Consider the following 84,698-nt stretch of genomic DNA (forward strand, 5'->3'; position numbering starts at 1 on the left):
CCCCCCCCCCCCCCCCCCCCCCCCCCCCCCCCCCCCCCCCCCCCCCCCCCCCCCCCCCCCCCCCCCCCCCCCCCCCCCCCCCCCCCCCCCCCACCGCCCGGTCCGCATACGTTCTTCCCGCTGCGAGCCGTCGGGTCATCGGCGGCTCCCCAGACGGAGGATCGGGGGTGCACACGTGCGCATCGGACTGGTTACGGAGGGTGGCTATCCGTATGTGGGCGGTGACGCCGGACTCTGGTGCGACCGGCTCGTACGCGGGCTCCGGCAGCACGAGTTCGACCTGTACGCGCTCAGCCGTGACGAACACCAGGAGGCCGCGGCCCGAACCGCGCTCCCGCCGCAGGTCACCCGGGTCCGCACTGCACCGCTGTGGACCGCCGGGGACGACGGCGTGACCTATGGACGCCACGCACGCCGGCGCTTCGCCGACAGCTTCGGCGAACTGGTCGCCGTCCTGGGTGAACCGTCCGCCGTCGACCCCTCGGAGGACCGTTTCGCTTCCCAGGCGGACCGTTTCGGCAACGCGCTGTACGGGCTCGCCGAGCTCGCCCGCGACGAAGGCGGGCTGGTGGGTGCGCTCCGCTCGGAAGGCGCCGTACGGGCCCTGGAACGCGCCTGCCGCGCACCCGGCGCGCTGCGCACGGCGCGCGAGGCGCGCGTTCCCGAGCTGCTCGCCGTCACCGCGCACCTCGAACGCGCCCTGCGCCCCCTCTCGCTCGACTGGTACGAGGACGACGACGCCGACGGCCTCGGCTCGGTCGACCTCTGCCACGCCGCTTCGGGGGGCGCGGCGGCCCTGCCCGGCCTGCTGGCCCGGCACTTCTTCGGAGTGCCGCTGGTGGTGACGGAATACGGGGTGCGGCTGCGCAGCCACTACCTGGGCTCGGCGGCCGGTCCGGGAAGCGGCACCGACGCGCCGGGCTCCTCGTCGGGCGAGCCGGCCCCGGCCGTACGCGCCCTGCTGGCCGCCTTCCACGGGCGGCTCGCCGCCGAGGTGTACCGGCGGGCCGCCTGCGTCACACCCGGCAACGCCCACGCCCGCCGCTGGCAGGAGCGCTGCGGCGCCGACCGGGCAAAACTGCGCACCGTCCACCCGGGCATGGAGGCGTCCCGCTTCGCCGAGGTGGGGGAAGCGCCGGAGACCGCCGACCCGCACACGCTGGTCTGGGTCGGCCGGGTCGAACCGGCGAAGGACCTCGTGTCGCTGCTGCACGCCTTCGCCGAGGTCCGCAGGGCGGAGCCCCGGACGCGGCTGCGGATTCTCGGCGCACCGAGCGGTCCCGAGGGCAGGGCCTACCTCGGCCACTGCCGGATGCTCGCCGCGCAGCTCTTCCCCGACGAGGCCGAAGGGCCGCACTCCGTCGGCGACAACCCGGTGTCCTTCGAGGAGATCGGCGGCCCCGAGGTACCCGGTCCGGCCGAGGCGTACGCGGCGGGCGCCGTTGTCGTCCTGTCCAGTGTCGTCGAGGGGTTCCCGGTCGGCCTGGTGGAGGCCATGTTCTGCGGGCGGGCGACCGTCTCGACGGACGTGGGCGCCGTGGTCGAGGTCATCGGCGGTACAGGGCTGGTGGTGCCGCCGCGCAATCCGCGGGCGCTCGCGGAGGCGTGCGTGGCGTTGTTGCGTGACGCCGGGCGCCGTGCGCGCCTGGGCGCGGCCGCCCGGGCACGCGCCCTCGAACTGTTCACGGTCGAGCAGAACGTCGCGGCGTTTCACGGCATCTACCTGGAGACCGTCTCCCGCAACCCGGTCCGCCGGGCCGTCGCCGAGGCCGGCGCCCCCCGGCCGTTCGCTGTTCCGGCGGAGGCCCGGATGCACGGGCGGTGGATCGGCGCGACGACGGGGGCCGGGCGGGACGGGAGCGGTGCGGCAGTCCCGGTCGTCGCCCTGAGCAAGGACGGATGGGCGGCGGGGCCTCCGGCGTGCGGCGCGGCCTCCGCCGGTGCGGCTTCTGTGGGAGTGGACCCTGTCGGTGCGGGTGCTGTCGGCGCAGCCGCCGGGGGCGTGGCCTCGGCCGGCGCGGCTTCCGGGGGCGCGGCCTCGGATGGTGTGCCCTCCGGCGGTGCGGCCTCGGCTGGTGTGCCCTCCGGCGGTGCGGCCTCCAGGGACGCGGCCTCGGCCGGCGCGGCCTCCGGCGGTGTGGCCTCCGGGGCAGTGACCTCCGCCGGTGCGGACTCCGCCGGTGCGACTGAGGGGGCGGTGCGATGAGCGGGGCCGGGGAGCTGGGGGGAACCGGTGATCTGGGTGGGCCGGGGGAGCGCGGTGAGGACGGCGAGGTCGGGGAGTGTGGATTGCCCTGTGTGCCCGAATCGGGATCCGCTGGATCCGCTGGGCTCGGTGGATCCGCTGGGCTCGGTGGGCTCGGAGCGCTTGGGGAGCTCAGGGGGCCTGGGCTCGGTGGGCTGGAGGAGTTCGGCGGGCCCGGTGGGCTCGGTGGGCTGGAGGAGTTTGGCGGGCCTGGTGGGCTCGGTGGGCCAGGGGAGTTCAGCGGGCCCAGGCTCGGAGGGTCGGCGGAGTTCGGCGGGCCGCCTGGGCTCGGGGCGATCGAGGAGTTGGGCGGGCCTGGGCTCGGGTCGATCGAGGAGGGCGGGCCCGGTGGGCTCGGGCTCGGGGCGATCGAAAAGTTCGACGGGCCCGGGCTCGGGCTCGGAGAGGCGGGGGAACTGGGGGAGGCCAAGGGGAACGGCGAACCCGAAGGGGCGGATGAGCCCGACCGGTCCGGCACCCCCGGGAGCCCTGGGGCAGGGGACGCGCGGTCCGCAACGTGGCTGGCGGGCGAGGAAAACGGCCGCCGCGAGGCCCCTTCCGGGGGCCGCGCCCCCCGCAGAGGCACGGCGGACCCGGTGAAGACCCTGATGCACCGGCACCGCGAACTGTGCGAACGGGCCGTCGACCCCCTCGAGATCGCTGCCGGGCTGGAGGCCCACGGGGTCACCGACCGGACCGCGGCACGCTTCCGGCACCGCGACGTGTTCTCCCTCGCAGAGGAGATGCACGCCCGCACACCTCGCGCCGACGACCCCTCCCCGCGCCCCGCGCCCGCGCCGGTCTCCCGGATCCGCGCGGACTGGGCGTTGCTCACCCTGCTGCCGGGCGCGCTGTGCGCCGCGGCCGTCGTCGGCGGGCGGTTCACGGAAGGCCGCGTGCGCTTACTCGTCGTCACCGCGGGCACCCTGGCCGTCGCCCTCGCCGTACGCGCGGCCCTACGGCGCGGGCCGTTGAGCCCGCGCGCCCGCGCCCACCCCCGCACGCACCGGACGGGCGGCCGGACCTGCTGGCTCCTCCTCTACGCCGCCCTCGGAGACGGGCTGCTTCGCGCCACCGTCGACGGCGGCCCCGACGGTCTGCCCACCGGAGCGGCGGACGGGTCCTGGCCCTGGGCGATCGCGCCCCTGCTCACCCTGACCCTGGCGTGCGCGCCGGCCGCCTGGAGCGCCCACCTCCTCGCCGCGGGCGCGGAGCGCCGTCTGAACGCCAGCCGCGGTCTGGAGGAGTTCACCGCCTCCACCCAGCCCCTGTTGCTCGGCACGCTCGCCCTGTTCGCGGGGGCGCTCACAGCTCTGACCGGTCTCTGCGCGGCAGCCCTCGGCGAACCCGCCCACACCGCCCGCACCCTCACCCTGGGCACCCTCCTCTTCCTGGTCCGTCTCCTCACCGTGCACGGCTTCCCGCGCGCGCCTGCTGTCGCCCTCGGCGCGGCCGGCGCGGCCGAGGCCCTCGCCCTGGCGACGGTCTTCGCGGGACGGCTGCCCGGCTGCGGCTTCCTGGCCGCCCCCGTCGACACCCTGGTGGGTGCCTGGGGGCCGACCGGCGTCCCGGTGCTCGTCTGCGGGACGGCCGCCCTGGCCCTGCTGGTCCACGCGACCCGCACGCTCACCCGGGCCTCGGCCCACGCGCGAACGGACCCGCCGTGCTGAGGCCGACCAGCCCGCCCGCGCCCCGGCGGATTCCCGCCCCCGACCACCGCGCGCCGCGCCACCCCCACCGTGCACGGACCGCACGACGCACGCGCTCCTCCACCCACCGCAACACCCTCGAAGGAGAGACCAGATGACCACCTCCCGATCCGGAGCGACCGGAGCCACCGGGGCCGCCGCGGTCGCCGGAGCCCCCGCGGTCACAGGAGCAGCCGCCGCCGTCCCCGCAGCCGCCCCGCACCCGGCGGGAACCGGAACGCCCGCCCCGAGCGCCGGTATCCGCGTCCCGGGTGCCGGAACGCCCGCCCCCGGTGCCGGTTCCCTCATGTCAGGTGCCGGACGGCACACCGCGGATGCCGGCATCCGCACCCCCGGTGTCGGAACGCTCACCACGGGAGGCGCGCGATGAGGGTCCTGCTGATCGGAGCCAACGGGTACATCGGCCGTTTCGTCGCCGACCGCCTGCTCGCCGACCCGGCCGTCCAGCTCACCGCGCTCGGGCGCGGCGACGACGCCGACGTCCGCTTCGACCTCGCGACCGGCAGCCCCGGCGCGCTCACCCGTTTCCTCGACGCGGTCCACCCCCAGGTCGTCGTCAACTGCGCGGGCGCCACCCGCGGCGGGGCCCGCGAACTCACCCGGCACAACACCGTCGCCGTCGCCACCGTCTGCGAGGCCCTGCGGCGCAGCGGCTGCGGCGCCCGGCTCGTGCAGATCGGCTGCGCTGCCGAATACGGCCCGAGCCAGCCCGGCTCCTCCACCGCCGAGGACGCCGTCCCGCGCCCCGGCGGCCCGTACGGCGTCAGCAAGCTCGCCGCCACCGAACTGGTTCTCGGGTCAGGGCTGGACGCCGTCGTGCTGCGGGTTTTCTCCCCGGCCGGCCCGGGCACCCCCGCCGGGTCCCCGCTCGGCCGGCTGGCCGAGGCCATGCGCCGCGCCATGCAGTCCGGCGACGGTGAGCTGAAGCTCGGCGGTCTCGGCGCCCAGCGCGACTTCGTCGACGTCCGCGACGTCGCACGCGCCGTCCACGCCGCCTCGCTCTCCGCCGCGCAGGGCGTCATCAACATCGGCTCGGGCCGTGCCGTCCGCCTGCGCGACGCCGCCGCGATCCTCGCACGCGTGGCCGGATACGGCGGTGCGCTCCACGAACTCGACGCCCCGCCCGGCGCCCACCTCAGGCCGGCCATCGGGCACCCGCGCGCCGACGGAGAGCACGCCACCCCGGTCGCGTACCCGGACGGCTGCGGCAGCTGGCAGCAGGCCGACGTGCGCACCGCGCGCGACCGGCTCGGCTGGCGGCCCCGGATCAACCTGGAGGAGTCGCTCGCCGACATCTGGATGGAGGCGGCATGCCGTATCTGACCGGCAGGGCGGCGGGCACCGCCGGCACCGACGTGCGTACCGGATTCGGCGTGCCCGGTTTCGCGCACCCGCTCGTCGCGCCGAGCGAATGGGCCGCGCTCACCCGCCTCGGCGGACCCCTGCACTGGGTGGTCCTCGACGTCGCCGACGGACCGGGCGTCCGCCCCGACCCGCACAGTCTGGAGGCCGTCGGCCGGCTCCGCAACGCGGGGATCCGCGTCCTCGGCCACCTCGACGCCACCTACGGAGCCCGCGCCGGCGCCGAGCTGATCACCGACGCGCACCGCCACCGCGACTGGTACCAGGTCGACGGGTTCCTCCTGGACCGCTGCCCCGCCGAGCGCGGCGCGCTTCCCGGGATCCGCCGCACGGTCGCCGCGCTCCGCACGCTGGGCGACGCGCCCCACATCGTCCTCGGCCACGGCGTCCACCCGTACCCCGGCTACGCCGAGAACGCCGACCAGCTGGTCACCTTCTCCGGTCCCTGGAGCGACTACCGCTGGTCGCAGGCGGCCGGGTGGACCGCCGCCTACCCGCCCGAGCGGTTCTGCCATCTCGTGCACGGCCTGCCCCGCGGGCACCTGGACGAGGCGCTGCGCATCGCCCGCTGGCAGGGCGCGGCGACCATCTGGTTCACCGACCGCCACGACTGCGACGGTCTGCTCGATCCCTGGGAGACCATGCCCGGCTACTGGGACGAAATCGTCTCGCGTATCGGAACAGGTGTCTCGGAATGAAGAAGGCCATGGCAGTGTTACGAGGAGAACAACCGTAGTGATTGACCGACCAACGGAGTCCCCGTGTCGCTGCCACCCCTGGTCGAGCCAGCCTCTGAGCTCACCGTAGACGAGGTCCGCAGGTACTCCCGCCACCTGATCATCCCCGACGTCGGGATGGACGGGCAGAAGCGGCTGAAGAACGCCAAGGTGCTCTGTGTCGGCGCCGGCGGCCTGGGCTCGCCGGCGCTGATGTACCTGGCCGCCGCGGGCGTGGGCACGCTCGGCATCGTGGAGTTCGACGAGGTCGACGAGTCGAACCTGCAGCGCCAGATCATCCACAGCCAGGCCGACATCGGCCGCTCCAAGGCCGCGTCCGCGCGCGACTCCGTCCTCGGCATCAACCCGTACGTGAACGTGGTCCTTCACGAGGAGCGGCTCGAAGCCGACAACGTGATGGACATCTTCAGCCAGTACGACCTGATCGTCGACGGCACGGACAACTTCGCGACGCGGTACCTGGTCAACGACGCGTGCGTGCTGCTGAACAAGCCGTATGTGTGGGGTTCGATCTACCGCTTCGACGGTCAGGCCTCCGTCTTCTGGTCGGAGCACGGCCCCTGCTACCGCTGCCTCTACCCGGAGCCCCCGCCCCCCGGCATGGTCCCGTCCTGCGCCGAGGGCGGCGTGCTGGGCGTGCTGTGCGCGTCCATCGGCTCCATCCAGGTCACCGAGGCGATCAAGGTCCTCACCGGTACGGGTGAGCCGCTTGTCGGCCGCCTGATGATCTACGACGCCCTGGAGATGCAGTACCGCCAGGTCAAGGTCCGCAAGGACCCCGACTGCGCGGTCTGCGGCGAGAACCCGACCGTCACCGAGCTCATCGACTACGAGGCCTTCTGCGGCGTCGTCTCCGAGGAGGCCCAGGAGGCGGCCGCCGGATCGACGATCACTCCCAAGCAGCTCAAGGAGTGGATCGACGACGGCGAGAGCATCGAGATCATCGACGTCCGCGAGCCCAACGAGTACGAGATCGTCTCCATCCCGGGCGCCAGGCTGATCCCGAAGAACGAGTTCCTCATGGGCACCGCCCTGGAGGGTCTGCCGCAGGACAAGAAGATCGTCTTGCACTGCAAGACGGGTGTCCGCAGTGCGGAAGTCCTCGCGGTGCTGAAGTCGGCGGGCTTCGCGGACGCCGTCCACGTCGGCGGCGGAGTGATCGGCTGGGTCAACCAGATCGAGCCGAGCAAGCCGGTCTACTGAGCCGTACCCACGGCCTCGTCGGCGGGGGCCTCGCACACCACGGGTGGGCGGGGCCCCCGCCGCCGTCATGAGCAGACCGCGCCGTCCTTCGGCACCGTTCCCTTCAACAGGTAGCCGTCCACCGCCGAGTCGACGCAGTCGCTGCCGCTCCCGTACGCACCGTGCCCCTCGCCCTTCCAGGTGAGCAGCACACCGACGCCCTTGCCCAGCTCGTCCGCCATCTTCCGCGCGCCCTCGTACGGGGTCGCCGGGTCCCCGGTGTTGCCGACCAGCAGGATCGGCTCCGAGCCCGCCGCGCTCACCTCGGGGGTGTCGAACTGCCCGGCCACCGGCCAGTCGTGGCACCACCCGGCCGTGTCCCAGCCGAGGAAGGCGCCGAACACCGGCGAGATCGCCTCGAACTCCGGCAGCAGCTTCTTCGTCTCCTCCGGCGTCGGCCGCTGCTTGTCGTCCAGGCACGATATGACCCGCTGGGAGTGGGTCGTCGTGCCGTAGCGCCCCTCGGTGGTCCGCTCGTTGTAGGCGTCGGCGAGCGTCAGCAGCTCGGAGCCGTCCCCCTGCTCCGCCGACTCCAGGGCGTCGGTCAGGCTCGGCCAGCCCTCCTCGCTGTACAGCGGCAGGACGATGCCGGTGACCGCGAGGGACTGGGTGAGCTTCCGCCCGGACGACGTCGGCAGCGGAGCGGCGTCGATCCGCTTCAGCAGGGCCGCGATCTTCGCCGTGCCCCGCTCGGGGTCCTGCCCGGTCGACTTCAGGTAGTTGTTCAGCGCCAGCTGGAACCCGCGCGCCTGGTTCTTGGCGTGCCCCACGGCGTCCGCGGTCGGGTCGACGACCGCGTCGAGGACCAGCCGCCCCACGTTCTTCGGGAAGAGGTGGGCGTAGACACCGCCCAGCTCGGTGCCGTAGGAGATGCCGAAGTAGTGCAGCCGCGCGTCACCGAGGACCTGGCGCATCAGGTCCAGGTCGCGTGCGGTGTCGGTGGTCGAGACGTGTGCCATGAGCGGGCCGGCGGTCTTCTCGCAGCCCTGCCCGAAGTCGGCGGCGTCCTTGAGGAAGGCCCGCTCCTCGGCCGGGGTGTCCGGGGTGCCGTCGACGGACTCTGCGGCCTGGATCGCCTTGTCGTCGCGGCAGCGGACGCCCTCGCTGGCGCCGACGCCGCGCGGGTCCCAGCTGACCAGGTCGTAGTGCTCGCGCAGCGAGGAGACCGTCGAGCTGTAGGCCGGCAGGGTCGAGACCCCGGAGCCGCCGGGGCCGCCGAAGTTGAACAGCAGGGAGCCGATCCGCTGGTCGCCCGAGCCGCTGGACTTCGTGCGGACCAGCGCGAGGTCGATCGTGTCGCCGTCCGGCTTCGACCAGTCGAGCGGCGCCTTCAGCTTCGCGCACTGCCATTCGCTGCTCGGGGCGGGGGAGTCCTCGGTGGACTCGCAGCGCCCCCAGTCGGGTTTCTGGCCGGTCAGTGAGGCGGGCAGGGCCGCCGTGCCGTTCCCGCCGCCGGCCGACGGGCGGGCGTCGGCCGTCCCTCCCTTGCCGTCCCCGCCGTCGCCCGACGAGCCGCTGCAGCCTGTGGCCAGCAGTGCGGCGGCGGCGCCCAGGGCCGTCCACCGTACGAATCGCGCCATGTGCGCTTCCCCCCTCAAAGATCCGTCCGCACCGGGCGGCGGACGGCTGTCAGGCCATGGTAGGCGGAGCCCGGCACACCCGTCGGAGCCTGTGGATAACCTTTTGACCTGCGACTTCCCTCAACCGGCCCGGGGGAGGGTCAGGTGCAGACCGTCCCGGCGGCCGGCACCTTGCCCTCCAGCAGATAGCCGTTCACCGCTGAGCGCACGCACCGGTTTCCGCTGTCGTACGCGCCGTGGCCCTCGCCCCGGTACGTCAACTCCACGCCGACACCGCGGCCCAGCGCCCTCGCCATCCGGCGTGCCCCTTCGTAGGGGGTCGCCGGATCGCCGGTGGTGCCCACGACGAGGATCGGCGCCGAACCGGGCGCGCTCACGTCCGGGTGGTCGGCGGCGCCCGGCACCGCCCAGTCGGTGCAGCCGGCCATCCCCCAGGCGAGGAAGTCCCCGAACAGGCTGGAGGCGGCCCGGAACTCCGGGAGCCTGCGCTCGATGTGGGCGACGGAGTAGCGCGGTCTCTCGTCGGCGCAGTTGATGGACACGTTGGCGGCGGCGAGGTTGCTGTACTCGCCGTTCTGGTTGCGGCCGTTCAACGAGTCGGACAGCAGCAGCAGGATCCTGCCGTCACCCGCGTAGGCCTGCTCCAGCCCGTTGGTGAGGATCGGCCAGAACTTCTTCGAGTACAGCGCCTGCACGATGCCGTTGGTCGCCGACGTCTGGGTCAGCTCACGCGGGAAGATGCCCGGGATCGGCTTTCCGTCGAGGCCGCTCAGCAGTGAGGCGATACGGTTCTTCACGTCCTGCGCGCTGGTCCCCACGGGGCAGTCCTCGGTCTGGGAGACGCAGTCCTCGGCGAAGTTGTCCAGCGCGAGCTGAAAGCCCCTGGCCTGCGCGAGCGAGCCCTGTTCGGGGGTCTTCATGGGGTCGACGACCGCGTCGAAGACGGCCCGCCCCACGTTCCTCGGGAACAGGTGGGCGTAGACACCGCCCAGCTCGGTGCCGTAGGAGATGCCGAAGTAGTACAGCTTGCCGTCGCCGAGGACCTGCCGCATGAGGTCCATGTCGCGCGCCGCGTCGGTGGTGCGCACGTGCGCCAGCATCTTCTTCGAGTGCTCCTCGCAGCTCTCGTTGAACTCCTTGGTGTCGTCCAGGAAGGCGGTGCGTTCGGCGGCGTCGTCGGGGGTCAGGTCCTGCTGGAAGAACAGGTCGAGCTGCCGGTCGTTCTCGCACCGCACCCCGGCGCTGCCGCCCACCCCGCGCGGGTCGAAGCTCACCAGGTCGTAACGAGTGCGCAGGGCCGCGTAGTCGTCGCTGAAGGCGGGCAGCGCCTTGACGCCGGAGCCGCCGGGTCCGCCGAAGTTGAACAGCAGCGAACCGATCCGCCTGCCCCGGTCGCCGCTCGCCCTCGCCCGGATCAGCGCGATGCCGATGGTGTCACCCTCGGGCTCGTCCCAGTTCAGCGGTGCCTTCATGGTGGCGCACTGCCACGCGTCGCCGCCCGGCAGGGGGGACGGGGCGTTGCCGTCGCCCTGGGCCTGTGACGGTGCCGCGCAGTCCTTCCAGCTCAACTTCTGCTCCGTGAGGTCCCCGCCGTTCGCGTCGTCACCGCACCCCGCCACCAGCGACGACAGCAGGAGGGCGGCAGCCACAGCGGCGGTGCGGGGGCGGAAGCGGTTAGGCATGATCCCATCCTGGGCGCGCGCCCCCGCACGCGCGCGGAGCGCGGGCCGTACGGGGTACGGGGGCGGCGCGGCCCTCCGCCACGGCGCGTCGGGGGCGTCGCGGGGCGCTGCCTGGTGCTGAGGGGGTGCTGCGGGCTACCGCGAGGTGCGGCCACGGCGCCGCCGGTCGTGGAACACCCCGGGCCTGCGTCCCCGTCGGCGGGCGATGTTCCTCGGGGCGCGACGACGTGCCTGAGAGGGCTTTTATATAGGGGGGTGTTTCGAAAGTCCCGCACAGCACCCACGGCGCCCGGCACCCCCTCTCGCCGCACCGGACGAAAGCCCGAGTACATCCAGTACGAGCGCTTTCGTCCGGCACGCCGAGAGCACGCACCGGACATCGCGGGCACCGCACAGGACTTTCGAAACACCCCCCGGGGGGCCCTGCACTGTGCGTGCCTGATCAGGCCGCGCGGCCCAGACGGGCACAGTGCAAGGACCCCTTAGAGCGCACCCTTGCGGGTCAGGTGGTTGAAGGCCAGCCAGCCCGGCAGCACCGGAATCCACAGCGTCAGCAGCCGGAACAGCAGGACCGCCGGAGCCGCGACCTCCTTGGGCAGACCGACGGCGATCAGACCGACCGTGAGGGTCGCCTCGACCGCGCCGACACCACCCGGCGTCGGGGCGGCGGAGCCGAGCGCGTTGCCGGCGAGGAAGACGACGGCGACGCTGGCGATGCTGATCGAGGTCGCCTCGTTGCCGAACGCGCGGATCGACGCGTCCAGGCACATCACGAAGCAGGCCGTCAGCAGCAGCATGCCGCCGATGCCGGTGACCAGCTTCTGCGGCCGCTGGAGCACGTCCAGCATGCGCGGCACGACGCCCGCGAAGAGCGACCTCACGCGCGTGACGACGAATTTCCGCAGGAACGGCACCGACGTCACCACGAGCACCAGGACCGCCACCGTCAGCAGACCCGCGATGACCGTGCGGGACGGCGACAGCGACGGCGTCTTCTCGGTTCCGGTGAGATAGCCGAACGACAACAGCATCAGGATGTGGCAGCCGAGGCCGAAGAGCTGTGACGCGCCGACGCTCGCCACCGCGAGCCCGGGGCGCACGCCCGAACGCTGGAGGAAGCGCGTGTTGAGCGCGACCCCGCCCACCGCGGCCGGCGCCACGATCTTCACGAACGACCCCGCGACCTGCGCCGCCACGGTCCGCAGGAACGGCACCCGTTCCGGCACGAACCCCAGCAGGCTCATCGCCGCGGCGACATAGCTCAGCGCCGAGAACAGCACGGCGGCGGCGACCCAGCCCCACTCGGCGTTGGCGATGAGCGGACCGAACTCGATGTGGGTGAGCTGCGTCAGCAGGAAGTACGCGCCGATGGCGCCGGCGATGAAGCTGATCAGGGTGCGGGGCCGTACTCGTTCCAGCCTGGCCGGCTCGACCGGCGCCTGGGGCCGGATCCGCAGCACCTGGTGCCGGATCTGCGTCAGCAGATCCTCCTCGCGGGCCTCCTCCAGTGCCTCGTCGATGGCCCGTTTCTCCGCCCGCGCCTCCGCGCGCACGGCCTTCTTGTCGAGCTTGCCGACCCGGTCGGGGGCCGGCTCCGCATGGCCGGCCGCCTCGTGGCGGGCCTGTTTGGCCAGCTGGGACGCCTCCAGCACCGCCTCGCGTTCGCGTTGTGCCCGCTCGCGGGCCAGCCGGCGCAGCGTCGCGCGCGTGGAGCGACTGAGCGCGATCGGCTGGAGCATCGGCAGACAGTTCGCCACCGCGTCGGGGCCGAGGACGCCGACCGCCGCCGCCACCGCGCGCTCGGCGCCCACCCGCAGACCGAGCGTCACGAGGAGCTGGGAGATGTCCATGCGCAGCAGCAGATCACCGGCCGCGATCTCACCGCCGCGCAGATCGGTGAGGATCACCGTGCCGGAACGATCCACCAGAATCGCGTCACCCGCCAGCCTGCGGTGCGCGATGCGGCGGGACTGCAGGGCGCGCACCTGGTGCCAGGTGTCGCTGAGCAGCTCGTCGGTGATCTCCTCGTCCTCCAGCGAGTCCAGGGTGCGGCCGCCGGTGTGCTCGTAGACGAGCATCACGGCGTCGGGGCCGAGTTCGGACGTGGCGATCAGCTTGGGCGCGTTGGCGCCGGCCGCGATGGCCGCGTAGGCGAGCAGCGCCTCCTGCTCCAGCGCCTGGCGCAGCGACTGCAGGCTGCTGCGGGTGGCGAAGCCGCGCAGCGTGAGGTTGCGCCACGCCCGGTAGAAGAACCCCTGCGCCTGCTGCTCGCGGTCGACCACCGTGACGTCCAGGGGCGCGCCGTCCTCCAGGGTGACGAAGTAGCGTCGCCCCCGGTCGCCCGCCTCGGCCGTTTCGGAGGCGTCCTCGCGGGCCGCGCTCACCGGGTGGAAGCCGACGGTCCGCAGACCCGCCATCAGAGTCCGTCCGGTGGGGCGGACGTTCGGCGAGCCGACCGCGTAGAGCGTGCCGTACGCCACCGTCCAGCCGATCAGCACCGTCAGGGTGATCGAGAACGGGGTCGTGTAGCCGGTGACGAGCATCGAGAACGCGTCGAGGAGCAGCACGATCCACAGCACCGCGCGCCAACGCGGGCGCCGGGACATGCCGACGGCGGTCATGTACGCGATGACCGGCGCGAGGTAGCCGTGCACCGGGTCGGTGAGGGCGTGGATGTCGCCGGGGGAGGGCTGGGTGAGCGCCTCCTGGAGCGAGTCCGGGGCGGCCTTGGCCACCCACAGGTCGGTGGCGAGGGTCACTCCGTGCGCGAGGACCGCCGCGAGGACGCCGTCGGCGATGCGCAGCCCGTCCCGCTTGATCAGCCGTTCGATCGCGAACGCCACCGGCACCAGCAGGATCGCGATGCTGGACGCCAGACCGGCGATCTTGATGAGCAGGTCGGGCGCCTGGCCGGTGCCCTTGTTGATGTCCTGCTCCAGACCGGAGGTCGTCCCGTGTGCGAACGCGGCGATGCCCAGCAGGACGATCACGGCGAGTACGCCCACCAGCAGCCGCATCAGGTCGGACGGGCGGTGCACGCGCGCGGGGAGCAGCGGTTCGTCGCCCTCGACCTCGTCGGCGTGGGCCACCTCGACCAGGTCGGGGTCCGGTTCCGTCCGGTCGGCGGCGTCCGGGCGCGACGCAGCGTCAGAGGTGCCCTCCGCGTCCTCGGGATGCACACCCTGCTGCTTCATCGTCTCTTCTTGATCTCGTATCACCGGTCACCGCCCGCACGATGGTGGCATGCCCCACCGACACACGGGGGCATCAGGGTGCAAACGCGGGGGCGCACAGTCTGCCCGAAGCATCGCACCGGGGCGAGGACCACACAGGGTCGCGGGCCCGTCGCATTGTCGGTGGGGTGGGGCAGGATGGGACGGGTGAGCGAGCAGAGCCTTTCGGACGACGCCCGGGCGGAGTACCCGGACGCGCTGCCGGAGTACGCCGAGCGGGTCCTCGAGGTCGCGGAGCTGATCCCGCCCGGGCGGGTCATGACGTACGGGGACGTCGCCGAGTGGCTCGAGGAGGGAGGCCCCCGGCAGGTGGGCCGGGTGATGGCGCTCTACGGGGGAGCCGTTCCCTGGTGGCGCGTGGTGCGCGCCGACGGGGTGCTGCTGCCGGGCCACGAGCTGCGGGCCCTCGGCCACTACCGCGGCGAGGGGACGCCCCTGAAGGAGGCGGGCCGGGCCGCCGAGGGCCACCTGCCACGCCTGGACATGAGACGGGCGCGGTGGGACGGCGGCGCACACGCGGAGGGTCACACCTGACAGCCTCCGCCATCCGGCCCGTCCGAGGGGAGCCCGTGGGCCATATGGGGGAAAAAGGGCACGCCGGTGACATGGCGTACGTTCGAGGGGCGTGGGGCATGCGGGACACGCGGGTCGCACGGGCCGTGAGGGAAGAAGCGGAAGCTGCCTTTCCGGACTGTCCGTCGGCGTAGCGTCGCCTGCGCGCGTCCCTCTCATCCCGCGACCACCGCTCCTCCCGAGCGGCGCTCCGCACACCAGCACACCCACCAGGACCGGCGAACCACGTGAGCACCTCTTCCTCCACCAGGCGCCTGTCGCCCCCGCAAGGGCGGCAGGGGAGCCGTGGCGCTTACCGACTGGTGCGTACCCCGCCGCCCCGATTGAACCCCCCTCGTCTTGACGCCGCCCAGCGCTCGGTGGTTGACCACGCCTCCGGTCCGCTGCTCGTCCTCGCCGGCCCCGGCACCGGCAAGACCACCACCCTGGTCGAGTCCGTGGCGGCCCGCGTCGCCCGCGGCGGCGACCCCGCGCGCATCCTGGTGCTGACGTTCAGCCGCAAGGCCGCCGTCGAACTGCGCGACCGGATGGCGCTGCGCGTGGGCGCCGCCCGCGCGCCCCGGGCGACCACCTTCCACTCCTACTGCTACGCCCTGGTCCGCGCCCACCAGGACAGCGAGCTGTTCGTCGAACCGCTGCGACTGCTGTCCGGCCCCGAACAGGACGTGGCCGTCCGCGAACTGCTCACCGGCCAGCTCGACCTGCAACGCCTCGGCCTCGCACACGTGCGCTGGCCGGACGAACTGCGCGCCTGCCTCACCACGCGCGGCTTCGCCGACGAGGTCCGCGCGGTGCTCGCCCGCAGCCGCGAGCTCGGCCTGAGCCCCGGGGCACTGGACAGCTTCGCCCGCCGTATCGGCCGCCCCGACTGGCGCGCGGCGGCCTCCTTCCTCGCCGAGTACCTCGACGTCCTCGACCTGCACGGCGTGATCGACTACGCGGAGCTCGTCCACCGGGCGGTTCTCCTCGCCCACCGCCCCGAGGCCGCCGAACGCCTCGCCGCACAGTACGACGCCGTCTACGTCGACGAATACCAGGACACCGACCCGGCCCAGGTACGCCTGCTGCACGCCCTCGCCGGCGGCGGACGCACCCTGGTCGCCTTCGGCGACCCCGACCAGTCGATCTACACCTTCCGCGGCGCCGACGTGAACGGCATCCTGGAGTTCCCGCACGCCTTCCCCCGCCCCGACGGCCGCCCGGCCCCCGTCGAAGTGCTGCGCACCTCCCGCCGTTCCGGCGCCGGCCTGCTGGCCGCCACCCGCCTGCTCACCCAGCGCATGCCCCTGACCCGCCTCCCGGCGGAGAAGGTCCGCGCCCACCGCGAACTCGCCCCCGCGCGCGACGGAGGCCGCGTCGAGGTCTACACGTATCCGACGCCCGGCACCGAGCTCGACAACGTCGCCGACATCCTCCGCCGGGCGCACCTGGAGGACGGGGTCCCCTGGGGCGAGATGGCCGTCCTGGTGCGCGCCGGCTCCCGCACCATCCCGACCGTCCGCCGCGCCCTCACGGCCGCCGGCGTCCCCCTCGACATCGACGGCGACGACCTGCCCCTGCGCCACGAACCGGCGGTGGCACCCCTGCTGACGGCCCTGCGCGCGGTGGCCACGGCGGAGGCGGGGGAACGCCCGGAGGAGCGAAGGTCTGCGGAAGCGCAGCATCCGCAGGAGCGGGCCGACGCGGACGCGGGGGCGCCGACCGGGCCGGCGGCGGGAGCGCCTCCGGCCGATCACGCGCGCGCGGATTCGGGAGAGCCGACCGGGGCGCGGGCGGGTGGTCTTCCCGAGGGGCGGGCGCCCGCAGAGGCGCGGCAGCCGGCCCCCGGACCGGACGCGCTCCCGACCGGAGCGGCCGACCTGTCGTCCGCCGGAGCGGGCGCCCCGTCGCCTGCCGGAGAGGCGCCCACTGCCGACGCGGGCGGCCCGTCGTCCGCCGGAGCGGTCGCGCCCTCCGCCGGAGCGGTCAGCCCGTCGTCCGCCGGAGCGGTCGCGCCCTCCGCCGGAGCGGTCAGCCCGTCGTCCGCCGGAGCGAACGCGCCCTCCGCCGGAGCGGTGGGCCCGTCGTCCGCCGGACCGAACGTGCCCTCGACCGACGGGGTCGACCCGTCCCCCTCCGAAGCGGTCGACCCCTGCTGGCTCGACACCGAGACCGCCCTCAGCCTCCTGGCCTCGCCGCTCGCCGGCATGGACGCCGCCGACCTGCGTCGCCTCGGGCGCGCCCTGCGCGAGGAGGAGAGGGCGGCGGGCAACCCCCTGCCACCCCCGTCCGACGAACTGCTCACGCGCGCGCTGGCCGAACCGGAACGCCTCGTCACACACGACCCGACGTACGCGCGCGGTGCCCAGCGGCTCGGCGCGCTGCTCAGGAAGGCCCGTGAGCGCCTCGCGGGCGGCGGCACGGCCGAGGAGGCGCTGTGGGACCTGTGGGAGGGCACGCCCTGGCCCACGCGCCTGGAGCGGGCCGCCCGGCGCGGCGGCGCCGCAGGCCGCAACGCCGACCGCGACCTGGACGCCGTCTGCGCGCTGTTCGCGACCGCCGCGCGCGCGGAGGAACGCACCGGGGGCCGCGGCGCCCTCAACTTCCTCGCCGAGATCGAGGCCGAGGACATCGCCGCAGACACCCTCACCCGCAGGGCGCTCCGCCCCGACGCCGTACGCCTGATGACCGCCCACCGGGCCAAGGGCCTGGAATGGAGCCTGGTCGTCGTGGCCGGCGTGCAGGAAGGGCTCTGGCCCGACCTGCGCCGACGCGGCTCCCTGCTGGAGGCCGACCGCATCGGCCGCGACGGACTCGCCGAGCCGCTCACCCCGGGCGCCCTGCTCGCCGAGGAACGCCGCCTCTTCTACGTCGCCGCCACGCGCGCGCGTGACCGGCTCGTCGTCACCGCCGTGAAGGCGCCCGCCGACGACGGCGACCAGCCCTCCCGGTTCCTCACCGAACTCGGCGTCGAACCCAAGGACGTCACCGGCCGCCCGCGCCGCCCCCTGTCGGTACCCGCGCTCGTCGCCGAACTGCGGGCCACCACCGTCGACCCGCGGGCCTCCGCCACCCTCCGGGAGGCAGCCGCCCGCCGCCTCGCCCGCCTGGCCGCGCTCAGCGACGACGACGGCCGCCCGCTGGTGCCGTCGGCGCACCCGTACCGCTGGTGGGGCATGTTCGACCCCACCGAGAGCAAGGTGCCGCTGCGCGACCGCGACCAGCCCGTCGTGCTGTCCGGCAGCGCCCTCGACCAGCTCGCCAACACCTGCGCCCTGCAGTGGTTCCTCGGCCGTGAGGTCAAGGCCGACGCCCCCGCCACCGCGGCCCAGGGCTTCGGCAACGTCGTGCACGTCCTCGCCGACGAGGTCGCCTCCGGGCACACCCCCGCCGACCTCGCCGTCCTCATGGAGCGCCTGGACACGGTGTGGAACGCGCTCGCCTTCGACGCGCCGTGGAAGTCGACGCAGGAGAAGGAACACGCGCGTGTGGCGCTCGAACGCTTCCTGAAGTGGCATGTGATGGACCGCACGGGCCGCACCCCCGTCGCGAGCGAGCACGACTTCGACGTCACCCTCGAAGCGGGCGACTACGAGGTGCGCATCCGCGGCCAGATGGACCGCGTCGAGGCGGACGGAGACGGCCGCGCCTACGTCGTCGATTTCAAGACCGGCAAACAGGCGCCCAGCGCGCGCGAGGTGGAGCACCACCCGCAGCTCGCCGTCTACCAGCTCGCCGTCCGCGAGGGCGCCGTCGACGAGGCCTTCGACGGCACACGCCCCGAGCCCGGCGGCGCCGAACTCGTGCAACTGCGCCAGGGCGCCGCCAAGCGAGACGGCGGGGACAGCCTGCCCAAGGTGCAGGCGCAGGAGCCGCTGGAAGGGGAATGGGTCGGCGAACTCCTCGCGACCGCCGCCGGCAAGGTCCTCGACGAGCGGTTCACCCCCACCGCCGGCCAGCACTGCACGCACTGCGCGTTCCGCGCGTCGTGCAGCGCGCGGCCGGAAGGACGGCACGTGGTCGAGTGACAGCGCGTGTGACGGACCGCACCACCCGCGCTGACCTGCGCTTCTACCCGTAAGGGCGGGCGGTTTGTCATCGACTGTCAGTGCCCGCCACTAGCCTGTGACGACATGCCCGCCCGTATCACCGATCCCGAGCAGCTCAAGGAGCTCCTCGGGATCCCCTTCACCCCGGAGCAGGCGGCCTGCATCACCGCGCCGCCCGCCCCGCAGGTGATCGTGGCCGGAGCCGGCTCGGGCAAGACGACGGTGATGGCCGCCCGCGTGGTGTGGCTGGTCGGAACCGGCCAGGTCGCCCCCGAACAGGTCCTCGGCCTGACCTTCACCAACAAGGCAGCGGGCGAACTCGCCGAACGCGTCCGCAAGGCCCTGATCAAGGCCGGCGTCACCGACCCCGACGTCATCGACCCCGACAACCCGCCCGGCGAGCCGGTGATCTCCACCTACCACTCCTTCGCGGGCCGCCTGCTGACCGACCACGGCCTGCGCATCGGCCTGGAGCCGACCTCCCGCCTGCTCGCCGACGCCACCCGCTACCAGCTCGCCGCGCGCGTGCTGCGCGAGGCGCCCGGCCCCTACCCGGCGCTCACCCGCTCCTTCGCCGACCTCGTCAGCGACCTCCTCGCGCTCGACGCCGAGCTCGCCGAGCACCTCGTGGACCCCGGCGACCTGCGCGCCTGGGACGCCGGCCTGCTGCACACCCTGGAGAGCGCGAAACTCACCAACGCCGACCTGCGCAAGGTGCCCGAGGCCGCCGCCGCCCGCCGCGAACTCGCCGAGCTGGTCCAGCGCTACCGGGCCGCCAAACGCGAACGCGACCTCCTCGACTTCGGCGACCAGATCGCCCATGCCGCCCGGCTCGCCCAGGTCCCCGAGGTCGGCCCCCTCCTGCGCGACGAGTTCCGCGTCGTCCTCCTGGACGAGTACCAGGACACGTCCGTGGCCCAGCGCATCCTCCTCGCCGGCCTCTTCGGCGGCGGCACCGGCCACCCCGTGACCGCCGTCGGCGACCCCTGCCAGGCCATCTACGGCTGGCGCGGCGCCTCCGTCGCCAACCTCGACGACTTCCCCCAGCACTTCGCCCACGCCGACGGCCGGCCCGCCACCCGCCAGGCACTCAGCGAGAACCGCCGCAGCGGCGGCCGCCTCCTCGACCTCGCCAACGGCCTCGCCGCACCCCTGCGCGCCCTGCACTCGGGCGTGCAGGCCCTGCGCCCGGCCCCCGGCGCCGAACGCGACGGCGTCGTCCGCTGCGCCCTGCTGCGCACCCAGGCCGAGGAGATCGACTGGATCGCCGACTCCGTCGCCCACCTCGTGCGCACTGGCAAGGCACCCGGCGAGATCGCCGTCCTGTGCCGCACCGCCACCGACTTCGCGCAGATCCAGAGCGCGCTCGTCTCCCGGGACGTCCCCGTCGAGGTGGTCGGCCTCTCCGGCCTGCTGCACCTGCCCGAGGTCGCCGACCTCGTCGCCGTCTGCGAAGTCCTCCAGGACCCCGGCGCCAACGCCTCCCTGGTCCGCCTGCTCACCGGCCCCCGCTGGCGCATCGGCCCCCGCGACCTCGCCCTCCTCGGACGGCGGGCCAGGCTGCTCGTGTCCCACGCGCGCGCAGACGACGGCGACGACCCTGACCGGCGCCTCGCCGAGGCCGTCGAGGGCGTCGACCCGTCCGAGGTGATATCGCTCGCGGACGCCCTCGACACGTTCCTCGAAACCCCCTTGGACGGCGCCGGGGACGACGACCGGCTGCCCTTCTCGCCGGACGCGCGCGTACGCTTCGCACGCCTGGCCGCCGAACTGCGCGACCTGCGCCGCTCCCTGGCCGACCCGCTGATGGACGTCCTGCACCGCGTCCTCGCCGTCACCGGTCTCGAGGTCGAACTGTCGGCGTCCCCGCACGCCCTGGCCGCACGCCGCCGCGAGACCCTGTCGAACTTCCTCGACACCGCCGCCTCCTTCGCGGCCGGCGAGAACGAGGCCGGCCTGCTCGCCTTCCTCGGCTTCCTGCGCACCGCCGCCCAGTACGAGAAGGGCCTCGACAACGCCCTGCCCGGCGGCGAGAACACCGTCAAGGTGCTCACCGCGCACAAGTCGAAGGGCCTGGAGTGGGACGTCGTCGCCGTCCCCGGCCTGGTCACCGGCACCTTTCCCAGCGGCCAGGGCCGCGAGAAGTGGACCGCCCAGGCCAAAGTGCTCCCGCACGAGCTGCGCGGCGACGCCGACACCCTCCCCGACCTCCACTCCTGGGACTCCCGGGGCATGAAGGCCTTCCACGAGGCCATGAAGGACCACCAGCACACCGAGGAACTCCGTCTCGGCTACGTCACCTTCACCCGCCCCCGCTCCCTGCTCCTCGGATCCGGCCACTGGTGGGGCCCCACCCAGAAGAAGCCCCGCGGGCCCTCCGCCTTCCTCCAGGCCCTCCACGACCACTGCGCGGCCGGCCACGGCGAGATCGAGCTCTGGGCCGACGAACCGGAGGAGGACGAGGAGAACCCCGCCCTGCACACCGCGACCGCCGACCAGGTCTGGCCGCTGCCCCTGGACGACGCCGCCCTCGCCCGCCGCCGCGCCGCCGCCGAGACCGTCCTCGCCCACCTGGACGCCCTCGCCGGCGCGCCGGCGGACGACCACCCCGCCGCCCCGCCCCCACCCGAGAGCCACGACGACCCCGACTGGCCCACCGCGCCGGCCGACGACGAGCCGTTCCCCGACGAGCCGTTCCCCGACGAGCCGTTCCCCAACGAGCCGCCGTACGACGAGCCGTCCTTCGACGAGCCGCCGTACGACGAGCCGTCCTTCGGCGAGCCGCCCCTCGACGAGCCGTACGACGGCCCCGCGTACGAGCTTCCCCAAGCCACCCCTTCCTCCCCGCAGGCCGACCCCTTCGAGGACGCCCCGAGAACGCCCCACGACGCCCCCCCCACCGACCGGGACGAGCCACCCGCCCCCCACCCCACCGTCCCCCACCAGGCCACGGCCCCCGAACCCCGGCACACCCCCCTCACCCCGGAGGAAGCCCGCACCATCGCCTCCTGGGACCGCGACCTCGACGCCCTCACCGGAGAACTCCTGCGCACCCGGCAGCGCATCACCGACGTCCCCCTGCCGACGACACTCACCGCCTCACAACTGCTCCGCCTGGCCGCCGACCCCGACGGCTTCGCACAAGAGCTCGCGCGCCCCATGCCACGCCCCCCACAGCCCGCCGCACGCCGGGGCACGCGCTTCCACGCGTGGGTTGAAGCCCGCTTCGAGGAATTGACGCTCCCCCTCCTGGAACCGGATGAACTGCCCGGCCAGGACGCCGAGATCGCCGACGAACGCGACCTCGAGGCCCTCAAGGACGCCTTCGAACGCACCCCCTACGCCCGCCGCACCCCCCACCGCGTCGAAGCCCCCTTCCAGCTCACGCTCGCCGGCCGCGTCGTACGGGGCCGCATCGACGCCGTCTACAAGGACGGCGACGGCGACACCGCGACGTACGAGATCGTCGACTGGAAAACCCACCGGGAACGCACCGCCGACCCGCTCCAGCTCGCCCTGTACCGGCTCGCCTGGGCCGAGCAGCAGGGCATCCCCGTGGAATCCGTCACAGCGGCCTTCCTGTACGTGCGCACCGGCGAGGTCGTACGACCCGACGGCCTGCCGGACCGCGCCGCCCTGGAGCGCCTGTTGACGCAGGAGGAGACCCTCGCCGACGACGCCCCGTGACCCGTCACGCGGGCGGACCCCGCACAACCGCCCGGTCGGCATGTCGGCGCGGACGGATAGGCTCGTGACCATGAGCCATCCCGTTGACAGTGTGGTCAGCGCCGTCCGCACCTACATCGAGCGCCACCGCGCCGCCTTCCTCGACGACCTCGCCGACTGGCTGCGCATCCCGTCCGTGTCGGCCCAGCCCGACCACGCGCCCGACGTACGACGCAGCGCCCACTGGCTCGCCGCCAAACTCCAGGACACCGGCTTCCCGGTCACCGAGGTCTGGCAGACCCCCGGCGCCCCCGCCGTCTACGCCGAATGGCCCTCCGGCGACCCCCAGGCACCCACCGTCCTGGTCTACGGCCACCACGACGTCCAGCCCGCCGCCCGCGAGGACGGCTGGGACAGCGACCCCTTCGAACCCGTCGTCCGCGACGACCGCCTCTACGCGCGCGGGGCGGCCGACGACAAGGGCCAGGTGTTCTTCCACACCCTCGGCGTCCGTGCCCACCTCGCCGCCACCGGCCGCACCGCCCCGGCCGTCAACCTCAAACTGCTCGTCGAGGGCGAGGAGGAGTCCAGCTCCCCGCACTTCCGCGCCCTCGTCGAAGAACACGCCGAGCGGCTCGCCGCCGACGCCGTGATCGTCTCCGACACCGGCATGTGGTCCGAGGACACCCCCACCGTGTGCACCGGCATGCGCGGCCTCGCCGAATGCGAGATCCGGCTGTCCGGCCCCGACCAGGACATCCACTCCGGCTCCTTCGGCGGCGCCGTGCCCAACCCGGCCACCGCCGCCGCCCGCCTCGTCGCCGCCCTCCACGACGAGCACGCGCGCGTGGCCGTCCCCGGCTTCTACGACGGCATCGTCGAACTCACCGCACACGAACGCCAACTCTTCGCCGAACTTCCCTTCGACGAACAGCGCTGGCTGCGCACCGCCAAGTCCCACGCCACCCACGGCGAGGCCGGACACACCACCCTGGAACGCATCTGGGCCCGCCCCACCGCAGAGGTCAACGGCATCGGCGGCGGCTACCAGGGCCCCGGCAGCAAGACCATCATCCCGTCCTCCGCCTTCGTGAAGCTCTCCTTCCGCCTGGTCGCGGGACAGGACCCCGACCACATCGAGAAGGCCGTACGCGCCTGGGCCGAGGAACAGATCCCGACGGGCATCCGCGCCGAGATCACCTTCAGCCCGGCCACCCGCCCGTGCCTGACCCCGCTGGACCACCCCGCCCTGCAGTCCGTCGTGCGCGCCATGAGCCGCGCCTTCGAAGGGCCCGTCCGCTTCACCCGCGAGGGCGGCTCGGGACCGGCCGCCGACCTCCAGGAAGTCCTCGGCGCCCCCGTGCTCTTCCTGGGCATCTCCGTCCCCTCCGACGGCTGGCACGCGCCGAACGAGAAGGTCGAGCTCGCCCTCCTCCTCAAGGGTGCCGAGACCACCGCCCACCTCTGGGGGGACCTCGCCGAGACCTGGCGCCGTGCACCCTGACGACCCCGCTCGCACCGGAGCGAAACCGCGCGCGGGGCACACTGGAGAGACCGCCCCGCACCGCGCCGCCCACACCGCACCCGGTCGTCCCCTGCCGCACGCCCCGCTGAACCGCCCGCCGAATCAACCGTTCCACCGGGGGAGTTGGAAGCACCCGTGACCACCTGGACCGATCAGAACGCCGACCGACCCATCTCGCTCACCGCGCCGAGCGGCATCGACCGGGCCGCCCACCACCGGCTCGACGAAGCCTGGCTCGCCGCCGCGTGGAGCCACCCCACGACGCGTTGCTTCGTCGTCTCCGGCGGCCAGGTCCTCATCGACGAGACGCCCGACGGCAGCACCGAGCTCGTCATGACCCCCTCCTTCGAAGCCCCCCTCACCGAGGCACACCGCTACTTCCTCGGCACCGACCCGGACGGCGTCAGCTACTTCGCCCTCCAGAAGGACGCGCTGCCCGGCCGCATCGACCAGTCCGCGCGCCCGGCCGGGCTGCGCGAGGCCGGACTGCTGCTCTCGCCCCGGGACGTCGGCCTCATGGTGCACGCCGTCGGCCTGGAGAATTGGCAGCGCACGCATCGCTTCTGCTCCCGCTGCGGCGAACGCACGGTCATCGCCGCCGCCGGACACATCCGCCGCTGCCCCGCCTGCGGCGCCGAGCACTACCCGCGCACCGACCCCGCGGTGATCATGGCCGTCACCGACGAGGAGGACCGCATCCTCCTCGGCCGCCAGGTCCACTGGCCCGAAGGCCGCTTCTCGACCCTCGCCGGCTTCGTGGAGCCCGGCGAGTCCATCGAGCAGGCCGTGCGCCGCGAGGTGTTCGAAGAGGTCGGCGTCACCGTCGGCCAGGTCGACTACATCGCCAGCCAGCCCTGGCCCTTCCCTTCCAGCCTCATGCTGGGCTTCACCGCCCGGGCCACCTCCACCGCCATCGACGTCGACGGTGACGAGATCCACGAGGCTCGCTGGTTCTCCCGCGACGAACTGGGCGCAGCCTTCACATCCGGCGAGGTCCTGCCCCCCTACGGCATCTCGATCGCGGCCCGCCTGATCGAACTCTGGTACGGCAAGCCGCTGCCGACCCGCTCCTTCGTCTGAACACGACTCGGGGGTGGCCGCCCCGCACCGGGACGGCCACCCCCGAGCGGATGACCCTGTCAGACGCCGATCTTCTGCTTCACCTGCGCCAGCGACGGGTTCGTCAGCGTCGATCCGTCCGCGAAGAGCACCGTCGGGACCGTCTGGTTTCCGCCATTCGCCTTCTCCACGAACGCGGCCGACTCCGGGTCCTGCTCGATGTTGATCTCGGTGTACGCGATGCCCTCGCGGTCCATCTGGCTCTTCAGCCGGCGGCAGTAGCCGCACCACGTGGTGCTGTACATCGTCACAGTGCCCTGCATGTCGCTCGCGCTCCTCTGGCAGCTCGGTGAAGGTCGTCCAGCAGAGGAACACATCCCACCGGGCCGCCATTCCCGCCGGGGGTATACGACCGACGTGACACCCACCGCACCCCGGCGCACACCTGCCCCGCCGGAGAAGACCCCAGCAACACCGAAGACGCCCGCCCCGCCGAACGGGACACCCGCCACATCGCGGGAGACGCCCGCCCCGCCGAACGGGACACCCGCCACATCGCGGGAGACGCCCGCCCCGCCGAACGGGACACCCCCGCCCCACCGGAGGCACCCACCGCGCCGGTGGGACGCCGGTGGCACGGCAGCAGACCCTCGCCCGCCGAACGGGACACCCGCCACATCGCGGGAGACGCCCGCCCCGCCGAACGGGACACCCGCCCCACCGGAGGCACCCACCCCGCCGGTGGGACGCCGGTGACACGGCAGCAGACCCTCGCCCCGCCGAACGGGAACCCGCCACACAGCGGGAGACCCCGCCGCACCGAAGACGCCCACCTCACCGGACGACGGAAACACACACCCGCCGCCACACAACGCCCGACCCGCATTCGTACGACCGCAGCTGCCCGCCTGTGGACAACCGGCTCGTCCGCCACCGGCGACCTGGCAGCATTGCCGTGTGACAGCAGCAACGCACTCCACCCTCTTCCCGCAGGTACCGGACTCGGCCGACGCGGTGCTCGAAGGGCTCGACCCCGAGCAGCGCGAGGTCGCCACCGCCCTGCACGGTCCCGTGTGCGTGCTGGCCGGAGCCGGCACCGGCAAGACCCGGGCGATCACCCACCGCATCGCCTACGGCGTACGCGCCGGCATCCTCCAGCCCTCCAGCGTCCTCGCCGTCACCTTCACCAACCGCGCCGCCGGAGAGATGCGCGGCCGACTGCGCCAGCTCGGCGCCCAGGGCGTCCAGGCCCGTACCTTCCACTCCGCCGCCCTGCGTCAGCTCCAGTACTTCTGGCCGAAAGCCATCGGTGGCTCCCTGCCCCGACTCGTCGACCGCAAGATCCAGCTCGTCGCCGACGCGGCCGCCGCCTGCCGCATCCGCCTCGACCGGGGTGAGCTGCGTGACACCACCGCGGAGATCGAGTGGTCCAAGGTCACCCAGACCGTCCCCGCCGACTACGCCCTCGCCGCGGCCAAGGCCGGCCGCGAAACCCCCCGCGACCCCGCGGAGATCGCCCAGCTCTACGCCGCCTACGAAGACCTCAAGCGCCGGCGCGCCGTCATCGACTTCGAGGACGTCCTGCTGCTGACCGTCGCCGTCCTGCAGGACCGCCACGACATCGCCGCACAGGTCCGCGCCCAGTACCAGCACTTCGTCGTCGACGAATACCAGGACGTCAGCCCCCTCCAGCAGCGACTGCTCGAACTGTGGCTCGGCGACCGCGACGACCTGTGCGTGGTCGGCGACGCCAGCCAGACCATCTACTCCTTCACCGGAGCCACCCCCGACCACCTCCTCGACTTCCGCACCCGCCACCCCGGAGCCACCGTCGTCAAACTGGTCCGCGACTACCGCTCCACCCCCCAGGTCGTCCACCTCGCCAACGGGCTGCTCGCCCAGGCCCGCGGCCGCGCCGCCGACCACCGCCTGGAACTGATCTCCCAACGCCCCCCCGGACCCGAGCCCGCCTACACCGAGTACACCGACGAGCCCGCCGAAGCCGAGGGCGCCGCCCGCCGCATCCGCGAACTCCTCGCCGCCGGGGTCCCGGCCGCCGAGATCGCCGTCCTGTTCCGCACCAACGCCCAGTCCGAGACCTATGAACAGGCCCTCGCCGACGCCGGAGTGCCCTACCAGCTGCGCGGCGCCGAGCGGTTCTTCGACCGGCCCGAGGTCCGCAAGGCGATCACCAACCTGCGCGCCGCCGCCCGGTTCGGAGGCAACGACACCCTCCTCGAGGACGCCGTCGACCTGCCCTCCCAGGTACGAGCCGTCCTCTCCGGCGAAGGCTGGACCCCCCAGCCCCCCGCCGGCTCCGGCGCCGTCAGGGAACGCTGGGAATCACTGGCCGCCCTGGCCAACCTCGCCCAGGACTTCTCCGCCGCCAGACCCGGCACCACCCTCGCCGACCTGGTCGCCGAACTCGACGAACGGGCGAGCGCCCAGCACGCCCCCACCGTCCAGGGCGTCACCCTCGCCTCCCTGCACTCGGCTAAAGGCCTCGAATGGGACGTCGTCTTCCTCGTCGGCGTCGCCGAGGGCATGATGCCGATCACCTACGCCAGGACCGACGAGCAGATCGAGGAGGAACGCCGCCTCCTCTACGTCGGCGTCACCCGAGCGCGCGAACGCCTCCACGTCTCCTGGGCCCTCAGCCGCTCACCCGGCGGCCGCCCCAACCGCCGCCCCAGCCGCTTCCTCGACGGGCTGCGCCCCGGCTCCGGCACCAGCGCCGGACGCGGCGGCACCGGTGCCTCCGGAGGCGTCGAGCGCGGCTTCGGCGCCACGGTCACCGGCACCCCCGCCGCACCCCGCCGCACACAACGCGTCCCCGCCCGCTGCCGGGTCTGCGGCCGCACCCTCACCGACGCCGGCGAGATGAAGCTGATGCGCTGCGAGGACTGCCCCTCCGACATGGACGAAGGCCTCTACGAACGGCTGCGGTCCTGGCGCGCCCTCCAGGCCCGACGCAACGGACAGCCCGCGTTCTGCGTCTTCACCGACAAGACGCTGATGGCGATCGCCGAGACCGTCCCCGAAGAGGCGGGCGAACTCGCGCGCATCCCCGGCGTCGGCACGCGCAAGCTCAACCGCTACGGAACCGATGTCCTGGCCATCTGCGCAGGCCGGGAACCGGAGGGAGACCAGAAAGGCGACTGACGCGAACTCGTCGAAAAAATAGTTTGCGCATGCCCCAGCAATCCCCATAGGTTCTTAGGCACGAGAGCAGCGGCCTTCTCGGAGGCCCTGATTCCGTGCTGTACTTGCATATCCGTCGGACTGGGCTCACCCCCGGTCCTCGAGACGCCGAGAGGAGGCGATTCCAGTGATCATCATCAACACCAGCTCCACCACCCGCACCGCCAAACTGACCGATCGCTCGATCGTCTCCACGTGCATGCTCGGCGCCTCGAACCTGGGCACCGGTCTGTCCGGCATTCGTGCCGACCGACTGGCGTCCTCCTCCGTTGCCTCCGCGGGCCTTCCCGTCCGCGAGCGCAATGAGCGACCGACCAAGGCACTGGAAGCAGTAGCGGCGCAGGCGCAGGCCTATGCCTTTGCGGCAGCCGGTGCCGGATTCCGGAAGCAGACGACGCAGCACCACCAGATGTGGGCCTTCCGTGGGCCAGAACCCTGGAGTGATCCAGCCTGATCGATGATCAGGCCGGCGCCTTCAGGGCCGCGGAACCCCATCCGGGATCCGCGGCCCTTCTGTTGTCCCCGAACGGGGACGACAGGGCGAAGGGGCCTCGGGACAAGAAAAGAACCCGGTACCAGCCGCCACCGGCCCCACAGGGCCGGACCGACCAGACGAGGAAGACGACCCGTGCAACTCGAAGCGCACGCCCCGTCCGTACCGCCTTCCGAAACGATCCCCCCGCCCGGCCTCACGGAGGACTCCACCTTGACCCCGCTCACCGCGCTCACCGCGCTCGACGACGCCATCGAGAACCTCGGCGTACCCGTCCCCTGCCGCTCCTACGACCCGGAGGTCTTCTTCGCCGAGTCGCCGGCGGACGTCGAGTACGCCAAGTCCCTCTGCCGCACCTGCCCGCTGGTCGAGGCCTGCCTCGCCGGCGCCAAGGAGCGCCGCGAGCCCTGGGGCGTCTGGGGCGGCGAGCTGTTCGTCCAGGGCGTCGTCGTCGCCCGGAAGCGGCCGCGTGGCCGCCCGCGCAAGAACCCGGTCACGGCATGAACACCGCAGGAACGATCGACCGCCCCCTCACGCACGACCCCAAGAAGCAGGCCCCGATGAAGCCGTCCACCAACGAGCCCGCCGGCTCCGCTACCGAAGACGTCACCACCACCGGCGCGATCGACTCGCGTCAGAACAGGACCCGCGAGATGCAACTCATCCCAGAAGCCCTGGCCCGTGCGCATATGCACGAGCGCCTGCACGAGGCCGAGCAGGAACGCCGGGCCGTGCGCCTGGTGACCGCCCGCCGGATGCAGCGCCGGGCCGAGCGCGCCTCGATGCGCGCCCGCCGTGCGCTCGCCATGGCCGTCATGCAGTAACCACTCCCACCTGAAGCGGTGGCCTCCCCCAGGGGAGGCGAAGCTCTCCCCGCGGGGGCCGGTCCGTCCGAACGGACCGGCCCCCGCGGTGCTTTGCCGCGCGAACCACCGACCCCGGCGCTATCGTCCGGAGCATGACGAGTCCTTCCGGCGGCAGCGACCCCGACGGCTCCCCGACTGAGCCCCGCCCCCTCGTGTGCGCCCGCTGCGGCACCCGGGCCGAGGCCCCGGCGCCCGTGACCTGGACCTGTTCCGTGGAGAACGACGTGCGCCACTACTTCTGCGATCTCTGCGCCCGGGAGAACCTCAGGGCGATCGAAGGGCGGCTGGACTCCTCCTGGTGGTGAGGCCCTGGGAGATTCCTCGCGGGCTTCGGGGTTTCCCCAGGACTTCGGGGGCTTCCCCCTCCCCCCTCCCTCCCCGCCCCACCCACCCACCCACCCCAAGCCGCTCAGCGGAGTGCCCGGCGGCCGGTCACGCCTCGGCCACCGACTCCTCCACCTCCAGGTCGTCCTCCGCGACGAACCCCGGAAGCCACTCCTCCAACTCCTCGCGCAGCCGCACCGTCGCCCCCAGCTGACACAGCACCCCGATCGTGCTCAGGGTCACCCGGTGTATCAGGAGGTAGGCGGGCGGCAGGTTGAGCTGCTTGCCGAGCTGGTGGGCGGGGGAACGGGGGTCGGCGATCCTCGCCGCCTGGCTGCGCATCCAGTCGCGTGTGAAGGTGAACTCCTCCACCCGGGCCGGTTCGATGATCGGCAGGAGGTAGTCGAGGACCGCCTCCGGGTCCAGCTCGATGGACTCCTTCACGAAGCCCTCCGCGCAGAGCAGTTCGTAGACCGCCTCGGCCTCGCCGTCGAGCGTCATCCGCAGGGACTGGCCGATGGGGTCGGGCAGCCCGCCCTGGAGGCGGTCGACGGTGCCGAAGTCCAGGACGCCCAGGCGCCAGTCGTCCTCGCCGTCCGGGCCACCGGGCAGGAGACGGAAGTTGCCGGGGTGCGGGTCGGCGTGCAGCAGGCCGGTGCGGGCCGGGCCGGAGAAGAGGAAACGGGACAGCAACTGGCCGGCGCGGTCCCGCTGCTCGGCGGTGCCTCGGGAGATCACCTCGGACAGGGGCACGCCGTCGATCCACTCGGTGACCAGGACCTGGTCGCACTGGTGGACCACCGCCGGCACCACCACGTCGGGATCGCCGGCGAACTCCTCCGCGTGGGCCTGCTGGGCCCGGGCCTCCAGGGCGTAGTCCAGTTCCTCGGAGACCCGGTCCCGGAGCTCGGTGATCAGGGGTTTGACGTCCATCCCCGGGATGAGAGGCCCCAACAGACGTGCGAAGCGACTCAGTTGGGACAGGTCGGACAGCAGGGCCTCGCCCGCGCCGGGGTACTGGACCTTGACCGCGACGTCCCGCCCGTCGTGCCACACCGCTCGGTGCACCTGGCCGATCGAGGCCGCCGCGGCCGGTTTGTCGTCGAACTCGACGAACAGCTCCGACCAGTCCTCACCGAGCCGCTCCGCCAGCACAGCGTGCACGGTCCGGGTCGGCATCGGCGGCGCCGCGTCCTGGAGTTTGGTGAGGGCGGCGCGGTAGGGGCCGGCGACCTCCTCGGGCAGGGCCGACTCGAAGACGGACAGGGCCTGCCCGAACTTCATCGCGCCGCCCTTCAGCTCGCCGAGGACCTTGAACAACTGGTCGGCCGTGCGCTGTTGCAGCTCGCGGCCGACGATCTCCGCCGACTCGCCCACGATCCGCTTGCCCAGGCCCCAGGTCGCCCGGCCGGCGAAGCCGAGTGGCAGCGCGGCGAGCTTGGCGGTCCGGGTGACCGCCTTCCGGGGAAGATCAGACATGCGCCCTCCAAGTCCCAGACAGCCGCGCCGCGTCCGCTGTACGGCCCAACTCCTTCGAATGCCGTTGCTCAGTCATTGTCTCGCGCGACTGCGGGTCCTCGGAGGTGTGATCCCCCATACCTTTCTCCGCGGCTCCGCACGGGCATGCGGAATGAGCCCACAGCGGTCGCGCATGCCACTGTAGGGCGGGCAGTGAGATCTCCCAGCGGGCCCCCGCGCTCGAGGGGAGCCGGCCGTCGAGAAAGGTGAGCGCGTGGGCGGCCGCCAGGCCGGCGACGGTCGTCGCCAGTGCCAGGTCGCAGGCCCGGGCCGGGCGGCGTCGGCCCGAGTTCCACTGCGCGACCAGACGCGGCCAGGTGGCGTCCCGGTCGGTGCGGGCCTGGTGCAGGCAGCCGGCGCAGCCCGTCTCGCCGGGCAGCACGAGGGGGCCGACGACACCGGTCGCCTCCACGACTCCGGCGTAGAGGTGTGGGGTGCCCGAGGCGATGAGGTCGTCCGTCGTCGAGGGGTCGGGTGCGTGCACCGCCACGTCGTCGCGCGGGGCGATGACCACCAGGGAGAAGCCGGGCGGGCCGGTCTCGCCCCGCTTCCCCGGGCCCCTGCGGGGTGGGCGGTCCGGTGCGGCCCGGCGTACCGCGCGGCGGGCCGCCTCGTCCCGTCGCTCGCCGACCGCCTCGGCGGACAGCCCGCCCGGGGCCACGTCACCCGGCTCGACGCTCCCGCCGTCCCGCACGTCGACCTCGCCGATGCCCGCGCCGGACAGCAGTGACGCCAGCACCGCGCCCACCCGGCCCGCGCCGCGCACCTGCACGCGCAGCCGGCGTCGGGCGGCGAGGTGGCTCATCGCCCCGCCCGGTTCTGACGTCGTGAGCGACAGGGAGGCGAGGTCGGGGCGCAGCCGGTCGAGGACCTCCGTCCTCTCTCGCAGGGCGTCCGCGTCGGGGCCGCCCCCGCGGGCGTCGTCCAGCAGGCCCGCCCCCTCCAGCCGCTCCACCAGTTGGTCGACATGCCCGTCCGGCAGATCCATGCGGCGGCCCTCCTCGCGCAGGAGGGCGAGTCCGCGGGTGCCGTCCAGGAGGTCCAGGAAGCTTCCCGTGGCCACGTCCATCGGGCCGAGCGTCATTGCGTGCGCCGGTGCCATCCCGAACTGCACGGTGTTGAGGTCGCGCCAGCCGCGCCGCAGCGCGGGTTTCACCATCGGATGCATCGAAGGCCCCCGTCAGCCAGAAAGTCCCCGTACGTCGGCGGAGCGGGGGCGTGGGGGTGACCTCGCTCCGCCGACGAGTGCCAGGATGCCGGGGGCGGCCGGTCGGTGGGGAAAGTTGTCCACAGGGGTGGGGGATTCGTCGTACTAATCCGTCGTTCGGGGTGCAGGGCGGGTGAGGGATCGAAACCCGGCCGTTCCGGAGTCGGGACTTCCCCCGTGGGCATTGGGTAACGTCGGGGCGTGTCCGCCGACCCCCTCCACCGCGCCGGAACGGCGCAGCGCAGCACGACGAGTCCGCCGTCCGGCGGCTCGGGGGCGAGCGCGATCGAGGTCCGCAGGAGCGCCCGACGGCGTCGCACGGTCTCCGCGTACCGCGAGGGCGATCGCACCGTCGTGCTCATCCCCGCCCGGATGTCCGAGGCCGAGGAGCGGCGCTGGGTGCGGGTGATGCTCGACAAGCTGGCTGCCCAGGAGAGCCGGCGCGTGCCCGGCGACGCCGAGCTGGCCGAGCGCGCCGAGCGGCTGTCGGGGCAGTACTTCGACGGCCGGGCCCGTCCCACCACGGTCCGCTGGGTCACCAACCAGAACACGCGGTGGGGCTCGTGCACCCCGGCCGAGGGCAGCATCCGTCTGTCGCACCGGCTGAAGGGCATGCCCGAGTACGTCATCGACTACGTGCTGCTGCACGAGCTGGCCCATCTGCTGGTGCCCGGCCACGGCCCCGACTTCTGGCGGCTGCTGGAGGCGTACCCGCGCACCGAGCGGGCCCGCGGCTATCTGGAGGGTGTCGTCGCCGCGGAACGTCTGCCGCATCCGCCCACCGCGCGCGAGGATTAGTGAGGCCCCGCGCGCGAGGAGCTGAGATCACCCGCGCGCGAAGTGAGATCGCCGGGCGCGAGGAGTGAGATCGCCGGGCGAGGGGCGAGGGTTGTGTACCGGGTCTGTACCGACTTCGTCGGGTGTCGGATTTTGCCGTTAGCCTGGCGCGACGCACTCGCACTCGGGATGGGGGACGGTCGTTACGCATGCCCAGGGAATTCCAACGCGGCCACAAGGCCAGGATCAGTGACCTCACGGCGGGCACGGATCTGTACGTAGGCGTGCAGATCTCCGCCCCCGGCCTGACCTTCGACATCAGCTGCTTCGGTCTCGACGCCGACGAGCGCCTCTCGGACGACCGGTACTTCGTCTTCTTCAACCAGCCGAAGTCCCCGGAGGAGTCCATTCAGCTCCTGGGTGCCCAGGCGGGAGACACGGAGTCCTTCCGCGTCACCCTCGACCGGATCCCGGCGCAGATCCACAAGCTGTCCTTCACGGCGACCATCGACGGCGCCGGCCAGATGTCGCAGATCGGCCCCGGGTACCTCCGCATCGTCGCCGGTGGTGAGGAAGTGGCCCGGTACGCGTTCGACGGCTCGGAGTTCTCCACCGAGCGGGCCGTGATGCTGGGCGACTTCTACCTCAAGGACGTCTGGCGTTTCGCGGCCGTCGGGCAGGGCTTCGACGGCGGCCTGGAGGCGCTGCTGAGGAACTTCGGCGGCGAGGTCGCCGAGGAGGAGCCCGCCGCGCCGCAGCAGCCGCAGTCCGGTGCCACCCCGGGCTTCGCCCCGCCGGCCCGGTCCGTCGCGCCGCCCGCGTTCGGCGCCCCGTCAGCCCCGGCGCCCGCGCCGGCGGCCCCGCAGCCCGCGGCGCAGGGCTTCGCGCCCCCGCCCGGAACGACGCCGCCGCCCGCCCCGGCGCAGCCCGTGCACACCGCGCCGACCGTCGTGGCGCCGATGACACCTCCCGGCGGCGTCCAGGTGCCGCCCCCGGCGCCCGCTCCCGCGCCCTACGGCCAGCCCGGTCAGCAGCCGCCCTACGGTCAGCCGCCCCAGCAGCACCAGCCGTACGGCCAGCCCGCCGCCCCCACCGCGCCGCCGCCCCCCGGCTACGGCCAGCCGCCGGCCCCGCAGCCCGGCTACGGGCAGCCCACCCCGCCGCCCGGCTACGGCCAGCAGCCCCCGTTCGGGCAGGTGCCGGGCCAGCAGGCGTACGGCGTGCCGCAGGGCGCACCCCAGGGCGGCGCCGGGGTGTCCGCCGCGCTCCAGCAGTTCAAGGAGACGCCCACCGGGCAGCGTTGGACGCAGCAGAACAAGAAGCTCGTCCGCGTCGATCTCGGCATCGGCGGGCAGCCCGTCCTCGCCCGCCAGGGCAGCATGGTGCTCTACCAGGGCAAGGTCGACTTCAGCTACAAGGGCGCCGGGTTCTCGGGCCGGATCGTCGGCAACGCCACCGGCCAGGAGATGCAGCTGATGCGCTGTACCGGCCAGGGACAGGTGTTCCTCGCCGAGAACTCGACGATGCTGCACCCGATCGAGCTCCAGGGCGACGGCATCTGCGTCTCCGCGGAGAACGTCCTCGCCTTCGACGAGGGCCTCCAGTACGAGGTGCGCCGCATCGAGGGCCACGGCATCCCCGGCGGCGCGCTCTTCACCATGCAGTTCACGGGCACCGGCACGATCGTCGTGAAGACGCACGGCGCGCCCGTCGTGCTGCCGGTCACGCCCACCACGTTCGCCGACTGCAACGCCGTCGTCGCCTGGTCGTCCGCTGCCCAGGTCGTGGTCTCCAGCCAGGTGCGGATGCGCCGCAACGCCTACCCGGGCGACACCGGTGAGAGCGTCAACCTGCAGTTCCGGGGCGCGCCCGGCAACTTCATCGTCGTCCAGCCGTACGAGGTCTGAGGGAGCCCGTCATGAACCAGCCGCTCGCGGGCTACGCCCCCGCACCCGTCACCGCCCGCATGGAGAACCACGGCAACCACATGCTGAAGGTCGCCCTGCAGACCGGGAACGACCTCCTCGCGCGCGTGGGCTCCATGGTCGCCTACGAGGGCTTCATCCAGTACGAGCCCAACCCGCCGGCCGTGCGCCAGATCGCGCGCGACTGGATGACCGGCGAGGGCGCGCCGCTGATGAAGTGCTCCGGCGACGGCCTGCTCTACCTCGCCGACTACGGCGCCAACGTCGTCGTGATCAACCTCAACGGCGACGGCATCTCCGTCAACGCCACCAACCTGCTGGCCTTCGACGCGCACCTCACCTGGGGTGTCGAGAGGGTCAAGGGGCTGGCGAAGTTCGCCGGCCAGGGACTGTGGAACACCAAGATCTCGGGGCAGGGCTGGGTGGCGCTGACCTCCCGGGGCAAGCCGATCGTCGTCGACTGCGGCGGCGGCGAGAACGAGACGTACGTCGACCCCGACGCGCTCGTCGCCTGGTCCCCGAACCTCAAGGTCAAGGGCAAGCGCAGCTTCCGCGCGCAGTCGCTCATCGGGCGGGGCAGCGGCGAGGCCTACCAGATGGCCTTCTCCGGGGAGGGCATCGTCGTCGTCCAGCCCAGCGAGGACAGCACCGACCGCCTCCGGGTCCGGGGCTGAGGGAGAGCCGAGTCACATGCAGAGTTCGCTTTTCGCCTACAACGACCAGCAGACGCAGGAACGTTGGAGCCTTCAGAACAAGCACATGCTCCGCGTCGCCCTGGAGGGGCACGACGACATCCTGGCCCGCAAGGGAACGATGGTCGCCTACCAGGGCCTCGTCGAGTTCGACGCCGAGTACCAGAGCAACGGGCAGTCGCGTTCGCGTGCGCACACCGGGGAGGGCCTGGACCTGATGCGCTGCCACGGGCAGGGCACGGTCTACCTCGCCAACCTCGCCCAGTACACCCACCTCGTGGAGGTGGAGCAGGACGGCCTGACCGTCGACAGCAGCTACGTCCTCGCCATGGACTCCTCGCTGCACCACGAGGTCATCGCCGTGGACAGCCTGTACGGCATCTCCGGGTCCGGGAAGTACCAGCTCAACATCACCGGCCGCGGCCGGGTCGCCCTGATGACCTCGGGTGCCCCGCTGATGATGCAGGTCACACCCGACAAGTACGTCAACTGCGACGCGGACGCGATCGTGGCCTGGTCCACCGGCCTGCGCGTGCAGATGCAGGCCCAGACGCACTCCTCGGGGGTGTGGCGCCGGCGCGGCAACACCGGTGAGGGCTGGGAGCTCAGCTTCATGGGCACCGGTTTCGCCCTGGTCCAGCCGAGCGAGCTGCTGCCGCCGCAGAACGCCCAGATCGGCTCCGGCCTCGCCGCGCAGTACGGCATGGGTCAGCAGGGCGCGCGGGGACAGAACCAGGGCAACGTCTGGAGCTGACCCCTCGGAAGCGGTCCGGTCCCGCACGCTCCGGCCGGCGAGGGTAAAGGGTCCTTGCACTATGAGTGCTTGATCAGGCCGCGCGGCCCAGGCGGGCACAGTGCAAGGACCCCTAAGGGGCGGTCACCATGGTGGTCGCCCCTTACCCGTGCGCCGAGCTCACAGTCGCGCCCGGGTCGCCTCCACCAGGCGCACGACCGACTCGTCCGCCACGCCCGCGACCTCGTCGTAGCCGAACCAGCGCAGGTCGAGGGACTCGTCACTGATCGCCTCCACGGCCCCGCGCGGGGCGATCGCCGCGTACTGCACATCGAGGTGCCAGGCGCACGGTGTGCTGTGCCGGTCCAGACGCACCGGCCCGCCGGGCAGCAGGCTCAGCCCCGGCACGCCGGACTCCTCGGTCGCCTCGCGCAGGGCGGCGCCCGCCAGCGTGTCGTCGGCCGGCTCGCAGTGCCCGCCCATCTGCAGCCACATCCGCAGCTTCCTGTGGAGGGTCAGCAGCACCCGCCCGTGCTCCGGGTCGACCACCAGGGCGCTCGCCGTGACGTGCCCGTCCGCGCAGGCCTTCCACATGCCGTCCGGGTGGGTCTCCAGATGCTCCAGGTACATCCGGCGCAGCTCCGGCTGGTCCTCGTAGCCCTTGAGTACGAGGACCGCGTCGTCGTGAAGGCTCACTCGCCGTCGTCGCCCTTGTCCTCGTCCTTCTTCCGCACATCCGGCTTCTCGCCGGAGCCGCCGCTCGCGGCCTCGCCGAGCATCTTGTCCAGCTCGGAGAAGTCGAGGTGCTCGCGGTGGACGAAGCCGTCCGGGTCGTCCAGGTCGGCGGCCGTCGGCAGCATGTCCGGGTGCGCCCACAGGCCGTCACGGCCGTCCACCCCGCGCGCGTCCGTCAGCGAGGCCCACAGCCGGGAGGCGTCGCGCAGCCGACGCGGGCGCAGCTCCAGACCGATGAGCGTGGCGAACGTCTGCTCCGCGGGACCGCCGGTGGCGCGACGGCGGCGCAGCGTCTCGCGCAGCGCGTCCGCGGACGACAGGCGCGGCTTCGCGGCCGCGTGCACCACCGCGTCCACCCAGCCCTCGACCAGCGCCAGCGCCGTCTCCAGACGGGCCAGGGCGGCCTTCTGCTCCGGGGTGTCCTCCGGCTGGAACATGCCCTGCTGGAGGGCGTCCTGCAGCTGCTCGGGGTTCTGCGGGTCGAACTGGCCGACCACGTCCTCCAGCTTGGCCGTGTCGACCTTGATCCCGCGCGCGTAGCCGTCGACCGCGCCGAACAGGTGCGAGCGCAGCCACGGCACATGCGCGAAGAGACGCTGGTGGGCGGCCTCGCGCAGCGCCAGGTACAGGCGCACCTCGTCCTTCGCGACGCCCAGGTCCTTGCCGAACGCCTCGATGTTCACCGGCAATAGCGCGGCCTTGCCGGCCGGGCCGAGCGGCAGGCCCACGTCGGTCGAGCCGACGACCTCGCCCGCGAGGACGCCGACGGCCTGCCCGATCTGCGAGCCGAACATGGCGCCGCCCATCGAGCGCATCATGCCGATCAGCGGGCCGGCCATGGCCTGCATCTCCTCCGGCAGGACGTCGCCCATGGCCGCGCCGACGCGCTCGGCGACCGGGTCCACGAGCTCCTTCCACGCGGGCAGGGTCGCCTCGACCCACTCCGCGCGCGACCACGCCACCGCCGTGTTGGCGCCGGACGGCAGGGACGTCGCGTCGTCCAGCCACAGGTCGGCCAGGCGGACGGCCTCCTGGACCGCGGTGCGCTCGGCGGTGCCGACGCTCGCGTCCTTCACACCGTCGGCGGTGCCCTGGGCGACCGTCTGGCGCGCGATCTGCTTGGCCATGTCCCAGTTCACCGGGCCGCCCTCGTAGGAGAGCATCTGGCCCAGCTGCTGGAACGCGGCACCCAGGTCGGTGGGGTTCAGCGAGCCGAACATGGCAGCGAGCGGATTGTCCGCGCCGGGGCCGCCGAAGCCGCCGGCTCCCGGGAACCCGAAGCCGAACGGGTTGGCCGGTCCCTGACCACCGCCGCTCTGCGGGTCCTTCTTCTTGCCCTCGTCGCCGTCGTCCGGCTCCTCCGGCGGAAGGCCGAATCCGAATGGGGTGTCACTCACGGGGTTCCTCGGCTGGTAAGGCCACCGGCTCTGGTCCGGCGGCGCGGCTGCCCTGCAACACCACCCAGCGTAGACACCCCGGCTCGATCGGGCCTCGGTGCTTCGCCGACTCTCGGCCTGCGGCAGGATGGATGCCACCTGGTACGTACGCGTCCCTCGCGCCCGTATGGAAAACAACCGCTGGAGACACCTGGTGAGTTCCCCAGATCCGCAGGTTCGCGCAGCGCGAAACCACGCAACCCCCGCCGCTGGGCGCGGGCCCGTCGTCGCCGTGACCGGCGCGGCGACCGGCGTGGGCGCGCTGCTCACCGAGCGCCTCGCCGCCTCGGACGAGATCAAACAGGTCGTCGCCATCGACGAGCGGCGCGGCGAGTGCGACGAGGCGCAGTGGCACATCCTCGACGTGCGCGACCCCGCGATCGCCGACAAACTGCGCGGCGCGGACGTCGTGGTCCACCTCGCGCTCGACCTCGACCTGGGGAGTGACAGCGCCGCCCGGACGGCCTACAACGTGCGCGGGACCCAGACCGTGCTGACGGCCGCCGCGGCGGCCGGCGTGCACCGCGTGGTGCTGTGCACCTCCGCCATGGTCTACGGGGCGCTGCCCGACAACGAGCTGCCGCTGTCGGAGGACGCGGAGCTGAAGGCCACCGCCGAGGCGACCGGCGTCGGGGACCTGCTGGAGATCGAACGGCTCGCACGACGCGCCCCGCGCGCCCATCCGGGACTCAACGTCACCGTGGTGCGCCCCGCGGTGCTCGTCGGCGGCACGGACACCGCGCTGACCCGCTACTTCGAGTCGCCCCGGCTGCTCGTCGTCGCCGGATCGCGGCCGGCCTGGCAGTTCTGCCACGTCGAGGACCTGTGCGGGGCCCTGGAGTACGCCGTCCTGGAGAAGGTCGACGGCGAACTGGCCGTCGGCTGCGACGGGTGGCTGGAGCAGGAGGAGGTCGAGGAGCTCAGCGGCATCCGGCGGATGGAGCTGCCCTCGGCCGTCGCCCTGGGCGCCGCGGCCCGGCTGCACCGGATCGGCCTCACCCCGTCCCCGGCGGGGGACCTGGCGTACACGATGTACCCGTGGGTGGTCAGCGGCAGCCGGCTCCACGACGCCGGCTGGCGGCCGCAGTGGACCAACGAGGAGGTCCTCGCGGAGCTGCTGGAGGAGGTGTCCGGGCGGCACACCGTGGCCGGACGGCGACTGGGCCGCAAGGACGCGACGGCGGCCGGAGCCGCGGGCGCGACCGTGGCGCTGCTGGGTGCCGCGGCCGTGGTCCGCAGAGCCCGCAAGGCCCGCCGCAGATAGCGCGGAGCCCGACGGCGGCGGCCGTCGGTCCCTCCTGTAGGAGCCTCCGAACCGCTACGCGCGCGTGCCGGGCGATGACGCTATTCCCGCCCCCGCCCGGCATACGGCACGATGAAGGCATGGCACCCAGCAACGACCACCCCGGTGAGCAGGCAGCGCAGGACCCCGTCAAGCTCATCGCGATCCGGGACACCCCGCTCTCCCTGGACGAGGTCTTCCGGGCCGTCGGGGACGACGCGGCCGGCGGGACGGCTCTGTTCGTGGGGACCGTGCGCAACCACGACGGCGGCGCCGACGTCGACGCGCTCGGGTACTCCTGCCACCCCAGCGCCGAGGCGGAGATGCGGCGGATCGCGGAGAAGATCGTCGCCGACCACCCGGTGCGGGCGCTGGCGGCCGTGCACCGTGTGGGGGACCTGAGGGTGGGCGATCTCGCCGTGGTCGTCGCCGTGTCCTGCCCGCACCGGGGCGAGGCCTTCGAGGCCTGCCGGAAGCTGATCGACGACCTCAAGCACGAGGTGCCCATCTGGAAGCACCAGACGTTCTCCGACGGGACCGAGGAGTGGGTCGGAGCCTGCTGACCCCCGGGGCGCCGCCCTCGGGCGGCCTCCCGGTTGCGTAACCGGACCCCGGACGTGAGCGTTGTCAGTGCGGATGGTTAATCTGCTGATCAGTCAGTTGCGGACGCTCAAGGGGTTGGGAGGTCGGCATGGCGGTGCTCGCCTGGTTGCTGATTCCGCTGGGGGCCGCGATCGGCGGCGGACTGTGGGGTAGTTGGGCCAACCGGACCCGCAAGGCACGCGGTGACGGTCCGGAGCTCGACGGATACGCCCGCTTCCGCGCCGCCATGGAGAAGTCCCACTCGGGTACGTGACCCGGGCGGTGGCCCTGACGGTGCGCTGACAGAGGCGTCCCGTACTGTCGAGGCATGCCACGCCGCACCGCGACGATGCTCGCCTCCACCCTGATGCTGATCGCGCTCCTGTGCGCGGGAGTACTCATCCCCGTGCCGTACGCGGAGATGTCCCCGGGGCCGACGGTGAACACCCTCGGAGAGCACGACGGCGAGCCGGTGCTGCAGATCTCCGGCCGGAAGACGTACGAGACGACCGGCCACCTCAACATGACCACCGTGCGGGTCACCAGCGCCGACTACCGGATGAACCTCGTCGAGGCCGTCTACGGTTGGCTCGCGCACGACAACAAGGTCGTGCCGCACGACACGCTCTACCCGGACGGCAAGACCGAGGAGGAGTCCACCCAGGAGAACGCCGAGGAGTTCAGCCAGTCCCAGGAGAGCGCCAAGGTCGCCGCCCTGAAGGAACTGGACGTCCCGGTCAAGTCCTGGGTCATCGTGTCGACCGTCGTGAAGGGTTCGCCCGCCGAGGGCCGGCTGCACGCCGGCGACGTGATCAAGTCGGTGGACGGCACGGTCGTGAAGGAGCCGTCCGACGTCGCCGGGCTCGTGACGAAGCACAAGCCCGGCGAGGACGTCGTCTTCACCATCGTGCCGGCGAAGGAGCAGGCCGCCGCCGAGAAGCAGAACAAGACGGCGACCCGGACGCAGAACGTCAGGATCACCACGGCGACCTCCGACGACAGCGGCGCCGAGCGGGCCATCGTCGGGATCTCCGCCGGCACCGACCACACGTTCCCGTTCACCATAGACATCAAGCTCGCCGACGTGGGCGGGCCGAGCGCCGGCCTGATGTTCGCGCTCGGCATCTACGACAAGCTCACCCCGGGCAGCCTCACCGGCGGGAAGTTCGTCGCCGGCACCGGCACGATCGACGACGACGGCAAGGTCGGGCCGATCGGCGGCATCGAGATGAAGACCGTCGGCGCCCGCGACAAGGGCGCCCAGTACTTCCTCACGCCCGCAGAGAACTGCGCGGCGGCCGCTGAGGACACCCCGGGCGGGCTCACGCTCGTCAAGGTCGACACCATCGACGACGCGCTCGCAGCGCTGCAGGACATCCGCGGCGGCGACACCGCCGACCTGCCGAAGTGCACCACGCAGTAGCCGCGCGGGGCGGCTCCGGCTACTCCTCGAAGGTCGCCGACAGCGCCTCCGCGAGGCCGGGCACCAGGCCGGCGCCCGTGAGGACCTCCGTCGGGGCGTCCTTCTCGCGCAGCCGCAGCGCCGACTCGCGGGTGCCGTCGCGCAGCACCGCGACCGTCATCCGCACCTCCTGGCGCTCGGGGTGGCGGGCCACCCACTGCGTCAGCTCGGCCTCGCCCAGCCCCTGCGGGACCTGCGCCTCCGCGGACGGCGGCAGCATCAGCCGCTCCACGGTCAGGGCGCAGCCGGCCACCGCGCCGGGCCAGGCGATCGTGGCCAGGAACTCGTCGAGCGGTTTGTCCGTTGGCACTTCGTCCTGCTCGATCGGGGTGAGACCGGTGATCTCGGACTCGTCCTCCAGACCGAGCTGGGCGGCGAGCGTGGGTTCCTGAGCCCGCAGCCGTGCGGTGTCTACGAGGGCGAAGAGGCGGGCGGGCTGGTCCCAGCCGAGGCCGGAGGCGTACTCGTCGATCTCGAGCACGGCCCGGGTGAGCGGGCTCGCCGCCATGGGAGTGTTGGACATGGTCACAATCCTGCCTCGTTCCCGGCCCGAATCGGGAACCGAGTAAACGGTGAGTAAGTTGCATAGGTGGGGGCCCACGAACACGGGGGGCCACCGAAGGCCCACGAACACGCGGGCCTGACGTCATCAACAGCGACTTTCGAGGTGCGCACCTTGGCTTTCCAGATGCCGGACCGCGGCGGAGGCCCGACGGGGCCGCGGATCAGAGTGGGCCGCCCGTCCCGGCGCGTCCGGACCCTGCTCATGACACTGGGCGTCCTTGCCGTGCTCGGCATGGCGTTCACCATGTTCGCAGGGTTCTGGACGGACTGGCTCTGGTACCGGTCGGTGAACTACTCATCGGTGTTCACGACCACCCTGTCGACCAAGATCGGACTCTTCTTCGTCTTCGGGCTGCTCATGGCCCTCGCGGTCGGCTTCAACATCTGGCTGGCCCACCGGCTGCGGCCGCCGCTGAGTGCCATGTCGATGGAGCAGCAGAGCCTCGACCGCTACCGCATGGGCATCGCGCCGTACAAGAAGTGGCTGCTGCTGGCCATCACCGCGCTGGTCGGGCTGATCGCCGGCGCGTCGGCGTCGAGCCAGTGGCGGACCTGGCTGATGTGGGTCAACGGCGTGTCCTTCGGGAAGAAGGACCCGCAGTTCCACCTCGACGTGTCCTTCTTCGCCTTCGACCTGCCCTGGTACCGGTTCCTGCTCGGCTTCGGCTTCGCCGCCACGATCCTCTCCCTGATCGCCGCCGCGCTCACCCACTACCTGTACGGCGGGCTGCGCGTCACGAGCCCCGGCGCCCGCGCCACGGCCGCGGCCACCGGCCACCTGTCGGTGCTGCTGGGGATCTTCGTCGCGCTGAAGGCGGTCGCCTACTGGCTCGACCGCTACGGCCTGGCCGTGAAGTCCAGCGACTTCAAGGCCACCGACAACTGGACGGGCCTGAGGTACGTCGACGCCAACGCCTACCTGCCGGCGAAGACCATCCTGTTCTGCATCGCCGTCATCTGCGCCCTGCTGTTCTTCGCCACCCTGTGGCGGCGCACCTGGCAGCTGCCGGTGATCGGCTTCGGTCTGATGGTGCTCTCCGCGATCCTCATCGGCGGCCTGTACCCGGCGATCGTCCAGAAGTTCCAGGTCCAGCCGAACGAGCAGGCCAAGGAAGCCCCCTACGTCGCGAAGAACCTCGCGGCGACGCGTGAGGCGTACGGCATCGACGGCGCGCAGGTCACCGAGTACTCGGGGACGAGCAAGACCCAGGACAAGACGACGCTGCGCGACGACGTCGGCACCACGGCCAGCATCCGCGTCCTCGACCCGAACATCGTGTCGCCGACGTTCCAGCAGCTCCAGCAGATGCGGAAGTACTACGCCTTCCCGACGAACCTGGACGTCGACCGCTACACCGTCGACGGCGCGGACCAGGACACCGTCATCGGTCTGCGCGAGCTGAACCTGGCGGGGGTCGACAAGCAGAACTGGATCAACAACCACTTCCGCTACACCCACGGTTACGGCGTGGTCGCCGCCAAGGGCACCACCGCCGACCCCGAGGGCCGCCCGGCCTTCACCGAGTCCGACCTGCCGTCCCAGGGCGTCCTCGGCCAGTACGAGCAGCGGATCTACTACGGCGAGAAGACGACCACGTACTCGATCGTCGGCGGTCCCCAGAAGGAGATCGACTACTCCGACGACGACGGTGAGAAGACCACCAGCTACACCGGCGACAGCGGGGTCAACCTCTCCAGCGCCGTCAACCGGGCCGCGTACGCGGCGGCCTTCGGCGAGCCGCAGATCCTGTACTCCGGTGCCATCGGCGACGGTTCGCGGATCCTGTACAACCGCACGCCGAAGGAGCGCGTCGAGGCGGTCGCCCCGTGGCTGACCATCGACGGCGACGCCTACCCGGCGATCGTGGGCAAGAGGATCCAGTGGATCGTCGACGCGTACACGACCACCAACGGCTACCCGTACGCCTCGCGGACGACCCTCGGTGACACGACGGCCGATTCGCTGACCGCCACCAACAACAACCGCGCAGTGGTGGCCCAGCAGAACCAGGTCAACTACATCCGCAACTCGGTGAAGGCGACCGTCGACGCGTACACCGGCGAGGTCAAGCTCTACCAGTGGGACACCGAGGACCCGGTCCTGAAGACCTGGATGAAGGCGTTCCCGGGCACGGTGGAGAAGAAGTCGGAGATCTCCGCCGACCTGATGGCCCATCTGCGGTACCCGCAGGACCTGTTCAAGGTCCAGCGCGAGTTGCTCACCCGCTACCACGTGAAGGACGCCACGACGTTCCTCAGCGGCAGCGAGGTGTGGCAGGTGCCGGACGACCCGACCAACAAGTCGGGTGACGCGGTGCCGCCGTACTACCTGAGCATGCGGATGCCCGACCAGAAGGCGCAGGCGTTCTCGCTGACGACGACCTTCACGCCCAACGGCCGGGACAACCTCAGCGCGTTCATGGCGGTCGACTCCGAGGCGGGCACCCCCGACTACGGCAAGATCAGAGTGCTGAAGCTGCCGACCAGCACGACCGTCGACGGACCCAAGCAGGTCCAGAGCCAGTTCAACTCCGAACAGGACATCGCCGAGTCGATCCGGCTGCTGCGAGGCGGCGACTCCGAGGTCGAGTACGGCAACCTGCTGACGGTGCCGCTCGACGGCGGACTGCTCTACGTGGAGCCGGTCTACGTACGCGGTGGTGGACTGAAGTACCCGCTGCTGCGGAAGGTGCTGGTGACCTACGGAGGCGTCACCGCCTTCGAGGACACCCTGGACGAGGCCCTCAACAAGGTCTTCGGCGCGCAGGGCACGGCACCGACGCCACCGGACGACGGCGGCACCACGCCCCCGCCGCCGGCGACCGGCAACGCCACGGTCCAGGAGGCGCTGAAGGACGCCCAGGAGGCCTTCACCGCCGGCCAGGAAGCCCTGAAGAAGCCCGACTGGGAGGCGTACGCCAAGGCGCAGAAGGACCTCGAGGCCGCGCTGAAGCGGGCCGAGGAGGCGCAGGCCGCGGCCGACAAGGGCGGCACCGCCGACAAGCCCGGCAGCAGCGCGAGTCCGAGCAGCAGTCCGAGTCCGAGTGCCAAACCCGGGAGTACGCCCGGCGCCACCCCGAGCGGCAGTCCCGGGGGCTGACCGGAAGGACCCCGAGGACAGCCCGGCGAGCGGCCCCCGCAAGGGGGTGATCAAGAGGCCTCCCGCGTCGTGGTACGGTTGTGGAACACGACGCGGGGTGGAGCAGCTCGGTAGCTCGCTGGGCTCATAACCCAGAGGTCGCAGGTTCAAATCCTGTCCCCGCTACTGCAAGCGAAGGCCCGGATCCGGAAACGGATCCGGGCCTTCGTGGTGTGCGAACGCATGTGCTCGACACATCGGTGGCCGCGCCGCCGTGGGGAGTTGGGGGAACTGTGTTTGACTTGTCTCTCTGTGGGCATGTCGACAAAACGCTGAAGTGACCTCACGGGCTGCGGTATACCAGGTGTACCCGGGTTGCAGGTGGTGCGACGATGGACGTTATGGGGGACAAGGCAACTCTGTTCGAGACAGGGCGATTTGTGCAGCCTTCCGGTGAGGAAGCCACCCCGGGCCACGATCTGGACGACAACCGGGACGTGAGGGACGAGCGGGTCGAACAGGACGACACGGGGGAGGCCGTCGAGGAGGCGCGCCGGCGACTCGCCGCCGAGGCGGGTGACGCCGAGGCGATGAGCGTCCTCGGCGCCATGCTGCTGCGCCGCGGCGACCTCGACGGAGCCGAGCCCCACCTGCGGGCCGCCACCGCGGCCGGTGACCGGGCCGCGGCCAACAACCTCGGTGTCCTCCTCCACCAGCGCGGCTACGCCGACGAGGCGGCCGGCTGGTGGCGGGTCGCCGCCGTCGCCGGCTCCGCGGCCGCCGCGCACGCGCTGGGCCGCCACCACCGCGAGCGCGGCGACGAGCCCGCCGCCGAGTACTGGCTGCGCCAGTCCGCCGAGCAGGGCCATGTGCTGGGCGCGTACGCCCTCGCCGACCTCCTGGAGCACCGCGGCGACCGCGCGGCCGAGCGCTGGCTGCGGGCCGCCGCCGAACGCGGGCACCGGGAGGCGGCGTACCGGCTGGCCAGGATCCTCGACCGCGAGGAGCCGCGGGACCGTGACACCGACGACGCGGCCCCCGTGTCCGCGGAGGCCGAGCAGTGGTACCGGCAGGCCGCCGCGCGCGGGCACCGCCGCGCCGCGCTGCACCTCGGGGCGATCCTGGAGAGGCGCGGCGACCTCAAGGAGGCCGGCCGCTGGTACCTGACGTCCGCCAAGGACGGCGAGCCCCGCGCCGCGTGCGCGCTCGGGTTCCTGCTGCGCGACGCCGGCGACACGGAGAACGCCGCCGTGTGGTGGCTGCGTGCCGCCCAGGACGGCGACGGCAACGCCGCCAACGCGCTCGGCGCGCTCTACGCCGAGCGCGGCCAGACCCAGACCGCCGAGCGGTGGTACCGGGCCGCGATGGACGCCGGGGACGTCAACGGCGCCTACAACCTCGGTCTGCTGTGCGCCGAGCAGGGCCGCACCGCGCAGGCCGAGCAGTGGTACCGGCGCGCCGCCTACGCCGGACACCGCGAGGCGGCCAACGCGCTGGCCATCCTGCTCCTGCGGGGCGGCGACACGACCGGTGCCGAGCCGTGGTTCTCCAAGGCGGCCGAGGCGGGCAGCGTCGACGCCGCCTTCAACCTCGGGATCCTCTTCGCGGGGCGGGGCGAGGAGACGCAGGCCCTGCGCTGGTACGAGCGGGCGTCCGCCGCCGGGCACACCGAGGCGGCCCTCCAGGTCGGCATGGCGCGGCTGCGCGAGGGCGACGAACAGGAGGCCGAACGGCATCTGCGGTGCGCCGCGGGCGGAGGCAGCGCGGAGGCGGCCTACCGGCTGGCGGCCGTGCTCGACGCCCGACGCCCGCCGTCCTCACCGCACGAGCTCGGCGAGATCGTGCACGAGAAGACCGAGTGCGAGGAGTGGTACGAGCGGGCGGCGTCCCAGGGCCACCGGCGGGCGCAGGTGCGGGTCGGGATGCTGGCCGCCGCCCGGGGCGACGTGGTCGAGGCGGCCCGGTGGTACCGGGAGGCGGCCGAGGCCGGATCGCGCAACGGCGCCTTCAACCTGGGCCTGTTGCTGGCCCGCGAGGGCAGCGAACCGGAGGCGGCCGTGTGGTGGACGCGCGCCGCTGACGCCGGTCATGGACGGGCGGCGTTGCGGCTGGCCCTGGTCTACGCGCGTCGGGGCGAGTTGGCGGAAGGACAGCGGTGGGCGGACCGCGCGGTGTCGCTCGGGCCGGCGGAGGTGGCCGAGCGGGCGGCACGGCTTCGCGACGCGCTGCGCGAGGAGTTGTCCGCGTGACACGGGTGGCGCGAGAGGCGGTGACCGGCGTCACTGCTATCGATTTGCTTCTGTCGGTGGCCTTGACGTAACGTTGCATTCATCGACGCGGGGTGGAGCAGCTCGGTAGCTCGCTGGGCTCATAACCCAGAGGTCGCAGGTTCAAATCCTGTCCCCGCTACTCCAGGCCGAGGGCCGGAATCCTGATCAGGATTCCGGCCCTCGGTGTTTGTACCGCTGGTCGGCAACTGAGGCCGCCGGACCGCCCCGGCCCCCTCAACTGTCCTTGAGCCGCTGCGAGGCGCCGTGGTGGTCCTGAAAAGCGGTGAGGCCCCGGCGCCTTCGTGGGAAGGTGCCGGGGCCTCGCGCGTCGGACAGTCGGGCGTCGCGTGTAAAAGGCCTACGCCGCCGTGCAGTTCGGGCAGATGCCGCGGTAGGTGACCTCGACGTCCGAGACCGCGAAGCCGAAGCGCTCGGAGTCGGGGAGGTCGGCCAGCGGATCGCCGGTCGGGTGCACGTCCCTGATCGAGCCGCAGCGGGCGCAGACCAGGTGGTGGTGCGGGCGGTGGGCGTTCGGGTCGTACCGCTTGGCGCGCTTGTCGGTGGCGACTTCGAGCACCTCGCCCAGCGAGACCAGCTCACCGAGCGTGTTGTAGACGGTCGCCCGGGAGATTTCGGGCAGCTTGGCGACAGCCCGCGCGTGGACCTCGTCGGCCGTCAGATGGACGTGTTCGCCGTCGAGGACCTCGGCCACGACGCGCCGCTGCGCGGTCATCCGCCATCCGCGTCCGCGCAGCCGTTCCAGAAGGTCACTCATGGCAGACAGTCTAGCAGCAGGGGCCCTCTATGTCCCGAACCGGTGTTAACTTGGATCTCTGCTTGACTTAGACTAAGTCTATTATATGATCGGTCCTGACTTCGGCCGTGGTGACAAAAACGGTCAGTAATGACGCGGGAGGCGCTCGTGACGCAGGGACCGCTGACGACGGAGGCCGGCGCGCCGGTCGCCGACGATCAGAACAGCGAGACCGCGGGCGTCGGCGGGCTCGGTGCTCGTCCAGGACCAGCTGCTGCTGGAGAAGCTCGCGCACTTCAACCGCGAGCGGATCCCCGAGCGCGTGGTGCACGCCCGGGGTGCCGGGGCCTACGGCACCTTCACGGCCACCGCCGACGTCACCCCGTACGCATCAACGCCGACCACCTGCCGGTCAACCGCCCGCACGCCACCGTGGCGCGCACCCACGCCCGGGACGGCCTGCTGTACGACGGCCGTCACGGCGGCGCCAAGAACTACGAGCCGAACAGCTTCGGCGGACCGTCGCAGACGGACCGTCCGCTGTGGCAGCCCGTCCCGGTGGCCGGTGTCACCGGCGGTCACGAGGCGCCGGTGCACGCCGAGGACGGCGACTTCGTGCAGGCGGGCGCCCTGTACCGCCTGATGTCGGAGGAGGAGAGGGAACGCCTGGTCGCCAACCTGGCGGGCTTTCTCGCGAAGGTCTCGCGCGGGGACATCGTCGAGCGCGCGATCGACAACTTCCGTCGGGCCGACGCGGACTACGGCAAGCGGCTGGAGGCCGCGGTCCAGGCCCTGCGCGGCTGAACTCCAGCACTGGACCGCTTGTCGTGAGCGGACGGGCCGGATCCCCATGAGCGGGGGTCCGGCCCGTCCGTGATGCTCCGCCCGTCGTTCAGAGGGCGGACGCGGGCTGCCGGGCCGGCGCCCAGCAGCGGATGATGTCGCGGACCGAGACGATGCCGGCGGGTTCTCCGCCGTCGAGGACGATCAGGTGACGGAAGCCGCCGTGGGTCATCGCGCGGGCGGCCTCCTCCAGGGTCCAGGTGGGAGTGGCGAAGACGACGTCGTTGGTGGTGTGGGCGTGGGCGCGTTCCGCGTCCGGGTCCTGTCCGAGGCCCACGGAGTCGAGGACGTCCCGCTCGGTGAGGATGCCGATGCCGCCGGCGTCCGGGTCGAGTACCACGGCCGCGCCGACGCGGCGTGCGGACATCAGGGCCGAGGCCTGACGGAGGGTGTGGTCGGGACCGATGGTGAGGACCAGGGTGGTCATCGCGTCGCGCACCAGCATGGGTTCGTCGCGTACCGGCATGGGTGTCGAGTCACCTCCTGGAACCGCTCGGACAAGTCGGCGGTTCACAAATTCACAAGTGGGGGTGCTCTCAGGGTCGCAGGCACAGCGGAGGGCAACAAGAGGGCGCACGCGGCCAATTGAGGGCGCGTGCGCTCATCTGTGAGGCTCAGGAGCGCTGGTTGAGGTACCCCAGCAACTCGTCGTGAAGCAGCCCGTTCGACGCGGCCGCGTTGCCGCTGTGCGGGCCCGGGCGGCCGTCGAGACCGGTGAAGGTGCCGCCGGCCTCCGTCACCACGATCGCCGTGGCCGCCATGTCCCAGAGCGAGAGCTCCGGTTCCGCGCACAGGTCCACCGAACCCTCGGCGACCATCATGTAGGGCCAGAAGTCGCCGTACGCGCGCGTGCGCCAGACCTCGCGGGTGAGGTCGAGGAAGCCGTCGAGCCTGCCCTGCTCCTCCCACCCCGAGAGGGACGAGTAGGCGAAGGAGGCGTCCGGGAGCCGGGAGACGCGCGAGACGTGCAGTCGGGTGGCCGAGGAGAGACTGCGGCCGGTGAAGGCGCCGTGGCCCTTCGCGGCCCACCAGCGGCGGCCCAGGGCCGGAGCCGAGACGACGCCGACGACCGGCTGGTAGCCGCCCTCCGCCGCCTCCATCAGCGCGATGAGGGTGGCCCACACCGGGACGCCGCGCACGTAGTTCTTGGTGCCGTCGATCGGGTCGATCACCCAGCGGCGCGGACCGGTGCCCTCCACGCCGTACTCCTCGCCGAGGACCGCGTCGCGGGGACGGGCGCGCTGCAACTGGCCGCGGATCAGTTCCTCGGCGGCCTTGTCCGCCTCGCTCACCGGCGTCATGTCCGGTTTGGTCTCGACCTTGAGGTCGAGGGCCTTGAAACGGTCCATGGTCGCGGCGTCGGCGGCGTCCGCGAGGACGTGCGCGAGGCGGAGGTCGTCGAGGTAGTCCGGCATGGGGGAACGCTATCCGGCCGGGCGGGCGCGGGGCCACCGGGGGCCGCTGCGCGGACCTGCGGGTCCGTCGGGAGCCGCGGCGCGGAAAGGGGTTTCGGCGGGCTCCAGGTCGGTACCGGAGGGGTGGGCCGCGCGGCCGGAGCCCTCGGGGCGCCTGCCGCGCGCCTGTGCCGTCCCGGGGGGACCTTCCGGCCTCTCGGGGCAGGGGGTGCGGCACGACCGACCGTCGTTCAGCGGCGACGCGCACCCTTGACAGTGCCCGCGGGCGCGTCAAACCTGGGCGCAGAGCCGCTCGCCCCCGGGAGGCGTTGATGCCTGCAGCGCGGGAAACCCTGCTGGACGCCGCTTTCACGGCGCTCGCGCGTCGGCCGTGGGCCGCCGTGCGGATGGTGGACGTCGCCGCGGCGGCCGGGGTGTCCCGGCAGACCCTCTACAACGAGTTCGGCAGCAAGGACGGGCTGGCCCGGGCGCTCGTCCGACGCGAGACCGACGGCTATCTCGCCGGAGTCGAACGGGCGCTGGCCGGACACGGCGACGTCCGCGAGCGGCTCACCGCGGCGGCCGAGTGGACCACCTCCGCCGCCCGCGGCAACGCCCTCGTACGGGCCCTGCTCACGGGCTGCTGGAGCGAACGCCTGCCCTCGCCGACGCTCTCGGCGGTGCCGTCCTCCTCCGCCGTCCCGGCGCAGCGGCGGGCGGACGGCCCGCTGCCCTCGCCCGGCGAGCTCGTGGCGACGGTCCGCGACCGTGCCGTGGCCGCGCTCGCCACCCCCGGCGCGGCCCGGTCGGACGCCGCCGACCTCGCCCGCTCCTGCGAGCTCGCCGTCCGCCTCGCGCTGTCCTGTGTGGCCGCGCCGCCGGAGGAGGAGGACGGGGTCGCCGACCTGGTGCGCGGTGTGCTGCACCGCAACGCTCCGGCCTGGCCGCGGGACGCCGCTAGTGAGCCGACCCCGACAACTGCAGGCCGATCACTCCGATGATCACCAGGCTGATGGAGACGATCTTCAGGGTCGACACCAGGTCGCCGAGGAAGATCATTCCGTAGATCGCGGTGCCCGCGGCGCCGATCCCGGTCCACACCGCGTACGCCGGACCGACGTCGAGCTTCTTCAGCGACAGGGTCAGCAGGCCGAAGCTGCCGAGGGCGAACACGCAGAACGCGATGGTCGGCCACAGCCGGGTGAAACCGTGCGACAGCTTCAGGCAGACGGCGAAGCCGGTCTCGAGCAGTCCCGCGACGATGACCAGCAGCCACGCCATGTGCTGTCCTCCCGTGTGTGCGGCTCGGTGCGATTATGCACCCAGAGTTCCGAACAGAAGGGGAGCCCGGCTGGCGGCGCCCGGCACGCACGCTCGCCGCGTTGCCGAAAGCCCCTGGCGGCTGCGCCACGAGGAGTTTTCCGGCGCCTTGCGATCGTACGCACCGGACGCCGCGAGCCGATCGGCCTCCCCTTGTGTTCGGAGCTCTTACCGGACTCACCCGCTCACAAACAACGCGGAGGTCAGTCCCCTTCGGTGCGTTCGCGCGTGGACAGCAGCCGGCGCAGCGAGTACAGCCGTGCCGGATCCGCGTGCCCCTCGGCGACCCACGCGTCCAGCGCGCAGTCCGGCTCGTCGTGGCTGCACGCGCGCGGGCAGCCCGTCGTCCCCGGCTCCAGGTCGGGGAAGGCGTGGATCACCCGGGACGGGTCGACGTGGTGGAGGCCGAAGGAGCGTACGCCGGGGGTGTCGATGACCCAGTCGTCGGTTCCCGCCAGGGGGAGGGCCAGGGCCGAGGTCGTGGTGTGGCGGCCGCGGCCGGTCACCGCGTTGACGTGGCCCGTCAGACGTCGGCGGTCCTCCGGGACCAGCGCGTTGACCAGGGTCGTCTTGCCGACGCCCGAGTGACCGACGAACGCGGTGATCCGGCCGGCCAGGTACTCGCGCACCCGGTCGGCCGCGTCACCGTTCTCCAGTTCGTCGCGACTGGTGACCACGTACGGGATGTCCAGGTCGCCGTACAGCTCCAGCAGCTTGTCCGGCGACGCCAGGTCCGACTTCGTCAGGACGAGCAGCGGCTCCAGACCGCCGTCGTAGGCGGCGACCAGGCAGCGGTCGATCAGACGCGGGCGCGGCTCGGGGTCGGCGAGGGCCGTGACGACGGCGAGCTGGTCGGCGTTGGCGACCACCACCCGCTCGTAGGGGTCGTCGTCGTCCGCGGTGCGGCGCAGCACCGAGGTGCGCTCCTCGATGCGCACGATGCGCGCGAGGGTGTCCTTCCTGCCGGACAGGTCGCCGACGAGGGCCACCCGGTCGCCGACGATCGCCGCCTTGCGGCCCAGTTCGCGGGCCTTCATCGCCATCACGATCCGGTCGTCGACCAGACAGGTCAGACGGCCCCGGTCGACGGTGAGGACCATGCCCTCGGCGGCGTCCTCGTGCTTGGGCCGGATGTGGGTGCGCGGCCGGTTGCCCTTGCGGTTGGGGCGGCTGCGGATGTCGTCCTCGTCGGTGTGCTTGCCGTAGCGGCGCATGGCAGAAGTCCTTACGCCCCGAGCATCCCGGTCCACAGTTCGGGGAAGTCCGGCAGGGTCTTCGCCGTCGTCGCCACGTTCTCGATGCGCACGCCCTCGACCGCCAGGCCGATGACCGCGCCGGCCGTGGCCATGCGGTGGTCGTCGTAGGTGTGGAAGGTGCCGCCGTGCAGCGGGCGCGGACGGATGTGGAGGCCGTCGGCGGTCTCGGTGACGTCACCGCCGAGTTCGTTGATCTCCTTCGTCAACGCGGCCAGGCGGTCCGTCTCGTGCAGGCGCAGATGGGCCACGCCGCGCAGGGTGGACGGGGAGTCCGCGAGGGCGGCGACGGCCGCGATGCCCGGGGTCAGTTCGCCCACGTCCGCGAGGTCGACATCGATGCCGTGGATCGCACCCGAACCGGTGAGGACCAGGCCGTACTCGGTGAGCTCGCAGGAGCCGCCCATCTCGGTGAAGATCTCCCGCAGCCGGTCGCCCGGCTGGGTGGTGCGGGCCGGCCAGTCGGGGATCATCACCCGGCCGCCGGTCACCAGGGCCGCCGCCAGGAACGGCTGCGCGTTGGACAGGTCCGGCTCCACGGTGAGGTCGCGGCCGAGCAGCGCGCCCGGCGTGACCCGCCAGACGTTCGGCTCGCCGCCCGACTCCGGGGTGTCGACCTGGGCGCCGACCGCGCGCAGCATGTCGACGGTCATCCGGATGTGCGGCACGGACGGCAGCGTGGCGCCGGTGTGGCGGACCTCGACGCCCTGGTTGAAGCGCGGCCCGGAGAGCAGCAGGGCACTCACGAACTGCGACGAGGAGGACGCGTCGATCCGCACCGGGCCGCCGTCCAGCGCACCCCCGCCGTGCACCGTCAGCGGCAGCGCGCCGCGGCCGTCGTCGTCGATCCGGGCGCCGAGCACCCGCAGCGCGTCGATGACGCCGTTCAGGGGACGCTCGTGGGAGCGGGGGTCGCCGTCGAAACGGACGGGGCCGTCGGCGAGCGCGGCGACCGGCGGCAGGAACCGCATCACCGTGCCCGCGTTGCCGACGTCGACCGTGGCCGGGCCGCGCAGCCCCGCCGGCAGGACCCGCCACGCCTCGCCGGTGCCGTCGGGGCCCACGCCCTCCTCGATGCCCACGCCCATCGCGCGCAGGGCGTCCGCCATCAGCAGGGTGTCGCGCGAGCGCAGCGGGCGGCGCAGCCAGCCGGGCTCGGAGGCCAGGGCGGCGAGGACCAGGGCGCGGTTGGTGACCGACTTGGACCCCGGCACGTGGACCGTCGCGTCGACGGCTCCGCTCGCGTGCGGGGCGGGCCAGAGGGCGGTGTGGGCGGGGTTCGGGGCCATGGGCTCCACTTTAGTGGGAGGCCGTCCTTCGGGTGCGTCGCCGTCGTGGCCCCCGGGCCCCGTCCCGCCCCCCCCGGGGCGGTCACCCCTCCAGCAGCCACCTGCCCCCGCCCATCAGCGAGCACAGGCTCACCGCGTGGAACAGGAACAGCCACAGCGCGGCCGGCACGTGCGTCAGGCGCGACAGCTGGTCCGCGTCGGAGTCGCCCGCGCCCTCGCGCGAGCGCTTCGCCTGGAGCTCGAAGGCGGGCCGCACCCCGCCCAGCAGCAGGAACCACACCACCGCGTACGCGAACGCCGCCTGCACCTGGGGGCCCGCCAGCCAGGACACCAGCAGGAACGTACCGCCCGTGACGATCACGGTCAGCGCCCCGTAGGCGTTGCGGATCATCACCAGCATCACCAGCAGCAGGGCCGTCGCCAGCCACAGCAGCAGGGTGATGCGCCCGGCGCCGAGCAGGGCGGCGCCGCCGAGGCCGAGCAGCGGGGGAGCGGTGTAGCCGGCGGCCGCCGTCAGGATCATGCCGATGCCGTAGGGCTTGCCGCGGCTGACCGTGAGACCGCTGGTGTCGGAGTGCAGGCGTATGCCGGTCAGGGTGCGGCCCGTCAGCAGGGCGACCAGGCCGTGGCCGCCCTCGTGGGCGATCGTGATGGCGTTGCGGGAGACCCGCCACAGCGGGTGCGTCGAGACCACGGCGAGCGCCGCGGCCAGGGTGGCCAGCACCACCCACAGATCGGGGTCGGGCTGTGTGCCGAGGAGTCGGTCCCAGAGGTCGGGCAGCGCGGTGGGGGCGGTGCTGTCCATGTGTCCGGTGGCTCCCTCTCGTCGTACGGAGTCTGGCAGTGTGGCACGTATGTGCGGACGGTATGCAGCGAGTCGCAGGCCCGAGGATCTCGCGGGAATCTTCGGCATCGAGAAGTGGGAGCCCGAGGAGACCCTGGCGCCCGACTACAACGTGGCCCCGACCAAGGAGGTCCATGCCGTACTGGACCGTCCTCTGAAGGACGTGGAGGACCCGCGTCCGGTTCGTCAGCTGCGGAAGCTGAAGTGGGGACTGGTCCCGTCCTGGTCGAAGACCCCCGAGGGCGGCGCCCGCATGATCAACGCCCGCGCGGAGACCGTCCACGAGAAGCCCTCCTACCGTCGCGCCTTCGCCGCCCGGCGCTGCATCCTGCCCGCCGACGGCTACTTCGAGTGGGTCACCGGCGCGCAGGAGCGGGACCTGGAGGTCGAGGGCAGGAAGAAGCGGCCCCGCAAGCAGCCGTACTTCGTGCTGCCGGCCGACGGATCGGTGTTCGCGATGGCGGGTCTGTACGAGTTCTGGCGGGACCGGACGCTGCCGGACGAGCATCCGCAGGCCTGGTGGGTCACCTGCTCGGTGATCACGACCGAGGCGGAGACCAGTCCGCTGGGCGTCGCCCCCGCCGAGGGCCCGCACTCCCTGGCCGAGATCCACCCGCGGATGCCGCTGATGCTGACCCCGGACCGCTGGGACGCCTGGCTGGACCCCTCCCGCACCGACGTCGAGGAACTGCGTGCGCTGCTGGAGCCCCCGCCGGCCGGCCTGATGCGCGCGTACCCCGTCACCACGGCCGTCAGCAACGTCCGCAACAACGGGGCGGAGCTGCTGAAGGAGCTGGAGGGGCCCGAGGAGGGCACACTCTTCTGACATGAGCGAGATCGTCGAGACGGACGCCGGCCCCGCCCGGATCACCTGGCACCGGGCGGAGAACCCTCGGCTGGTCCTGGCCGCCGGCCACGGCGCGGGCGGCGGCATCGAGGCACGGGACCTCCAGGCGCTCGCCCGGGTCCTCCCGGCGCACGACGTCACCGTCGCCCTCGTCGAACAGCCCTGGCGGGTGGCCGGGAAGAAGGTGGGGTCCGCACCGAAGACCCTCGACGTCGGCTGGCGCGGGATCTGGCCGGCCGTGGCCGAGCCCGGTCTGCCGGTGATCTCCGGCGGCCGCTCGGCGGGCGCCCGGGTGGCCTGCCGTACCGCCCGCGAACTCGGCGCGCACGCCGTCCTCGCGCTCGCCTTCCCCCTGCACCCGCCCGGCCGGCCGGAGAAGTCCCGCGCCGGCGAACTGCTCGGCGCCGGGGTGCCCACGCTCGTCGTCCAGGGCGGCAACGACTCCTTCGGGCGGCCGGACGAGTTCCCCGAGGGCGACTTCGCGCTCGTCGAGGTGCCGCACGCCGACCACGGGCTCGCCGTGCCCAAGCGGGCGGCCGTGAGCCAGGAGGAGGCGTTGGAGAGCGTCTGCTCCGCGGTCGTCGGGTGGGCCACGTCACTCGGGTGAAGACGCCGTGCGGGTAAAGAACGGGGAATGTTGCGGGGCCTTCACTGGTTGAGCCGGACAGAAGTGCTGAACGCAGCACGAACGTCGTGGGAGAGGAAGTCCGCCGCATGGGTTCGACTGTGTGCCCGAGCCGCAGCAGCCGCGCTGACCTGGACTGGACGGTGCTGCACGCGGCCAAGACCGCTCCTGTTCGAGCGGCGGCAGGCGCGGGTAGTCGTCTATCCTCCGATGCGAGTGGGACCGGCTTCGGTCCCGGCCGCGATCTTGAGGAGGTGGGTCCGGTCACCGGTACCGACGCAGGGACCGACAACGGCCAGGCGGAGCTGCCCGAGGGCCAGGGCGCGAGCATGGACCCGGGCGCGGAGACGACCGCCGAGCGCAGCGCGCGCTTCGAGCGGGACGCGCTCGAGTTCCTCGACCAGATGTACTCCGCCGCGCTGCGCATGACGCGCAACCCGGCGGACGCGGAGGACCTGGTGCAGGAGACCTACGCCAAGGCGTACGCGTCCTTCCACCAGTTCCGCGAGGGCACCAACCTCAAGGCCTGGCTGTACCGGATCCTCACCAACACCTTCATCAACTCCTACCGCAAGAAGCAGCGCGAACCCCAGCGCAGCGCGGCCGAGGAGATCGAGGACTGGCAGCTGGCCCGCGCCGAGTCGCACATGTCGACGGGTCTGCGTTCCGCCGAGTCGCAGGCGCTGGACCACCTGCCCGACTCGGACGTGAAGGAAGCGCTCCAGGCGATCCCCGAGGAGTTCCGCATCGCCGTGTACCTCGCGGATGTGGAGGGCTTTGCCTACAAGGAGATCGCGGACATCATGGGGACACCCATCGGTACGGTGATGTCCCGGCTGCACCGGGGCCGCCGTCAGCTGCGCGGCATGCTCGAGGACTACGCCCGAGAGCGCGGGCTGGTCCCGGCCGGCGCCGGAGAGTCGGACGAAGCGAAAGGCTCGGGCTCATGAGCTGCGGAGAGCCGCACGAGACGGACTGCAGTGAGGTCCTGGACCATCTCTACGAGTTCCTGGACCGGGAGATGCCGGACTCCGACTGCACGAAGTTCGAGCACCACTTCGAGGAGTGCTCGCCGTGCCTGGAGAAGTACGGCCTGGAGCAGGCCGTGAAGAAGCTGGTCAAGCGGTGCTGCGGGTCGGACGACGTACCCACCGACCTGCGTGCCAAGGTCATGGGCCGGATCGACCTGATCCGATCCGGCCAGGCCGTTCCCGAGCACGACGTGACGGCGACCCCGCAGGAGTCCTGACACTCCCGGCCGAGCCGGCCGCCGTCACCCGAATGTGCTAATCCGCGGCTGATACGCCCGCGACGCCGTCCCCCGCCGCCCTAGGCTCCGGAAACCTGGAGTAGGTGTGGCCGGGGGAGGGCGACATGGAGGGGATTCCGGCGCGGGCACGCGCGTACGTCGGCTGCGTCGCCCTCGGCGCGCTGCTCTGTCTGCTCCCGCCGCCGACGGCCCGCACGCCCTGGTGGGCCGTCCTGCTGCTCGCCGCGCTGTACGCGGCCGGCGAGCAGATCGCCCGGCGCCGGTTCGCCGGCACCTTCCACCCCGTGCTGCTCGCCGGGGCCTTCCTGCTGCCGCCGCCCGCCGCGGCGCTCGTGCCGCTGCCCGGCGCGCTGTTCCTGCTCGCCGGACAGCGGCCCGTCCTGCTGCGACGGATCTGCCGGGCCGCCCATCTGGCGATCGGCGTGTGGGCCGCGTCCCGGGTGCACTGCGCGCTGGACCCGCGGGACGCCGTCATGGCGTCCGACGTGCCCCGCGCCCTGCTGGCGGCCGGGGCCGCCGTCCTCGTCTTCTGCCTCGTCCTCGCCACCCTGGACGGCGCGATCCTCGCGCTCGCCGAAGGGCTGCCGCTGCGGCGGGTCTGGCGCGGACTGTTCCGGCGCCTGCTCGCCCCCGTGGCGGTGCACGGCCTCGCCGGGCTCATGATGGCCGTTCTGTGGCGCAGCCCGTACGGGCCGTTCGCCGCGCTGCTCGTGCTGTTCCCGATGGGCGTCTCCTGGTGGGTGTTCGCCCAGTACCACCGGGAGCGGGCCGCCCACCAGGCCACCATCCGCGCCCTCGTGCAGGCCGTCGACATCAAGGACGGCTACACCCGCGGACACAGCGAGCGGGTCGGCCAGGCCTCCATGCTCATCGCCCGCGAACTCGGCATGGACGAGGGGCGGGTCGAGGTTCTGCGCTTCGCCGGGATCCTGCACGACGTGGGCAAGCTCGGCGTGCCCACCCGGCTGCTGCGCAAGGACGGGCCGCTGACCCCCGAGGAACGGCGGGTGATCGAACTGCACCCGGAGTACGGGCACGAGATCACCCGGGGGATCTCCTTCCTCGGCGAGGCGCGCGCGGCGATCCTCCACCACCACGAGCGGGTCGACGGCAGCGGCTACCCCTACGGGCTGGTGGGCAGTCAGATCCCGGAGTGCGCCCGGGTGGTGGCCGTCGCCGACGCCTTCGACGCGATGACCTCGAACCGCTGCTACAGCAGGGCCCGGCCGGTGCCGGTGGCCCTGGAGGAACTCCAGCGGTGCGCGGGCGCCCACTTCGACCCGCGCATGGTCGAGGCGCTGACCCGGGTGATCGCCCGCGACGGCTGGCACCCGGTGGTGACCGCCGACGAGACGCCACCGGCCGTGCCGTCCCAGGCCCCCGCCCCCGACCGGCCCGGAGCCCACCGATGACCTCCCGCCGTCCGCTCGTCGCCCTCCACACCGCCGCCGCCGTCCTCGTCACCGCCTCCCTCCTCGTCACCTTCCGCGCGGGCGTCGAGGAACGGCCGGTCGCGCTCGCCTTCGGGGTGCTCGTCGTCGTCGGCGAGCTCACCCGGTGGAGCGGGCCCGGGCTGCGGGAGGCCGCGCCGCTCGGCGCCGCCGCCTCCCTGTCGTACGCGCTGCTCGGGGAGCACGCCGGACACGCCACGCACCACGGGGTGGCCCAGGTGGTGGCGGTCGTGGTCGCCGCCTCCCTGCTGGGCAGCGTGCCGCACGTCGCGCGCGGGGGGCCCGTCCTGGACCACCTCGTCCGGCGGGTCCTGGCCGTCGGCTTCGCCGCCGTGTGTTTCCAGCCGCTCTACAACCGCGGGGTGTTCGACCACTGGAGCGGCCCCGCGTACGCGCTGCTGCTGCTCGCGCTGCTCGTGCTGACCGCGCTGTGCGAGGCCGTGGTCGCCGCCGCGCTCGCCCACTCCCGCACCGGCTGGCCATTCGCTCCGCTGCTCCGCGACGAACTGCGGTCCGTGCCCGGGATCGGGTCGGCCGTGTGCGCGACGGGCGCGGTGATGGCGCTCGCCGTGGCCGTCGTCGGGCTGTGGGCGCTGCCCCTGTTCTGCGTGCCGCTGCTGCTCACGCAGATGTCGCTGCGCCGGTACGCGGCCGTCCGCGCCACCTACCGGCAGACCATGGCCTCCCTGGCCCGCGCCACCGAGATCGCCGGGTACACCCCGGCCGGGCACGCCCGCCGGGTCGCCGCCCTCAGCCAGGCCGTCGGCCGCGACCTGGGGCTCACCGAGCCGGAGCTGACCGTGCTGGAGTACGCGGCCCTCATGCACGACATCGGGCAGCTCAGCCTCGTCGATCCCGTCCCGGCCGGGGCCACCGCCGGTCTGCCGCCGGAGGAACAGCGCAGGATCGCACTGCTCGGCGGGGCCGTCGTCCGCCAGACCGGGGCGGGCGCGCAGGTCGCGGCGGTGGTGGAACGACAGGCCGACCCGTACCCGGAGCAGCCGCGGGCCGCGCGGATCGTGCGGGTGGTCAACGCCTACGAGGAGAAGGCCCGCGACGCCGGTCCGGGCGGGGCCCTGGCGGTCCTGGAGGAGCTGCGGCTGCGGACCGGCGGGGAGTACGCCCCCGAGGTGGTGGAAGCGCTGGCCAGGGTACTGTCGGAGCGGGGCGGCGGCGCGCCGGGTGCCGCCGCGGGCGTTCAGCCCCGAGGGAGCCTCGGTCACGGGGGCGGCGGGCGGCGCACGGGCGGTCTGACCTTGCCCTCGGGCGGGTAACCCATGGGTAATGAGCGCCCTTCCAGCCATACGTGGTTGGATGCGAGGGAGGAAGTGTCCGGGGGCACTGGCCAGCCCACGTCACGGAACTGGCAGGCGGGAATCGTGAGGATCTTCGGCAAGGGACGGCACCGGCCCTCCGCCTCCTGGCGGCAGGCCACCGATCGCGCGTTCACGCTGATCGGCGACGGCCGGTACGAGGACGCGGGCGCGCTGTTGACACGCGCCGCCGACCTGGAGCCCTGGCTGTCGGAGTCCTGGTTCAACCTCGCCCTGCTGCACAAGTTCCGCCACGACTGGGAGCAGGCCCGCACAGCCGGACTGCGCGCGGTCGCTCTCCTCGACCGGGAGACCGGCGCCCCCGACTGGTGGAACGTCGGCATCGCCGCCACCGCCCTGCAGGACTGGCCGCTGGCGCGCCGCGCCTGGCAGGCCTACGGGCTGCACGTCCCGGGCGGCGCCACCGCCGCCGGTGAGCCCGTCGGGATGAGCCTCGGCAGCGCCGTCGTACGGCTGTCGCCCGAGGGCGAGGCCGAGGTGGTGTGGGGGCGGCGGCTGGACCCCGCCCGGATGGAGGTGCTGTCGATCCCGCTGCCGTCGTCCGGACGGCGCTGGGGCGAGGTGGTCCTGCACGACGGGGTGCCGCACGGCGAGCGCACCACGTCCGCCGGGCACGCCTACCCCGTCTTCGACGAGATCGAGCTGTGGGCGCCCTCTCCCGTGCCGACCTGGGTGGTGCTGCTGGAGGCGGCCACCGAGGACGACCGGGACGCGCTGGAGCAGTTGGCCGCCGACGCCGGCTTCGCCGCGGAGGACTGGTCCTCGTCGGTGCGGTTGCTGTGCCGGATGTGCTCGGAGTCGCGGATGCCCTCGGACGAGGGCGACGGGGAGCACCTGGACCCGCACGACCACAGCGAACCCGGGCATCCGGGACCGCTCGGTCATCGCACGGACGGGCAGCTGTGGGTTCCCGAGCGGGAGTGCGGGATCGCCGCGCCGGCCTCCCTGGTGAGGGGACTGCTGGACGGATGGGTCGCCGACAGCCCCGATTCGAGGGACTGGCGGGATCTGGAAGAGGTCTGCTAGGGGGTGTTTCGAAAGTCCTGTGCGGTGCCCGCGGTGTCCGGTGCGTGCTCTCGGCGTGCCGGACGAAAGCGCTCGTACTGGGCGTACTCGGGCGTTCGGCCGGTGCGGCGAGAGGGCGTGCCGGGCGCCGTGGGTGCTGTGCGGGACTTTCGAAACACCCCCTAGAGGCGGCTGCGGGCCTGATCGCGGCTGCTCGCGCCCCGCGGTGGAGCCGCACGTCGACGCAGGACCGCCCCTCGCAGGGGCGCGCTGCCCGTACCCTGTATCGAGCATTCACCCCAGTCTGTTTGAGGAAGGCATACGTCGGTCATGGCCCAGCAGGACACCGATCAGCAGCACGCGGGCGTGCTCCCCGTGGACGACGAGGGCTTCGTCATCGACACCCAGGACGCCGAGGAGCGGGAGCGGGCCTACCGTGAGCGCGGCACCTCGCGGCCCATCACCGTCGTCGGGAACCCGGTGCTCCACAAGGAGTGCGCTGACGTCACCGAGTTCGACGACGAGCTGCTGAAGCTGGTGGACGACATGTTCGCCAGCCAGCGCACCGCCGAGGGCGTGGGTCTGGCCGCCAACCAGATCGGCGTCGACCGGAAGGTCTTCGTCTACGACTGCCCCGACGACGAGGGCGTGCGGCACGTCGGCGTGGTGTGCAACCCCCGGCTCGTCGAGCTGCCCGCCGAGCGGCGCCGGCTGGACGACAGCAACGAGGGCTGCCTGTCGGTGCCCACCGCGTACGCGCCGCTCGCCCGGCCCGACTACGCCGAGGTGACCGGCCAGGACGAGAAGGGCAACCCGATCAGGGTGCGCGGCACCGGGTACTTCGCTCGGTGTTTGCAGCACGAGACCGACCACCTGTACGGGTACCTCTACATCGACCGTCTCTCCAAGCGCGAACGCAAGGACGCGCTGCGGCAGATGGCCGAGAACGAGCCGCGTTACCCCGTGGTCGCCAACGACTGAACACCCTCCGCACTCCGACGCCTGGCCGGGATACCCCACGGCCAGGCGTCGTTCGTGTGTCCGACGCACGTTCGATCGCTTATGCACATCCACTGATCCATAACCAGTCACCCAAGGGGGAGTTCTCGGCTGGTTGACGTAGTGAATGAAGCGAATCCGTTCCCAGAGCGGTCAGTTGTAGTGCTGAATGGGAAGTGCGGGGATACGCAACGGCGCACGCCCGGCACGGCGGAAGGGGTGTGCGCCAACTGGCGGCTGAGAGGGGTTGTTCGTGCCAGCCTTCCCATACAGCACCACATACAGCACCACAGCGACGGTGACCGCGATCGCGGTCCCTCCCTCGCTCTCTCTTCCGGTCATCGAGACGGCCTTTCCCCGGCAACTGCATCCGTATTGGCCGCAGTTGCAGGAGAAGACGCGCTCCTGGCTGCTGGAAAAACGGCTCATGCCGGCGGACAAGGTCGCGGAATATGCCGACGGACTGTGCTACACCGACCTGATGGCGGGTTACTACCTCGGCGCCTCCGACGAGGTGCTCCAGGCCATCGCCGACTACAGCGCGTGGTTCTTCGTCTGGGACGACCGTCATGACCGGGACGTGGTCCACGGACGGGCCGCCGCCTGGCGGCAGTTGAGGTTCCGCTTGCACGCGGCGCTGGACTCCCCGGCGGAGCACCTGCACCACGAGGACCCGCTGGTCGCCGGACTCGCCGACAGCGTGGGCCGGCTGTACTCCTTCCTGCCGGACACCTGGAACGCGCGGTTCGCCCGCCACTTCCACGCGGTGATCGAGGCCTACGACCGGGAATTCCACAACCGCACCGAAGGGCGTATCCCGACCGTCGAGGAATACCTCGCACTGCGTCGGCACACCTTTGCGCACCAGATCTGGACGGACCTGCTGGAACCCAGCGCGGGACGTGAACTACCGGAATCCGTGCGCACCCACCCCGCATATCGGCGCGCGGCCCTGCTGAGTCAGGAGTTCGCCGCCTGGTACAACGACCTCTGCTCGCTCCCGAAGGAAATCGCGGGCGACGAGGTGCACAACCTCGGAATCAGTCTCATCACCCATGAGGGGCTGACCCTCGAAGAAGCGGTCGAAGAAGTCAGGCGGCGGGTCGAGGAATGCATATCCGAATTCCTGGTCGTGGAGCAGGACGTCCTGCGGCTGGCCGACGGGCTGGCCGACGGGACGGTCCTCGGAAAGGAACTCGGCGCCGCCGTACGGGCCTGTCTGGGAAACATGCGGAACTGGTTCAGCTCCGTCTACTGGTTCCACCACGAGTCCGGCCGCTACATGGTCGACAGCTGGGACGACCGGTCCACGCCCCCGTACGTCAACAACGAAGCGGCAGGTGAGAAATGACCGTCGAATCGGTGAAGCCCGAGACGACCGGGGCAGCGGAACTACGCGAGCCGCCCCTGGCCACGGGCGGGCTTCCGCTGCTCGGCCACGGCTGGCGGCTGGCCCGCGATCCGCTGGCCTTCATGAGCCGGCTGCGCGACCACGGCGGAGTCGTCCGCATCAGGCTCGGCCCGAAGACGGTGTACGCCGTCACCCGCCCGGACCTCACCGGGGCGGTGGCCCTCAGCCCCGACTACATCATCGCCGGACCCCTGTGGGAGTCCCTGGAAGGCCTGCTCGGAAAGGAGGGCGTGGCCACCGCCAACGGCCCGCTCCACCGCCGCCAGCGACGCACCATCCAGCCCGCGTTCCGGCTCGACGCCATTCCCGCCTACGGACCGATCATGGAGGAGGAGACGCACGCGCTCGTCGAGCGCTGGAAGGGCGGCGCAACCATCGACTGCACCTCGGAGTCGTTCCGCATCGCGGTGCGGGTCGCCGCCCGCTGCCTGTTGCGCGGGCGGTTCATGGACGAGCGGGCCGAGCGCCTGTGCACCGCGCTCGCCAGCGTCTTCCAAGGTATGTACCACCGGATGGTGGTACCGCTCGGACCGCTGTACAAGCTCCCGCTTCCGGCCAACCTCGAATTCAACCGGGCGCTGGCCGATTTGCATCTCCTGGTCGACGAGATCATCGCCGAACGCCGGGCATCCGGTCAAAAGCCGGACGATTTGCTGACGGCATTGCTCGAAGCGAAGGACGACAATGGCGACCCCATCGGGGAACAGGAGATCCACGACCAGGTCGTCGCGATACTCACCCCCGGCAGCGAAACCATCGCGTCGACGATCATGTCGCTCCTGCTGATGCTCTCGGCCCACCCGGAACACGCGGACAAAGTGCGCGCCGAGGTCGAGGCCGTCACCGGAGGACGCCCGGTCGGATTCGAGGACGTCCGCAAGCTGACGCACACCAACAACGTCGTCGTGGAGACCATGCGTTTGCTGCCCGCCGTATGGATATTGACGCGGCGGGCGGTCACCGACACCGAACTCGACGGGTATCGCATTCCCGCCGGGGCCGACATCATCTACAGCCCGTACGCGATACAGCGCGATCCGCGTTCCTACGAGCGGCACCTGGAGTTCGACCCCGACCGCTGGCTTCCCGAGCGACAGAAGGGCATCCCCAAGTACGCCATGCGGCCGTTCAGTGTCGGCAACCGCAAGTGCCCCAGCGACCACTTCTCGATGGCCCTGCTCACCCTGGTCACAGCGGGGCTCGCGGAGGCGTTCCGGTTCGAGCAGGTCGCCGGGTCCGACGACGCGACCCGGGTGGGCATCACCCTGCGTCCGCAGGGCCTGCGGCTGCGAGCCGTACCGAGGTGAGAACCCCGCCTCCGGCGTGCGTTCGGGCGGCCTCCGGTCCGCGGAACGTACGCCGGTAGGCGTTCGGCGTGGTGCCCAGCGCCCGCACGAACTGGTGCCGCAGCGCCGCCGCCGTACCGAACCCGGTACGCGCGGCGATCGCGTCCACCGTCTCGTCCGTGGCCTCCAGCAGCCGCTGGGCCAGCAGGACGCGCTGGCGCAGGATCCAGCGGTAGGGCGTCGTGCCCGTCTCCTGGTGGAAGCGGCGGGCGAAGGTGCGCGGGGACATGTGCGCCCGGGCGGCGAGCTGTTCGACGGTGACCTCCTCGTCGAGGTGAGCCTCCATCCACCCGAGCACCGCGCCCACGGTGTCGCAGGGCGACCGGGGCAGCGGCCGCTCGATGTACTGGGCCTGACCGCCGTCCCGGTGCGGCGGCACGACCATCCGCCGGGCGATCCCGTTGGCGACCTCGGGCCCCTGCTCCTTGCGGACGAGGTGCAGACAGGCGTCGATGCCGGCGGCCGTGCCCGCCGAGGTGATCACCGGGTCCGCGTCGACGTACAGCACGTCGGGCTCCACGATCGTGCGCGGGTACTGGCGGGCCAACTGCTCCGCGTGCCGCCAGTGCACCGCGCAGCGCCGCCCGTCCAGCAACCCCGCCGCGGCGAGCACGAACACCCCCGAGCACACGCTGAGCACCCGCGTCCCGCGGTCCACGGCCCGGCGCAGCGCGTCCAGCAGCTCCGGCGGGAACTCCCGCGCGGTGTAGGCGTCCCCGGCCGGGACGGCGATCAGGTCGGCGCTCTCCAGCCGCTCCAGCCCGTGGGTGGTGCGCAGCGTGAAGCCGGCGGGTGTGGCGAGCGTCGGCCCCTCCGCCGAGGCGACCGCGAAGTCGTAGACCGGCAGGCCCTCGTCGCTGCGGTCGATGCCGAACACCTCGCACACGACGCCGAGTTCGAAGGGGTGCACGCCGTCGAGGAGGATCGCGGCCACGTTCGTCAACATGCGGCCAGTGTGCCCCGCGCTGGCAGTAAATTGAAGGTGTGCGGCAGTCCTGCCACTGTCAGCAGTGTTCCCTGAGCACGATGCTTACCTCATGAACGCATACACCGATGTCCTCACGGTCCTGTTCGCCTTCCTCCTCCTGACGGGACCGGCGCTCGTGGGGCTGGCCCGCGAGCGCCGGATCGACCGCGAACTGCGTGCCGGGCAGCCTCAGAAGTCCTCGTCCAGGTCGACCGTGCCCTCCACGGCCACCTGGTACGCCGACGGACGGCGCTCGAAGAAGTTGGTCAGCTCCTGAACGCCCTGGAGCTCCATGAAGGAGAACGGGTTCTCCGAGCCGTACACCGGGGCGAAACCGAGCCGGACCAGCCGCTGGTCGGCGACGCACTCCAGGTACTGCCGCATGGAGTCGGTGTTCATCCCCGGCAGCCCGTCGCCGCACAGGTCGCGCGCGAACTGCAACTCCGCCTCGACGGCCCCCCGCAGCATGTCGGTGACCTGCTCCCGCAGCCGGTCGTCGAAGAGGTCCGGCTCCTCCTTGCGGACGGTGTCGACCACGTCGAACGCGAAGCTCATGTGCATGGTCTCGTCCCGGAACACCCAGTTGGTGCCGGTGGCGAGGCCGTGCAGCAGGCCCCGGCTGCGGAACCAGTAGACGTAGGCGAAGGCCCCGTAGAAGAACAGGCCCTCGATGCACGCGGCGAAGCAGATCAGGTTGAGCAGGAAGCGGCGGCGGTCGGCCTGCGACTCCAGACGGTCCAGCTTCTCCACCGAGTCCATCCACGTGAAGCAGAACTCGGCCTTCTCGCGGATGGAGGGGATGTTCTCCACCGCAGCGAACGCCGCCGCACGGTCCTCCGGGTCGGGGAGGTAGGTGTCCAGCAGCGTCAGATAGAACTGGACGTGAACGGCCTCCTCGAAGAGCTGCCTGCTGAGGTAGAGGCGGGCCTCGGGGGAGTTGATGTGCTTGTACAGCGTCAGCACCAGGTTGTTCGCCACGATCGAGTCGCCCGTCGCGAAGAACGCGACCAGACGGCCGATGAGGTGCTGCTCGGCCGGGCTGAGCCTGGCCAGGTCGGCGACGTCCGAGTGGAGGTCGACCTCCTCGACGGTCCAGGTGTTCTTGATGGCGTCCCGGTAGCGCTCGTAGAAGTCCGGGTACCGCATCGGGCGCAGGGTCAGCTCGAAGCCGGGGTCGAGAAGGTTCTGGTTGCTGGGCATCACTGGCAGGCCTCGCAGGACTCGGGGTTCTCAAGGGAGCAGGCGACGGCCTCGTCGGCGGCCGGCTGCTGGACGGGGACGGCGGCCCGGGCGGCGCGGGCGATGCGGGTCGCCGGGCGCGAGCGCAGGTAGTACGTCGTCTTCAGCCCGGACTTCCAGGCGTACGCGTACATCGAGGAGAGCTTGCCGATGGTCGGCGTCTCCAGGAACAGGTTCAGCGACTGCGCCTGGTCCAGGTAGGGGGTGCGGGCGGCGGCCATGTCGATCAGTGCGCGCTGCGGGATCTCCCAGGCCGTGCGGTACAGCGCCCGCACGTCCTGGGGGATCCAGGCGAGGTCCTGCACCGAGCCGTTGGCGTCGCGCAGCGCCTCACGGGTGCGGGCGTCCCACACGCCCAGCTCCTTGAGGTCCTGCACCAGGTAGGAGTTGACCTGGAGGAACTCACCCGACAGCGTCTCGCGCTTGAACAGGTTGGACACCTGCGGCTCGATGCACTCGTACACACCGGCGATCGAGGCGATGGTGGCGGTCGGCGCGATGGCGAGCAGCAGCGCGTTGCGCATGCCGACGGCCGCGATCCGCTCACGCAGCGCCGCCCAGCGCTCCGGCCAGGTGAACGCCACGCCGTAGTGGTCGGGGTGCAGCACACCGCGCGCCGCGCGCGTCTTCTCCCAGGCCGGCAGCGGGCCGCTGCGCTCGGCGAGGTCGGTGGAGGCCTCGTAGGCGGCGAGCATGATGCGTTCGGCGATCCGCGCGGAGAGCGCCTTGGCCTCGTCGGAGTCGAAGGGCAGCCGCAGCTTGAAGAAGACGTCCTGCAGGCCCATGGCGCCCAGGCCGACGGGGCGCCAGCGGGCGTTGGAACGGCCCGCCTGCTCGGTCGGGTAGAAGTTGATGTCGACGACGCGGTCGAGGAAGGCGACGGCCGTGCGGACGGTCTCGTCCAGCCGCTCCCAGTCGATGTCCCCGTCGACGACGAACGCGCCGAGGTTGACCGAACCGAGGTTGCAGACCGCCGTCTCCCCGTCGTCCGTGACCTCCAGGATCTCCGTGCAGAGGTTGGAGGAGTGGATGACGTGACCCGGCTCGGCCGTCTGGTTCGCCGTGCGGTTGGCGGCGTCCTTGAAGGTCATCCAGCCGTTGCCGGTCTGCGCGAGGGTGCGCATCATCCGGCCGTACAGCTCACGGGCCGGGAGCGTCCGGCGCGCCAGCCCCTCCGCCTCCGCCCTGCGGTAGGCCGCGTCGAACTCGTCGCCCCACAGGTCCACCAGCTCCGGTACGTCCGCCGGGGAGAACAGCGACCACTGCTCGTCGGCGTTCACTCGGCGCATGAACTCGTCCGGCACCCAGTGCGCGAGGTTGAGGTTGTGCGTGCGGCGGGCGTCCTCACCGGTGTTGTCGCGCAGCTCCAGGAACTCCTCGATGTCGGAGTGCCAGGTCTCCAGGTAGACGGCCGCCGCGCCCTTGCGCCGGCCGCCCTGGTTCACGGCGGCCACGGAGGCGTCCAGGGTCTTCAGGAACGGCACGATGCCGTTGGAGTGCCCGTTGGTGCCCCGGATCAGCGACCCCCGGGAGCGGATGCGGGAGTACGACAGTCCGATGCCGCCGGCGTGCTTGGAGAGGCGGGCCACCTGGTGGTAGCGGTCGTAGATGGAGTCCAGTTCGTCCAGCGGGGAGTCGAGGAGGTAGCAGGACGACATCTGCGGGTGCCGGGTGCCGGAGTTGAACAGCGTGGGGGAGGAGGGGAGGTAGTCCAGCCGGCTCATGAGCCCGTAGAGCGCGGACACCTCGTCGACCGACCGTGCCGTGTCGTCCTCGGCCAGACCGCTCGCCACCCGCAGCAGGAAGTGCTGGGGCGTCTCGATCACCTTGCGGGTGAGGGGGTGGCGCAGCAGGTAGCGGCTGTGGAGTGTGCGCAGGCCGAAGTAGCCGAAGCGGTCGTCGGCCGCCGGGTCGACCAACGCGTCGAGACGGGCCGCGTGGAGCCGGACGAACGCGGCGGTGCGGTCGGCGACGAGGCCCTCGCGGTGGCCGACGGCGACCGACTCGGTGAACGAGGTGACGCCTTGCGCGGCGGCCTCGGCGCGGATGCCGACGGTCAGCAGCCGGGCGGCCAGCTTCGAGTAGGCGGGGTCCTCCGAGATCAGGCCGGCGGCCGCCTCCGTGGCCAGCTCGCGCAGCTCCGTCTCGTCCGCCCGTGCGGACCGGCCGCGCAGCGCGGCGGCGGCGACCCGGCCGGGGTCGGCGTCGGGGAGGTCGGCGGTCAGCTCGGTCAGGGTCCGCAGCAGCGCGGCACCGGGACCGTCGTTCTCCGGCGCGGTGACGGAAGCCGGATCGGCTGGCGCGATGGTCACGTGGGGGCTCTCCCTCGCTGGGCACGGGGCCTTGCGAAGGGCGGGGGGCAGCACACGAGCGCACGCGGCGTCGCGTCCACCGGCCCATTCCGCGAGGCCCGGACGTCAGGGCACCCGGACCGGACGGCCGGGTGCGCTGTCGGCAGGACCTCGGACTGAACAGGCGTGCGGAAACACGCAAGTACACCGTTGCGGGACAGTTCCGGATTCGCACCGGATTCCCCTGCGGCGACAGCGAGCATGAGCATACATCTTGTGTCGGGGCGCGATGCCACCCCCAGATGTTGTGTCGCGCTGGTTTCAGAGCGTCAGTTCGTAGGTGAGGAGAGTGAGGTCGCCGAGGGCGGCGTACTCGGCGGGCTCCGCTTCTGCGATGAGCATGTCCATGGGGTGAGTGTTCACGACAACGGGCCGCCGTCAGTCCTGCTGCCGGCGGCCCGCTGCGGGGTGACGGGACCATCGGTCGGTGCACTGTGCCCCCTGGGCCGCGCGGCCTGGCGACGCGGCGGTGCACGTCACCGGACCACGCGGCCCGATCGGGCGCTCATGGTGCACGGACCCCTAATGCGTGGGCGTGCCCGCCGTGGCCGGCGGGAGTTCGATCTCGACGCCGGGGTCGCCGGCGTCGGCCGTGTAGTCCTCCGGCCTGGTCTCGTCGATGCCGTCGGGGGCGCCGGCGGCCCTGAAGGCGAAGGTGAGGACCACGGTGACGACCAGGTTGAGCACGAACGCCGTCAGACCGATGTAGCCGATCTCGCCGATGCCCGGGATCTCCTTCGACGAGCCGCCGAAGTGCTTCTGGGTCGGGGAGGCGACACCGTACGCGGCGACCGTGCCGTAGACCATGCCGACCGCCCAGCCGGCGAGCAGCGCCCAGCGGTGGAACCAGCGGGTGAACAGGCCGCCGACCAGGGCCGGGAAGGTCTGCAGGATCCAGATGCCGCCGAGGAGCTGGAAGTTGATGGCGACCGTCTTGTCCATGGTCAGGACGAAGGCCAGGGCGCCCACCTTCACCAGCAGCGAGACCAGCTTGGAGACCTTCGTCTCCTGCTCGGGCGTCGCGTCCGGCTTGATGAAGTCCTTGTAGACGTTGCGGGTGAAGAGGTTCGCCGCCGCGATCGACATGATGGCCGCGGGGACGAGCGCGCCGATGCCGATCGCCGCGAAGGCGACGCCCGCGAACCAGTCCGGGAACATGTTCTCGAACAGCTGCGGGATGGCCAGCTGGCCGTTGGTCACCTTCACACCCGCCGCGATCGCCATGAAGCCGAGCAGGGCGAGCAGGCCCAGCATCAGGGAGTACAGCGGCAGGATCGTGGTGTTGCGGCGGATCACCTCACGGCTCTTGGAGGACAGCGTCGCCGTGATCGAGTGCGGGTACATGAAGAGCGCGAGCGCCGAACCGAAGGCCAGGGTGGCGTACGTCCACTGGCCCGCCTCGGCCGGGATCAGACCGCCCGCGCCGGCCGCGGCGTACTTCTCGCCCGCCTTGGCGAAGATGTCGTCGAAGCCGCCCAGCTTGATCGGGATGTAGATGATCGCGACCGCGATGACGAGGTAGATCAGCGTGTCCTTCACGAACGCGATCAGCGCGGGAGCCCGCAGACCCGACGAGTAGGTGTACGCGGCGAGCACGCCGAAGGCGATCAGCAGCGGCAGGTCCTTGATGAACCAGTTGGTGTCCTCGCCGCCGCCGACGCCCATCACGTCCAGCACCGCCTGGATGCCGACGAGCTGGAGCGCGATGTACGGCATGGTCGCCAGGATTCCGGTGAGCGCCACCGCCAGTGACAGGCCCTTGGACCCGAACCGGCCGCGCACGAAGTCCGAGGTCGTCACGTACCCGTGCTTGTGCGAGACCGACCACAGACGCGGCAGGAACGTGAAGATCAGCGGGTAGACGAGGATCGTGTACGGCACCGCGAAGAAGCCGGACGCGCCCGCCGCGTAGATGGCCGCCGGTACGGCGACGAAGGTGTACGCCGTGTACAGGTCGCCGCCGAGCAGGAACCAGGTGATCCAGGTGCCGAACGACCGGCCGCCCAGGCCCCATTCGTCGAGGCTCTGCTCGTTCTCGGCCCTGCGCCAGCGCGCGGCCAGGAAGCCCATGACCGTGACGGCCAGGAAGAAGAAGACGAAGACGCCGAGTGCGACGCCGTTCACACCGTCCTTCATCGCGTGGCACCCCCGTCCGTAGCCTTGCGGGCGCGCTGGTCACGGTGCCACAGCGTGTAGGCGACCATCGTGAGCACGGTCGAGATCAGCACCCACGCCATCTGGTACCAGTAGAAGAAGGGGATGCCGATGAACTTCGGGTCGGCCTTGGCGTAGGAACCGACCCACAGCATCGCCACGAAGGGGGCGAGCAGACAGAGGGCGATGACGACGCGTACGGGCGTCACCACCGGCCCTCGGGACACTTCAGGCGCTTCTGACATCGATCGGATCCGTCCCCTCGCTGATCACGTGTGCAATGCACGCGAAATGTAGGTGACGGACAAAGCGCAGCGGAAGACCTCGTCCGCATATCGATCGACGAGTTCCGCGACGTCCCGCGGGCGCCTACTCCTGAGGGCGCTTCAGGCGGGCGACGAACTTGTACCGGTCCCCCCGGTACACCGACCGCACCCACTCGACCGGACGGCCCTCCTTGTCCAGGGAGTGCCGGGAGAGCATCAGCATGGGCAGGCCGACGTCGGTGCCGAGCAGGCCGGCCTCGCGCGGGGTGGCCAGGGAGGTCTCGATGGTCTCCTCGGCCTCGGCGAGATGGACGTCGTAGACCTCGGCGAGGGCGGTGTAGAGGGACGTGTACTTCACCAGCGACCTGCGCAGGGCCGGGAAGCGCTTCGCACTGAGGTGGGTCGTCTCGATGGCCATCGGTTCGCCGTTGGCCATGCGCAGCCGCTCGATGCGCAGCACGCGCCCGCCGGCGGTGATGTCGAGCAGGCCGGCGAGGCGGTCGTCGGCCGTGACGTAGCCGATGTCGAGGAGCTGCGAGGTGGGTTCGAGGCCCTGGGCGCGCATGTCCTCGGTGTAGGAGGTGAGTTGGAGCGCCTGGGAGACCTTCGGCTTGGCGACGAAGGTGCCCTTGCCCTGGATGCGCTCCAGCCGGCCCTCGACGACCAGTTCCTGGAGGGCCTGGCGCACGGTGGTGCGCGAGGTGTCGAACTCGGCGGCCAGCGTGCGCTCGGGCGGCACCGGCGTGCCGGGCGACTGCGTCTCCGTCATGTCGAGCAGGTGCTTCTTCAGGCGGTAGTACTTGGGCACGCGCGCGGTACGGACGGTCGCCCCACCCTCGTTCTCCGCACTGCTGACGTCGGTGCTCATGGCCCGCCTTCCCGGCTCCGGGTGCCGAAACGACCGACTCGCTCGTCGGCCGCGGCTCACATCGTGGCACGGGTTGCGGGGCGGGGTGTCCCGAGTGGGGTGACCTCGCCCGGCCCGTGATCCCCTCTGTATACCTCCGGGGCCCTTGTTGGTCTAGTCCAGCACGCCGAAGGCGGGCGGTGGTCCATCCCGCCGACAGGCCCCGTCCGGCCGCCCAGAAATTGAAAAGTCCCTGCATATCGCGGTCGCGTAACGGACGTCGCCGCCCCGGTTGAACACCCTTGACAGCCCTATTGGTCTGAGCCAAGCTCTCGGCACTGGTCTACACCATTGGTCCAGGTCCCGGCCCCGCGGACGGTACGCGTTGAGGCACCGCGGCGGGGAGGCAGGGGGGTTTGTGGCATCCCTGAGGAGGGTGGCGTGAAGCGCAAGCTGACAGCCGCGATCGGTATCGCGGGCATGATGGTCTCCATCGCGGCGTGCGGGGGCGGCGAGGACAACGGGGGCTCGGACAAGGGCGCCGACGCCGAGGAGCTGACCGTCTGGCTCACCGTCGACGCCCAGAACAACTGGCCCGACCTGGTGAAGGCCGCCGACGCGGCGGTGCAGAAGAAGCACCCGGGCGTCAGGATCACCCACGAGTACTACGGCTGGCCGGACAAGAACGCCAAGCTCGACGCGGTCCTCGCCACCGACAAGGCCCCCGACGTGGTCGAGATGGGCAACACCGAGATGCTCGGCTACATGGTCAAGGGCGCCTTCGCCCCCCTGGACGCGGCCGCGTTCGACAACTCCTCCGCCTGGCTGGACGGCCTCAAGGCCTCGGTGACCTACGAGGGCAGGACCTACGGCGTCCCGTACTACGCCGGCGGCCGCGTCGCCAACTGGCGCAAGGACGTCTTCGCCTCGGTCGGCGTGAAGTCCACCCCCAGGACCTACGCGGAGCTGACCGCCGCCCTGGACAAGGTCCAGAAGAAGGAGGGCGACACCTTCTCCTCCTGGTACCAGCCCACCCGCGACTGGTACGCGGCCATGTCCTTCGTCTACGACGCCGGCGGCTCGATCGCGGTCGAGTCGGGCGGCGAGTGGAAGGCCAACCTCTCCTCCGCCGAGTCCCTCAAGGGCCTGAAGGAGTTCAAGAAGGTCGTCGACACGTACATGCACGGCGACAAGACCAAGGACGAGTCCGACCGGTACATCGTCTACGGCCAGGGCAAGTCCGGCATGATCTTCGCCCCCGCCTGGGAGGGCGCGACCGCCGCCGCCCCGGAGAACGACAAGACCGGCAAGCTCAAGGGCAACGTCGAGAACTTCGTGATGCCCGGCCCGTCCGGCAAGAACCTCCCCGTCTTCCTGGGCGGCTCCGACCTCGCCGTCCCGGTGAAGTCGGACGCGCAGGCGCTGGCCGCCGAGTGGATCAACGCCTTCACCGGCCCCGCCGGCCAGAAGGGCCTGATCGCCAAGGGCAACCTGCCCAACAACAAGACCGACCTCGCGACCCTGAAGAACGACCCGGCGACGGCCGTCCCCGCCACCGCGGCCGAGGCCAACTGGTTCGTCCCGATGGCCCCCGGCTGGGGCCGGGTCGAGAAGGCCCAGGTGCTCCAGACGATGCTGCAGAGCATCGGCACCGGCAAGAAGACGGTCGAGGAAGCCGCGAAGGAAGCGGACGCCGCGATCGACAAGGTCATCAACACCAAGTGACCTTCGGCGGGGCTCCGTCGCGGCGGAGCCCCGCCGTCCGCAGACCTACGGGTCTTCGCCCCGTACGACCTGAGGGACCGCTGAGGAGCGCGCGATGAGTGCCGCAGACACGACCACCCCTGCCAAGGTGCCGCCGCCGCGGCCGGCACCGCCGCCGCCCGCACCGCGGCGGCCGGCCGGCAGACGGACCGCCGCCCCCGCCGCCACCCCCTGGCTGCTGCTCGCCCCCTGCCTGCTGGTCCTGCTGCTGGTCATGGGCTATCCGCTGGTCCGCCTGGTCACCCTGGCCTTCCAGAAGTTCGGACAGTCCCAGCTGTGGGGCTTCCAGCCGGCCGAGTCGGTGGGCCTGGACAACTTCACCCAGGTGCTGGGCGACGGGCAGTTCTGGGCGGTCGTCCTGCGCACGATCGTCTTCGCGGCCGGCTGCGTGATCTTCACGATGGTCCTGGGCATGCTCATCGCCCTGCTGCTCCAGCGGGTCTCCGGCTGGGTGAAGACCCTGGTCAACATCGCGCTGGTGGCCGGCTGGGGCATGCCGGTCATCGTCGCCACCACCGTCTTCAAGTGGCTCTTCGACGCCGACTACGGCATCCTCAACGCCGTCCTCAGCAAGCTGCCGGGCGTCGATCTGATCGGCCACAACTGGTTCGCGAGCGGTCCGCAGGGCCTCGCCGTGATCATGCTGCTGGTGGTCTGGGGAGCCGTCCCGTTCGTCGTGATCACCCTCAGCGCCGGCCTCACCCAGGTCCCCAGGGAACTGGAGGAGGCGGCCCGCCTCGACGGCGCGGGCGCCTGGGGCGTCTTCCGGTACGTCACCCTGCCCGTCCTCAAGCCGGTCATCGTGATGCTCACGACCCTGTCGGTCATCTGGGACATGGGTGTCTTCCCGCAGGTCTTCGTCATGCGCAACGGCCATCCCGAGGCCGAGTTCCAGATCCTGACGACGTACTCCTACGACCGTGCCTTCGTCGTCAACGACTACGGACAGGGCTCGGCGATCGCCCTGATCACCGTGCTGCTGCTCCTCGGGGTGGTCGCCGTGTACATGCGCCAGATGCTGAAGATCGGAGAGGTCGAATGAGCACGCCCGCTCCCCACCGGGGCTCCCGCGCGGGCTGGAACCTGCTCGGGCTCCTCGTCTTCGTCGTCGCCGGCTTCCCGGTCTACTGGATGCTCAACACGGCCTTCAAGCCGGCCAGGGACGCCATCGACCCCGACCCCAGCCTGCTGCCGACCGGCCTGACGTTCTCCAACTTCGGCCGCGCGCTGGACATCGCCGACTTCTGGGGCCCGGTCGGCCGCAGCCTCGTCGTCTCGCTCGTGGTCGTCGTGATCGGCATCGTCGTCGGCATGCTGGCCGCCCTGGCCATCTCCCGGTTCGCCTTCCGCGGCCGCAAGATCGTGATCGTCGGCATCCTGGCCGTGCAGATGGTCCCGCTCGTCGCGATGATCATTCCGGTCTTCCTGCTCCTGAACGACCTCGGCCAGTACGACCGCCTCACCGGCCTGATCATCACCTACCTGACCTTCGTCCTCCCCTTCACGGTGTGGACCCTGCGCGGCTTCATCGTCAACATCCCGAAGGAACTGGAGGAGGCCGCGATGGTCGACGGCTGCTCGCGCACCGGCGCCTTCGTCCGGGTCGTCTTCCCGCTCCTCGCCCCCGGCATGGTCGCCACCTCGGTCTACGCCTTCATCCAGGCCTGGAACGAGTACCTCTACGCCCTGATGCTGCTCAGCCAGAAGAACCAGACCGCGACCGTCTGGCTCGGCAACTTCACCACCAAGCACGGCACCGAGTACGCGCCCATGATGGCCGGCGCCACCATGATGGCCGTACCGATCGTCGTCCTCTTCCTCCTGGTCCAGCGCAAGATGGCCGCGGGTCTGACCGCGGGCGCAGTGAAGGGATAACGCCCCCGATGACGACACTCGCCAGCGGCACCGACACTCTGACGCGCGACGCCCTGACGGTCCTCCAGCCCGGCTTCCCCGGCACCACCGCCCCCGACTGGCTGCTGCGGCGCCTCGGTGAGGGCCTGGCCTCGGTCGGCCTGTTCGGCCGCAACATCGCCTCGCCCGAGCAACTCGGCTCCCTGACCGCCCAGTTGCGCGCCGAACGCGACGACGTCCTCGTCGCCATCGACGAGGAGGGCGGGGACGTGACCCGCCTGGAGGTGCGCACCGGATCCAGCTTCCCCGGCAACCACGCCCTGGGCGCGGTCGACGACACCGAGCTGACCGGGGAAGTCGCCGCGGAGCTGGGCCGCCGCCTCGCCGCCTGCGGGGTGAACTTCAACTGGGCCCCCTCGGCCGACGTCAACTCCAACCCCGCCAACCCGATCATCGGGGTCCGCTCCTTCGGCGCCGACCCCGACCTGGTCGCCCGCCACACCGCCGCCTACGTCACCGGACTGCAGTCGGCGGGCGTCGCGGCCTGCACCAAGCACTTCCCCGGCCACGGCGACACGGCCGTCGACTCCCACCTCGCCCTGCCGCGGATCGACGTCGGCCCCGAGGTCCTCGCCGCACGGGAACTGGCGCCGTTCCGCGCCGCGATCGCCGCCGGCACGCGGGCCGTGATGAGCGCCCACATCCTCGTCCCCGCCCTGGACCCCGACCGCCCGGCAACGTTGTCCCGCCGCATCCTCACCGACCTCCTGCGCGGCGAACTCGGCTACGACGGCCTGATCGTCACCGACGGCATGGAGATGCAGGCCATCGCGGCGACGTTCGGCATCGAGCGCGGCAGTGTCCTCGCCGTCGCCGCGGGCGCCGACGCCATCTGCGTGGGTGGCGGCCTCGCCGACGACGAGACCGTACGCCGGCTGCGCGACGCCCTGGTCCGGGCCGTCCGCTCGGGCGAACTGGCCGAGGAGCGCCTGGCCGACGCGGCACAGCGGGTACGGGACCTGGCACGCTGGACGGCGTCCCGGCCGGGCGCGGGGAACGTGCTCCCCGCCGACATCGGTCTCGTCGCCGCCCGCCGGGCACTGCGGATCACCGGCGAGGACTTCACCCCGCTCACCGAGGCGCCCTACGTCGCCGCCCTGACCCCGGCCGCGAGCATCGCCGTCGGCGACGAGACCCCCTGGGGGATGGCCGCGGAACTCGCCCGCCTGCTGCCCGGCACCGCGACCGGCAGCTTCAACGGCGACGAGGCGGGCCACGCTGCCCTGCGGGCGGCCGGCGACCGCCGTGTCGTCGCCGTGGTCCGCGACGAACACCGCCACCCCTGGATGACCAAGGCCCTCGACACCCTCCTGGCGGCCCGCCCCGACACGGTCGTCGTGGAGATGGGCGTTCCCCAGGCACCCGCCCGAGGCGCCCTCCACCTCGCCACCCACGGAGCGGCCCGCGCCTGCGGACGGGCGGCGGCGGAGGTCATCGCGGGGCGGTAGACGGACCTGCGGCGACGCCCGGCCGCGGAACCAGGAACGCCCGGCGGATGCCATGACGAAGGGGTCGTTGCACTGTGAGCGCCTGATCAGGCGCTCACAGTGCAACGACCCCTGAGAGCTCCGAACAAAAAGGGAGCCCGGCTCGCGGCGTCCCCTCTTGTTCGGAGCTCCAAGGCGCCGGACCCGCGCAATGCGGGGTCCGGCGCCTCCGCGGTGTGCCTCAGATGCCCTGCCAGGACGGCTTGTTCGCGTAGGTATGGCGGAAGTAGTCCGCGAGCTTCAGCTTGGACGCGGCGGGCTCGTCGACGACGACCGTGGCATGGGGGTGGAGCTGGAGGGCGGAGGCGGGACAGACGGCCGCCACCGGGCCCTCCACCGTCGCCGCGACCGCGTCCGCCTTGCCCTCGCCCGTGGCGAGCAGCACGAGGTGCCGCGCCTCCAGGATCGTGCCGATGCCCTGCGTGATCACGTGGTGCGGGACCTGCTCGATGTCACCGTCGAAGAACCGCGCGTTGTCCACCCGGGTCTGCTCGGTCAGCGTCTTGATCCGGGTCCGGGAGGCGAGGGAGGAGCACGGCTCGTTGAAGCCGATGTGTCCGTCGGTTCCGATCCCGAGCAGCTGGAGGTCGACGCCCCCGGCCCGCGCCAGCGCCGCGTCGTAGGCCTCGCACGCCGCCGGCACGTCCTCGGCGGTGCCGTCCGGGCCGAGGAACGCCTCCATGCCGATGCCGAGCGGCTCCAGCACCTCCCGCCGGAGCACCGACCGGTAGGACTCCGGATGGTCGGTGGGCAGCCCGACGTACTCGTCGAGCTGGGCGATCCGCGCCCGTGAGGTGTCCACGGCACCGGAGCGGACCCGGGCCGCCAGCGCCTCGTAGACGGGCAGTGGCGTGGATCCGGTGGCCACGCCGAGCAGGGCGTCGGGCTTGCGCCGCAGGAGCTGCGCCATGGCCTCGGCGATGATCTCGCCACCCGACCTGGCGTCCGGAACGATGACTACTTCCACGCTGGCCTGCCGATCTGAGGAGTGGTTTAGACCAATCTAACAGAACCGGCCCCGGCCGGCCGGGCGTCACTCCGGCACATCCCCCGACCGCTCCGGCCCCCGTCGCCCACCCGGCACCTGTCTCGCCTCCGGGTTCTCTAGCGTTCGCTATAAAATGTCGGCCATGGTCAGCACCGAGGACATGCGCCCCCGCGGCCGCCCGCGCTCCTTCGACCGCGCTGCCGCCCTGGAGAAGGCCGTCCTCGCCTTCTGGGAGCACGGCTACGAGGCGACCTCCGTCTCCGACCTCACCCGCCTCCTGGGCATCGGCGCCCCCAGTCTGTACGCCGCCTTCGGCGACAAGCGCACCCTGTTCGAGGAGGCCGTCCGCGCCTACGACGCGACCTACGGTTCCTTCGCCCGCCGTGCCCTGGAGGAGGAGCCGACCGCCCGGGCCGCGGTCCGGCGGCTGCTGCGCGAGGCCGCCGCCGAGTTCACCGCCCCGGGCCGTCCGCACGGCTGCCTGGTGATCCACGCCGCCGCCAACTGCTCGACGCCCGAGGTCGAGGAGGACCTGCGACGGCAGCGCAACGCCAGCCTGGCCCTCATCGAGAGCCGCCTCCGGGCGGGCGCGGCGGCGGGCGAACTGCCCCCCGATGCCGACGTCGCCGCCCTCGGACGTCTCGTCGGCGCCGTCTTCCAGGGCATGTCGCAACAGGCGCGCGACGGGGCGAGCCGGGAGGAACTGGTCGCGGTCGCGGAAATTGCCCTGACCATCTGGCCCCGCACGGGAACCCACACAGGCTAGGCTGCCTTGTGGATGCCGGTGCGTCCGAACAGCAGGGCCGGCCGGGGCGATCGGCCCCGCGCCCGACATGAACACACAACTACCGACGCATGGACACACGAAGTGGTCTAGTCCACAATGGTGTGTAGTCGTGCGAAGGAGCACCACCAGGCTTCCGCCTTCCCCGCACAGGAAGGCGGACCGAGGATCCGGAGCTCTCTGCCCTGACTGCCCCGGCTCCTCACCTTCGGCCGAGTCCGGGACCGCACACCCCGCGGCCGATATTGCTCCGGGCTGCGGTGCCGGGAGGGTTGAGGGTCCCTCCCAGGCGCCGCGGCCCGCGGGTGTTTTCGGACACTTCCCACACCCCGGGTACGCTCGCAACGTGCCCTCCATGAACGAACTCGTACGCCAGCACACCGCCCTCGACGACTCCGACCTCGAGTGGCTCCACCTGCTGGTCTCGGAGTGGCAACTGCTCTCCGACCTCTCCTTCGCCGACCTGGTCCTGTGGGTGCCCACCCGCGACGGCACCCGTTACGTCTCCGTCGCCCAGATGCGCCCCAACACCGGCCCCACCTCCTACCAGGACGACATGGTCGGCCACCTCGTCCCGCGCGGCCGCCGTCCCCTGCTGGACGCCGCCCTCGACGAGGGCCGTATCGTGCGCGAGGGCGACCCGGAGTGGCGCGAAGAGGTCCCCGTCCGCATCGAGTCCATCCCCGTACGGCGCGAGGGCCGCGTCCTCGGCGTCATCGCCCGCAACACCAACCTGCTCACCGTGCGCACCCCGAGCCGGCTGGAGCTGACCTACCTCCAGAGCGCCTCCGACCTCGCCCAGATGATCGCGGCCGGCGCCTTCCCGTTCGCCAACCAGCAGATGGACATGGACGCCGCCCCCCGCGTCGGCGACGGTCTGATCCGCCTCGACGCGGACGGCATCGTCCAGTACGCCTCCCCGAACGCGCTGTCCGCCTACCACCGCATGGGCCTCGCCTCCGACCTGGTCGGCCAGCACCTCGGCCGCATCACCGCCGAACTCGCCCCGACCCGCGGCCCCGTGGACGAGGCCCTCGCCAAGGTCGCCAGCGGCTGGGCGCCCCGCGAGTTCGAGATCGAGGCCCACGACGGCGTCATCCAGTTCCGCGCCATCCCGCTCAAACCCAAGGGCACCCGCATCGGTTCGCTCGTCCTGCTGCGCGACGTCACGGAACTGCGCCGGCGCGAACGCGAATTGATCACCAAGGACGCGACCATCCGGGAGATCCACCACCGGGTGAAGAACAACCTCCAGACGGTGGCCGCCCTGCTGCGCCTCCAGGCACGCCGCATCGAGTCCGAGCGGGGGAGGGAGGCCCTGGAGGAGGCGGTCCGCCGCGTCGGCTCGATCGCCATCGTCCATGAGACGCTGTCCCAGAACCTGGACGAGCGTGTCGAGTTCGACGAGATCGCCGACCGCGTCCTCGCGATGGTCGCCGAGATCTCCCCGGGCAAGGTCAGCGGCCGGCGCACCGGACGCTTCGGCATCCTGGACGCCGAGGTCGCCACCCCGCTGTCCATGGTCCTCACCGAGATCCTCCAGAACGCCCTGGAACACGGCTTCCGTGAGGGCGACACCGGCACGGTCGAGGTCTCGGCCGTCCGCGGCGGCACGACCAAGGAGGCCCGCCTCCTGGTCACCGTCCAGGACGACGGCGTCGGCCTGCCCGAAGGCTTCGACCCGCACACCTCCGGCAACCTCGGCCTGCAGATCGTACGGACCCTGGTCGAAGGAGAGTTGGGCGGAACCTTCGACATGGTCCGGGCGCCGGAGCGCGGGACGCGGGTGATCCTGGACGTCCCCGTGCGGGCGCAGAAGTAGCCTCCCGGCGGAGCGCAGCAAGAAGCCCCGGACCGTTCAGGGGTCCGGGGCTCGAATGCTCGTTGCCAGCGGGTGCTGCGCATCGGGGGTACTGCGCGCTGCGGCTCGGGGGCGGGGGAAGCGTACTCGCTGTACGCGCCGCCAAGCTCAGGCTGTGCGGGGCGGGTGTTGTCAGGCGGAGGCCTGACGGGCCCGGTTGCGGGCGGCGCGGCGCTTCATGGCGCGGCGCTCGTCCTCGCTGAGACCACCCCAGACGCCGGAGTCCTGGCCGGACTCGAGCGCCCACTGCAGACACTGCTCCATAACCGGGCAGCGACGGCAGACGGCCTTGGCTTCCTCGATCTGCAGCAGCGCAGGACCGGTGTTGCCGATGGGGAAGAAGAGCTCGGGGTCTTCCTCGCGGCAAACGGCGTTGTGACGCCAGTCCATGGCTGCTACCTCTCCTTGGTATTACATGCAGGTTTGCTTGTGAATGTGAACGCTTTCACGAATCCCTCAACAAGTGAAGGGCCACCAGCCAGGTTCCCTGGCGCGGTCCTGTGAATTGAAGAGGGGTTCCGGTGATCAGTGGATGCCGGTGTTGCGGGCTGTCCCGATCGCCACGTAGAGACTCGCAAACCTCAGCGGCGGATACAACCCCTTCCGGAAAGTTTTTTTTGATTCCTCGGTGTCGACTAGGTCACAGCCGTACTTCCATGGGGTGGACCCTGGTCTAAACGTTCGAGTGAAAGGACTTTAGCCAGTTCTGCTCACACAATCACACGCAGTGCACGGCGTACGCCTGTGAACGTCACGCTGGTGCGCAGCCCCAGGTGGTCACCGTCCATCTGGAGGGGCAGCGGCACCTTCGAATGCAAGGTGAACTGGTCCAGGTCGTGCAACGAGACGGCGTGCTTGCCATGGGGTCCCCGCTGGGGGGACGAAGTGAGCAACTGGGTGCCATACCGGGCAACCGCGGCGGTGGACAGACGGCTCAGACCGAATACGTCGAGCCCCGTATCGAACGAGGCCTTAGGTGACGCGTATACCGGGCGATTGCCCAGATAGGTCCACGGAGCCGTGTTGCAGACTATGGACAGCACCAAATCGGTCACCGGGTCGGCGCCCGGCCGCTCCAGCGTGATCGACCCGTGGCGCCGGTGCGGCTCGCCCAGGAGTTGACGCACGGCCTGCCGTACGTAAAGAGCGTGTGTGGATTTCCTCCCGCGCTCACGGTGCTGCTCGACCCGGCCGACGACCCCCGCGTCGAAGCCGAGCCCGGCGTTGAAGGTGAACCAGCGGGAGGGAACGGCCTCGTCCTCCGTGCCCGACGTGCCCGACGTCAGCCCCAGCCCGACCGTGCGCTCACGGTTCTCGCGCAGGGCGTCCAGCAGCGCGCCGGTGGCCTCGACGGGGTCGTTGGGCAGGCCCAGGGCGCGGGCGAAGACATTGGTGGAACCGCCGGGGACCACGGCCAGGCCGGGCAGGTGCTCCGGGGCCGGGCCGGCGTGCAGGAGGCCGTTGACGACCTCGTTGATCGTGCCGTCGCCGCCGAGCGCCACGACCAGGTCGACGTCGTCGCTCTGCGCCGCCTGGCGGCCCAGGTCGCGGGCGTGCCCCCGGTACTCGGTGGTGACCGCCTCGAGCTTCATCTCGCTGGCGAGGGCGTGGATCAGGACGTCACGCGTCCGTGCACTGGTAGTGGTTGCTGCCGGATTGACCACGAGAAGTGCACGCATGGATTGCAGCGTACCTACTGGGGGGTACCGGGCACAGGCCGAGGTAGGGATCGGGTAAGACATCCCACATCGCGACCGGGCTACCCTTCTGGCGTGAGCAGTGAGCAGACTCCCGTCGCCCCGGAAGCCGCAGGCCCCCGCCCCCGCCGGCTGACCTGGGCCGCCGCGCTGGCTGGTGTGGAAGGGCTGGCGCTGGTCGTCGGCGGCGTGTGGATGCTCGTCCTCGGACTGGGCGGGGATCCCGACGACCGTCAGCAGGCCGTCACCGGCGGCGTCACGCTGATCGTGCTCGCGCTGCTGCCGCTGCTGGCCGCGCGCGGGCTGCTGGGGCGCCGCAGCTGGAGCCGGGGCCCGGCCGTGATCACCCAGATCATGGCGCTGCCCGTCGCCTACAACCTGCTCCAGGCTGACAGTGTGGCGATCCCGGCGGGCATCGCGCTGGCGGCCGTGGCGGTCGCCGCGCTCGTGCTGCTCGTCAACGCCGAGACGACGCGGGCCCTCGGGATCCGGGGGCCCGGCCGCACCGGGGACTAGTAGTGCTTCGTTACGTCGGGTGATCTTGCCTGGTGGTGGGCATCTTCTTGGCATGAGGCTGGGGGAGGTGGAACGACTCCGGGGTGAGTTA

At 72.0% G+C, this 84,698-nt stretch carries 68 protein-coding genes, 2 tRNA genes, 2 pseudogenes and 1 riboswitch; of the genes and pseudogenes, 47 read left to right on the plus strand and 25 right to left on the minus strand.

Annotation, left to right across the window (positions count from 1 at the left end):
• Window positions 1-175 precede the first annotated feature (175 nt).
• From ACZ4YY_RS32460 to moeZ, 5 genes are all read left to right on the plus strand, one after another.
• Entirely contained in the window at window positions 176-2,206 is a 2,031-nt protein-coding gene (locus ACZ4YY_RS32460) for a DUF3492 domain-containing protein (protein WP_468298434.1), read from the plus strand.
• A gap of 635 nt (window positions 2,207-2,841) precedes the next feature.
• On the plus strand, window positions 2,842-3,915 hold the full coding sequence (locus tag ACZ4YY_RS32465) for a hypothetical protein (RefSeq protein ID WP_468298436.1): 1,074 nt from the start codon (window positions 2,842-2,844) through the stop codon (window positions 3,913-3,915).
• Window positions 3,916-4,320: 405 nt separating this feature from the next.
• Window positions 4,321-5,277, plus strand: coding sequence for an NAD-dependent epimerase/dehydratase family protein (locus ACZ4YY_RS32470; RefSeq protein ID WP_468298438.1), 957 nt, complete (start codon window positions 4,321-4,323; stop codon window positions 5,275-5,277).
• Window positions 5,265-6,014 carry a spherulation-specific family 4 protein gene (locus tag ACZ4YY_RS32475; protein WP_468298440.1) on the plus strand — a complete coding sequence of 250 codons (750 nt, stop codon included), beginning with the start codon at window positions 5,265-5,267 and terminating at the stop codon, window positions 6,012-6,014. Before ACZ4YY_RS32470 ends, ACZ4YY_RS32475 begins: the two co-directional genes overlap by 13 nt.
• Before the next feature lie 63 nt (window positions 6,015-6,077).
• Window positions 6,078-7,256 carry an adenylyltransferase/sulfurtransferase MoeZ gene (gene moeZ / locus ACZ4YY_RS32480; protein ID WP_468298442.1) on the plus strand — a complete coding sequence of 393 codons (1,179 nt, stop codon included), beginning with the start codon at window positions 6,078-6,080 and terminating at the stop codon, window positions 7,254-7,256.
• Window positions 7,257-7,321: 65 nt separating this feature from the next.
• Here the strand turns inward: moeZ and ACZ4YY_RS32485 are convergent, their stop codons facing one another.
• The 3 genes from ACZ4YY_RS32485 to ACZ4YY_RS32495 all read right to left on the minus strand — a co-directional run bounded on the left by ACZ4YY_RS32485 (window position 7,322) and on the right by ACZ4YY_RS32495 (window position 13,751).
• On the minus strand, window positions 7,322-8,875 hold the full coding sequence (locus ACZ4YY_RS32485; protein ID WP_468298444.1) for an alpha/beta hydrolase: 1,554 nt from the start codon (window positions 8,873-8,875) through the stop codon (window positions 7,322-7,324).
• A gap of 140 nt (window positions 8,876-9,015) precedes the next feature.
• Window positions 9,016-10,557 (minus strand): alpha/beta hydrolase, encoded by a 1,542-nt coding sequence (locus ACZ4YY_RS32490; protein ID WP_468298446.1) that lies wholly within the window; start codon window positions 10,555-10,557, stop codon window positions 9,016-9,018.
• 482 nt (window positions 10,558-11,039) lie between these two features.
• Complete coding sequence (locus tag ACZ4YY_RS32495; protein WP_468298448.1) at window positions 11,040-13,751, minus strand: lysylphosphatidylglycerol synthase domain-containing protein; 2,712 nt, start codon at window positions 13,749-13,751, stop codon at window positions 11,040-11,042.
• A 186-nt stretch (window positions 13,752-13,937) separates the two neighbouring features.
• Between ACZ4YY_RS32495 and ACZ4YY_RS32500 the strand changes: the two genes are divergently transcribed.
• From ACZ4YY_RS32500 to nudC, 5 genes are all read left to right on the plus strand, one after another.
• Window positions 13,938-14,324, plus strand: a complete 387-nt coding sequence (locus ACZ4YY_RS32500) for an MGMT family protein (RefSeq protein ID WP_468298450.1) — start codon at window positions 13,938-13,940, stop codon at window positions 14,322-14,324.
• Between the two features lie 266 nt (window positions 14,325-14,590).
• Window positions 14,591-18,370, plus strand: a complete 3,780-nt coding sequence (locus ACZ4YY_RS32505; protein ID WP_468298452.1) for an ATP-dependent helicase — start codon at window positions 14,591-14,593, stop codon at window positions 18,368-18,370.
• A gap of 105 nt (window positions 18,371-18,475) precedes the next feature.
• Window positions 18,476-22,078 (plus strand): ATP-dependent helicase, encoded by a 3,603-nt coding sequence (locus ACZ4YY_RS32510; RefSeq protein ID WP_468298454.1) that lies wholly within the window; start codon window positions 18,476-18,478, stop codon window positions 22,076-22,078.
• A 70-nt stretch (window positions 22,079-22,148) separates the two neighbouring features.
• Window positions 22,149-23,561 (plus strand): dipeptidase, encoded by a 1,413-nt coding sequence (locus ACZ4YY_RS32515; RefSeq protein WP_468298456.1) that lies wholly within the window; start codon window positions 22,149-22,151, stop codon window positions 23,559-23,561.
• 156 nt (window positions 23,562-23,717) lie between these two features.
• Window positions 23,718-24,662 (plus strand): NAD(+) diphosphatase, encoded by a 945-nt coding sequence (gene nudC / locus ACZ4YY_RS32520; RefSeq protein WP_468298458.1) that lies wholly within the window; start codon window positions 23,718-23,720, stop codon window positions 24,660-24,662.
• Between the two features lie 59 nt (window positions 24,663-24,721).
• On the opposite strand, the gene ACZ4YY_RS32525 is transcribed toward nudC, so the two are convergent.
• Complete coding sequence (locus ACZ4YY_RS32525; protein WP_389157766.1) at window positions 24,722-24,964, minus strand: mycoredoxin; 243 nt, start codon at window positions 24,962-24,964, stop codon at window positions 24,722-24,724.
• Between the two features lie 634 nt (window positions 24,965-25,598).
• Between ACZ4YY_RS32525 and ACZ4YY_RS32530 the strand changes: the two genes are divergently transcribed.
• The 5 genes from ACZ4YY_RS32530 to ACZ4YY_RS32550 all read left to right on the plus strand — a co-directional run bounded on the left by ACZ4YY_RS32530 (window position 25,599) and on the right by ACZ4YY_RS32550 (window position 29,506).
• On the plus strand, window positions 25,599-27,803 hold the full coding sequence (locus tag ACZ4YY_RS32530) for an ATP-dependent DNA helicase UvrD2 (RefSeq protein WP_468298460.1): 2,205 nt from the start codon (window positions 25,599-25,601) through the stop codon (window positions 27,801-27,803).
• A gap of 166 nt (window positions 27,804-27,969) precedes the next feature.
• On the plus strand, window positions 27,970-28,296 hold the full coding sequence (locus tag ACZ4YY_RS32535) for a hypothetical protein (protein WP_468298462.1): 327 nt from the start codon (window positions 27,970-27,972) through the stop codon (window positions 28,294-28,296).
• 174 nt (window positions 28,297-28,470) lie between these two features.
• Window positions 28,471-28,839 (plus strand): WhiB family transcriptional regulator, encoded by a 369-nt coding sequence (locus ACZ4YY_RS32540; RefSeq protein WP_030038270.1) that lies wholly within the window; start codon window positions 28,471-28,473, stop codon window positions 28,837-28,839.
• On the plus strand, window positions 28,836-29,159 hold the full coding sequence (locus ACZ4YY_RS32545; protein WP_468298464.1) for a hypothetical protein: 324 nt from the start codon (window positions 28,836-28,838) through the stop codon (window positions 29,157-29,159). The genes ACZ4YY_RS32540 and ACZ4YY_RS32545 overlap by 4 nt, the downstream gene beginning before the upstream one ends.
• 134 nt (window positions 29,160-29,293) lie before the next feature.
• Window positions 29,294-29,506 carry a hypothetical protein gene (locus ACZ4YY_RS32550; protein ID WP_468298466.1) on the plus strand — a complete coding sequence of 71 codons (213 nt, stop codon included), beginning with the start codon at window positions 29,294-29,296 and terminating at the stop codon, window positions 29,504-29,506.
• Between the two features lie 127 nt (window positions 29,507-29,633).
• On the opposite strand, the gene ACZ4YY_RS32555 is transcribed toward ACZ4YY_RS32550, so the two are convergent.
• Window positions 29,634-31,004, minus strand: a complete 1,371-nt coding sequence (locus tag ACZ4YY_RS32555) for an ABC1 kinase family protein (RefSeq protein WP_468298467.1) — start codon at window positions 31,002-31,004, stop codon at window positions 29,634-29,636.
• Window positions 30,997-32,211 (minus strand): TOMM precursor leader peptide-binding protein, encoded by a 1,215-nt coding sequence (locus tag ACZ4YY_RS32560; RefSeq protein ID WP_468298469.1) that lies wholly within the window; start codon window positions 32,209-32,211, stop codon window positions 30,997-30,999. The genes ACZ4YY_RS32555 and ACZ4YY_RS32560 overlap by 8 nt, the downstream gene beginning before the upstream one ends.
• Before the next feature lie 240 nt (window positions 32,212-32,451).
• On the opposite strand from ACZ4YY_RS32560, the gene ACZ4YY_RS32565 reads away from it, so the two are divergent.
• The 4 genes from ACZ4YY_RS32565 (at window position 32,452) to ACZ4YY_RS32580 (ending at window position 36,398) form a co-directional block, all read left to right on the plus strand.
• Window positions 32,452-33,048, plus strand: a complete 597-nt coding sequence (locus ACZ4YY_RS32565) for a M48 metallopeptidase family protein (RefSeq protein WP_468298471.1) — start codon at window positions 32,452-32,454, stop codon at window positions 33,046-33,048.
• A gap of 188 nt (window positions 33,049-33,236) precedes the next feature.
• Entirely contained in the window at window positions 33,237-34,934 is a 1,698-nt protein-coding gene (locus tag ACZ4YY_RS32570; RefSeq protein ID WP_468298473.1) for a TerD family protein, read from the plus strand.
• 11 nt (window positions 34,935-34,945) lie between these two features.
• Window positions 34,946-35,626, plus strand: a complete 681-nt coding sequence (locus ACZ4YY_RS32575; RefSeq protein WP_468298475.1) for an AIM24 family protein — start codon at window positions 34,946-34,948, stop codon at window positions 35,624-35,626.
• A 16-nt stretch (window positions 35,627-35,642) separates the two neighbouring features.
• The gene (locus ACZ4YY_RS32580; RefSeq protein ID WP_468298477.1) at window positions 35,643-36,398 is read left to right on the plus strand and encodes an AIM24 family protein; all 756 of its coding nucleotides are present in this window, start codon (window positions 35,643-35,645) and stop codon (window positions 36,396-36,398) included.
• A 159-nt stretch (window positions 36,399-36,557) separates the two neighbouring features.
• Here the strand turns inward: ACZ4YY_RS32580 and ACZ4YY_RS32585 are convergent, their stop codons facing one another.
• Together ACZ4YY_RS32585 and ACZ4YY_RS32590 are read right to left on the minus strand one after the other, a co-directional pair.
• Window positions 36,558-37,073, minus strand: a complete 516-nt coding sequence (locus ACZ4YY_RS32585; protein ID WP_468298479.1) for an NUDIX hydrolase — start codon at window positions 37,071-37,073, stop codon at window positions 36,558-36,560.
• The gene (locus tag ACZ4YY_RS32590) at window positions 37,070-38,509 is read right to left on the minus strand and encodes a zinc-dependent metalloprotease (RefSeq protein ID WP_468298481.1); all 1,440 of its coding nucleotides are present in this window, start codon (window positions 38,507-38,509) and stop codon (window positions 37,070-37,072) included. Before ACZ4YY_RS32590 ends, ACZ4YY_RS32585 begins: the two co-directional genes overlap by 4 nt.
• 193 nt (window positions 38,510-38,702) lie before the next feature.
• Here ACZ4YY_RS32590 and ACZ4YY_RS32595 point away from each other — a divergent pair, with 193 nt between their 5' ends.
• The 4 genes from ACZ4YY_RS32595 (at window position 38,703) to ACZ4YY_RS32610 (ending at window position 41,835) form a co-directional block, all read left to right on the plus strand.
• On the plus strand, window positions 38,703-39,812 hold the full coding sequence (locus ACZ4YY_RS32595; protein ID WP_468298483.1) for an SDR family oxidoreductase: 1,110 nt from the start codon (window positions 38,703-38,705) through the stop codon (window positions 39,810-39,812).
• A 119-nt stretch (window positions 39,813-39,931) separates the two neighbouring features.
• A complete protein-coding gene (locus tag ACZ4YY_RS32600) occupies window positions 39,932-40,393 on the plus strand; it encodes a molybdenum cofactor biosynthesis protein MoaE (protein ID WP_468298485.1) in 462 nt (153 codons plus the stop codon).
• A gap of 128 nt (window positions 40,394-40,521) precedes the next feature.
• Window positions 40,522-40,686, plus strand: coding sequence for a hypothetical protein (locus tag ACZ4YY_RS32605; RefSeq protein WP_468298487.1), 165 nt, complete (start codon window positions 40,522-40,524; stop codon window positions 40,684-40,686).
• Window positions 40,687-40,740: 54 nt separating this feature from the next.
• Window positions 40,741-41,835, plus strand: coding sequence for a YlbL family protein (locus tag ACZ4YY_RS32610; RefSeq protein ID WP_468298489.1), 1,095 nt, complete (start codon window positions 40,741-40,743; stop codon window positions 41,833-41,835).
• A 19-nt stretch (window positions 41,836-41,854) separates the two neighbouring features.
• On the opposite strand, the gene ACZ4YY_RS32615 is transcribed toward ACZ4YY_RS32610, so the two are convergent.
• Window positions 41,855-42,397 carry a PPA1309 family protein gene (locus tag ACZ4YY_RS32615; RefSeq protein WP_468298491.1) on the minus strand — a complete coding sequence of 181 codons (543 nt, stop codon included), beginning with the start codon at window positions 42,395-42,397 and terminating at the stop codon, window positions 41,855-41,857.
• A gap of 165 nt (window positions 42,398-42,562) precedes the next feature.
• Here ACZ4YY_RS32615 and ACZ4YY_RS32620 point away from each other — a divergent pair, with 165 nt between their 5' ends.
• The 4 genes from ACZ4YY_RS32620 to ACZ4YY_RS32635 all read left to right on the plus strand — a co-directional run bounded on the left by ACZ4YY_RS32620 (window position 42,563) and on the right by ACZ4YY_RS32635 (window position 47,926).
• Window positions 42,563-45,538 carry a UPF0182 family membrane protein gene (locus ACZ4YY_RS32620; RefSeq protein WP_468298558.1) on the plus strand — a complete coding sequence of 992 codons (2,976 nt, stop codon included), beginning with the start codon at window positions 42,563-42,565 and terminating at the stop codon, window positions 45,536-45,538.
• Window positions 45,539-45,629: 91 nt separating this feature from the next.
• Window positions 45,630-45,703: transfer RNA gene (locus ACZ4YY_RS32625), tRNA-Met, on the plus strand.
• Between the two features lie 206 nt (window positions 45,704-45,909).
• Window positions 45,910-47,766, plus strand: a complete 1,857-nt coding sequence (locus ACZ4YY_RS32630) for a tetratricopeptide repeat protein (RefSeq protein ID WP_468298493.1) — start codon at window positions 45,910-45,912, stop codon at window positions 47,764-47,766.
• Between the two features lie 86 nt (window positions 47,767-47,852).
• Window positions 47,853-47,926: transfer RNA gene (locus tag ACZ4YY_RS32635), tRNA-Met, on the plus strand.
• Window positions 47,927-48,145: 219 nt separating this feature from the next.
• Here the strand turns inward: ACZ4YY_RS32635 and ACZ4YY_RS32640 are convergent.
• Window positions 48,146-48,562: a Fur family transcriptional regulator gene (locus ACZ4YY_RS32640; RefSeq protein ID WP_468298495.1), complete on the minus strand. Its 417-nt coding sequence runs from the start codon at window positions 48,560-48,562 to the stop codon at window positions 48,146-48,148.
• Window positions 48,563-48,794: 232 nt separating this feature from the next.
• Between ACZ4YY_RS32640 and ACZ4YY_RS32645 the strand changes: the two are divergent.
• Both ACZ4YY_RS32645 and ACZ4YY_RS32650 read left to right on the plus strand, forming a co-directional pair.
• Window positions 48,795-48,908, plus strand: a pseudogene (locus ACZ4YY_RS32645) (catalase); the annotation flags it as partial.
• A 14-nt stretch (window positions 48,909-48,922) separates the two neighbouring features.
• Window positions 48,923-49,345: pseudogene (locus tag ACZ4YY_RS32650) on the plus strand (catalase-related domain-containing protein); the annotation flags it as partial.
• 88 nt (window positions 49,346-49,433) lie between these two features.
• On the opposite strand, the gene ACZ4YY_RS32655 reads toward ACZ4YY_RS32650, so the two are convergent.
• Window positions 49,434-49,829 (minus strand): CBS domain-containing protein, encoded by a 396-nt coding sequence (locus tag ACZ4YY_RS32655; RefSeq protein WP_468298560.1) that lies wholly within the window; start codon window positions 49,827-49,829, stop codon window positions 49,434-49,436.
• A gap of 169 nt (window positions 49,830-49,998) precedes the next feature.
• On the minus strand, window positions 49,999-50,799 hold the full coding sequence (gene hisN, locus ACZ4YY_RS32660; RefSeq protein ID WP_468298497.1) for a histidinol-phosphatase: 801 nt from the start codon (window positions 50,797-50,799) through the stop codon (window positions 49,999-50,001).
• Between the two features lie 311 nt (window positions 50,800-51,110).
• On the opposite strand from hisN, the gene ACZ4YY_RS32665 reads away from it, so the two are divergent.
• The gene (locus ACZ4YY_RS32665; RefSeq protein WP_468298499.1) at window positions 51,111-51,779 is read left to right on the plus strand and encodes a TetR/AcrR family transcriptional regulator; all 669 of its coding nucleotides are present in this window, start codon (window positions 51,111-51,113) and stop codon (window positions 51,777-51,779) included.
• On the opposite strand, the gene ACZ4YY_RS32670 is transcribed toward ACZ4YY_RS32665, so the two are convergent.
• From ACZ4YY_RS32670 to ACZ4YY_RS32685, 4 genes are all read right to left on the minus strand, one after another.
• Window positions 51,736-52,059 (minus strand): DMT family transporter, encoded by a 324-nt coding sequence (locus ACZ4YY_RS32670; RefSeq protein ID WP_264934928.1) that lies wholly within the window; start codon window positions 52,057-52,059, stop codon window positions 51,736-51,738. The genes ACZ4YY_RS32665 and ACZ4YY_RS32670 overlap by 44 nt on opposite strands.
• 242 nt (window positions 52,060-52,301) lie before the next feature.
• On the minus strand, window positions 52,302-53,312 hold the full coding sequence (gene rsgA, locus ACZ4YY_RS32675) for a ribosome small subunit-dependent GTPase A (protein ID WP_468298502.1): 1,011 nt from the start codon (window positions 53,310-53,312) through the stop codon (window positions 52,302-52,304).
• A gap of 11 nt (window positions 53,313-53,323) precedes the next feature.
• Window positions 53,324-54,640 carry a 3-phosphoshikimate 1-carboxyvinyltransferase gene (aroA, locus tag ACZ4YY_RS32680; protein WP_468298504.1) on the minus strand — a complete coding sequence of 439 codons (1,317 nt, stop codon included), beginning with the start codon at window positions 54,638-54,640 and terminating at the stop codon, window positions 53,324-53,326.
• Window positions 54,641-54,722: 82 nt separating this feature from the next.
• Window positions 54,723-55,445 carry a M50 family metallopeptidase gene (locus ACZ4YY_RS32685; protein WP_468298506.1) on the minus strand — a complete coding sequence of 241 codons (723 nt, stop codon included), beginning with the start codon at window positions 55,443-55,445 and terminating at the stop codon, window positions 54,723-54,725.
• A 49-nt stretch (window positions 55,446-55,494) separates the two neighbouring features.
• Here ACZ4YY_RS32685 and ACZ4YY_RS32690 point away from each other — a divergent pair, with 49 nt between their 5' ends.
• The 10 genes from ACZ4YY_RS32690 to ACZ4YY_RS32735 all read left to right on the plus strand — a co-directional run bounded on the left by ACZ4YY_RS32690 (window position 55,495) and on the right by ACZ4YY_RS32735 (window position 65,733).
• The gene (locus ACZ4YY_RS32690) at window positions 55,495-56,310 is read left to right on the plus strand and encodes an SOS response-associated peptidase (RefSeq protein WP_468298508.1); all 816 of its coding nucleotides are present in this window, start codon (window positions 55,495-55,497) and stop codon (window positions 56,308-56,310) included.
• Between the two features lies 1 nt (window position 56,311).
• Entirely contained in the window at window positions 56,312-56,938 is a 627-nt protein-coding gene (locus ACZ4YY_RS32695; protein WP_468298510.1) for an alpha/beta hydrolase family protein, read from the plus strand.
• Window positions 56,939-57,210: 272 nt separating this feature from the next.
• Complete coding sequence (sigR, locus tag ACZ4YY_RS32700; protein WP_468298512.1) at window positions 57,211-57,906, plus strand: RNA polymerase sigma factor SigR; 696 nt, start codon at window positions 57,211-57,213, stop codon at window positions 57,904-57,906.
• On the plus strand, window positions 57,903-58,205 hold the full coding sequence (rsrA, locus tag ACZ4YY_RS32705; RefSeq protein ID WP_468298514.1) for a mycothiol system anti-sigma-R factor: 303 nt from the start codon (window positions 57,903-57,905) through the stop codon (window positions 58,203-58,205). Before sigR ends, rsrA begins: the two co-directional genes overlap by 4 nt.
• A gap of 125 nt (window positions 58,206-58,330) precedes the next feature.
• The gene (locus tag ACZ4YY_RS32710; protein ID WP_468298516.1) at window positions 58,331-59,638 is read left to right on the plus strand and encodes an HD-GYP domain-containing protein; all 1,308 of its coding nucleotides are present in this window, start codon (window positions 58,331-58,333) and stop codon (window positions 59,636-59,638) included.
• Window positions 59,635-60,951 carry an HD-GYP domain-containing protein gene (locus ACZ4YY_RS32715; protein WP_468298518.1) on the plus strand — a complete coding sequence of 439 codons (1,317 nt, stop codon included), beginning with the start codon at window positions 59,635-59,637 and terminating at the stop codon, window positions 60,949-60,951. The genes ACZ4YY_RS32710 and ACZ4YY_RS32715 overlap by 4 nt, the downstream gene beginning before the upstream one ends.
• Window positions 60,952-61,056: 105 nt before the next feature.
• Window positions 61,057-62,037, plus strand: coding sequence for a tetratricopeptide repeat protein (locus ACZ4YY_RS32720; RefSeq protein WP_468298520.1), 981 nt, complete (start codon window positions 61,057-61,059; stop codon window positions 62,035-62,037).
• Window positions 62,038-62,346: 309 nt separating this feature from the next.
• Window positions 62,347-62,997, plus strand: a complete 651-nt coding sequence (gene def, locus ACZ4YY_RS32725) for a peptide deformylase (RefSeq protein ID WP_468298522.1) — start codon at window positions 62,347-62,349, stop codon at window positions 62,995-62,997.
• A 271-nt stretch (window positions 62,998-63,268) separates the two neighbouring features.
• Entirely contained in the window at window positions 63,269-64,366 is a 1,098-nt protein-coding gene (gene cyc1 / locus ACZ4YY_RS32730) for an epi-isozizaene synthase (RefSeq protein ID WP_468298524.1), read from the plus strand.
• Window positions 64,363-65,733: a bifunctional albaflavenone monooxygenase/terpene synthase gene (locus ACZ4YY_RS32735; RefSeq protein ID WP_468298526.1), complete on the plus strand. Its 1,371-nt coding sequence runs from the start codon at window positions 64,363-64,365 to the stop codon at window positions 65,731-65,733. Before cyc1 ends, ACZ4YY_RS32735 begins: the two co-directional genes overlap by 4 nt.
• Here ACZ4YY_RS32735 and ACZ4YY_RS32740 read toward each other — a convergent pair.
• The 6 genes from ACZ4YY_RS32740 to ACZ4YY_RS32765 form a co-directional block, all read right to left on the minus strand.
• The gene (locus ACZ4YY_RS32740) at window positions 65,687-66,718 is read right to left on the minus strand and encodes a GlxA family transcriptional regulator (RefSeq protein ID WP_468298528.1); all 1,032 of its coding nucleotides are present in this window, start codon (window positions 66,716-66,718) and stop codon (window positions 65,687-65,689) included. The genes ACZ4YY_RS32735 and ACZ4YY_RS32740 overlap by 47 nt on opposite strands.
• A gap of 210 nt (window positions 66,719-66,928) precedes the next feature.
• Window positions 66,929-67,939: a ribonucleotide-diphosphate reductase subunit beta gene (locus tag ACZ4YY_RS32745; protein WP_468298530.1), complete on the minus strand. Its 1,011-nt coding sequence runs from the start codon at window positions 67,937-67,939 to the stop codon at window positions 66,929-66,931.
• The gene (locus tag ACZ4YY_RS32750; protein WP_468298532.1) at window positions 67,939-70,290 is read right to left on the minus strand and encodes a ribonucleoside-diphosphate reductase subunit alpha; all 2,352 of its coding nucleotides are present in this window, start codon (window positions 70,288-70,290) and stop codon (window positions 67,939-67,941) included. The genes ACZ4YY_RS32745 and ACZ4YY_RS32750 overlap by 1 nt, the downstream gene beginning before the upstream one ends.
• Before the next feature lie 136 nt (window positions 70,291-70,426).
• Window positions 70,427-70,525: riboswitch (adenosylcobalamin-variant (AdoCbl-variant) riboswitch) on the minus strand.
• Window positions 70,526-70,851: 326 nt separating this feature from the next.
• Window positions 70,852-72,465, minus strand: coding sequence for a monocarboxylate uptake permease MctP (gene mctP, locus ACZ4YY_RS32755; protein ID WP_468298534.1), 1,614 nt, complete (start codon window positions 72,463-72,465; stop codon window positions 70,852-70,854).
• Window positions 72,462-72,728 (minus strand): DUF3311 domain-containing protein, encoded by a 267-nt coding sequence (locus ACZ4YY_RS32760; RefSeq protein WP_468298536.1) that lies wholly within the window; start codon window positions 72,726-72,728, stop codon window positions 72,462-72,464. Before ACZ4YY_RS32760 ends, mctP begins: the two co-directional genes overlap by 4 nt.
• A 124-nt stretch (window positions 72,729-72,852) precedes the next feature.
• Window positions 72,853-73,617 (minus strand): GntR family transcriptional regulator, encoded by a 765-nt coding sequence (locus ACZ4YY_RS32765; RefSeq protein WP_468298538.1) that lies wholly within the window; start codon window positions 73,615-73,617, stop codon window positions 72,853-72,855.
• 420 nt (window positions 73,618-74,037) lie between these two features.
• Between ACZ4YY_RS32765 and ACZ4YY_RS32770 the strand changes: the two genes are divergently transcribed.
• From ACZ4YY_RS32770 to ACZ4YY_RS32785, 4 genes are all read left to right on the plus strand, one after another.
• Window positions 74,038-75,321, plus strand: coding sequence for an extracellular solute-binding protein (locus ACZ4YY_RS32770; RefSeq protein ID WP_468298540.1), 1,284 nt, complete (start codon window positions 74,038-74,040; stop codon window positions 75,319-75,321).
• Between the two features lie 94 nt (window positions 75,322-75,415).
• The gene (locus ACZ4YY_RS32775) at window positions 75,416-76,402 is read left to right on the plus strand and encodes a carbohydrate ABC transporter permease (protein WP_468298542.1); all 987 of its coding nucleotides are present in this window, start codon (window positions 75,416-75,418) and stop codon (window positions 76,400-76,402) included.
• The gene (locus ACZ4YY_RS32780) at window positions 76,399-77,235 is read left to right on the plus strand and encodes a carbohydrate ABC transporter permease (RefSeq protein ID WP_468298544.1); all 837 of its coding nucleotides are present in this window, start codon (window positions 76,399-76,401) and stop codon (window positions 77,233-77,235) included. The genes ACZ4YY_RS32775 and ACZ4YY_RS32780 overlap by 4 nt, the downstream gene beginning before the upstream one ends.
• A gap of 8 nt (window positions 77,236-77,243) precedes the next feature.
• A complete protein-coding gene (locus tag ACZ4YY_RS32785) occupies window positions 77,244-78,722 on the plus strand; it encodes a glycoside hydrolase family 3 protein (protein WP_468298546.1) in 1,479 nt (492 codons plus the stop codon).
• 220 nt (window positions 78,723-78,942) lie between these two features.
• Here ACZ4YY_RS32785 and nagB read toward each other — a convergent pair whose 3' ends face one another.
• Window positions 78,943-79,728, minus strand: a complete 786-nt coding sequence (gene nagB, locus ACZ4YY_RS32790) for a glucosamine-6-phosphate deaminase (RefSeq protein WP_468298548.1) — start codon at window positions 79,726-79,728, stop codon at window positions 78,943-78,945.
• Window positions 79,729-79,891: 163 nt separating this feature from the next.
• On the opposite strand from nagB, the gene ACZ4YY_RS32795 reads away from it, so the two are divergent.
• On the plus strand, window positions 79,892-80,515 hold the full coding sequence (locus tag ACZ4YY_RS32795) for a TetR/AcrR family transcriptional regulator (protein ID WP_468298550.1): 624 nt from the start codon (window positions 79,892-79,894) through the stop codon (window positions 80,513-80,515).
• Window positions 80,516-80,879: 364 nt separating this feature from the next.
• Complete coding sequence (locus ACZ4YY_RS32800) at window positions 80,880-82,355, plus strand: sensor histidine kinase (RefSeq protein WP_468298552.1); 1,476 nt, start codon at window positions 80,880-80,882, stop codon at window positions 82,353-82,355.
• A 171-nt stretch (window positions 82,356-82,526) separates the two neighbouring features.
• On the opposite strand, the gene ACZ4YY_RS32805 is transcribed toward ACZ4YY_RS32800, so the two are convergent.
• Window positions 82,527-82,784, minus strand: coding sequence for a WhiB family transcriptional regulator (locus ACZ4YY_RS32805; protein WP_016639615.1), 258 nt, complete (start codon window positions 82,782-82,784; stop codon window positions 82,527-82,529).
• Window positions 82,785-83,104: 320 nt separating this feature from the next.
• Window positions 83,105-84,073: a diacylglycerol/lipid kinase family protein gene (locus tag ACZ4YY_RS32810; protein WP_468298554.1), complete on the minus strand. Its 969-nt coding sequence runs from the start codon at window positions 84,071-84,073 to the stop codon at window positions 83,105-83,107.
• Window positions 84,074-84,166: 93 nt separating this feature from the next.
• Between ACZ4YY_RS32810 and ACZ4YY_RS32815 the strand changes: the two genes are divergently transcribed.
• Window positions 84,167-84,607 carry a hypothetical protein gene (locus ACZ4YY_RS32815; protein WP_468298556.1) on the plus strand — a complete coding sequence of 147 codons (441 nt, stop codon included), beginning with the start codon at window positions 84,167-84,169 and terminating at the stop codon, window positions 84,605-84,607.
• Window positions 84,608-84,698: the final 91 nt, after the last annotated feature.

The sequence above is a fragment of the Streptomyces sp. NPDC030143 genome (assembly GCF_055573695.1).

Coding starts and splice junctions, on each gene's coding strand:
- ACZ4YY_RS32620 (WP_468298558.1), top strand. CDS start 42,563: ATGCCGGACCGCGGCGGAGGCCCGACGGGGCCGCGGATCAGAGTGGGC.
- ACZ4YY_RS32665 (WP_468298499.1), top strand. CDS start 51,111: ATGCCTGCAGCGCGGGAAACCCTGCTGGACGCCGCTTTCACGGCGCTC.
- ACZ4YY_RS32655 (WP_468298560.1), bottom strand. CDS start 49,829: ATGCTGGTGCGCGACGCGATGACCACCCTGGTCCTCACCATCGGTCCC.
- ACZ4YY_RS32775 (WP_468298542.1), top strand. CDS start 75,416: ATGAGTGCCGCAGACACGACCACCCCTGCCAAGGTGCCGCCGCCGCGG.
- ACZ4YY_RS32630 (WP_468298493.1), top strand. CDS start 45,910: ATGGACGTTATGGGGGACAAGGCAACTCTGTTCGAGACAGGGCGATTT.
- ACZ4YY_RS32510 (WP_468298454.1), top strand. CDS start 18,476: ATGCCCGCCCGTATCACCGATCCCGAGCAGCTCAAGGAGCTCCTCGGG.
- ACZ4YY_RS32695 (WP_468298510.1), top strand. CDS start 56,312: ATGAGCGAGATCGTCGAGACGGACGCCGGCCCCGCCCGGATCACCTGG.
- ACZ4YY_RS32525 (WP_389157766.1), bottom strand. CDS start 24,964: ATGCAGGGCACTGTGACGATGTACAGCACCACGTGGTGCGGCTACTGC.
- ACZ4YY_RS32810 (WP_468298554.1), bottom strand. CDS start 84,073: ATGCGTGCACTTCTCGTGGTCAATCCGGCAGCAACCACTACCAGTGCA.
- ACZ4YY_RS32470 (WP_468298438.1), top strand. CDS start 4,321: ATGAGGGTCCTGCTGATCGGAGCCAACGGGTACATCGGCCGTTTCGTC.
- ACZ4YY_RS32570 (WP_468298473.1), top strand. CDS start 33,237: ATGCCCAGGGAATTCCAACGCGGCCACAAGGCCAGGATCAGTGACCTC.
- ACZ4YY_RS32760 (WP_468298536.1), bottom strand. CDS start 72,728: ATGTCAGAAGCGCCTGAAGTGTCCCGAGGGCCGGTGGTGACGCCCGTA.
- def (WP_468298522.1), top strand. CDS start 62,347: ATGGCCCAGCAGGACACCGATCAGCAGCACGCGGGCGTGCTCCCCGTG.
- ACZ4YY_RS32615 (WP_468298491.1), bottom strand. CDS start 42,397: ATGTCCAACACTCCCATGGCGGCGAGCCCGCTCACCCGGGCCGTGCTC.
- hisN (WP_468298497.1), bottom strand. CDS start 50,799: ATGCCGGACTACCTCGACGACCTCCGCCTCGCGCACGTCCTCGCGGAC.
- ACZ4YY_RS32560 (WP_468298469.1), bottom strand. CDS start 32,211: ATGCATCCGATGGTGAAACCCGCGCTGCGGCGCGGCTGGCGCGACCTC.
- ACZ4YY_RS32685 (WP_468298506.1), bottom strand. CDS start 55,445: ATGGACAGCACCGCCCCCACCGCGCTGCCCGACCTCTGGGACCGACTC.
- ACZ4YY_RS32795 (WP_468298550.1), top strand. CDS start 79,892: ATGGTCAGCACCGAGGACATGCGCCCCCGCGGCCGCCCGCGCTCCTTC.
- ACZ4YY_RS32610 (WP_468298489.1), top strand. CDS start 40,741: ATGCCACGCCGCACCGCGACGATGCTCGCCTCCACCCTGATGCTGATC.
- ACZ4YY_RS32475 (WP_468298440.1), top strand. CDS start 5,265: ATGCCGTATCTGACCGGCAGGGCGGCGGGCACCGCCGGCACCGACGTG.
- ACZ4YY_RS32640 (WP_468298495.1), bottom strand. CDS start 48,562: ATGAGTGACCTTCTGGAACGGCTGCGCGGACGCGGATGGCGGATGACC.
- ACZ4YY_RS32690 (WP_468298508.1), top strand. CDS start 55,495: ATGTGCGGACGGTATGCAGCGAGTCGCAGGCCCGAGGATCTCGCGGGA.
- ACZ4YY_RS32745 (WP_468298530.1), bottom strand. CDS start 67,939: ATGCCCAGCAACCAGAACCTTCTCGACCCCGGCTTCGAGCTGACCCTG.
- ACZ4YY_RS32515 (WP_468298456.1), top strand. CDS start 22,149: ATGAGCCATCCCGTTGACAGTGTGGTCAGCGCCGTCCGCACCTACATC.
- ACZ4YY_RS32555 (WP_468298467.1), bottom strand. CDS start 31,004: ATGTCTGATCTTCCCCGGAAGGCGGTCACCCGGACCGCCAAGCTCGCC.
- ACZ4YY_RS32670 (WP_264934928.1), bottom strand. CDS start 52,059: ATGGCGTGGCTGCTGGTCATCGTCGCGGGACTGCTCGAGACCGGCTTC.
- ACZ4YY_RS32545 (WP_468298464.1), top strand. CDS start 28,836: ATGAACACCGCAGGAACGATCGACCGCCCCCTCACGCACGACCCCAAG.
- ACZ4YY_RS32765 (WP_468298538.1), bottom strand. CDS start 73,617: ATGAGCACCGACGTCAGCAGTGCGGAGAACGAGGGTGGGGCGACCGTC.
- aroA (WP_468298504.1), bottom strand. CDS start 54,640: ATGGCCCCGAACCCCGCCCACACCGCCCTCTGGCCCGCCCCGCACGCG.
- ACZ4YY_RS32495 (WP_468298448.1), bottom strand. CDS start 13,751: ATGAAGCAGCAGGGTGTGCATCCCGAGGACGCGGAGGGCACCTCTGAC.
- ACZ4YY_RS32485 (WP_468298444.1), bottom strand. CDS start 8,875: ATGGCGCGATTCGTACGGTGGACGGCCCTGGGCGCCGCCGCCGCACTG.
- ACZ4YY_RS32740 (WP_468298528.1), bottom strand. CDS start 66,718: ATGTTGACGAACGTGGCCGCGATCCTCCTCGACGGCGTGCACCCCTTC.
- mctP (WP_468298534.1), bottom strand. CDS start 72,465: ATGAAGGACGGTGTGAACGGCGTCGCACTCGGCGTCTTCGTCTTCTTC.
- ACZ4YY_RS32780 (WP_468298544.1), top strand. CDS start 76,399: ATGAGCACGCCCGCTCCCCACCGGGGCTCCCGCGCGGGCTGGAACCTG.
- ACZ4YY_RS32710 (WP_468298516.1), top strand. CDS start 58,331: ATGGAGGGGATTCCGGCGCGGGCACGCGCGTACGTCGGCTGCGTCGCC.
- ACZ4YY_RS32785 (WP_468298546.1), top strand. CDS start 77,244: ATGACGACACTCGCCAGCGGCACCGACACTCTGACGCGCGACGCCCTG.
- ACZ4YY_RS32600 (WP_468298485.1), top strand. CDS start 39,932: ATGGCACCCAGCAACGACCACCCCGGTGAGCAGGCAGCGCAGGACCCC.
- ACZ4YY_RS32575 (WP_468298475.1), top strand. CDS start 34,946: ATGAACCAGCCGCTCGCGGGCTACGCCCCCGCACCCGTCACCGCCCGC.
- ACZ4YY_RS32735 (WP_468298526.1), top strand. CDS start 64,363: ATGACCGTCGAATCGGTGAAGCCCGAGACGACCGGGGCAGCGGAACTA.
- rsrA (WP_468298514.1), top strand. CDS start 57,903: ATGAGCTGCGGAGAGCCGCACGAGACGGACTGCAGTGAGGTCCTGGAC.
- ACZ4YY_RS32490 (WP_468298446.1), bottom strand. CDS start 10,557: ATGCCTAACCGCTTCCGCCCCCGCACCGCCGCTGTGGCTGCCGCCCTC.
- ACZ4YY_RS32715 (WP_468298518.1), top strand. CDS start 59,635: ATGACCTCCCGCCGTCCGCTCGTCGCCCTCCACACCGCCGCCGCCGTC.
- ACZ4YY_RS32605 (WP_468298487.1), top strand. CDS start 40,522: ATGGCGGTGCTCGCCTGGTTGCTGATTCCGCTGGGGGCCGCGATCGGC.
- rsgA (WP_468298502.1), bottom strand. CDS start 53,312: ATGCGCCGCTACGGCAAGCACACCGACGAGGACGACATCCGCAGCCGC.
- ACZ4YY_RS32805 (WP_016639615.1), bottom strand. CDS start 82,784: ATGGACTGGCGTCACAACGCCGTTTGCCGCGAGGAAGACCCCGAGCTC.
- ACZ4YY_RS32550 (WP_468298466.1), top strand. CDS start 29,294: ATGACGAGTCCTTCCGGCGGCAGCGACCCCGACGGCTCCCCGACTGAG.
- ACZ4YY_RS32580 (WP_468298477.1), top strand. CDS start 35,643: ATGCAGAGTTCGCTTTTCGCCTACAACGACCAGCAGACGCAGGAACGT.